We start from the raw sequence: 97203 nt of genomic DNA, 5'->3' as shown, positions 1-97203 counted from the left end.
GTCACAAATGTTGACCACGTGGTCAACGTCATGACGCTGCAACAGTTTAACAAGTGTTTGTAGTTGTTCAGCGTATTCTTGAATTACTTTATAAACTGGCTGATAAATTAAAGGTAAATGCTCAAATTTAAACACTTTATACTTTAAATCCATCTCTTCAGGATGTTTTAACTCTAATAAATGCCCTCGGCACCAACTAATAATGTAATTCTGATTTTCATAGTAGCCATAATACGGCATACTTCCCGAATTCTTTTGTGAGTTTCTAAATCTAGGTGATTTTAATAATTCAACAGCTACCTTCTGTTTTTCAGCAATAAACAATGTTTTTCCCATACGTAATACCTCCTATTAATCTACAATTTTAGTTTCACGCTTCCATTTCTTATTTCTCCGCTTTTTCATCATTCTTTGACCAAATAATAACAACGTGTTCAAAAAAACAGCTACAAGGAACATACAGCCCGCAAACAGCCATACATTCATGGCATTCGCTCCTTTCGTTCTATAAACAAGAAAGAGGGCTTTTAAATTTGCCCTCTTGTGTAGAAATAATAAAATTGTTTAGTAATTAATCAACATATGAAAAGGCTATTGCTGAACCAGTCAACTCAATGTAAGGTATTTCATTTGCTTTAGCTTGTCGGCAATACTCTTTAATAAGTGTTTCTCCTTCTTCAACACTTAAATGCTTATAGAATTTACTGTTTGTATCATCAATAAAAAACTTAATAACTTCAACATTTTCAAATAGGAGATTATTATCAATTTCAAGAATTAATTTCCCCTCTTGTAAATCAATTTTTACAGAAAGATATTCAGTTACGCCACCGATACTATCCTCTTCAAAATTAAATGTGTTAAATTTAATATCTACACCAAATCCATAATCTGACTTTGTATTATTATAGGTAAAACCATGCCAATTAAAATCGTAATAGTACGCAATTTTATTATTTTGTTTTTTATTCTCTTCTATATATGCTGCATGTTCTTCAAGAAACGTATTTTTATTATCCGTCAATTTAATCACCTCGATTTATTTTTTAACGACTATTCATAAAAAAATCATTTTTTGTTTCTCAATTGAGTAACAAAAAATGATTTAATCTGATGTTCCATTTATAAAATTTTTCATCGTTCCATTTCCATTGTTTCTTTTTTTCTACTTGATTTCTTTGTAGCCTTTGACTGGTCTACTTTACCTGGCTCTGGTTCCTTGTCTTTTTCTTTATGATTCGTTTGTTTTCCGTTTAATGGCTGAAATTTTTTATCTATATCCATTTCCTTTGAAGTTGTAGACTGATTCACCGTTATTCCTTCTTTTCCAAGCTTCTCATTCACCTGGTTCTCTAATTTCACAACGTGTTCCTGGCTTACCAGCTCATTATCAATGGAAACATACTTTGTTGTATAATATCGCTCTTCAGCTTTTACACGAGTGACAATACTATCAATATCATCTGGTGTTTCTTCATATTGTGAACGTCTGTACGCTTCAAATTTTCGGCTTAAATCCTTATCTAACGTAGTTGGCTCCTTTTCTTTTAAAGGCTGATTTTGTTGATCTAAAGAGGCAATAGGTGCATATCCATCCTTCTTCATTTCTTTATACAGTTCCACTTCTTTTTCATTAAATGAGTGATCTTTTTGTTCCTCCGCTTTATCAACTAAGAGTCCATACCGTTCATCTTTTACGATTTCATTTAGACTCATATTTGCATCCTTTTCATGAATGACAAATGATAAATTTCCTCTTCCATCAAAAATAGAATTTTGAACTTTTTCATATAAATCTGGTTTCAAAATATTATCCAAATAGACATTTTCTCGTTCTCCATTTTTCTCCATTAAGGAAACATATAAATCTTCTGGATTTGTTTTATCTCCGTTCCATACCGATAAATAATTAATATCTTTCGTAACGCCATCCATCATGTGGATTCTTGCAACTTCTTCATCTTGCATATCCTTCGCCAACACTTCAATTGTAACTAAATGAGTAGGTGCATCTTTCAAGCTTTCTAATGTATTTTCGTGTGTTTTCTCCATCGGTATTTCTTTATTATTTCTATAATTCACTACCTCATCTCGTAACGCTTGTTTCACTTCATCCGATAGATACCTTTTCTCGTTTAATACTTGTTCATATGGCGTTTTGTAGTCCCCATCACCCATATTCATGCGATCCATACTCACAAGCTCCATTCTCCCAAAATCCCTATCTACTTCTTTTGGAATGGCAATATGATAACGAGCTTGATCGTAAGGGATGGTTTGACCTCTTTCTTTAGCTTCTTCTCTTGCTTTTTCAATACTTGAAATAACTTCAGCCATTTTTTCATTGGCTTCTCCAAATGGAATCAGTTGATTATTCTTAAAAGTTTCATTGTCGCTCCATTGAACTAACATAGTTGGACGATTAATTTCATTCTGATTTAGTGCTGCATACTTTTCTTGATTTGCTTCGTTAAATGCATCAATAAATTCTTTATCACTCAATTTCCCTGCACCTTCTACAGGTTCAAACGCTCGATTTCTATCTGCTTGTTCCCTTAATTCTGTAACGGAAACAAGCTCTTGTGCCGTGTTACTTAAACTCATATATTCGACCAACAAAATATTTTTTTCATCCTGTTTTTCATTTCTAGTTGTCATAATATCGTTATGTGATTCTGAAATAAAATGATTGATCTGATTCACCGTTTGATTTATAGCATTATCAAATTTAAATAATCCACGTTTATCTTCTATACGCCCAGAAAGGCACTCTACGTTCATATCTCCTCTTGAGTTAGAAGTAACTTTCGCAATTGGAGTTTTTAATACTTCTTTATTTACCAACTCCGGATATTCATACTCATCCATTTCGTGAAAAAACTCCAAATCCTTTGTAATTTTATCTATACTTTGTTTCTCTGTTTCAGTCCCATATTGATTAACAATTGCATGCATTTCCCCTACAGTTAATCGCATATTAGGATGAATCCCTTCAATTATCCGTCCATCTTCTGATAATTGAATTTCGTAGTTTTCCCACTGTCTTTCAAAATTCAACCCTAACTTTTCATTAATATTGCGCTGTGCATTTTGTTGAATCCCTGTTAAAATTTCAAAATTGTCTTTTTCATGTTCGGACACTTGTTTTGGCATATTATCTACTCCCTTTTCATTTGTTTTTTCTTTTTCCTTTTCTAACGTATTTTCAATTGTTTCAATAAATTCAATCGACGTTTCATGTACTTCTTTCAATAATTTCGTTTTATCTTTCATTTCTTTTCCTTGTGTCCAGCTTGCTAAATACCCTAAGGAATATTCGCTTGTATCAATCCCAAAATAAGAAGAAACGGCATAAGCTGTCATTTCTGCTTGAAACTCTTTTTCTGGTGCTGTGTAATTCATATGTGTCTCTGCTGTATGAAGTTTAGCGTGTGCCAATTCATGAAGAAGAGTTTTTACATTTTGTAATTCACTGTTTCGTGGATTCAAGGCAACCTCTTTTGTTAAGGTATAACTCACACCTTTTGCGACTCCCAGCTCTGCTTTTGGCGCAATAATTTTCACACCGTTTTTTTCCGCAACAGCTTCCATCCCTCTGTATAAACTCTTGTAATCTGTTATACTTCCTTCTAGCCAACGATTCGGAAAAATATGAGGAAGATCTTCCGCTTTTGCGTTCGTTTGGGACACATCAAACACATGACCGACAGCAAAATATAAGCGACCAGGTATCACTTCTACGCTTTTAGATTCGATTTGTTTTTTCTCTTCCTCACTTGCTTTAGTTACTGTTTTCCAAGTGCCTTCTTTGTCTTTAAATTTTGCTACAGTTCGGTTTGGAACAAGGATCTGGATTCCTTTCTCACCCTTCTTAACCGGAAATCCTTTTTCTTTCCAAAAAGAAAAGGAACCCACTGCCCTGGCTCCCTCGAATTGACTCTGTATTAATGAAATGTTAGATGGTGAATAGTGATAAAACTTTGCCATAAACGTTAAATACTCTTTCAAATCTCCTGGTGTACGAAAATAGCCTTCTATGCTTTTTTCCATCTTTTTTGTTAAAGCTTGCACCGCTTCTTTCTTTTCTTCCGGAGATTTCGTTTGATACTTTTTCTTATAACTTTTACTCATGATCTTCTCCTACTCTTTCACTCGCTCTTTGCAATTCCTCCATTTCTTCTTCATTCCATCTCTCAGCTGTATCAAAGAAAAGCTCATGAGTTTTTACATTTACCGGAACTAACATATTTTCTTGATTCATGACATGGATTGCTAGTTCTCTCACTTGTTCTCTTGTAATTTTAATTGTTAGTTCTTCATCTTTTACAAGTAACACAATTTCATCTTCTCCAATTTCTTTAATGACTCCTAATGCGATATCTTCACGAAATAATAACATCTAAATAACCTCCTGTTTTTTTATAAAAAGAAACAATGTAGCTTACGTTACATTGTTCTTTGCTGCCTCATGATCTAAACGTTTTTGTCTTGCATTACTAATCCGTTCCGCTACGACTTCTTTTGCTATCTTCACACTTCCCATCTCTTGTTTATCAGTCGTAATAAGGCTATCTACGCCCTCTAAAAAGAAATAACCATTTAATAACTCAATTAAAATTTGCGTATTTCTATCTGCACTATTTGCACCAAGACGAATTTTTGTTAGTTCACTTTTCAACACATCGTGTAGATTCTTTGATACAATTTCGGAAATATAATTCAATGACCATTCTGTATTTTTTGATGTTTGATGTTCTCTACAAATCCTAACAATTGCTTCACCGTTATATCTTATATTGTGTTCTTCCATGTAGTCTTTAATATACGTATCTGTTTCCTCATCCAATGTAATTTGCATGCGAAATTCTTTCATTTAATAACCCCTCTCATTTTGATATGCACTTTCTTTTTGCATACGTTCGTAGTACTTTTGGTTCTTCCAACTTTCATATTCACTTTTAAAAGCACGTTCCACTTTCCTCATAGAATACTGAATAGATACATTCTGTTGAAATTTTTGAAACGGCTTTGATTTTTTCATGTGATGGATTCTTTTTTGTTCTTTATCATATGCCTTCATTTCTTGTAAAAAGGCGTTCCCCATTCGTTTATACAGGTCACTGATTTTATTCGTTTTATAATTTTCATATTGCTTCTTATCATACTTGCCTTCCCCATATGCTTCTTTAAAAACTTTCACTTCTTTATCTAACTTTTGGAGAAACTGGTCGTAATCTTTTTTATGATTATGTTGGATATATCGACTGCTTAATTCATCAATTTCCGGCTTTAATGGCTGAATTGTATTGTAGCTATATTGCCACTGTCTTTTATCACTTGGTAACTGTTTATAGATTTGTAAAAACAACGGTTTCAGATGTTGATTGCGCCAATCAAAAACAGAATCCTCTTTTTTACTTCCCACCATATTGTTTCGAATCAGATCATTAATTTGTTTTTGCTCCTGCTTACGATCTAACAGATTATTTACGACTTTACCCTTCATCGCATCTAATGTTTTTGGTTTTCTTTTACCACGTTCTCTCGTTGGAAATGGTTCAACAGTTGCGACATGAATATGAATATTATCTGTATTAAAATGAATGGCTGCTGACCAGATAGAGCTTTTTTCCAAACCCTCTCTTTTTTGCATTTCCTTCATCGCAAGCCGTGTTACATCCATTAACTTTTTTTCATCCAATGTTTTTGTTTTCTCATCATAAATTCCTTGTTTCTCTAACCAGGGATTATGAAAAGAAATGACATCTTGCCACATGATACTTCCATTCTCATGAGCGGTTTTAAACATTTCCTTTAAGGACTTTTTTTCGCTTTCTGTTAAACGATTTGCGTGTTCCGTAAATAGTGCTGATGTCTTTTCTGAATTCCCCATGTAGTCTTGATACGTTTCGAACATTTTCGGATTCAGCTTCACTTCACTTTTCGCTTCCTCCCGATCTACATAATCAATATAGTTCTGAAACGCATCGGAACTTGGCAACACAAATTTTGTTTTTAAAACAACACCTGGTGTGACGGAAGACTGAACAGGAACAGCATTATTCATCTTCAACATCCTGCATCATCATTTGAACAAACTCATTCATTTTTTCCATTGCGCTATAACAATCACTCATCATATGGATGTTCTTTTCAATGAGATTTTCTAATTCCATTTCCCTTTTATTTTGTTGCTGAAAAAATGCCAACATTTCAATTTGAGCTTTCAAAAATTTTTGCCTGGATACTCCTTTCCTTTTTGCGATTTCATCTATTTTCTTTAAGGCAACTGGATCTATATCTCTTATTTTTAGATTCACAATTTCCGCTCCTTTCTGTAATTGTGGGTAGAGATCAAAAAATAGTGAGAAGAGCATAAGGGGTTTCTGCCCCCACCGAGGGTGTGGGGCTAGGCGGAGCCTAGCGAAACGGTGGGGGCAAGAAAAGCTTTTAGGTGTAGACTCACTCACGACCCAAAATCCTCTAATGTAGACTCACTCACGACTCATTTTTTCGTGATGTGGACTCACTCACGATACGAAATCCCCTGATGTAGACTCACTCACGACACGAATTTTTTCACTTTTTATTAATTTCTTGTGCCTTTTGCTCTAATTTTTTGATCTTATCTCGTGCAATTTTTTGTTCTCCTTTAAACAATTCAACGTTCTTTTCCGATGACTTTATTTTAGATTCTAAGGATGCTATTTTTGATTGTGTTTCTGTTTTTTCTGCTTCGGTTTGGTACTTCATTTCATCTTTTAGTTCTTTTACTTTTTCATAAACTGTCTTCGCATTTTCTTCTTCCAGTCTGATTGCTTTTCCATAATTTTTGATCCTTGTTTCAATATCTTTTTTGTCTCTTTCTATAAAATCTAGCTCATATGTTTTTTTATCTTCAGCTAACAATTCATCATTTGCTTTTGTTTTTCTTTGATCGGTAAAAATTGACTGAACAAGTTTATTCGGACTTTTTGTTGATGCATTTTCTTCTTCATATTCATTAACATCTTGCGTGAATTTACGAATATCCATTTGTTCTTTTTCACCGTTTTTATTGTAAATATCGAAAGCTAACGCTCCCCAATTCTGAGATAACTCTGTTACTTCCACCACATAATTTCCGTTCTCTTCATACAACACTTTGACAGGTAATTGAACACCAGACTTTGCTTTTTCTTGTGCTTTAAACGTAAATCCTGTTTCCTCATACCCTTCTATTCGAAAGCGAATTTGTATAAAGTTTTTGTGTGGATTGTATTCCCTTTGTTCTACAATCAATTTCCCCATACCCGACAACTTAATTGCTTTATTTGTCTCTGTATGGAATAGTTTTTCATCGTTTGGCATGTAAATTTTAGATGTCAAGAAAGCGAAAAAACCTAAAAATAGAAAGCTGATAATCGTTAAGTAGATCCACGACTTATTTTTTCTTAGATTGATTCTTTCACTTTTCTTACCAATTGCACCTATCACACTCTCACCCCACCTTTTTCGTTATAAAACTTTCATATTTAACTCTTCCACACTTGTAACTCGCCATGTTTCCTTTTCTTTTTTTATGATGATTCGCAACACATTGTTTACTTTTTCTTCTCGGTTTTGCGTTGAATCTGTTGTGACATTTATAAACTCAGCTAACACATTTACCTCCTCTTTGTCGGGTTCATTTTCTTGTAAATAAAACTTCATTTCTATTGGTTTTGTTTTATACGTATCTCCTAATTCGTATTTGTCAGTCGGATAGAATTGTTTTAAAAGTTCTTCACTCATAATAGATTTTGCCTTTTCTTTTCGCTCACTGTACCCTTCTTTTTCTCGGTGAAATGATAATTGTATAAACGTTTCGGCTGTCGATAGGTACGCCCTTCTCTGTTGTTCTTGTGCGGAGGGAAGCACCTTATCCAGTCGTTTTTTTAAGTCTTCATTTTGTTTTGTTAGTAATTCATTTGAAAGTTTTAACTGTTTTTCTTTGCCATCACTCATTGATTTTTTACTCAAATAGATATTAAAAGCTGTCACACCTATAACTAAAATAACAAACACAATAAACAAGAATTTCCGTTTATCTTTCATATCAATTTCTCCTTTACTTTTGAATTTTTTTAGAACCTTCTTACATGACCAGAAAAGACTTTTTGCCAATACGGATTATTTAAATCTTCAATGGAAACACCTTTATTTGTTTGGCATCCAATGAATGTGTTTTTATCAATCACAATTCCAACGTGTCCGTCATGCTTGTAGGTATCAAAGAAAATAACATCACCCGGTTTCATATCATTTGCTGATACTTTTGTACCGATTTTATTTAATGTTTCCGTACTTACAGCTCCTATCGGACTGGTATACATCCCTACTTGTTCGAATGCCCAGCGTACAAAACTACTACAATCAAAAATCCCTCTTGCAATGTCATTTGTGTTACGTCCACCACCAAATACATATGTAGAACGCCCTATCCATTGACGACCTACATCGGCAACTTTTGAACCGCTACTTCCTCCACTTCCTGGATTTCCTCCACCACCAGAAACGACAGAACCCGGTTGATAATATTTCAAAACCGCATCGACGTACAGGATATCGCCATAACACGCTTGATACGGTACGGCTTCTGGTCTAAGACAATGATACATACCCGTGTGGGCTACTTTTTTGTATTGCTCCTGTGAGAATTTTATCGCTAATTCCTTTGTATATTTACCACCATTTGAGTTAACAAAATCAAAAAATCCTGTTCCGAAGTTGTACGCTTGGAGGGCTGTTTTGATATGATCCATGTCACCAGGACTCGTTACACCAGCTCTTTCTATCGCATGTTTAAATTCCTGTACGCCAGCCCAAATGCTGTAATCGGGATCAGTAATACAGTTTGGTGATTTACAATATTTCGTATTAAATGCACCCTCGGATGATTGCATCGGATCGCTACCACGGCCTCCGCTTTCTTGCATCATTTGAGCAAGCATTAAAGCGACAAATGGTTCCACTCCAAAATCTTTCGCATGCTTCCGAATCGTAGGTTCCCATTTTAAAACTTCGGGCGAAACATTCATCACTTGCCCTTCACCTGTGTACGTAATATCACCTGCGTCTGTTCCACTCTCTCCACCCATTGCCGCAATAAAAATACTCATAACTCCAAGTAAAAGAAAAGAAAAAAGACCCATCACAATTAACGCTAAAGTGATGAGCCATTTCCTTGGTATAATCTTTAAAACTAGATGCATGGTATTAAGCACCTCCCCCAAATAACATCAATTCTTCGTCTGTTACTTCTACATGAAAATGAATGTTTTTTACAGCCCCAATACTTAAAATGACATCCCCTGTTGGCAAATGCGGAATGGCTGCAATCTCACTTTCACTTAACTGTCCTGCAAATACTTTTCGTAACATATCTAAACTGTTATTATCTTGCTGCATGATAAATTTGTACTGTGTAAGTTCAAATAGCTTTTTTATTTCATCAATCATTTCTTGTGAAGATCCTTCCGGTACAAAATCTCGAATTGTATGACTTGCATATAAAAGACCTGCAAAATATTTCCGGTCTTCTCGGCTAAATTTAATTAAAAATTGTAAAGCGTGAGCACTTTCTTTTCGTGTGTTGATAATATGATGTGCTTCGTCAATAATAATGAAATATCGAATGACATCTTCAAAAGCAATTTGCTTTTTGTTAAAGGCTCTTAATTGCGGAGCACCATTTGAAATCATTTCATCCCAAAGGAGATTTAACACATTAAAGATTTGCGCTTGAAATACTTCTGGTTTAGAACTGGATATATTCCGTAAGGAAAAAGATACAACTTGTTCTTTCTTGAAATCTTCAATTGTAGAATGTCCATCGAATAATTGCGCATACACTTCTACTAGGTTCATAAGATTTAATTCAATTAATTCTAAACGATGGATTCTACTGTCTCCTAAATTTTCATGGTGCTTTTTACTTTCTACATCTTGATATAACTCATTACGAACAAAGTTTAAAAAATCGGAGAAGATAGGGTATTCTTTCGGTTTTCTTGTTGTAATTTCATTTGTTGCTCCCTTTTTATCATTCCATAATCCCATACGAATATATAACTTTCGAAGCAAATTTTCATACTCTTTAATTTCATCGTCTTTTGCTTCCGGTGCAATAAAACGATAAAAAGTTGTCACTTTAGATAAATGCTGAATGAAACTAACTTCCTCACTTTCCGCTGTCTTATACACTTGAAGTGGGTTAATTTGACCTTGCGATCCATCTAATGCAATTGTTTTTCCATTCAAGTCACGTACTGTTTCCTCAAATTCACCTACAATATCAAAAATACGGATAAAATGTCCCTTACTTGCATAATCTACGGCTTTCTTTTTTAGTAAGGTTGATTTTCCAGCACCAGGCTTTCCAACCATTACACCGTTATAACTCTTTCTTTGTTTGTCTTTATGAAAAATATCAAAAATAACATTTCCTTTTGTTTTCGTTGTCCCATAATACGTACCGTATGGATCGTTTAAATAAGAATAGTGAAATGGACATCCACCAGCCAAACTGACTGCCGGAATTTCTTTTCCTTTTCTTCGGTTCACATAATTTTTTTGTGTATCAAAGCTCGTTACGAGTGCATCCCATTCGTACTCTTGTTCATTTAAAAATACAGCTCCTCGAAAGTTATAAGACTCTAATGTTTCCATGATTTCTTTTACTTGTTTTTCTAACTCATCTAACGTTCTAGCGGAAACATAGATACGGATATGAATACGTTTCATGACCTCACCTTGTTTCAAATCCGTATAGAGAGCTTCCAGCTCTAAAAATTCATTTTTTGCATCAATCCGATCTATATTATCCTTTGCTGTATCATGCCGAACACTTTGTTCACTCATGGATTTATTAATGGATTCAACAACCTCTTTTCGATCATCACTCATCACATCTAGTGTTGTGATCACATTTGGCATATTCATAATTTGTTCTAGCCAGAAATCATTTACCTCTGTTGGATAATCATAGATATGAATACAAGTAGCAAATCCGTCACCTGTTTGAACATAACTTTCTTTAAAACTGATTCCCCCTTGTGGCTGAATTCTAGCCACTAAATAAGGATTGTAACCTTTCTTCTTTTTTAGTTCTTCTTGTTTTTCCTTTTTGGATTTTTTACTTTTGAAAGCAAACATTCTATTTCCCCCTTACTACCATATATTTTTCGTTCCCAATTTTGCATTTTGATTATGCAATTTAAACATAACCTCTAGCTTCTTCTCTTCATCCACCTCTAATAGTTCAGTAGAGCGTTTGATATATCGCTTTGCTGCATCCACACGTTCTTTTACGATTAATTCCGTTTCTCCGTAAATAAATAAGAAGGCTTCCCGATTGGTTCTACCCCATTCTAAAAACTGAAGTTCTTTTAACTTTTGATTTAAAATTCGTTCATACAAAGGACTGGTACATTCTTTAATTTTCTTCTTTATATAATGTTGTTGTTCTGTTGTTTGACATGGGAAGTTTAAAAAAACAAGTTTAATGGACTGTTTGTAGGCTTGATAAAAATAAGCATGTGAGAATATAACAAATGCCTGTTCGTCGCTATTCTTAGAGAACATATCGTCACCTTCTACTTGAAGAATTTCTAAAAACTCCTCATTTTTCAGCTCAAATATGCCATCCTCGGTCATATCTACGATTTGCATAATTTCCGCAATACTTTTCTTTACCTTTGGTGGTGCTTCTTTCTTTTTTCTAGATAAAAACCCTAAAAGTTTTGGGTTTTTCTTTTTCGAAACATCTTTCTTTGTCTTTTCTTTCTTCTGGTTTTTTACTTTTGGTTCTACCTTTGGTTTTTCTTCTTTCTTTTGGTTAGGTACCACCTTCACAATTTCTTTTGGTTCAGAAAGTGATTCTTTTACATTTTTTTCGTTAAATCGAAATGCTGTTTTCTTCGGCACTTCTAGTTGCTTTGGCTCTTCTTTCTCCACATCTTTTTCGCTGAATAACGCCATATGTGATCCCTCCCTTATTGATCGTTATCAATGGCGCAATATGCACCTTTTCTTCTTAACAGTGTAATAATCAACACTTCATACATTCGTTTTTGAGGATTCGTACTTGGTCGCCAAATCATAATAATTGCAATAGCTGCCATGAAAATAACAAATGGTAACTGAAAGGAATCATGTACGAAATTCCTAAGAATCATCGTTACAACCAATAAACCAATTAATAAAAAGAAATCTATTAAATAAAGGACTTTATTAATCCGTAATTCTGTACTGATTTCCTTCGGAATCCGATAGCTTCTCATCGGGATTCCCTCCTTTTCGACAATAAAAAATAAGCGTACGATTACGCTTATTTTTTATCTGTATCATTTTTATTTTTGCTCACGATATCTCTCCAACTTTTACCTGTATTTTGACCCATCTGATAAAAACGCTTTGTATTCTGTACCGTTTCAGAATTATGAATCCGTTCTTGCACTCCTCTTACCTTTTGTTTCACCGATGATGTAGTATTTTTAACTTTATCCGTTGTATATTTTCCTAATGTCCGTGTTTCTTGATTTCTACTTGCTGCCACTTCTTTATCACTTTCATAAGGAATAATCGGGCTACTATGTGTCACCGTTACGATGTCGGCTGATGCCGGGTTACTTCCGCTTGGCACTGATCTTGGTGCTTCCATTGGTGCCGGGCTTCCTCCACTTGGTACTGATCTTGATGCTTCTACTGGTGCCGGGCTACTTCCACTTGATACCGGTCTTGATGTTTCTACTGGTGCCGGGCTACTTCCACTTGATACTGGTCTTGATGTTTCTATTGGTGCCGGACTTCCTCCACTTGGTACTGGTCTTGATGTTTCTACTGGTGACGGGCTACTTCCACTTGATACTGTTCTTGATGTTTCTACTGGTGACGGACTTCCTCCACTTGGTACTGGTCTTGATGTTTCTACTGGTGCCGGACTTCCTCCACTTGATACTGGTCTTGATGTTTCTACTGGTGCCGGACTTCCTCCACTTGGTACTGGTCTTGATGTTTCTACTGGTGCTGGACTTCCTCCACTTGATACTGGTCTTGATGTTTCTACTGGTGCCGGGCTACTTCCGCTTGATACTGGTCTTGATGTTTCTACTGGTGCCGGACTACTTCCACTTGATACTGGTCTTGATGTTTCCATTGGTGCCGGACTTCCTCCACTTGGCACTGGTCTTGATGTTTCCATTGGTGCCGGACTACTTCCACTTGATACTGGTCTTGATGTTTCCATTGGTGCCGGACTTCCTCCACTTGGCACTGGTCTTGATGTTTCTACTGGTGCCGGGCTACTTCCGCTTGGTACTGGTCTTGATGTTTCCATTGGTGCCGGACTACTTCCGCTTGGTACTGTTCCTGGTGTTTGACTTCCTTCATTTGCTCCTTGTCTTACCGCTCCGGCTGTTGGATTTCCTTCACTTGCTCCTTGTCTGACTGTTCCTGGTGTTTGACTTCCTTCACTTGCTCCTTGTCTTACCGCTCCGGCTGTTGGATTTCCTTCACTAGTTCCTTGTCTGACTGTTCCTGGTGTTTGACTTCCTGCGCTCGCTCCTTGTTTTACTCCTCCGGTTGTTGGATTTCCTTCACTAGTTCCTTGTCTGACTGTTCCCGGTGTTTGACTTCCTGCGCTCGCTCCTTGTTTTACTCCTCCGGTTGTTGGATTCCCTTCACTTGCTCCTTGTCTTACTCCCCCTGCTGTTTGACTTCCTTCACTCGTTCCTTGTCTTACTCCTCCTGCTGTTTGATTTCCTTCACTTGCTCCATTTTCTTTTCCAGCTTCTTTCATTTCATCTTGAAGGCTTGTTGTACCCGATTCTTGCCCATTTGCTATCCCTGGGTTTTCATTCCCTTCTTTTTTCATATCTTCTTGAATAGATGGAACACCACCATTTTCTTTATTTTCTTCCTTATTTAAGTTCCCTTTTTCCTTTTCTTTATTTGCTAAATCATTACCATTTGCTTTCTTCTGATCCGCTTTTTTCATTTGATCTTGCAAAGACTCTTTATTTCCGGACTCATTCCCTTTTTTTAAACCACTTACAAGACCAGCCATACCACCTGTTGCCATCGCTGCCGCACTTGCCGTTTTAGCCGCTGCAACACCAGTTCCTTCCGCTGCACCTTTCGCCCCTTTTCCAATCATATTTCCTAGACTCTTCATTGGCTTTGAATTTGCAAGAGCGCCAATTCCTTTACCAAGTGCGAAACCACCTGCTACACCACCTGCTAACATGCCCCAACTGCTCTTTAATCCAATATCTATTCCAAATAGTCTTTCTACGACTGCCGGGCCATCTAAAACTGCCATACTAAATGCGGCTAATGCAATCAGATACGGTACACCATTTAATTTGTCATGGAGAAACGCCGTTCCCATTATATATAGCTTCAATGATAGGAATATCATAATCGTCGCTATAAATATATTGAGGATATTGGATAATACAGCTTTTAACTTTTGACCATTCGCAACATCGGCTGGTGCTAATATGTTCGCTAACAAATAGTTAAATGCCAATTCATAAAATAATCTAGCTAACTTAATACTTACCAATAACAACGTTGCGCCAGTTATCAGTAAAGTAAAGAATATATTCCAAAAGTTCCAATGCCAGCGATAATATTTTTCCGGAAAGAAATCAAACCATCCATCTTTCAATTCAGCTAAAGATGCAACTCCTAACGCATCCATTACTCTTTTATTCTGCAAAATTTTCTGACCATCATCCGATAAATTTTTATCCTTTGTGAACTCAAAATCTTTATCTATTTTTTCGGTAATATCTATCTGCCTAATGTTTTTTTCGGGAATATTATTTTTCGGATTCATATCCTCTTTCTTTTTCCACTTATTTTGATCTATTACTGCAACATCCGTTATGTTCTTCTTAATAATTTCATCACTTAAAGAGCCTTTTTGTTCTGATTTTACAACTGCTATGGCATCATCAGTAAACTTATCAACCTTTGTCATACCAGTACTTAATAAACAAAGTACACTCAGTGTTACAAAAATATTGATGATAATTTGAGAACGGTTCATTTGTTTGTTCATAATGAACATGTAGCCAATATATAAAAATGATATGGCTAGAAGAACGACAAACAATGGATATAACATATCAACAAAATTTTGTATTTCCGGCGAATTAAAGAATCCTTTAATCCCCAGTATGGCATCTGTCACACCTTCTAAAGCATCTACAATTAAAGATAAGCCTACAATTAGGAACCATCCTATCCAACGGAATACATAATTCACGATGTCTCCTACTTGAAGATAATCCGAGAACGCTTCTATCGTTTTTAAAATCTCTTCATCTTTCACCATTTATCCTCCTCTCTTGCTTACTACTGCCCTAATACTTCCTTTGCTGTCCAATTCACTCTTTCATTCAGTTTGTCAATACGAATAATCAATTTTCCTTTTTGTTCCCGATCTACTGAAAGGAAAAGAACTGCATCTTCTAGACCAAGGATGACCTCATTTTCTTCTGTAACAAATGGCGAATAACTATCTAAAATCAATTGCATTTTATCCGTTATTGTCGGTACACACATTCCCTCTTCCTCCTTTATGTTTGGAATCAAAAAAGCACTCAATTATTTGAGTGCTTTCTAACTTGTTACTTGTTCTCTTTCTTCTAAATCACGCAAGATTCGATTAATCTTGTTTTCGACTGCTTGATAAACACTTTTATCGATGTGGTCATTGTGAGCTAACATTTGAAATTCACTGTAAAACTCGCCCATTTCTTGATTTTCAACCTCATTTATCGCTTTCCCTAACTGTGCTAAAAAGAACTTATCAACCAGTTTCAAAACCGCTAAATCAGATTCAAAAAATTCATTAACCGTTTTCTCTTTCCAATTTTCAATGGTGAGGGAATCAAACGGGCTATCTTCCTGCTGAAACGCCTCTTCCGGTATATCTTCATCAATTCCCATCATGGTTGGCTCTTCTACTGGCTGCGTTGTCTCTACTGGTGACAAATCTTCCTGTTCTGGCTCTGATGGTTCTTTCTGAATTTGTTCTTCCTTTCTTTCTCCTAGAAAATCTACAATAAGTTTTTTGGGTTCTACATCATCGTGTAAGGATTCGATATCTATATCTAAAATAGATTTATCTGTATCAAACTCTACTCCTAAGTACTCCCATCTATATTTTAAAGCTGTTTCTTTCGTATTATAAATTGGGTGTGGTCTGATACGCTTACGATTATTATCTTGACGTTTTATGACACGAATAACAACACTTTCTCCTTCTTTAAATTTCATAAGTTCATTCGATGTTAACAATGGGCGTTGATCTAGACCTTCCGTTTTATTTTTATCAGTAGAGAGACCTTTTCCACTTCGGGAAGGTAGATTAATTGTTTGATTTCCCAGCTTTTTGGACACTTTTTCGGCTGTTTCTTGATCGTTTGTTAGAATGTAGATGGTATTCCCACAGTTTCCATCAATGGTATCTGCATCTTCTCCATATTTATTTTTTAATTGTGAATATGCTTGAATGATAAGATTAAAACGGATATTTCTACCGAGACAAACCGTAATAATATTCGCCATTCCTTCAATACTTGGCATATTACCAAACTCATCCAGGCAAAAAACCACCTCACGGTGACATTTCCCTCCACGAGCGAGGGATGCACCTTTGGCTAATATAAAATAGAGCTGCCTTACAAAAATAGAAGCAATCACATGATTCGAAGAATCAAAGTCTGGTGTAATCATAAAAATAGCCACTGGTTTATCGAAATAATCCACTGTCGTTACTTGTATATCTTCATTTTCTTCTACTACTTTAAATTCTGTCTCACCTGTCTTTTCATCTATTTTCATAATAGAAATAGATGTTTTCTTTTTCTTATTTCCTTTTTCATTAAATAGAATGGTATCCCCAACTTGTATTACTTTCTTAAAATCTAGTGCAAAACGACCTGTAATATCTGATTTGATAGACTCCTTTGAGCCATCCGGAAATACAATTTCTACTCGTTTTCTAGATGTTGCTCTTCCTTTTATCGTTTTTCCAAAACCGACACGTTTTAAATCCACACTATTTTTTGCTGTCATTTTAGCGATTTCATCAAATGTAAAAATAGAAAGTCCGTTCATTGTTTGGGTAAAAATTCCGCCTCGTGTCGTTCCTTTTGAAAAATTTGAGGTTGCATATTGCATTTTCGCAACGCTGTCTGACGGTAAACTCTCAAAATATAAATCTAAAGCATTTTTAGGTGGTTCATCCGGATTTATAATTATGTCTTTCGAACCAAGTTCTGATAACATATTCGCAACTGCATACATTGTTATTTTTTCTTCTGTTCCTTCTGCAATACATTTATCCGTAACAGCTAATATCATGGCATTGCACAAGCTCATAGCGCACTGTTGCCAAAAAGGATCTTTTACAGTTGGGTTGTAATATAAAGTGTGAGAGAGTGTTTTACATAGTGCTTGCGCTGTTGAATAATCTCCATCTTTATAGGAATCTTTGACAAGCTGCAATAAGTTATAACTCATAGAATCAAGTGGAGTTAACAGGTTCAAAACTTCAATGTGATACCCTCGCTCTTCCAGCGTTTCTTTCGATGCACTGAAGAGCTCACCTTTTGGATCATTAAAAATTAGGGATGGTTTATGTTCCGCTCTAGAATAGACATCAATTGTAGGAAATACGAAAGTTTCCCCTTTACCAGAACGTGTTGTACCAATGGCTAAATTGTTTACCGGGCTATCATCAATGAATACTTTGTCACCTAGTCGAGAGATAACAACACCACCGCCACCTTTAAATAATTCCTCTCGATCGGGTACAGCCCGGTATTGCTTTTTCAACTCTTCAACTGTTGTAAAACGACTAGATCCTTTCTGATGATTATTTAAGTTTTTAAAGGAAGATTTCAGCTTATACACCGTTCTTGCTATAGTTCCAATCACTACAAGGAAAACAAGCATGTAGTAAATTGGATGCTCTGCAATTGGCATCTGAAAAAGAAATCCTACCTCCATATGAAATGGTTTTGGGTGTAATAAATCACTAAATGTTGTTTCTATAAGCTCTAAAGATAAGTTGAGTAAAAAATTAGCGATTAAAAACATTCCAACAAACAAAAAAGCACTCAATGGAATGAGTACTTCTTTTTCAGCTAATTTATATTTGATTGATATCTTTTCACTATACATATCAGAAAATCACCTCAATTCACTCTAATTTTCCATTTGAATGGTATCTTTTTTATTAATTTCCACAGTATTTCTTTTTATTTCTTTTTGATCTAGTATTTCACGTACAATATCTTGTGTAATTTGCTGTAAAGAGATTGTATACACAAGAAAAGCAAGAACCATAATTCCAATTATAATCATCAATTGCATAAGGAGTTCTGTCATTTTTGCTCTCCTTTCTCTAATAAAACCTCTAATTCGTTATAAAATTCCCATTGTTTGTATCCCATTCGAAGAAAGATAAATACAAACGGTGTGGACATCAAAAGTGCTACTAAAAACGTAAGTCCTCGTATAGGATGCTCTTCTAAAAACACTATTACGGCAAGTAAACCGATTGAAATTACAATCAAAAATGGTATTTCCAATAGCAATGTCTTTTTTGTCAACTTCCTATTCATAAACCCTATTTCAACTGCCAACATTATGATATAAAATGTGCCAAAAACTGTGAAAGTTGTTACCGTGTAGTTTTTTGTCCATTCATGATTATAAGCATTGATTTCCCAAAACATATAGCCAATACCTATTACTGCTAATAATATATAAATTCCCCAACTTACCTTAGATCCACGTGATATCCATTTTTCCACCTCTATATTCCTCCTTAAATAGAAATTAAACAAGCTGGTGTTTATTCCCCAGCTTGTTACTTTTTCTTTATTTCTTAAAACCAAATCCCGAATCATAATTATATTTTTCATACTCTGTTATCTTATCGAAATCATTCGTTACATCTAAAGATATGATGTATCGAAATTTCTTAGTAATTTGAGGATCTGTTGGCATTTGTTGAAAACTCGCTATTACTTTTATATCAGAATCCTTCATTTGTTGAAGAAAGTATATAAAAACTTTTGATAAACTTAAAGCCATTTTCTTCAATTCCCTCGTTTTCCCTGTTCCCACTTGACCTACCACCATTAGACTTTTATCTAGACTTGAAATTTGTACTAAATTTGCACTATTAACAAACATCTATATGACCCCTTTCATTAAAATGATTAGATTACATGTATTTTCAAATTGAAAAGGTACTCTTTTTATGAGTACCTTTTTGAAAATATCAGTTGATTTTTTCTTTATTTACTCGCTACCATCTTTTCATTCTGTTTCAGAACTGGCTTTTCTTGATTCGTTGGTTTCTCTGGATTTGTTGGCTTTTCCGGTTCTGTCGGCTTCTCTGGATTTGTTGGTTTTTCCGGTTCTGTCGGTTTCTCTGGATTTGTTGGTTTTTCCGGTTCTGTCGGTTTCTCTGGATTTGTTGGTTTTTCCGGTTCTGTCGGTTTCTCTGGATCTGTTGGTTTCTCTGGATCTGTTGGTTTACCTGGATCTGTTGGTTTCTCTGGATCTGTTGGCTTTTCTGGATCTGTTGGTTTCTCTGGATCTGTTGGCTTTTCTGGATCTGTTGGTTTCTCTGGATCTGTTGGCTTTTCTGGATCTGTTGGTTTCTCTGGATCTGTTGGCTTTTCTGGATCTGTTGGTTTCTCTGGATCTGTTGGTTTACCTGGATCTGTTGGCTTTTCTGGATCTGTTGGTTTCTCTGGATCTGTTGGTTTACCTGGATCTGTTGGTTTTTCTGGATCTGTTGGTTTTTCTGGATCTGTTGGTTTTTCTGGATCTGTTGGTTTTTCTGGATCTGTTGGTTTCTCTGGATCTGTTGGCTTTTCTGGATCTGTTGGTTTCTCTGGATCTGTTGGTTTCTCTGGATCTGTTGGTTTACCTGGATCTGTTGGTTTTTCTGGATCTGTTGGCTTTTCTGGATCTGTTGGTTTCTCTGGATCTGTTGGTTTCTCTGGATCTATTGGTTTTTCTGGATTTGTTGGTTTCTCTGGATTTGTTGGTTTCTCTGGATTTGTTGGTTTCTCTGGATTTGTTGGTTTCTCCGGCTCTGTTGGTTTACCTGGATCTGTTGGTTTTTCCGGTTCTGTTGGTTTCTCTGGATTTGTTGGTTTTTCCAATTCTATAGGTGGTTTTGGTTTTTCTATCCCTGTATTTTCCGAATTACTATTCTCATCCTCCGTTATAATTGGTGGGTTCACAATAGTATCTGGTTTCTTCTCTGGTGGAAGAATATCTCCTATACTCGCTACGGTAGAATCAATATTTTGATCGCCAAATGCAAAATGATCTCCATTCACGGTGACTTGTGGCTTATTATCTGTAATAGCTGCAATCACATTATCTTTTGCTGTATCTTGAATTGATTTATCTGTTGTTTCTTTATCAAAGAGTGCTAGAACACGAGAAGTGGTTTCATCCCCATTTTGAAGATTACTTACAATAGATTTTTCTTTAAAATTAATTTTTGATTTATCCAATTCTTCGAGTACATAAGCAACTTCATTATCTTTACTTTGAATTGCGTTTTCTGTAATTGCTTCAAAATCTTGTTTGTTCAGATTTTCTTTCTTTTCCTCCGGCTTATTTTTATCTACTTTTTTTGTAATAGCTGACTTGCTTTTTGAAGATTCCTTACTTCCAAACCAACTGCACCCTGTCGTGCCCAATATCAATGAACCACCAAGAAAAACAATTCCCATTTTTTTATACAAATTCTCATAATTTAATGGCATGTTATTTTTTCCCCCTTAGATGTCCTTTAGATCTTTATCAATCTTTTCAATCTTGGCTTTCTTTTCCTCTTCGCTTATCGTAGATTGTTGAATATCCCGCTTTTCTAATTCTTTGACCTCTTTCATCAAGGTTTTGTTTCCTTGCGTTTTGGCAAAAGAATAACAATCTTCATATTTTTTTAGATTTACAAAAGCTTCAACAATGAGCTTTTCACGCCTACCATCCATATTGACTTTCCCTTTGAGCTTGATTACCTCTTCATATTTTTTATCAAGCGCTGCCTTTTCAAAATCGATTACATCATTTTTGACATCTATTTCATTGATTTTATTCATGTTGTCTATCCCGATAAAATAAGCAACCACACTTTCTGCAAATTTCGGCTCATACTGTAATGCCTTATTTGCCTTTCCATTTAATAAATAAGTAAATAAAACTGCCTTTTGACTATCTTTATCTAGTTCTGTGTAATCGACCTTATCAAAGTATTTAACGGCTTCTCCATACTGTTGAATGGCTGCCTGTTGTAATCCTTTTACCACATATTGTTCAGAACCAGCATTTGCACTCGAAACTGGCTCGGAAGAGAATAACTTAAAGGCAAATATGGCACCAGCTCCAATTAACACCACGCTTCCTATGACACTCGCAATAATCTTGAATCCTTTTCTATTTTCCTTTCCAGGCTTTACTTGTGTTTTCACTTCATGTGGTGGACTATAGGAGGGTTCCTCATTTTTTTCTGATAACTCTTCTTGATATTCATATTCTTCATGAAAAGGAGAATCATTGATTTCCCTTTCTAACGTTTCTAACAGCTCCTTCTTTTGTTCCTCTTGTTCCGGATCTAATTGCATCACATTCATTTTTTTAGAAATGTGATCAAAAATATGATCTGCATATCTCGAACCCAGTGATAAAGTACCGTTATAGATTTCATTAGCATGACCATCTAATAAATCAAAATCAATATGTTCTTGGCGTCCTGCTTCTCTATAAACACGTTCTAATCGCTTCGTTAAGGTATAAGCCTCATGAAACGAATATTGCTTATCCGACTCAATTTCTGTTCCATTGCTACTCTTAAAAATGACAAACATGGCTTCTCCTTTCTTCCATTTGATTTATATTTACTTTCATTTCGATTGATCTCAAAATGCATAGTACAAAAAAGAACCTAATACAAGGAAGACAGCAAATAAAAACGCTAATGGTAAAAGGTCTCTTAACAACCTGCCTAAAAAATCAAAAGCTCGTTCAGTTGACACCATACACATGAAAATAAAATAACAAACAGTAAATACTAACATAGCTATCAGTGTCACGATTAAGTAAAATCCTACTGGATTACTATAAAACTCTTTAAAGGACTGTACGATAAACCCCATAATCCAGCCTCCCTTTTGTATCAAATTCAAATTCTAATAAAAAAAGGCAACAAAAAAAGCCATACCCTTTGCATAGCCTCCTCATTGCCTTTTTTATATTTTTTCACTATTTCATCCAGAGAAACGGGAATAAGATTTGACCAAATTTTACATTGCCATTTACGCTTTCTGCTAAGTATTGGCATCCCATTACGATAACGAGTCCGGCTGCACCACCAAGAAACCACCACACACATTTATGTCTTCCTCGTTCACCGCCCCAAATTAATAGATAAGCGCCCCAGCAAAATACAATCGCTGTACTAACCAATGCCCCTCTTTGCATCCATGCTATAAATGAATTACCTGTATTAATTAGACCGTCCATCGCATCACCTAACACTAACATTTGTGTTACTGTTTCCAACATTGACATATACATTCACTCCCTTTTCATTTTTAGATGCTTATACGTTACTAAGCTGACTTGATTCATTCGCCTTGTTGTCTTCCTTTACTTCTGTTGATGTTGCTTTATAAGCTTGTAAAGCTTTCATTACTAAATCTTGATTTTCTTCAATGTATTTCTGATGATGTAAATGAAGCCAATGGTTATAATCCTGACCATTGGCTCTTAATAAGTTTGCTACCATATCTTTTTCTTTTCTTAATTCCCTCTGTGAAATCGTCACTATATCACCACCTTTCAATGATTATGTGATTACTTCTGATATTGCTCTTTGCAATTTCGAACAAAATAAGTAACTTCTTTTTCAAGTTCGGACTCTTTAAACTTAGAAAAATCAATATCTTTTTTCAGTTTTCCTTTTTCATAATAAGCGAGAGAATCTCTTCGTTGTGATAAACCCCAATCATGAGGATTACTTGAACCCGGAATGTCCTCACGATTTTCATTCAATCCTCTTACTTGAATTTTTTCCTTTTCAGCTATTTTCTTCACAAGAAATATCCAATCATCACTATGTCTCATATTTGAGTTCAACATAACAAAACCTGTGCCATCCTCACTTATGAACTTCTTCATTTCTAACGGACTAAGTTCCATTACTTCCCCTTTTCCCGAACTAAAGACAAATGTTGAACCAATACCAATTGCAATTAACAGTCCAACAACAGCGGAAATGATCCACCCTTTACGACTCATGCATGTTCCTCCCTATGTCATATTTTTATAAGCGATTTTGAAGTGTGATGAGACACATCTAAACTTCAACATCTGTCTTTATTTTATAACATTTAAAGGAAAGTGGGATAGAAAATGGAAATATCATTTATGGCTGGAATGACGAACCCTGTATTGGTATGCGTATAGAAACTAACCCCGACCTAGCTTCTATAGGCCCAATACTGCACTACGTATTTTGGCATGAACGTAGAACCTTATGTATCTACTGTTTGTATGGTTTATCGCTTCTTTAGAATGTCAAAATGGGATATTCCTCACGATCACTAGCGCAAACAGATTATTGATACAATGCATTTCCAATGGTCACAGATAGGAGTTTTACGTACGCACTCTTCTAACGATAATCGTATACCTAACCCCTCTAGTGACCGTTTCAAGGGAGGCACGCATATATATTGAAAGCCGTATATCATCCTTCTACATCATTACTAAAAGGAAGATCTACGCAATATATATCTAAATTGTCAAAGAGCAAATTACTTTGTGCTATGTTCTCAGCACACTTCAAAATCGCTTTTTTTATTTACACTTTTGTTTTACAGCTACTAATTCCGCTTGTTTATGTTTCCTTTTTGCGATCAAGTTTTGATGTTCGTCTCTGACAGAACGCACTTGATAATAAATTTGAGCTACATTTTCAATGCTTCCTGTGTTATTTTCAATTGCGATGGTACCTTTCAGTTCGTATGTTTTTCCATCAAAAGTTTTAACACTATGAGCTTGTGATGCGGCAATATCATAAAATGTGAGTCTTTGTTCTTTTCCCATATGAACGCCTCCTATTTTTGATAAAGAAGGGAGAAAAACGTTTCTCCCTTGTATAGTTTTCTAGCCATCTAGATAGGATGAAGTAGTGAACGAGATCCTTTAATTTTGTTAGGACAGTAGTATTACATGTTTTGAGTTATTTAAAATGCGATACGCTGTTTCTTTTCCGTAGATTCTTTGTAATGAGGATGGTGATTCTATCACAATATAATTTTGAATATTATATGCTGCACTTATCTGTAAAAACTGCTCCATATGAGGGATTGGATATAAATCAAATTGGTGGAAAACAAGATGTATAGGGCTTATATTTTGAGATTCTATAAGATACCTTAAAAATTTTGATAAAGCTTCCCCTCTTTCCTCATACGTACTAAACATAGTTTCTACATTGATGTAAACAACCGCTTTTTTATAATCTTCAAATTTTAGATTTTCACAATCATGTAATAAGTTATATCTAATTAGTTGATAACCTTGAGCTCGTTTTTCTCGACTGGTACTTTCATAGAAAACACCTTTAGGATCAAAAATAAAAATGTAATTTTCTTCAGATTCTTTCAACCCTTCTATAACTGCCGTATAGTCCCCAGATTGAGCTTTTACAATATCTGAACCCTTTACCCTTCCATTTAAACATTTTAATGTTTTAATGACTCCTGTGTACTTCTTATCCCTATTAAACATCTTTTATTCTCCTTCCTATTTCATTTTTGCTTATGACTAGTATTGAAACCAAAAATACTCTTTTTGTTCCTCTTGCTTTTCACGTTGATGTTTTTCAAGAATGTATAGCAAAGTGATAGCTATCGCATCCCTTGTTTCTTTTGAATAAAGACCAAGCTCATGGAAGATATGATAAGCTGGATGCTCATTCTCAAGCGAATGTACTACTTCTACCAAGTTTGCTTCACTTTCATATATTTTTTCAGTGAACTCAATAACTTTTTTCACATCTAGGTAATATAAGTTTTTATGTCGTTGATCCAGATACAAAATACTTCCTGCCAATAATTTTGTAGCGGATTCTATCCAATAATCATGTTGCTTTAATGGTTTCATTACAGTTTGAGCGATTGAAATTGCTTGCATCAATTCTTCAGGTAACCAAGCACTCTTGCGCCGCATAACGCCTTCCCCAGGTTTCCCTAAATTTTTCATTTTACCGACGTAGATTTCTGACATTTCATTTCATCTCCCTCTCGGTTTCTTATATCTTGCTCCCTATCCAAAAAACAACCGTCCAAATGGGAATTACGAGTATGCATGCATTTCGAAATCTAATAGCAAAGCCTAACGGATTTTCGTCTACTTCACTAAAATGAGCTTCATATTCTTTCATATCACGATTGAGCTTTCTTACGGTTTCTTACTGCAAATATGGCTCCAATTAAGCCGAGTACGACACATGCAAGACCAATCCATTTTATGTATGGATTTTCGGCTTTACCGCCTGTTGTCGGAAGATACGTTTCGATTTTCTTTGGTGTTTGTTCTAGTTGTGGTTTTATAACAATCTGTTGTGGTTTCTCTAGTTGTGGAATAACAGGTTTTTCGGTTACTTTTGGTTGTTCCGGTACCTGTGGTTGTGGAGCTTCTGGTTGCTCTGGCTTTTGTGGTATTTCTGGTTTTTGTGGTTGTTCTGGCTGTTCTGGTTTTGGTGTCTCTGGTGTAGGTGGTGTCGGTTTCTTCTGATCCTTCACCGTATGCTTAATAATTTGACCATCCTCTTTAATTTCAAAAGAGAATATTTCTTCATTCAGTAAATAGCCGTCTGGTGCGAATGTTTCTTTATACGTGTAATTTCCATATGAAATCTTGAATTTTGCAATGCCGTTTTCATCCGTTTTTCCTTTTGCAACTTCTTTTCCTTGTTCGTTAAAGATAGTAAATTCAGCGTTCGGAAGCTTATTGTTGCCATCTGCAATATCTACCTTGCTAATCTCCAATTCTCCTGTGATGTGCTTATTTTTCGCTGTTAGCATGACTGTCTTTCCTTGTTCCGAGATACTAAAAGGAATAGGTTCTTTGCTTAACACATAGCCAATAGGTGCTTGCTTCTCAACAAATGAATATGCTCCAAATGATAAATCTTTCACTTCAATTAAGCCGTTTTTATCACTTTTGTGTTCACTAATTTTCTTCCCTTTGCTATCTTGAAGAACGAACACCGCACCTTCTAATTTTCCACCTGGATTCTCTCCATCTACTTTTAGAAGTTGCACGTTTCCTTTTACTTCTTTATTTTCAACAGTAAATGTCAGTGCTTTTCCTTGCTCTTTAATCTCGAATGGGTATTTAGTTTGATTAAGAAGGTATCCTTCTACCCCTTTTGTCTCAACAAAATAATACTTTCCATACGGAAGATCCTTCACTTGTGCAATCCCTTGCTCATTTGTAGTTGTTTTTGTGATTTCTTTTCCCTCTGCTGTGTACACTGTAAACTCTACTTTTGGAAGAGTTTTTCCGCTGTCACTTAATTTCTTTATCTCAATGTTTCCTTTTACCTTAGTATTTTGCACTGTAATTGTGGCAACCTCGCCTGTTTTAACCTCAATCTGTTGTGGCTGCCCATTCAGTACATAGCCAGTAGGTGATTTTATCTCTTTAAGAGTATAAGTTCCGATTTCTAAACCAGAAAGGCTTGCTGAACCTTGCTCATTCGTAGTCATAGTGCCTACTTTTTGATTTCCACTGTTCATGACTTCAAATACTGCACCTTGTAGCAATTCTTTTTGTTCTCCCACTTTTACAACTTTCAATCCACCAAGAGATTTCCAGTTTACTTGTAGATCGGCACTCACTTTTTCCTCATTTTTTTCTAAAAGGACTGTTGCATCTTGGACTTTATCAGTTCCTTGATATGCGACTGCCTGCAAATTAGAAAGATTAGATGTTACTTTTAAGGAAAAGTTACCTGTTTGAGAGGATTTCGGTATTAGAATACGGAATTGTTCTCCTAAATTGAATTGTTGTTTCGCTTCACCTTTTGTAGAAATAACTTTCGTTCCATTCGGTGCATTGGCTAGTTGAACTGTAAAGACACCGTTCTTAGCGTTACTTTCGATTTGATACACTGTCGTTTCAAAGTACTCACCGTTTAACTTTGCTTCTTGATTGTCTGTAGGTGTTACATTCATGTACAGGTCTTGTGTTTCCTGGCTTGCATTTGCACCACCAATAATAGCTTTTACAGCTTTCGCAACATTTCCATTACGATGCTGAACTTCGTTAATGTCAATTTGACCCAACGCTGCCCAAACACTAAGCTGTGTCGCATAATGCGCTTCTTTCCAGTTAGAAACACCTAATTCTTCTGGACTCTTTTGTGGATATCCATTTAGAAGAACCCGATACACAACATCATCTGTGCGCCCCATTTCCGGAAGATCATTACCGTTAGGACTTAATTTTCCATACGTTAAGCAATACGCAATTTGCCCATTCGTATTCTTCAGCAACTCTGTCCGTAGGTTTTTCCCATACATGGGACTAAAACTCCAATCCATTTCGTACTTCTCACGATTGATGACTTCAGCACTTGCCTTAGTAAGTGGAAATACAAAACTTAAGACAATTAGAAGCATACTCATAGCAATGAGTAACGTTTGATACGATCGTTTCAACATACTAACAGCTCCCTCAAATGATATGCAGTTTTCAAAGATCAATTTTCGAATCATTAATTCTATTTGAATTACTAGTTTTTTTTACTATAATTAAACTTATATGGTTACTTTGGAACTTTATTTAGTAGCTTTGACTTTTTTTAAGTTATTCACGAACTCGGTAGTACGTTGGTATAAAAAAGTATTCGACCGGTTTATTAAAAAACTTAGCAATTTTTTCTGCTCTTTCGGAATTAACACTTGTTTTTCCTTTCTCGATGGCATGAAGAACTTGAGGTTTAATACTAACTTTTTGACCGAGTTGTATTAAAGAGTAATCTTTTGATTGCCGTTCACTTAATAACATAAGTATTAAATACCTCCTCTCGTTTAGTATAAATTAAGTATACATCACTTTTAAAGTGAAAAACAAGTAAAATTTACTAAATAATAAAATAGTTTAGTTTATTTCACTTAAATATATACAAAATAATATGTATTTTATACTGATTTTAGTATTTTTAACACAATAAGAATATGACTTTATATGAAAGGACTAAAAATATGAATATTTTTAGCGAGCGTTTACGGAAATTACGCCAAGAACGTAGTTGGTCAATGAAGGAGTTAGGAGAAAAATTAAGTGAAGTTGTAGGATCTTCTTTTAGTTCTGCCTCCGTATCGAATTGGGAAAAGAAAGGATCAGAGCCCCCCTACAATATCTTAGCTGCAATAGCACAAATTTTTGATGTCAGCGCTGACTATTTAATAGGAATAAGTGACACAGCTACTCTAAATAATGAAGCACCTACAGAAAAAATTGAGCATAAACAAGATATAATTAATAATGTAGAATTATATTTGACAATAAGCGAACATGAAAAAAAACAAGACATATATACAAAAGTAAAAGAGCTACATCAAGAAATTCTTTTATTACCCCCTGAAAAACAAGAACGCTTAGAAAAAGAGCTGACTGAATACCTTAGATTTTTTGGATACAAATATGATCAATTACATATAGACTTCGTTAATTTTACCAATTATCTTCAACATGAACTCCAAAAAAAGGTCTCTAAATATTAGAGACCTTTAGTTCGTATATTTTACGTCTTAATTTAATTGAATTAATCAACAAACAACCTATTTAAGTAAAAAATACTAATTATTAGATTGATATTCTATCTTAATAGTTATAAAATTAATGCATAATTAAATTTTTCGGTTAAATCATTATAAATTATTACAAATAAAAAAACCCTACCACAAGCCATTTTTAATTGATCTTTCAGTTTGGCGGCTGAATCAATTAAAAATCCTAAGAGAGTAGGGGTTTTATCCATATTAAAATATATATTATCTACAACTATTATAGCACTTAATATATATTATGTGAATAAAAACCTCTATTTTCCCAGCATTTTTCTATTTATTTGTGGTGGAAAAAATAGGAGGTTTTTTCAGTGTTGTTGCAAAACTTTTTGCTTAGTCGAGCAAAAGCGGAACTAAGTCCCCACATCCATCACTTATCCAAAACTCCTGGGGCTATTAATCAGTCAATTAAGAACGTTATTACTTACATTGATAATATTGTCCTAGAATATGAGGGTGTTACTACAAAAGATTACCTCACAAAACGTAAATATGAAGCTTTAGAAACAGTTTTATCATACTTAGTACAAGAAGGATATTCCCAAGTTAAACAAGATCGTATCAGTAAAAAATCAGGAATTTCAAAGCCTATTATTAACTATGTGTTAAATTGGCTGCAAGATTTGGGTGTATGCCAACAGATTAAAGTACGAAGGCATGGTAAGATTGCCCCGTCTGTTTACATTTTAACCTTACATAACAACTATTTAAAAATTATTGAATACTTCAAGGTAAAGTGGGCCGTAGTAATTAATGTTTGTTCTACTTTCACTAAATTTTTAAAGAGCAAGATTAGTAAAAAGGCTGATGCAACAGATCTTGAAGTTATGCAAAAAAACAATTTTAAGCCTTCACCTCCCCTAGATCTTTTCGGCATTGAAGAACAATCAAAACCTGCTGTAGATCATAAGGAACAGGAAAAAAACAATAGATTACAAGACTTAAATGATTATTTGAGTGTTGATCAGAAAAGAGCGTATTACTTCATTTTGAGTCAAGAACTAACATACCTATCTGAAAATGATGCGTATACAATTGCTTTAAGATTGCCACCGAATATTGATCGCTATACAAGATGGGATTTCGAAGAATGTGTGCAATGGTTCCAATTTAATAAAGCTGATAATAGTAATCCCGCACATTTCATAAAAATGTTTGTTCAAAAATCTAAACAGAATCAAGAACGTAGAAAGCGTGATACCCAAAAGAAAAATTCCCTCTTAGGTACAAATAATGATAGTAAATTTCTTTTTTATAATTTTTTAGAAGAGAACAATTAATTTTAAAAAACATAATAAAATCTGGCCTTGCTAAAAATTATTATATACAGCAAGGCTATTTGTCATGTCCTCTTATAGTTTTTCTATAACATTATTATTTATCAATACAAAAACCTTCAAAGACCGTAACCTTTTTCTATGAACTTTTACTATTTCCCTTGTAATTTTACTATTAAAATTACGCTCATTAAGTTTTGAATATTGATTTTTTTACTGACGGATTAACTTAGAAATTTACTAAGATGCAACCTCTAACAGGTTGCTACAGTTAGCATAGAGGGCCAGAAATTAATTCTAATGTTTTTATTTCCTTTAATTTTTAAAACAAGATTTATTATAGTACTTTATTTTCTTGTGATTTTTTAGGGAAGCTTAGCATATTTTCAACATACAAAGGGAATCCTGTACATTTTGTACAGGATTCCCTTATTTTTTATTGAATTTAATATAAATTATTTCTTAAATAATCGGGTAAACCATGATTTTTCTTGTTGAGTAGATGCAACTAATTTTTTAGTTTCTTGTATTTCTCGAACCACTTCTAATAACTGCTGATCCCTATTGTTTATTTTTCCATCAATAGTCTTTTGCTGTTCATCAATCTTGTCCAGTAGCGTTTGATTAGTTTGTTCTAAATTATCTATGCGTTTTAAAAGTTCCATATTCATAGCTTTTTGCTCTTCAAAGTGGATAATAATTTTATTCATGCCTTCATACATTGTCTGGATAATTGGTTTCGTTATTCCGTCGTCTTCGTCAACCTCTTCTACTACAATATAATCTATATTTTGTTTCAACATTTGCTCTATTAATTCTGGCGGCTCTTGTACATCTTTCATATCAGCAATTAATCTAAAAAGCTCTAATGCTTCCTTTTCATATCTTAGTGTACGGCCTCTTGTTCCAGCCACGGTAGGTAAATATGGCTTAAATTGATCTCGCCATGCCTGTAAAGTTGTGCGTGGCCTCCCAAGTATTCTAGCAATATCTGCGAGGGAATATGTCTTCTTATAAGGTTCTTCCCTATCCATTATCTTTTCACCACCTTATCGTTATTCATCGTTATTGTTGTCCGTCACGTTAGCATTTAGTTGTTATTCATAAGCATTAACCTCTGTCATTCTGTCATCCCGTTATTGTTCACCATCACTATTGCCCGTCATGTTGTTATTTTACTGTTATTCATTATCTTAGATGTTCGTCATGTCGACATCTAACCGTTATCTGTCTAATTCGTTTAAAACAGGGTATTCCCTTGTTAATTTGTTAATTTTTTTAACGTGTAAGTTAACTTGGATAACAAGTGCGATTTAAGTCGCACTTGTTTCAAAAACTGTTTTTATTTTTGGGTAATTGTGCTAAAATATAATTAATAGTGATACTTAAGTCGCACTTAAAGTATAGAGGAGGAATTTTAAATGAAAATCGGAAGAAAAGTAGCGGATTTCGGAAATAGTTTCAATAATTTTATGGTTGATGGTTATTATATTGAACTTGCAACTAATGTAGTTAAGATTTCAAAGAAAAAAGCTGAAGATTTACTTGTTGATCGTATTTCTAGACCAGAAGATTTGTTAGATAGATTACTTATCTCAACTGAAATTGAGGGTGAAGAATCTTATTATTTAGTAGGAAAATTAGCTGAAGATAATCAATTAGCAAACTCTCATGTGAATAAAATGCACGATAAAATTAATAGCCCTATCCCATACATAAGCTTTTTAGGGGCAATTGCATATTATCATGCACTTAACGCTGATAAAGACGATAATGAAGTTGAAATTGAAAACATGAATATGATGCTTCCCATTTGGCTTTTAAAGCGTGAAGAGAAATTTAGCATTGCCCATAAAAAGATGGAACAAAGATTTATTGGTGAACATAAAGTTAAAGTGTTAACACCAGGAATGGAAAGAGATTTAACGATTACGGTTAATACAGCAAAATGTAGAAATGAATCAGAGGTTGCTAGACATTCATTAAAATATAAAATGGTTTTAAAAGATAAAAATTCAAATGTAATTAGTATTGAAAAACGTTATGAATCTGAGAAATTTGATGATTATGAAGTTGTCTTAACTGATATTGGTGGTGGTTCGACAGATGCTGTGCAATTAGGTAAGGGCCTTACTACACCTAAACACAGAGATTCTTTCCAAGTGATTGATATTGAGCCATTCTTAGGATACCTAGAGCGTTTTAGAAAAGAAAAATTAATTCAATATTTTAAAGATCTAAGAACGTTAGAGAAATTTATTGTTAATAATTATAAAAATCAAGAGTATGTGCTTTCGAATGAAAATACTGGCGAAGAATATGATTTCACTACTGAAATTGTAGGTGCACTACAAGAATATGCAACAATTTTAGTTGCTAAAGTGTTGGATGTATTCATTCCATCAAGTACAAATACAGTATTGAAATTTATCTATATTGGAGGCGAAGCTCCAGTTTTAGAGCCATATATCCATCTTACTTTATTAGATCATATGTCTGAAACAGCTGCTAAAAACAATCACTTCTTCTTGAATGATATTATTCAAAGTAACGAGAAAGAAGTATTTGCTCCAACATCACGTACAATCAACCTAGCTGCTTTGGAATTAAAAGCAATTGATGAGATGAAGGGACAGTTAGCTTAGAATAAAGGGACGTGCTGATAATGGCTAAAAATAGAAAGATGGCATTACGTGCTGATAATATGCCTGATGATGTATATAAGATCCTTAATGAAAAAGCTAGTGGTAGGCAATTAACAGCATTTGTTGTTGAATTAGTACAAAATGAAAAACGTTATGAACAATTAATACAAAAATTAGATAATGTAGAACAAAGATTAAACTTGTTAGATACAGTTGAAAGTAAATTGGATCTTCTACTGAATAATGGATTTGTTTCAGCCACAGAACAGGAAAATATAAAAGCTGAAGAGCCAGTACTTCAAGAAGGTAGAATTATTGACGCTAAAGAAGTTATTGGTGGGATTTCTAAGGAAGATAGCGAAGAGATAGATTTCTAAGAACATAACTAAATGAGTGAAATCAGTATAAGTAAAGAGACAACAAGACGAATAATCATATGATGGAGTGCTTACTTATTAAAGAAAGCACTCCATTTTTATATTATATACGAATTATGGTTCTAATGAGAACATATCTATATACTGAAAGTAGTGAGCTTATGGAAGCACCAGGAAATCACCAAAAAAAGCGAACTAAGATTCCAAAATCCTTTTCGCTTTTGATAATTATCTTAATTTTATTGTATTTGTTTCAATCAATCGTTTTGCAAATTATAGGAATCTTGTTGATTATCACTCTTATATGTCTAGGCTTTTATTACCTCGGACATTTGTTATTTAGGATAATGGCTTTTATTATTGTAGTAAGTAGTGTTATATGTGCCATATGTGTATTAGGATATTTTTTGTAGTACTTAATATGAAAAGGAATGAGAGATGTGGAAAAATACCCAGTAGAATTCACAATTATATCCCCAAATGGAGAAGTATACGAGCCTGACCTGGTATACGTTACTGCAAATACACCCAATGATGCTATACAGCAAGTAGAAAGTGAAATAGAGCATAGAATGGGTAAATATTATAAGTATAGAGTAAAAATTAATGTACTATCTGAGGATGAGCAACTTTCTTTATTTTAAAAGCTCTTGAATAGAGCTAATAAAGATGTTTAATTTATTGTTCATATCTACTTTATTTATAAATTAAAATGGAGGGGTTTATCCCCCTCCATTTCCATGTGCATATTGAACAATAAGGTCTTGGGTAACTTTGCTTACCGGAGTTTGTACACTAAATATTAAAGTCATAGCTATTAACAGTCCAATAGATTTATGATGTAGTTTCTTCATTTAAATCACCCTTTTTAAATATATTCTTCGTCTTCCTGGACAACTCGAAATATTCGCACGATTTAAGGTAGTTCTTTTCCTCATAATACTTATGCGCTAACTGTTCTTGATATTCCTTAGTATACTCTGATATTTTTTGTTTTTCAAAATATTCAATACCTTCTGAAATAACAATCTCAAATTCTGACGCAACTACATTATCATTTAAAGCCTGTAATATACGGAAATGATGCAAATACTCTTCAATACCAAGATGTTTACAGATGTTTATTCCTCGCTCAATACGCTCACAAGCTACATTCTTTTCGAGTAATTTAACGTATTCTCTTGCCTCAACGAATAAAGCTTTATAGTTGTTTAACATCTTTTTATTAACTTCTGAAAGAAACTGAATTGCTAAATCGGGGCGATCCTGTTTAGCATGCATTAAGGCTATGTTTTGTTTTACCATTAGGATGAAGGTCTCTTCTTTAATGTTTTTGAAGGCGTTTAATGCTAATGTATAATACTTACTCGCAAGTTCAAATTCATCTAAATCTGCATAAGTTAACCCCAAAAGATTATTACAAAAAGCAAGGTTATTTTCACATTCAGCATATTTAGAAAATATCCCTTTAGCTTTTGATAATTCTTGTAAGGCTAAAAAGCCTTTGTATGTTTCATAAAATTTATATCCTAACATATAATGAAATTCAGCAACCTCTAATTCATTATTGATATATTTTAACAATGATTCTGCTTTATCATAGAATTTTTGGGAAGATTGATAATTTCCGATTGCGTTATAGTAAATCGCTTTGAAAAAATTATAATAATATGTTAAAGAATTATCTTGTGGTATATCAAATGTATCAATAATATCAAAACTGTCAGTAGAAATGCCTAGATTGTTAAGTAGATAATTATGCCGAAAATCTATGAGGTAGTAATGTAACATCAAAATTTGCTCTTCTTTAAATTCATTTATAACTAAGTCGATCTTATCTTTTAAACTAATCGCCGCATCAAGATCTCTTGCTCGAATTTTAAAGTACCATTCATTTAATGTTTGTATCAATTGTTCATTCCCTTTCACATGAACGTTCATATATTTCTCCCCCATCATCCTATAATCCCGTAAAATAAAGGGAATATTCTTATGATATATAATACCAAATAATGCAATTGTCCATATTACTAAGAAGCATTTTTCAACACATCACAGAATATTCAGTTAATTAATATTTGTAATTTCACCTTATATCCTATTATATATAAGGTGAAAATTAGTATCCCACTGATGATGAGCAACTTTCTCTATTTAAAAAAGTTCTTTCGGAATGAAAGAACTTTTTTCATATAAAACTAATATCTTTTCTTACTTCTATTCTTTTTAATAAATTCATAAATTTTATCCATAACAAACGCTTCATGCTCTTTCCAAATAGCTTCAGCTTCTTCTAACGCAACTACTCTCACTAGTTCCTCAATTGCTGTCTCTTTAACTAAAAATGTAGCTACAGCCCCTGTAGATGCTGAATATTTACTGATAACTGAATCTATAATGTTATCAACCTCTAATATACTACTATTATGAGACTCATTTTCAATTTGATCGCCTAGGTTTGGTATTTCTTTATCGGACAGTTCTTTTAATCGGGAATTTAGAATAAATTCTACATAACCGATTGGTGAATCAATATCTGAACGAAAACGTATATCTTCAATTATTTCTAATACAATTTCTTTATGAACTTCCCATTTCTTAAATACTTTAGGAAACACTTTTTCTTTACAGCGTTCTTCAAATCTTTTTATTTTTTGTTCAAATGTATTGGGCTGTTGAAATTTATCCAATTTCTTTTCAAAATGGGCTAACTCAGGATCTTTCTTTTTCTGAGCACGGATAATAAATCTAATTTTCTGTACTTTCCTACCCGATTTAATTTCTTCAAATTCAAAAGAAATGTCTGTCTTTTGGTTTAATTCTTTTTGAGAGGGTTTCAACACACGTTGCTTAAAATTTGCATAGTTAGGGTATACATCCATTGCATCTAAGTAATACCTTAAATTTTCCAAACTAATTGTACGTTCTTTTAAATCTTCATATTGCTTAAGTAGTTCATAAATACGTATAGCATATGTACTTTTTAATTTAACAACATTGGCCAATCTATAGCTTGTAAATTTACTACTTAATTCTAATAAGAATGGCTTTAATAAAGGATCGAAACGCATGTCAATTGTCCCTTTATTTCTATTGTAAATTGCTGAAGAAAGCCAAGATACTTGTATCAATTCTTCCCCTGCTCGAATTTCAATTACTTTAGATAGTAATTCCTTTGTAATTTTACTTAACTCTGTATATTTAGTAGATCCACTCAAACCAAGTAGATCATGAAATTGTTTAATTGGGAATGTGTATGTTTTAAAATCCCGATCATTGGGTTCAATATTACTAGCCAAACAAAGTAACATTTTTTGTTCAACTAAATTCAAACGTGAATTGGCTTCAATCAAAGTATTTGATTTGGAAACAATATTATTCTCTTTAATTTGTAAATCTTGATTTGTAGACATATCTACATACGTCCTTTCTTTACTACCTCTACAGCTACACTAACTATAACAAATAAAGTAACTTTGTTATAGTTGATTTTTTGTCAATCTCGACAATGGATTTCCCACTGTAAGATTTTGAAACATTTAGATTTCCATAAAAGAATTATGTAAAGTGCCCAAATACCTATATTGATTTTTAAAAATCAATACAGGTATTTACCATGTAACCAAATTTGTTACCTTTTAACCTCTTTTCATACGGGTAAGTAACCAAATTTGTTATCTTTAGAACCGTTTTTGTTATAGATAGGCAACCAAACTTGTTATCTTTAAAACCATTTTTGTTATAGGTAAAACCAAACTTGTTATCTTTAAAACCATTTTTGTTATAGATAGGCAACCAAACTTGTTATCTTTAAAACCATTTTTGTTATAAGTAAAACCAAACTTGTTATCTTTAAAACCATTTTTGTTATATATAAGTGCTATAATCCCTTATATATCAACATGTTTCAGCCTCCTAAAACATATAAACATATAAAACATATAAAACAATTATTATATAAAACATACAAAACATATAATATCATGTTGAGTGATTTCAAATATATTTAGGATTCTAAGATGTCGTATGTTTATAAAACCAAATTTGTTATTTTTATCTTTGTTTACATTTTTATAAATATAAAATCGTTCTCTGAAATATTTCGCCATATGAAGTATTTAGTAAATATACCATAGTAATTCTATTTCGAAGATGGAGAAAAACGAGTTAAAATTATGAAATTGATACGTTATAATAATTATATGTTCTTTGTGACAATGGTATCGTTCATTGAAACAATAGGTAGTTTATTTATAAGTGAAATCATGAAATTAGTTCCATGTAGCTTGTGTTAGTATCAAAGGATATGCTTATACCCTATATTCATAATTTGTATTGTCTCTTTAATCAAAAGGTATTCAAATGCAAATGAGTATATCAAGTGTTTTTCGGGAATAGGCTTAATAATATCCGTATATTTATATAAATACTGATCAGCGATTGGTTTTGTTTTTATGAAATTTATAACAATACCCTTTTTGACAATGCTAGCTTTTTTATTAGTATTTAGTATTTCTTTTCTAGTAAAAAATCAAAAATAGATTTTAATTTAAGGAGATGTTGATAGAAGTTTAAAAGAACATGCCATGAAAGAATTTCAAGAAAAAATGTCTTCAAATGAGACTGTACAAGGTATGATTACAACTTATTATGAAATGCAAAATGGTATATCTGATCTAGTTGGTGTACCAAATGGTAATTCTACCCCTGTAAGAGGTATCTTAGCGTACACAGAAAAACAATTGTTATTTTATAGTGAAGTGTTTGGCAAGATTCCTATTTCATTACAGATACCTTTCCATCAAATTAATGAAATAAAAGAAAAAAACAAACTTTTTCCCTTTTTAAAACGATTCCAGCTAGCGCTGTTTCCCATGAAGATCGAGATGTTTTTTCGACACGTGGAGATAAAGAGGAATTTGTACGTTTAAAAGAATTAAGTGTGGACTACTTAAATTAAGAACAGTTTATAAACGAGCTGATGAGCTACTAAGCTTAAAATCCATCTCGTTTGTTTTGTGCATTAAAAATTTGAAATAATATATTGTAGGAGCTAATTACATAATATGAAAAAATATCTTTCTATTACACTACTTTTAATTTTATTTGGATTATTGTCCCCCTTCTCTAATATACATGCGGAAACAAATAACATAGGGTTAAATAAAATTGATCAAATTGCTAATGTTTTTAATGATAATACTAATGTAGAAGAAAAAATTAGTTATATTAAGAATAGTGATTTTAATAATTGGTCAATTAAAGAGATTAATCTAACCTTAGACAAAATAGATAGTTTAAATCTAAGCATAATGGAATGTGCCACATTAAAGAGAGAAATTATACGTCATTTAGGATTTTTTAATTTTGATTTTAAAGGAACAAATTCAGATGTTTTAGCGTTTAAAGAATCGAAAATAGAAATTATGGAGACAAATCAGCCACTTACACTATATAGAAGAAGTAAATCTGGGGAACCAGAATCTAAGTACGGTCTTGGTTATTGGTGGGGAGATAAAGAAAGAAGCATTGAAGAAACTAGAAATGAGTTAGCTGTATTAGAAGCATGGGGAAATCCACTCAATACGGCATATAAAATTCAAGTGCCAAAGGGTATTAAGATACTTAAAGGATTAACAGCTTCTCAAACTCAATATCTTAAGGGGACAAATATAGTGCAAGAATATAGAGAAGGTGGAGCAACTCAATACTGGATTAATAACGTAAATAACAATTGGCTACAATGAAATATTTCTAGGAGGCCAGCATGAAAAATGATTATGAATTTATAAATTTGACTCTAGATTGTGAGCATATTATTAAACAAAACACCCCTAGTAATCCTGACGATGCTAAAAGATATCATTTAATGTTAGATGAACTTAAAGGTCTAAGAACGACTATGAAATTGAAACAATTAAATACTAGGTTGTATTATTTATCAATAACACAAATGCTTGAAAAAGATGATCCAGAAGAAGTACTGTATGCTGTATTAAAGTTAAATGAATTTTATTGTACTTACTATCAAAATCTATAGAAAAAATGATTTGAATTTATAAATGAGATGGTTAGATCAATTGAAATTAAAACAAAGTGTGAATTAAATGTAACTATGTATTCATATTTTTGAATAGAACCTGTATAGATTGCAAATCACTTTTCACGTGATATAATATAAGTACAAACCAAGGTATATACCAGCTTTAAAAATCATACAATAAAAAAGAGAGCAACATGCGCTAACATGTGCTCATCTTTTTACGTAACCATAGCCGTTAGGGTGATGGTTATCGTTTAACGTTTTGTCTTACGAGATCCACCCTTTTTCTTTTGCTTGCGACGGCGATAAGAAAGGGTGGATTTCTCGTTTTCTAAATACTTTTTCTTAAAAAGGTGTGCTATGCTTTCGCGTAGTACGCCTTTAATAATTTCTTTAAGAAATTCGAGAAATGTTTCCATGGCTTTTTCACCCCCTTCCCCCACTACAAGTGGAAAGAAGAGAAATGACAACCATGCACCCTAACTTTTCCGGTTACTAAGACATTATAGCATAGTTTCCGATTGTTGGAGATTATTGTCGAACGTCATTCTTAAATATAGAATGGCGTATTTTTTGTGTACAAATTCGAAAATGCGAATCACTATCATATGTATTTAATGTATCTAGAAAACTATATGGATGGTGAGAATATGAGTCAGTATCAAATGTTATATAGTACATCTTATCTCTACTCTTCAGAAACGCTCAGGCAAATGTACAAAGGAACCAAGAAGGAAGACAACATTTATGCAATACAAGAGCATATGCTACGACATGAAGTATACCTAGACCGACAATACCGAGGTTACTATTATTTAAGTCAAAAAATCGAAGAAGATCTATATGGTGATGAACACGCTGTCTCCTGGAATGAGCTATTAGATGAATATCAACTTTTTAAGGATGGTAAAGGAAATTTGTCCATTAAACCAAAAGGATGGGGTTAATATGACAATCATTGGAGAACTAGGTATTGTATATGGCGTAACGGGAGCTTCAATTTTAGGAATAAAAATGCTGAAGAAGAAAGGTCTTTATCTTCCAGGTTGGTTGCTACGTGCGGGTCTTAAATGCTTGCTGATTGGGAGTGTTTGGTATGTTCTAATGGATATACTAGATGTGTTTCTACGTTAGTATTACATCTGGTAGTTGAAAGTGATTATAATAGCGCATTTTAAACAACTTTTTCTAAGCTTCCATACAGGCTCAACTACCTTAAGGAGGTATGGAGGGAATGTTGTCACTTTTATTAATTCCAGCAACCTTTATAACTGTAGCTTATTTTTATCAAAGTAACGGAATGAGTGATAAGAAAAAAATTGCAACTTTTTTTGAAATTGCAAAGATATGTGTTCAACATAAAGGTGAACTACAATACCCCATTTTTATAAAGGAAATAGAAGGTGGCATAAGTATGAATTATGTTTATAAGTTACCACTCGGTGTACCTAGTCAACTTATAAAGAAGTTAGCCGAAGTATTAGAAGAAGGACTATATAAACCTGTTAAAATATCATTTCATCAAAGAGAGCTTCATATTCGCGTATTTAAGCAACAAATACCTGAAATATGGAATTGGTCTAAGGATCTGTTAAAAGAGCACACATGGAGAGTTATGATGGGGAGAGCGTTAGATAAACACATATATCATGATTTTGAGAAAACACCGCATATGTGTGTAAGTGGAATGACTCGTTTTGGAAAGACAGTATTTTTAAAAAATGTGATGACTAGTTTGATTTTGCAACAATCTCAACACGTGAAATTTTTTATTATCGATCTGAAAGAAGGGTTAGAATTTAGTCCTTACAAAGAACTATCCCAAGTTGTAGAAGTAGCTGAGAATCCGGAACAGGCGCTAGGCATGTTGGCTAAAGTACGTGAGAAAATGGTTAAACAAATTGAAGTAATGAAGAAGTCCTACTTTACTAATATCATAGATACATCCATAAAAGAGCGATGTTTCATCATAGTAGATGAAGGAGCAAATCTTTGTCCCACACAAGGATTACCTAAAAAACAACGTGATGTATTATTTTTATGCCAGGAGATGTTATCTGAAATCGCAAGAATAGGAGGTGGTTTAGGATTCCGACTCTTATTTTGTACGCAATATCCTACTTCTGATACATTACCAAGACAAATTAAACAAAATGCTGATGCGAAAATAGGCTTTCGATTACCAACGGCGGTCGCTTCACAAGTTGCTTTGGATGAACCAGGTCTTGAGGATCTGCCTTCCCTTCCAGGAAGAGCATTGTTTAAAACAGATCGGACGGAGGAAATTCAGGTACCTTATTTAAAGGATACAGACATGTGGAAGTTACTGAAGCAATACAAGGTGGTGAAACAAAATGAGGCATCAAACACTCAAACAGAAAGCCAGACAAATGGAGATTTTATACACTTTGAGTAAGTTAGATTTTGCAACGAGGAGACAATTACAAGCAATCCATTGTTTAGGAAGTATTCGAAATGCAAATCGTGTACTAAAAGATCTAACTCCGTTTTGTCATATTACTAAAATAGCTCGTGAGCATGTATATTATTTAAATAAAAAAGGACGTGATTTATTAGGAATTACGAGAGAAGTAAAGAAAAGTAGTCAATTACAGCACATATTAATGAGAAACGAAAGCTGGATGTGGCTTGGGTTTCCAGAATGGAAAACAGAAAGACCTATAGAGTTTTCAATCAATGGTCAACGGCATCAAATTATTCCTGACGCAACGTATTTTGAAGATAATGTTCCACATTTCGTTGAAATAGATCGTATGCAACATATGAAGGCAAACGAACATAAAATACAGTTATATGGCCATATAACAGATATCTATAAAAGACAGAATGCTATTGTTCCAGTGATTATTTTTTTCACATTATCAGACTATCGGCAATCTAAATTAGAAAAATATGCTGTAAAACAAAATGTGTTTATGAGAACGTTCGTGATGGACCACATATTCTAGGAATCTTAAATATTGATGTCCCAAAAATCATGATAATCAATGCGATTATCAAATTTCCTTAGTGTTTTAATGATTTTAGTTGCGGATGTTAAAGTGGGAACACGATCCTTTTTATTCGCTAAATCACTTATTAATGATTTACTTAATCCAGTTTTTTGTACTAACCATTGTTGTTTAATTCCTCTACGATCTAAATAGTCACCAAATGGAGTTCTCTTTTTTCCTAACCCAAACATGGGGATTCCTCCTAATTAAGATTATGGTAATAATAACTTGTCCAAATTTCCATAAATCTAAACGTTTGTTCATAAATATGGAATTATGTCTTAAAAGTAAGCATAGAATAATATAGAGAAAATCAAAAAATATGGAATAATTTTGAGGAATCTAGCATTCATAGTAATAGCTACAAGATGCGTATACGCTGAAATATAATTGCATCTTGTTGCAAAGGATATGCTGAAAAATTTAAAGCTGAAAAGTCTTCTGCGAGAAGGGATTCAGCTTTTTTATTTTTATTTGAATAAACGTCGAGAAAATTTCAAAGGTGAGTAAGAGAAGGATAAGAGTCGAAATATGAAATATTTTATGCTAAGAGCAAGCATTCTTTTTAGGAGTGAATGATGTTCAATTACTTAAACCGAATGAATTAAATGATATAAGAATATTTATAAAGAAAAAAAGCTTAGACCCCTCGATATATAAGGGATTAAGCTTTTTTTTCTTTGTACTTTTGTAATTCTTCAAATAGCCTTTGACGTTCGTCTTCAATGTGTTTTTCTGAATGTTGTCCAACTGGTTCTGCTGTTTCTTGTTTATGTAACCATTCTGGGACAAGTTCTCGTCTTTTTGTTTTCTGATTATTAATTTTGGTTTTAGGTATTAAATCTAATACTTTTTTCTCTTGTTCTCTTCGGAATTCAAGATCTGTTATTTTATTTTCTATAGATGTAATTAAATAATTTTCATAATTTGGTACAGTACCTTTTTTATAGTTATTAATACATTTCTTTAATACAGAATCAAATGATCTTTTTTGTATTTTACCTTTAAAAATATCACGAACTTTATTGGTGATCCATAAAATGTCATCATCAGATAGAGATGATGTATATACAGTATTTATTTTTTTGTCGGTTTCAATTTTTGAATTTTGCATACTATTTATATCCGAATGTAAAACGTTCGGTATATCTTCATCATCAATATTTGTTATTTTTTCTTTATTCTTTATTTTCTTTGTATATGTACCATTAGTACTGTACTGAGAGTACTGTACTAATGGTACAGTACTCATTTCTTTTAGAGGAACTAACTGATGTACTAAAGGTACATCAGTTAGTTTTTTAATAATATCAAGGGTTCCGCCACCCATTGGACTTAAAGATTTTACGGAAGCTCCTGAATTTATTAGTTCAGCAATAGTCTCATGAATGAATTCGGAAAATTCTTCAGAAATGAATGGAATATCCGAAACATTATAAAAAGATTTCTTTTTTCCATCTATGTAACAATTAAAGCCAATTATATAGTTTTTATTTGCAAGTTCTTTCCAAGCAGCATCTATATTTTTTCTACTAAACTTTTTATAAAGTTGTGTTTTATAAATTACCCAATCGCTTGGTAAACTCATAAGATGAGAGAGTAATCCAATTGATCTCAAATCGATTAAATCATTTTGTAAAGGGTTATTATGTATTTGAGCATACTGATTCGTATGACGTCTTTTAATTATATTACTCACGATATTTTCTTCTCCTTATAGGGACAAAAGAAAAAGTATGTTTTCTATTTTGGGTTATAGGAAACTAAGTTTCTTGAAAATTCGCTTTAAAAAATGTACAATGTACAATGTACTTAATAAATTCATAAAGCGATCTCTAAAAGAAGCTTTTTTAAGTCATTGGGAGTTGTTCTGTACCGGCCAAAGTATGAAACAACTTCTTTTTCTTTTGCCATTTTCCAGTTTATTGTCATAGATTAATAACTAAATGAAAAATTTAACGAATTTACCGAAAGAATTCTCCTTCCTCAAGCGTGTGAAGAGCGATAGCCCAACGGTAGTTGGGAGATGAATTTCGGTTTGGCATAGCCAAAAACTTTTGATAAACTAACTATATGAAGTTCTTTGATAACTTGATATATGAGTTTGCAGGAAGAAAATAGAGTGCGAAAACCAAGCCATTCGGTTCCTGTGTAAAATATCAACCGTATCAAGAGAGCGTCCAAGCGTTGGTCATCTAAGGGTGGAGCACCCTGAAGTAACGCTCAGGGAGACGAAAGGTTACTTTCGTCGAGGAACTGAGAAGCTCCCACTTCAAGCTTTGCTAAGTGGCGAGTAGTTCACTAATAGCCCTAACCTTCAAGTGAAAATACATAATCAATAATTACCAATAAATGAAAGCGTTTTCCGATATATTTTACCATAGTAGTAATTTCTTTACTATGTGTACTAATAGAGAGAGTATTACATAGTTTTTAGGTGCTTTGATAAGTAAATTTAATTAGTTCCAGGTATATAATTTCACGTACCTAATTGGAAATAATTCTAATTATATATGATAATTAAGGGTTTTACAATATAATACAATAATACCTATAGTAATCATTTCCATATCCTAATCACAGAGTACCTATGTGAGAAATTTCAGAGGGGAGTATTAAAAAATAAAATGCTAAAGCTGCCTATTCAGTAAATACTCACAAACTTTCTGAATGCTTCTAAAAAAGGAATAAACTCCCTTCATGATATAATGGTCATTATATCATGATAGATTTAATAGAAAATAAAGTATTTTTAAAAAACAATGCTTAGGTAAGATATTTCTCTCTGTTCGCTTTTAATTTTATTCTGTGAAGTCTAAACGTATTTAATACAACGGATACAAAGCTAAATACCATTCCCACCCCCAGTAGCCATGGTGCAAGGAAACTTACTATTACTAGAATTCCTAGTTTGTTATAGAACAATGACGAGAATCATTTGATTTAAGCTCGCGCCTCTCGATATTCATCGACTCCCTAAAATTGGAATTTAACACCTTCACATTTTTTGGGAAGGTGTCTTCTGTCGAAAAAAGATAAAAAAACCCGTGCATAAGCACAGGAAGTTGTTGTCACACATATCGGCTAACTATATTTTAAAAGATTTGTTGGTGAATTTTTATAAAATTGTGTTGAGAAGTAAAAAACAACTTATTAAGAGTCGCTTTTCGGTCATTATAGCAAGAATAAAATTATTATAGCGCTTTCAATTCAACAAGTAAAATTCTAATATATAGTTATTTAAATTGTATTTTAAAGCTCCATAATTTTTAAATATAGTTCTTTGATTTTATATTCCTTAACTTTTAATAATTCTAAACTAATTGTTGCTTCATCCCTAGATTTTAATCGAATGAGTAAATCGTAGCTCATTCTTAATAAATAATAGGATTGTTCAAAATTATCTTCACAAGCCAGAATAACGCCCATTAAACGATAGAGTTTTGCTCGTAAAATCCCATCTTCTGTCTCATCTAATAATCGTATTGCTTTGTTACAAAATTCTTTAGCCTTATTTATATCGTTACATGATAGGTAGTATTTAGAAAGTTCCTCTAAAACAGAAGCCTGCTTATTAGGTTTTCGTTGTTTTTCATAAATCGTTAAGCATTTAGTTAGTATTTTTACCATCTCTTCTTTTTTATTACGAAATGCCTCAATGATTGCTAGGTTATGGAGAGCAAGAACATTTGATTCTTCATCGTTTGAATCATAGAGACTAATTGCTTTTTTAGTCCATTTTGACGCATCTTCTATCGAATTATTACGATAATACGCTTTCCCTAATCCTAATGCTATATCTCCATGTAATTGTTTATCACCAGTCATAGAGACTTCATCTTCAGCTTCAAGATAAGCAGATATTGCTTCTGAAAGATTTCCCAATCGAATATTAGTAGTTCCTAAGTATGTAAGAGCTTGTATTCGTTCATCTTGAAGCTTTTTTAGCTGATCGCTGTATTTAATAGCGAACTCATATGCTTTTTTAGCCAATGGAAAATTTTCAATTTTAAATGCTGCTTTTCCAGCTTTCATGTAAAGTTCAACAAGATACTGTCTATCTTTTAACTCAAGAAAAAGTGGTAAAGCTTCTTCATATTCTTTTAAGGTTTCTTCGTATTCTCCTAAGTCAAGTTTAATATTAAGAGATACAAAATGACACTCTGCTAACAGCTGTTGATCTTGGGTCATAGTAAAAACCTTTTTAATCATATTTAAAGCGCTTTCGTATTCCCCTAGGTCTTTTTTTAATTTTGCTCGTTCTAAAATTGCATCACAAACATCAAAACTATCCTCATGTGTTCCCCCGAGAAAAAAATCAATTGGCTTGTTAAGTTTTTTGGCAATAATTCTGAGAGTCTTGTCAGAAGGATTTGCATGTCCTTTTTCAATTAGACTTATGTATGCTCTAGTCATTTCATTTCCAGCTAATTGCCTTTGTGAAATGCCTAATGCCGTTCGTGCTTCCCTGATTTTTTTACCAATCAAAACGGTATCCCCCTAAAATATTTTAAAATGTAAAATATTCTCTATTATATAATAACGGAACTGGTATTTGAATATGATTTATTTAAAATATAAAAATATTTCATAAGGTTTAAATTTTCGCTTGTAAAATATATTTATAAAAAGACAATAAAGTTATTTAATTTGAAAACCTAAATCAAGCATAAGCCCGTTCTAAATTTAGGACGGGCTTAAAATATAGTTGTTTCTGTACAATATTAATCATTTTATTAGATTACTTAATACCTTATGTTTTTCACGTATTTACCGGGGATAATAAATTTCTTAACCGTTCTTACAGTATTTTCTTTTTGTATAAGCATTTAGAATAAAATTATCAAAGCCGAGCAAATCACAATACGAAGTAATTTATTCGTTTGCATTGTATTTTTGAAGGCATATTAAACAATAAGGGGAGAATAACGGGTATGTGTAGAATTTTTGGTTTTTTTGGAAATGAAAAAGTAGACTCTATTACTATGAGTAAGGTATCTGATTTACAAATTAAAGGAGGACCAGATAGCCAATCATTTATCATTAAAGAAAATTGGGCTATTGGTAATAATCGACTTTCAATTGTTGACCTTGCAGGAGGAAAACAACCTTACTCTTTAGGGGAAGATATTCAGGTTGTATTTAATGGGGAAATTTATAATCACGATGAACTACGAGAAATGCTTCAGGAGCGCGGTTATCAATTTGAAGATAGATGTGATGGTTCAATTATCCCTGCATTATATAATGAATACGGTCCAGATTTTGCACGATATTTAGATGGGATGTTCGCGATTGCAGTTATTGATACTAAAAATGCCACTCGCTTAACACTTGTTACTGATCCTACAGGTATTAAGTCTCTATACTACTATTGGAATCCAGAGAGTAAAACGCTATTCTTCTCTTCGGAGCTACCATCATTATTAGGGTTTAATGCAGTTCCAAGGAATTTATGGCTAGCGGGAGTAGACTCTTATTTAACAACTAAAGCTATTTTTGGTGAACATACAATGTTTAAAGATGTGTATGTTATGCCATCGTCATCAATTTTACAACTAGAACTTAATGAATCACCAAGGCTCAGTCGATATGAGACACATCTTAGATCAAACAATCCAACAAGCGATCTTTCAACTGCAAGCAATTTATTAGAGAAACAGTTGTCTAGTGAAGTCAGCGCGTTATTAAATGCAGATGTACCAGTTTCTACGATTAATAGTGGAGGTCTAGATTCTAGTTTTGTCACTTCATTAGCAAGTCAATGTAAGAGTGATATTCATTCATTCAATATTTCGTATACTGGAGAATGGCCGTTTGATGAAAAAGTTTACGCAAGGGATGTTGCAAATCATTGTAAAACTCATCATCATGAAGTGAAAATTGACCCTAAGCATTTTCAAGATTTATTGCCTGATGTAGTAAAACATTTAGGACAACCGAATGCCGATCCTATTACTCTTAGTAGCTATTCATTATTTGAAGCTGTAAATCAAGCTGGATTCAAAGTAGCTATTTCTGGTGATGGCGCTGATGAAATGTTTGGTGGATATGAACGTTATGTGGAGGCTATGAACAGAGCTGGTGATTGGATTAAGCCTTATGTAGAATCGCTAAGTGCTATAGAGGAAGAATTACGTTGGGAATTATATAGTGATGATTACAAAACATATCTTTTAGAGAATGGTAAAACATCAGAAATTATTGAAGATAAATTACGCCAGGATGGTGGTAATCGACTTGACACAATCTTAGATTTTGAACGTAATTACCGCTTGCCATCATACCATCTAAGACGTGTTGATCATTTGAGCATGGCACACTCTGTTGAAGTCAGAGTTCCATTCTGTCAACCACGCATTGTCAAATTCGCTCAACAACTAACAAATGAACTAAGAATTAAAGATGAAAAAGTTAAAAGAGTTTTATATAAATCTGCTGAAGGGAAACTTCCAGATTCAGTTTTACATCGAAAAAAACAGCCGTTTACGCTACCAATTGACGCTATGATGAGACAAGGATTACCGTTGTTTGATTTTGTGAAAAATACATTAAATTCTAATACTATTAGAAAACAAAACATTTTTAAACCAGAGATGGTAGAAAAATTACTGTCCATTCAGGCAACAAAGCCAAATGGGAAAACAGCATTGGCTCTTTGGTCTCTAATGATTTTCCAACTTTGGATGGAACAATTTAATGTTTCGATTAGTCCGGAGGACACTTTGGTGAAAGAGGTAGTAGAAGTATGCTAACTTACATCGCGAAAGCAGAGGGGAGTGTATCACCAACTGTTGTTATTGATGGAGCAGGTCTAGGAGAACAACCTTTGGACATTATTCCTGAATTGCATAAAATTAAGGATGATTTATCCGTAAATAATGAATCTCAAATTACAAAATATGCAGTAATTAAGCCATCAAATCATCCGATGTACGACATCGATTACCTCTTTTTTCAATTAATACCAGGAAACCCTTGCAGGTTTGACTATGCAGGTAGTTGCGGTCACTCAATTCTTGCTGCAATAAATGTCGCGATAAAATGGGGATGGATTCCAACCGTAAGCCCTGGATTAAGAGTAAGAGTAAATATAAAAAATGTTGGGGACAGTCTCGTATGTGAGATTGATCAAATAAGCCGAACAGCGATTGGATGTACTGCACATTTTATTGAAAAACCTGGAACTAAATTAGGTACATTACTACCCACAGGACAAACTAAAAATATAGTTAAAACACCTTTAGGGAATTTTGAATGTTCGATTGTATCTGCGGGAAATCCATATGTTTTTGTAAGCTGTTTAGAATTAGGAATAGAATCAGAAGAACAATTATTTAATGCGGGGAATGATGTTTTTACAAAATTGCAAGAAATTCGTTATGCCGCTTCAAATTTATTAGGATGGGATCCAGAAAGTGTATTCCCTAAAATTGCAGTGCTGGGAAGATTTAGACCTGATACTGTATCTGTGAGAGCGATCTCCGTACCAAAATGGCATCCTACAATGGCTTTAACGGGAGTTGCATGTCTGGGTGTGTCCGCTTCTATGAAAGGTACCGTAGCTTATGATATTGCTAGTCAATGTTTTATGAATAATAATCTTAAAATTCAAACTTCAGGCGGAACTACAGCTGTTTCATCTGCTACTACTGGAAATGAGATGGATGATTATCTTTTATATAACAGTATATCAAACAAAAAGGTAGAACTAGTCGAACCAAATTTAAGCGGGAAAAAGGAGGAATTAAATTGGAAACAATCACAAAAGATATTAGCTTAGATCAAAAATTAGATGAATTACTAATTACTCTTGAAGAACAAGCCTCACGTGCTGATGAATTAGGGGAAACTCAAGATATAGCTTTAGACGCAATCCGCAAATCGGGGTATCTAGGGTGTCTTGTACCAGAAGAATTTGGAGGAATGGGCGAAAATGTTATTTTCGCTTCTAGATTTCTTCAAAAAGTTGCAACAGTAGATCCTTCAATAGCTATTATTGCATTCCAACATATGTCAGTTATTTCAAGAATTTTAGAATGGGGAACAGATTTTCATAAGCAAGAGTATTTACCACTACTTGCTAGTGGTGAATGGATAGGTGCTTCTGCTTGGTCTGAAAAAGGAGCAGGAGCCAATAAACAAAAACTTTCTACTGTAGGAAGTTATTTAGGAAATGATACTTGGGATATTAGCGGTGCCAAGACTTTTACCACAGGTGCTGGCCTTGCGGATCTGTATCTAGTATTAGTTCAAACTGGGAATACAGATAATACTGGTATTTATGGAAACACAGGCCAATCATTTTTCTTAATTGAGACTTCAACACCAGGAGTTAAAGCAAATTCAAAACTGAATTTATCAGGAATGCGTGGTTCATCAACAGGTTTTATTGAGCTAGACAAGTGTATAGTTGATTCTAAAAGTATTATTGGTCCTCTTGGAGGAGCTCCTAAAATTATTTCAGGTATTCGGGAATCTGGTTTATCTTTAGGTGCTGTATCTGTCGGTATCTCACAAGCGGCATATAAGATTGCTTATAAACATATTCAAAGTAGAGGATTACAGGACAAGGAACTTATGAAATTTAAACTCTCAGAATTAAATATGCATATTGAAGCAGCTCGAGCACTGGTCGAGTTTTCAGCTCAAGGAATACATGAAAACCAAAAAATTATCTCTTATCAAAGTAAAATCTTTGCTTCAGAAGTGAGTGAAAAGGTCTGTAGGGACTGTCAGCAATTAGTTGGGGGAGGAGGTTTTATGCGAGGAAGTAATGTCGAGCGTTTTTATAGAGATGCTAGAGCAGTGGCTCTAATGGGACCTGTCAACGACTTGGCCAAAGAAATCATTGGAAGAGAGTTGGTTATGTAATGGTAAAATATGATTTATCAATTATAAATGGCCGATTAGTATTTAAAGATAAAGTGATTACTGGAAGTGTTGGGGTTAAAAACGGTAAAATATGCAAAATAGAAACTGAACCCCAAAATGAAATAGAGGCTGAACGAGTTATTAATGCAGAAGGCAAATACGTACTTCCTGGTTTAATTGATTCACATGTCCATTTTCGAACTCCAGGGTTGACTCATAAAGAGACTTGGGAGTCTGCTAGTAGGGCTGCTGTAGCGGGAGGTATTACTACAGTTTTAGATATGCCAAACACAAACCCTTATCTCAGTTCTGTTGAATTAATTGAAAAAAAAGATAGTGTAATTAGAGGGAAATCATTAGTGGACTATGGATTTCACTTTGGAGTAGAACCTGGAAAGTCTTTTCGATTACATGCTATCAATCCAGATATGGTAGCTAGTATTAAGGTATTTCTTACAGGTCATCATACAGCTAAGAATGTTATCAGTGTACGTGAAGACTTGGAAGAAATCTTTAAAATCGCCGCAGAAAAGAAAATGATTTTAACACTACATGCAGAAGACGAAGAAGTATTGAATTTGTTCCGGAGATTTAAGAAGGCACCAGATAATCTAACGGAATATGAACAGCACTTACCAAGGTCTGCAGGTATCATTGCCGTAGGAAAGGTTTTAGAACTTATACGCAAATATGGAACGCAAGTTCATGTTCTTCACGTTTCTTCAGCAGAAGAAGTTGAATTAATAGAATTAGCTGCGAGAGCGGGCTATGCAATTACGTTTGAGACAACACCCCATCAATTATGGTTTGATGCTATAGATAGTGTTAATTTAGGTTCTAAGGCTAAACTAAGTCCTGCAATTAGATTGAAAAATGATCAACAAAAATTATGGGAATCTCTTGGAAATGGGTCAATGACCTCGGTTGGAAGTGATCATGCTCCTCACTCTTTATCTGAAAAAGCAAGAGAGTTTAAAGAAGCTCCTCCAGGTTTACCGGGTGTACAAGAAATGTTACCAGTCTTAATTACAGGTCTAATTAAAAATTTCCCTTTATTAACTTTTGATGAAATTATGTGCAAAGTTGTCTCTGTTTTAGCCGATGGACCAGCTAATTTATTTAGAATTCATCATAAAAAGGGTAGAATTGAAGAGGGACTAGATGCAGATTTTGTTATTGTTGATCCTAATAAAGAGTGGATTGTAAAGAGCGAAGATAGCTATTCGTTATGTAATTGGTCTGCATATGAAGGAGAATGTTTAAAAGGAAAACCTATTATGACTTTACGTAGAGGAGAGATTGTTTTTAATGATGGTAAATTCGGTAAATATGATGGTAATTTAGTAGAGTTTCAGCCAACTAAATTACCACAATTTCTAAAAGTTATGGGTAGCCCGTTCCATGATTTTGAAACAATGAATTTAGTCCCATAATTAAATAGACTTAACACGTCTAATAAAAATAAACTTTATCTGCACCGAGTATAAATTATCAAAAAGCTAGTATCAAGCTAGCTTTTTTTGATGTATATGTATTTAGGAGATTAAAGAGAATGCCATCTTTACTGAAAAGTACAAAAATTCTCTACATTGTGATATTATAATCTTGTTAATATTTTACCCTTTCGGAATTACATTATATTATTTAGTGAAAATAAATGATAGGAGCGTATACACCAGATGCTAAATTCTATTTATACTAATAAAATTCAACCACTTGAAGAGGGACTATATAGTATTAGGACAACCCCTCATTTTGCTGATAAGCAAACCGCATATTACATACAAAATAAAAAATTTAACATTTTATGGGATTGCGTTACATATTTGGATGAAAAAACAATAGATGAAATTAATAAATTCGGAGGAATACAAGCAATCGCTCTTTCTAATCCTCATTTTCATACTACATATATTGAGTGGGCTAAAGCTTTCGACGCTTTAATCTATATTCATGAAGATAATAAAAAATGGGTGACGCAACAAAGTGAACGAATTATATTCTGGTCGGGTGAATTTTTAGAATTATCTAACGGAATTACTTTATATCGTTTGGGAGGAAAGTTTGAAGGTGGGGCTGTTTTGCATTGGAAAGGTGGAAATAACGAGAAAGGGGTTCTATTCACAAGTGATATAATTCAAATGTCCCCAGGTAAAAAAGGGATAAGCTTTATGTATAGTTATTCCGATTTAATTCCGCTACCAGCAAATGTGGTAAAAGATATTTCCTATGTAATGAAGGGTTTATCCTTTAGTCGTATGTATGATGCATTCTATGGGAAAATTCAGGAGAATGCATATGAAGTTTTTCAAGAATCAGCTAATAGATATGTACGAGCCCTGTTAGAAAAAAACTAGGATTCTGATATTAGGACTCTATGGCTCGTATAAGTTCTTTTTCCTATACTAATGCCCTACAAATAATGAAATTTGTTACAAAGGGTATTCCTGAAAAATAAAAAGCATAAATCTCTTGATACAAAAGGTATTTATGTTTTTTATTATTTAAATATGATTACTTCTAATTGTAATAGATAAATTAAAAACGAATAATAATGTTATCGATGTAATTTTATGGGTTTTTATGATAATATTATACTACTATATTTGACTTTTCCTATTTACATTATTAATAGTATATTAATAATGTAAATAGGAAAATATATATATAGATTTTGTTAAGTGTAGGAAGGAATAAATTATGAATGAAAGCGGTTTCTATAGAAGGCATTTATCAAGAAATACTAGATGGGGAAAAAAATAGGTTCCCTGCTAACACATGGAAAAATGATGTGGATAAGGAAATGGCCAGACGGATAACAAAATATTTAATTGAAATAATTTTAAAGTGGGATGAAGAAGAAATCAAACAAAATTGGAATACACCTTTAATTATAAACTATAGGTTACGTGGTTTGCTCAACCACCAGTATGAAAATAGTCCATACAAAATGATTGATGATTTGTATCCAAATCGATTTAAAGAATGGGATTTTGGTATGACTTCGTTAAATTTTTGGAATAAGGAAAAAGCATTAGAAGTCTTAAAATGGATTATTGAAGACAAGGAAAAGTTATCAGAAGAGGAATTGTTAGAATTTTACAACAAAAAATGGTTGGAGAAAAATAAACTTGGTTCCCCTTTGGTGATGTATTGGAACGGTAGCCCTTATGCGATGATTAATGATTTGTACCCAAATAGATTTAAAGAATGGGATTTCTCTATGACACCTAATAAGTTTTGGACAAAAGAAAGAGCATTAGAAGCTTTAGCGTGGACTATTGAAAAAAAAGAGAGATTAACACGTGAAAAATTATTGGAATGTTATGGTATCTCCTGGTTGAAAGCTAATAAATTAGTATCCGCTTGTCAATTAATTTGGAGAAACAGTCCATATAAAATGATTAATGACTTATATCCAGGGATTTTTAAAGAATGGGAATTGAAGGTTACACCTGCTGGCTATTGGAAGGAAAATAGTGCATTAGAGGCATTAAGATGGATTATTGAAGAGAAGGAGAAGCTAACTGAAGAACAGTTATTAAGTGTGTATAGTCAAAGGTGGTTAATAAACAAAAAATTATGGACACCTTTAAAAAGGTTTTGGAATGGGAGTCCATATAAAATGTTAAATGCCTTATATCCAGGTCGTTTTTCGAAAGAAATGCTCAAAGGATATTCTAAAAAATAAATTATTTTAAACTTTGGATCATCAAGTTTAAAGATATAGATGTATGAAAATTGATTTATATTAGAATAATCATAATATATCATTTTTATTATTAAAAAATAACTCTATATAACTTGGAAGGTTATATAATCAAATAAATCAAAATCTAAATTCTTTTCATCTTAATATAAAGATTAAAAACATTTAAGGTGGATGCTAAAATAATTTAGGAATGAGTGGCTACCATATATAGTTATATAATTAATTCAACTGATAGAAAAGAGTGAGAACTTGAATTTACTAGAATCGTTTTCTACTTATTTAAAGGAAAAGGGAAAAAATATAATTACAATCAAGTGCTATATTTTAGATATTAAGCAATACCTAATATGGTTCAAAAACTTATATAATAGGGATTTTATAAATTTAGAGCGTCAAAATATAGTAGAGTATATTCACTATCTAAAAAATGATACATCATTGTGCTCTGCAACTATTGATCGTAGAATTAGTAGTCTTATTACATTTAACATATTTTTAATGCAAAAAAATTCACAAGAAAAGCGTGTAGTTTTTAGAACAGATATGATAAAAGATAAAAATTCTTATAATGTACCAATTAAAATTACAGAAATAGATGCAATTAATTTTATGAAAAATGTATGTGGAAATAAAAATAAATGTAACTATAAACGCGACTATGCAATCGTGGTGATGTTAGCCTATACAGGTATTCACACTTCGCAAATCCTGTCTATTAAGATAAAAGATTTAAATTTAAAAACTAGGATATGTATGATTTTTAATGACAAAGGTGAAAAGAAAAAAATGTTATTATTAAATAATAAAGTCATTTATGCCCTAGAGGATTATTTAGCAGAACGAGGGGCATATAAGGAAGCAAAGAATTCTCCTTATTTATTTGTTAGTAGAAAAAGAGAAAGGCTTGATCGGACAGTTATTAATCGGATTTTTCGGTTATATAGCGATAGCATTACACCATCTCAACTTAGAAATTGTGTAATAAAAGAAGATTATAATACTGATGAATTTGTAAAATAATTTAATAACATTGAAACTAAAAAAGAGCGTTTGAAAACGCTCTTTTTATTTTAGGTTGTGAAAATTTTCTATTAGACTTCAATGAATTTTATTATATATAAAATTTAAACAATCGAGGAATTTATTTCGTATTCTTTTATGTTTTTTTCCAGTTTAATTAGTACAAATGTAAGTAGTATTCCTACTAATGATACTACACCAAAGAAGAAATAAACGGCATAAATACTGAATTTTTCATATAAAACCCCCCCGAAAAATGTATAGAACCAATTACCTACCCCATTTCCTATAGCTGAATATAGTGTGACTGCAGTAGTCCCCATATTAATTGGAGCAATTTTCCTGATGTACTGTAAACCTGCAGGTATAAATAACCCTAGGGAAAAACCTTGTATTATGGTAGATGCATAAACTATCCAGAGCGAAGGTTCAAGGCTATATAGAAACCATCTAATCATAGAGGCTGTTCCAGCTAATACAACTATATTAAGGATTCCTAATTTATTAATCCATTGGTTTGCAATTTTCATAAAAGGAATTTCAGCTGAAACAGCTAAAAAGAAAGCAATTCCTATACCAGCTAGTGTGCCACCTGTGTGCTCAACAAATATTCCGAAATAAGAATTATTAGCTAAATTAGGAGCGAAAATCATAAACGTAATTAATAAAAATATTAAAAATTCTTTATAACGTATTAGGTGTTTTAGTCCAGCTATTAAATCTTGTTTTTGTGATGTTACTTCTTGCGGCATTCTATAGGCTAGAAATGAAGCAATACATAAGGATATGAAAAATCCATAAAAAATTACTGTGGGACCAATAAAAGTACCAGACAACCTTCCCATAATAAAAACAGCGACGCCGAAACCTAGAGAACCAAATAATCTAATATTACCGTAATTTCCATTTGTTTTGCTTGTATAACTTAAAGAAATGCTATCAGAGATTGGAATAATTGCACTTTGAAATACTCCAATTAGTAGTGCAACAAAGATAAAAAATGAAAATTCATTAAAGATTAGATACCCTAAGCCACTTATACCTGTAAGTAATACAGTAGTAGAAAGAATTATGCGTGGTTTTTGCGTATAGTCACACATTAGCCCCCAAATAGGTTGAAAGAATATCATTATAATAGGTCCCAATGACATTATTGTCCCAATCTGATACCCATTAAGATGCTCTACTGTACTTAAATATAATCCTAGTAAAGGAAACAAGCTTCCAGTTCCTAGAAAGGTAAAAAAGTAAAATCCTTTCATCGTTATATAGTTGTTTTGAAGTTCTTTATTCAATGTAATCCCCCTCTATATACTTTTACAATATAAATTAATTCTAATTATTTTATGGATAAATTCAATATCTTTTACCCCGGTAAATAAAGTGTAAACATAGCTTACAGTTTTTTGCTATTTAGAACGGCTCTATACTAATAATCAAGAAAAGAAAAATTTGGAGGGGCTAGATTTGAAAACGATTATGAATTTGAATGAAGGTAAAGTTTTTAAAGTTAATGATTTTCAATGGGAAGATGTTAGTGGATGTAAGATGGCTAAGCCAGTTAGTCCAGAGCTTGGTTCTAAAAACATCACAGGTATGATTGTAGATATACCGGCTGGAGGGGATTGGACTTGCTGTGAAATTGGAATTAATCATGAAGTAGTAGTAGTAGTGTTTCAAGGGTCTGGAACTGCAGTAGTGGGAGAAGAAAATACAGAAGTGTCTAGAGCAACTACTCTATACGCTCCTACAGGAATAGGCTACTCAGTTCAGGCAAATAAGGGAGAGATGATTCGTCTTTATATTTGGCAGAGTCTATTGCCTAAAGGAAATAGAACTTCAAATAATCCTAAATTAGTAAATAACTTATTTAATAATGAAACTATCTTCAAAGGATTTAAAGGAACTGATCCTACACAAGTTAATAATGACCCAGCAAATATGAATTTTTTATTTTGGCCTGGAACAGGTTGTGCACATCTAAGTTTACATTGTGGAATTCAACAACCTGGACAAAATTTCGGGGTTCATACTCATCCAATATCAGAGGAATTATTTATTGGAGTTGAAGGAAAAGGACAAGTACATTTAAATGGTGAATGGATTGATTTTGGAGAAGGGGACATTTTATACTCTCCTGAAAAAATTTTCCATGGAACACGTAACCCATATACAGGCCCGGAGGCTAAAAGATTTGTAACTTGTGGAGGTCCTGTTCCTTACGATATTAATTTTTATTTAATGGCAAATGTATCGCCTGAATTAAAATAAAAAATTATCTAAATTAAAATAAAAAATTATCTAAATTAATTAGGAGGATTAACAATGAACTTAACTAAACATTTCGATTATTCGCCAGAGGTATTAAAAGCTTTAAAGGAAAATAAGCCAGTTGTAGCACTTGAATCTACATTAATTTCTCATGGGATGCCGTATCCACAAAATGTAGAAACAGCAACTGCTGTTGAAAAAATTGTTCGTGATAACGGTGCAGTACCAGCGACAGTTGCAGTTATTGAAGGACGCATTAAGATTGGATTAACTAATGAAGAAATTGTATTTCTTGCTCAATCTGAAGACGTAATTAAAGTAAGTAGACGTGATTTACCTTATATTGTTTCTCAAAAGAAAAATGGTGGAACGACAGTGGCATCTTCTATGATTCTTGCAGAATTGGCTGGTATTAAAGTATTTGTAACCGGTGGTATTGGTGGAGTACATCGTGAAGCTCAAATTACAATGGATATATCAGCAGATCTTGAAGAATTAGCTACTACAAGTGTCGCAGTTGTAACATCTGGTCCAAAATCTATTTTGGATTTAGGACTTACAATTGAGTATTTAGAGACAAAGGGTGTTCCAGTTATTGGATATCAAACGAGCGATTTTCCAGCCTTTTTCGCAAGGAAAAGTGGTTATAAGGTTGACTATAGAATTGAAGATGCTAAAGAAGCTGCTGAAATCTTAGATACAAAGTGGAACACATTACAATTAAAGGGTAGTGTTCTAATCAATAATCCTGTGCCCCATGAATTCGCTTTAGAGGAGGAATTTATTGAATCCATCATAAATAAAGCAATGATAGATGCAAAAAAACAGGGGATTGTGGGTAAAGCTGTAACGCCATTCTTGTTGAAGAAAGTAAAAGAGTTAACAGATGGAAAGAGTTTAAAGGCGGCAATTGAACTTGTAAAAGATAATGCCCGTGTTGGAGCTTTAGTTGCTAAAGAGATGCAAGAAATTACTAATAAGAATTTACAAATTAATTAATATATTAAATTAAATCCATTGAGGTGAAATAATTTGAAAGCATATAAATATATATTATTCGATTTAGATGGCACATTAACAGATCCTAAGGAAGGAATTACAAAATGTGTTCAATACGCTTTAAGCCATTTTGATATCCATGTGGATGATTTGGATACATTAACACCTTTTATTGGACCTCCATTAGATGAATCTTTCATCAAGTTTTATGGACTTTCAAAAGAAGATGCAAATAAGGCTGTTACATTGTATAGAGAACGGTTTCGTAAAAGTGGGATGCTAGAAAATAAGGTGATTTCTGGCATTCCAGAAGTTTTATCAAACTTAAGGGATCATGGTATGACATTACATGTTGCTACATCTAAACCAACAGTTTTTGCTAGCGAAATCCTTAAAAATTTTAACCTGGATCATTATTTTGAATCTATTGTCGGAAGTAATTTGGATGGCACTAGATCAGCGAAAAAAGAAATTATTGATTTTATCATGCAGCAACAAAATCTAAACAGTCAAGAAGTTGTAATGATTGGTGATCGTATGCACGATATTATAGGTGCAAAAAAAGTTAATGTTGATTCTGTAGGAGTTACCTTTGGATATGGATCTGAAGAAGAGTTATCGGACGCTGGGGCAACATACATTGTTCATAGTCCAGAAAAACTAGAAGCGTTATTACTACAAGATAAATTATACCTTGTATAACGAAAGGAGAATATATATGCGTTTAGCTTTAGTATGTGGAAGTGTAAGAGAAGAATCCCAAACAAAAAAATTAATGAGGCAAATTCAAAGTAGATTTGCTGATAAGGATATTGAATTGGATTTTATAGACTTCAGAGAATCTCCTTTACCTATTTTTGATGGCTCTATGAAACAAAAAATGGTGGCACATACCTTTATCGAGAGAATTAATGCAGCAGATGCATTAATTCTTGCTTCACCAGAGTACCATAATTCATTTTCAGGGGCATTAAAAAATGCTTTTGATTTTATCACAAATGAACAACTCATGGATAAACCTATTGGACTTATTGCTACTGCTGGTGGTGGCAAAGGGGGCATAAATTGTTTAAATGGAATGAGAATATTTTTAAGGGGTTTATATGCTCTTGTATTAGCTGATCAGGTTGTATTAGACGGAAGTGACTTTGATAAAGATGGCATATGTAGAGATGAAGCCGTTATGAAGAGAGTAGATGATTTGGTAAATAAAGTGATTCATTTTTCTAATATGTTACAGGCTACTAATATTTAAAAGGTTATTATTGGATGTGTAAAAATGAAATTTTAAATTTTAAGTATATTAGGCTTTTCAAAGAGGAATATTTATTTTAAATAAGTAAAGAATTAGATAGAGAAGAAGTTTTGGGAAGGTGAATATTTATGTTCGGAAATAAATCGTATAAATGTTGGTTTGATCTTACAAAACAACAGGAAATACTCATAGCTGCATTGTCTTCACTTTCTATCTTTTTTTATGGTATAAAACCTATAATCCAATTTAGAAAAGATTAATATAATTGCTCATTATGAATTACCCGCTACTTAAATTCTAACGATTTTTGAAGTGTGGAATTCTCAGTTATACGAAGAAAGAAACCTGAGTTATACTCCGGATTATTCCACCCCTAGATGTCCAACGCTTGGACGTTCTTTTTTACGGTTGGTATTTTACGCAGGAACCGAACCGCTTGGTGTTCGGTTCCTGCAAACTTATATATCAAGTTATCAAAGAACTTCATGTGTCTAGTTTATTAGGAATTTTTTGGATGTGCCAAACCAAAAATCAGCTCCCACCTAGTGTTGGGTGGTTTGAAAAGGGGGATTTTTAATAAATTATATAAGAAAGGTGTGAAAAATTATATGGCTGTTGTGCCGCCTTATGTATTAAAAAAAGGAGAAGGAAAGATTCTTCAACCAGCTCCGGATTTAAAAGTTAACTTGAAAGTAACTAAGAAAGAGACTAATGGCCAACTATCTGTACTAGAGTATACCCTATCTCCAGGATTGACTGGACCAAAGCCTCATTTTCATAAACAAATTCATGAGATTTTTTATGTGATAAATGGAAAAGCGACCTTTCTTATAGATAAGAATTGGGTGGAAGTATCAGAAGGAGGATTTATATTTGTTCCAAAGGGAACATTTCATGCATTTAGTAATCCTTTTAATGTAGAAGCTAAAATTCTTTCAATTTTCACACCTGGTGGATTCGAAGAGTATTTCGAACAATATACTTTATTAAGAGGTGCTGGAATTAAAGAAGGGGAAAAATTAAAGTTATTAAGAGATAAATATGATAATAATCATATTGAATAAGCACATTTTAAATTTGGTTATCTAAAATTAATAATATAATAGATTTTATCCATAAAAAATTACATATTCAGGATATTTGACAATAAAGCAATATGTAATGTATTAAATTTATCGTTTCCTGGCAAAAGACTCCTTCCTCAAAAATGTGAAGGTGTGAAACACTAATTTTAGGTGGGAGATGAATGTCGGTAGGCGTAAGCCTACTTTTTTTGTGTGAACTTTTTAGTTAAAACACTAAGTAATTTAACAGTGAACTACTTGCTACTTAGCAAAGCTTGAAGTGGGAGCTTCTAGGGGTACCGCCACACATCCATCAACTTAAGGAATATTTTTATACAAAATGCGGTCTTTTCACGTAGTATTTTATTATCGTTTATAGATGTTATAAAAGTAGGCATATCAAATAAACCCTGACGGGTTTGAATTTTTTTACTATGCTACTTGATGAGTCGGAGTGGTATAATTGTAAACAACACCCAAAATATCAAAGACTGTTTTTTTCTCATATCGATGAGATTTTCGTCCGTTTCGCTGTAGAAGGTTAAACAGACGAAGGAGAATCTTTGATAATTCTTGGGTGTTCTTATGTAATGCTTGATGAAAAAGTAAGAAAAAATCTTTAATTATGTACATCGCTTTATATTCACTTAGCTCTTTCTGTTTCTTATGTAAAAGGAGTTCCCTCATTTTAAACATAGTAGAAGAACATAATAGGATACTAATAAGTTGTCCATAAAGGTGACATTCTAACCGCTCTTGTTTAATAGATTTACAACGATGAATTTGAAACCAAGATTTCCATATTTTAAATAACAGCTCAATTTGCCAACGCAGTGAATATAAATCATAGATTTTCTCTTTTGGTACCCATTCCGTAGGAATGTTTGTCATATATACCGTAATTCCTTGTAAAAGTTTCGTACGCTCTGTATATGTAATTCCTTTTTTCTTTTCGCGAATAGCTCGATCACGTAAGCGTTTCTGTTTTTGCTCCTCCGTACATCTGTAAACCACAATACGAGTAGGCAGTTTGTCTTTACTCCCTACATAGACATCATGTAACTCATACACCTGGCCAGGTTGTAATTGTTTCATGATGTCTTCCAAATGAATTTGTATATATACCGGCCTCGATTGAGAGGGTTTTGTTTTAAATACCACTGTTTCGAATTCTTTTCTATATATTTTAGTTGGTAATTTAAGACGTGATAAATAATATCCTTGTTTCTCTTGGATAGACTTAAAGTCTTGTAAACGAAAATATCCTAAGTCACGAATATATAGTTCATTCTTTTGTGTCAGGCTTGTTCGAGTCGCACCATACGCCTGATCACTTCGTTTTCCTGGTTCAATTTTCACATCAGAAAATTCTCCACTCAACAAGTCATACTCTAGTTGGATTTTTACACCAGCTTTATGACTACATCCTCCGGCACCAGGATAAGTAGATGCGAATCGATCTGGAACTTGAAAGGTTGTAGAATCAAGGATGATAATGCGCTCAAAGTAAGCAGAAAGAGAATGAGAAATCTTAGATAACCCTCCAATTTTAGTTTGTAGAAGTGTAGCAAATACAGTTCGAAAGAAGGCTACAGAGGCAGAGTTAAATCGTCGATTAAGTCCTTCAGGACTTAATAAAATTCCTGTTGAAGCTTCTAATTGACTACAAAGTTGAGTAAGAGAGGTAGTAGCGATTTGTTGATTTAGCCATACACATAAAGATAAAAAATGGTGCCCATGGCACTTACGTTTTCGTTTCATTCCGCCAGCTTCTATAGCTAATTGATTAAGTGTAGCAGGAGACATATATTGATATAACTCTTCGGCAAATAAAGACAACTCTTGTGTTGGATTCATATTCATAAAAAGCACGTCACCCTTTCTTATTAATATAAGAGAATAGTAACGCGCTTTTAATTAATAGTCTAAATATTCAAGTTGATGGATGTGTGGCGGGACGCCATTCAGCATTAAATGGATTGACTCCTTACCAATACTCAAAATCGATTGTGTAATCTAATTTGTGTTCTAGTTTTTATTGACCAGGTCAAAATATGAAAACGATAGAGAGAGGAAATAAAATGAATATAGTGAACTTACGTCCTAAACAGCGTTCTAAGTATCGTATTATGCTAGGAACATGGTATTACTCTACAAAGAGGTACATCCAGTGGTTAGCAGACGGAAAAACATACGCAAAAACTTTACAACAAGAAAAGTTACCCTGTACAGCGATTCAGCACCGAACGATACTACTTCGTAAGCTCAAGGATGTAGATATGTGGTATCAACAGAATAAAGTTGTAAATTTAAAGATTGCCATTAAACAGCTAGATGGTATCGTCATTAGACCGGGAGAAACATTCTCTTACTGGCGTTTAATAGGTAAGCCTACTAGGAGAAAAGGGTATGTAGAAGGTATGATACTACACTATGGATCTTTTCAAGCAGGCATTGGAGGAGGGCTTTGTCAGCTTTCAAATTTAATATATTGGATGACCTTACATACACCACTGACAGTAACAGAGCGATATCGTCATAGCTTTGATGTCTTTCCTGATTCCAAGCGGACCCAGCCGTTTGGAAGCGGAGCGACTTGTTCCTATAACTACTTGGACTTACAAATTAAAAATGAAACGGACCAATCGTATCAACTTCACCTTTATATCACAGATAAACATTTAGTTGGTGAATGGAGAACAGCCTATCCGCAGCTTTATCAATATGAAGTTTATGAAAAAGAACACTCAATCCAATCTGCATACTGGGGTGGTTATATACGACATAATGTTATTCAACGTAGAGTATATAGCCAACAGAAACAGTTTGTAGAAGATCAATATGTAACGGAGAATCACGCTATAATGATGTACGAACCATTATTAGCTTGTAATAACGAGGAAAGTGGAGATTAATATAGCACACCAGTAGTTTATCCGGTTCTGGTGCAAAAAATAATGTCATTGTGTACACTGAAATTATGCATAAAAAGTACGTCACTCTTTCTCTTTAATATAAAAGAATAGTAACGTGCTTTTAACTTTAAAAATAGCCTAAATGCTTAAGTTGATGGACATGGGGTACCGCCACATCGCTATCAAGCTAAGAAAACAGGTCACCCCTAGAACGAAATTTTCAGGCTTCCTTGTAACAAAGAAGCCTATTTTATCATTTTTGGGATGGCTTTTTTTCTTGATTTGATGAGCATTAGGTTAGCACCTATAATATAAATATTTAAGAAATAGTTTAATACTGTTATTGAATTATGTTTTAGTTTCTGTTCGAATGAACCGCCATACTAAAAGTGATGCTGCTAAATAAGCAATAGACATAGTTATGAATGTATTGCTTGCACTATTATACCAGCCTTCTGATAAATGAATGACAACAGCAACAAAAACGATTACAAGATCAAGCTGTAAGAGAAAAAAAGAAAGGAATGAAGTATTCTCCTCGTAGTAAACGACTCAGCGGTATCAATGTATATATGACAAACACCCCTACAGATATTGTCCCGATGGGACAGGTACATGACTGGTATTCTTTGCGTTGGCAAATCGAAATTTTATTTAAAACGTGGAAGTCATTCTTTCAAATTCATCATTGTAAAAAGATAAAACCAGAACGATTAGAGTGCCATTTATATGGTCAATTGATTGCTATTCTACTCTGTTCTTCTATCATGTTTCAAATGCGCCAATTGCTCCTCATGAAGAAAAAACGAGAGCTTAGTGAGTATAAAGCCATATATATGATTAAAGACTATTTTCTTCTTCTATTCCAAACTATACAGAAAAACACCCAAGAGCTATCAAAGGTGTTACTTCGTCTGTTCAATCTTCTACAGCAAAACGGACGGAAATCTCATCGATATGAGAAAAAAACGGTCTTTGATATATTAGGTGTCGTTTACAATTGTACCATGTCTGATAATCAAGCCGCTTAATTCAAAAAAGTGAAACCCGTTAGGGTTTATTTCGTATGCAAATCTTTCAATCACCTACACTTGCCCTTTAGAAAAAAGAAACAATCTCGCCTAAAATTGACTTTGCATAAGCTTAGCTTGATAGCGATGTGGCGATACCCCTTCTAAGGTACAAGTTTATTCCAGCTAATCCCGTCGCACTGACGTTTAGTGTATACACACGAAAAGTACATGACGTCCTTGTCAAGAACCCACCGTATTTTAGTGATTGTGATTGCCTTATTTATAGCAACGTTCAGGCTGGGTTTTCGTTCTTTTGGTATAGTGGAGAGTGATTGAAGATAAGAGGTTGGTATGAATCATTTTTCGTACCAGCCTCTTATCTTCAGTTTTCAAAGAACAATATGTAAGAGGGAATTATCACGAATAGTTAGATGATTGCAAACCACTTTGGCGTAAGTCCACCGAAAAACATTCTTTCATGTTCATTTAGCTACGTCCTACACATTTAGAGGTAGAATTATTTTCGGAAACCTTGTTAAAAACATTATTTACAGCAGGTAAATAAAATTTAACGGATTACCTAACCCCCTATGCTCGTTAGATAATGTACGTAGGCAAACAAGGGGGAATTAAAAATGAAGAAATTAAAAAAAGAGAATAAACTAAATAAATTTAAAAAAGTATTTTTGACTTTTGCAGCAGTAAGTACTATTGTTTCAGGGAAATTCATTTCAGATCAAGCAGTATCTTATATGAATGACCCGGAGCCAAGAAGCGCAGTTGCAATGAATGATCCGGAACCAAGAAGTTCAGTTGCACCAGTTATGAATGACCCGGAGCCAAGAAGCGCAGTTGCAATGAATGATCCGGAACCAAGAAGTGCAGTTGCACCAGTTATGAATGACCCAGAGCCAAGAAGCGCAGTTGCAATGAATGATCCGGAACCAAGAAGTGCAGTTGCACCAGTTATGAATGACCCGGAGCCAAGAAGCGCAGTTGCAATGAACGATCCGGAACCAAGAAGTGCAGTTGCACCAGTTATGAATGATCCAGAGCCAAGAAGCGCAGCTGCACCGGATATGAATGACTCAAAATCTCTAATTGGTTAAATTTAATGTGAATCTATTAAACTTATAAAAAATACTTATCTTAAAAACAATTTTTAATATCACAATAAATTTTTTTAAATATTAGACACCAAATTATATTTTCTAGAGTTAATTTAAAGGGGAAAATAATAGGAAATATGATTCTGGAGCAATTATATGAAGAAAAATATAGCATAATAGTAGATTCCTAATGGAATCTACTATTATGCTATAAATCTAAACACTTGGATGAACTCTTTTTACTTTTGGAAAGACTGATTTTGCAAATCAATCTTTCCTTTTTTATTTGGATCTATTTCTATCATTTGAATTTGAAAGATGTCGATATCCTAATGCCTAAGGCTTTTATTTCTTCTGTTAGTGAGTGCCAGGTTTCAATTTTGATGGACCTAGTTGTTCTATCTCATAAATATATTCATGAACATAATATGATTTTTCATTTAATTCATTAAAATTATGCAGATATGTAAAAATTACATATTAAATGATAGACGTGAGTCTGTATTTGCTACGGAGCGTTTATAGTAATCGTAATATCTTTTTAAGGATAAATTAGATTTAAATCCTATTTGCTGCATGATTTTTTCAGGGGCATTGTTCCCTTGAATTCTTCTTAAAATATAAGTATTTCGAAAATGTTGCGCAGAAATTCCCTTTCGGAGATTAGCACGCTTCACTTCTAAACGAATCATTTTTTGTATTGAGATTTCGGTTAGAAATTTTGGCGCATCATTATCATAACTCCAATGATATGTCCCACGTGTAAAATCAAAAGCAACAAATAGTGGATCATTACTGTGATATTTAGGGCGTACAGGTTCAGGGATAATTTTATAATAATTGTATAGGTGTAATTTATCTTCTTCCTTCAAATGAATGCTCCTGTTTATTTTTGATCCTTCAAGAATGGATAAAGTATCATTTTCGAAATGAACATGTATCATTCGTAAAGAAACAAGCTCTTTTAAAGATAATCCATAATCCAGGAGTAATGTAACGATAGAAATATTCCGCTCTAAGATCATCGGGCGTGTGGATTGTTGTTTTTCTGTAAGGCCTTCTAGTGAAGAAATAACTTCTTTTAAGTGTTTCCCTTCCTGGAAAGAAACGAAATCCTCCTTACGTAATGCCCGATTAGGTGGATTTATATGAATCCCCCCTTCAATGGGGCTTGGTAAATCTAAGTATTCGTACAACCTATTCAAAACAATATATATGCGGTGTATCGTTTTATCGGAGTACTGCCGATCTTCTTTTAAATATTTGAAAAAGGCTTCAAAATCTTTTTCATAGAGTGAGCCAAAAAGATTGTTTTCAGTAATTTTTTCTGATTGGTGCAGCCATTGAACGAAACTTTCTATATCATAGATATATCGTTTAATTGTTGAAGGCTTTCTTCCTTTATTTAATAAATAAGAAGAGAAGCCTTGCAGTGTGTTTTGGGTCTCCTTTGTAGTCATGCTATATTTTCCACTCCTTATCCTCATACCTTTTGGCAACTCTATAAAATGTAGGACTTGTCATATTGCACTTTTTCATGGCGTATAGCGCTGTGATTTTTCCATCTTTCCAATCGTTATATGTATCGATAAATTCCTGTGTTATTTCAGTTTTGGGTCTACCCAAATGCTTTCCTTTTTTCTTTGCAGCCTCAATGCCTTCACGTTGGCGAGTTTTTATTTTTGTCCGCTCTTCTTCAGCAAGCCAGGACAAGATTTGGAGTACCAAATCAGTAATAAGATTTCCTAAACTATCTTTATATTGAGTTGTATCTAAAAGTGGCATATCTAATACGACAATATGAGCTTGAATATTTTGAGTAATATCTTTCCACTCCTGAAGGATAGCTTCTTTATTTCTGCCGAAACGATCTAGGGAATGAATATATAAAATATCATCTTTTCTTAACATACGTTTTACGAGTTGATATTGATCACGATTAAAATCTCTTCCACTTTGTTTGTCGATAAAAATATCTCGTTCGTCAGTGATGAGTTGTTTCATTGCTTCGAGCTGCCGATCTTCATTTTGATCTTTGCTACTAACCCTTATATATCCAAATTTCCTTGTATTCAAAATAAATAGACATCCTTTCAAAAATGTTTCTAATGAAATTATACCAAAAATGCTTCAAAAGGTGTCATTAATTATTTAGTGCTTCAAAAGTATCTTTTTTGACCTTTAGAAGTAATGAATCAAGTAGGTTTTAATATACTTCAAAAGGTGTACCTTTTGAAGTGAGTGGGACCAAAAGAAAACTTATCTATTATTATGGTCTTAATTCAAAATAATGTTATTCTATATATGGTCTTAATAAGTTTTAAACTAATACGCATTGATCATATTAGTGTTTTATAAAAAAGAGGAGTGTGAATTTCATGGTGGACATATTTTTGAAACAATTACATATTAAAAAGATTAGGCATTTAAAGGACATTTCTATCCCACTTTCTAGCGAAATTAGAAAGCATTTAATTTTAACTGGAAAAAATGGATCGGGTAAAACGTCTTTTTTAGAAGGTATTTTAGAATATTTTAAAGTAGTGGAAACGAGTTCGGTGCAAATGATTAGTCGTTACCATGATCATATAAAAACTCACGAAGCGGAAATAGATCGTCTGAAAGAAAGGTTAAAAGAAGATCCAAATGATGAGTCAATATTAATGGCAATTAGGGATCAGAGACGTTATATACATAATAATAAAGAAGGTATAGAAAAGTATGAAGGAAAAGTAAAGCCGTTATTCAATACAATTTTAAACTTAGATGATTATTATGAGAGTGGTAAGTATGTAATTTTTTATTTTAATGCTACCAGATATTCTAAAATGGATATTCCAGAGGGTATTCAAAAAACAGATTTAAAACCAACAAGGGAAATTAGTTCAAATACTAATGCTATTTTTATTAAATACTTAGTAGACTTAAAAGCACAGCAAATGTTTGCTCAACAGGCTGGTGACATTCATATTGCTAACGATATTGAAAAATGGTTTAAACGTTTAGAACAAAGTTTGAAAATGATATTTGAAAATGATAATTTAGAACTAGCATTTGATTATGCAAATTATAATTTTATAGTAAGAGAACCAGGAAAAGATCCATATACATTAAATACATTATCCAGTGGTTATTCGTCTTTATTGCACATTGTAACAGAGCTTATTATTAGAATGCTTAGTGCTAATGCACCACTATATGATATACAAGGAATAGTATTAATAGATGAGATAGATGTTCATCTACATATTAGTCTACAAAAAAAAGTATTAAGATTTTTAACGGATTTATTCCCTAATATTCAATTTATAGTCACAACACATTCACCTTTCGTCATCAATTCAATTGAGAATACTGTTGTTTATGATTTAGAAAAAGGTATACTTTTAAATGATTTAGCTTTGTTTCCATTTCAGGCAATACTAGAGGGTTATTTTGAGATTGATCAATATTCATATTTGTTAAAAGAGAAATTAAAGGAGTATCAAAGACTTAGTGAAAACAAAAAATCATTGTCATATGAGGAATCATTAAAGTTTACAAAATTGAAAGAAGATTTTTCTAAAGTTCCGAAAAATCTGTCAAAAGAACTACAAATGAAATTGGCAGAAGTAGAGTTAAATATGATTTTATGTGGTGAAAATGATGATATTAATTAATAAATCTCAGTCAGAGCCTAAAGAACTAAAAAAAGTAAGAGAGAGAGGGAGTGGTAGTTATAGACATCAGAATATTTTGGATAAATTAAAAGAAGATTTTCATAATAAATGTTATATCTGTGAATCTAAAAATCTTACTAGTATAAATGTAGAGCATTTTATACCTCACAGAGGAGATACTAATTTAAAGTATTCATGGGATAATCTTTTTTGGTCTTGTGCACATTGTAATAATATAAAGTTAGATATATATGATAATATCTTGAATTGTACGGATCCAAAAGATGATGTGGAAAATAAGATAAAATTTAAGGTAGAAGCAATCCCTTTTTCTGATGTATCTATAGAGGCTATTGACCAAGGAGAACGAACAAATCAAACGGTAGAGTTGCTAAATAAAGTGTATAATGGGAGTACACCTTTAAAGCATATAGAAGCTGCCTCTATTAGAGGTTCTTTAATAGAAGAGATGTTAGAATTTTATACTTTACTAAAGGACTATTTTTATAGTGAAGAATCTACTCTAAAAGATTATTATTTTTTACAGATAAAAAATAAATTACATTCAGGTTCTCCATTTACAGCATTTAAAAGGCAAGTAATTAAAGATAAGCCTCAGCTTACTAAAGAATTTGGGGAACTTATTACCCTTCCATTACAAGAGAGTATTCGTAATTGAGAGTGAATAAATCATTTGATTTTGAATTGTATTACAAATATAGATGGGTGACAATCGAATTCTTCCCCCTTCCAAAATAAAAAGAACTTGTAGGGATTCCTACAAGTTCTTTTTCAGATAATGTATAAAAGGTGAATCAAACTATCTCATTACTCGTAACGGGGAAACCATCTTACATATGGCTTGATTTCATTATATAACAAATCTCACCATACGAAATTATTATATTTGAAAATTATGTGAATTAAGAAAAGAGAACAAACAACCGCCTTGACTCCATAAAAACTCCAATTATACATTTTGAATAAAGCACTTTAAATAAATATATATTTCATAATAATTTGTAAAAATTATAAGTATAGGTAAATAGAGAAGAATGTAGGATTCTTACAGAAAGGTATATATTTATGTTTAAGATTAATTAACTATAAGAAAATGAATTTCATATTATATCTAAATATAATTCATGAATATATGTAAATGAAATTTTCTTATATTTTTTTACTTATGATGAAGAAAACAGTTATGGAAAATTAGACAAGCGCTTATTTAAATATTTTAATTATGAATCAATGAGATGAGGATGACAATTGTCCGCGTGGTTAAATTTCTTATTTATTATATAACTTTTATATAGCAAAGAAAAAAGCACCCGCAATGTTAAATATACATTGAGCCCGTAAGGGCTTGATAAGAAGAGCGCATATCTTAAATTACTAAGTAATAAAAGATATAGGGGTACCGTCACATTACTATCAAGCTAAGATTCTTAAATGCCCCCATAACGAAAATGAGAAAACATTAACAAAATTATAATTAAAACATCACTTTATATTGTTTAATATAGATATCGAAATATCCATTATGTGATGAAATCCTTTTCTCTGGTACTACTATTACACAGAATTGCCCCTAGCTCTTGCTAGGGCTTTTTCTATATATCTTTATTTACATGAGAAACGTAGGTACGTTATAATAATTTCTTATTACATGCAAAGAGGTGCAAAAAATGAATAAAACCGAATTAACAAAAATGGTAGCAGAAAAAGCAGAACTTACACAAAAAGATGCAGCTGCAGCAACACAAGCTGTATTAGGTGCTATAACAAATGCGCTTGCAAATGAAGAGAAAGTACAGATTCTTGGTTTTGGTACATTTGAAGTGCGTGAAAGATCTGCACGTACAGGACGTAATCCACAAACAGGTGAAGCAATGCAAATCGCTGCATCTAAAGTCCCTGCTTTTAAAGCCGGAAAAGAATTAAAAGTAGCAGTAAAATAATTATACATAGTGAAAAAGGATCTGATATGAATATCAGATCCTTTTTTTTAGTAGGGGTCTCGCCACATCACTATCAATCAAACAAAATACCTCTTAAAATGAAAAAATGCGCTTTCTTTCTGTTTCCTTATAGGAAAGGATGGCGTTTTTTTTACACTTGGGGGTAAAGCAAATTCTTAAGTTGATGGGCATGGTCTCACCATACCATTTCGGGAAAATTGTACGTTTAGACACAAATCGGACGCATCTTAAGTGTTTTCTGTACGTTAAAAGACATCTGTCCAGAAAATCTTATGTTTATGAACAGAGGATAAAACTCAATAATAGAATATTAATATTCAATTTTTATATAAAAAAAATAAGATCCGAAGAGCTTATTTTAATAATAATATCAACGCAATTATCAATGATATTATCGAAGATACAATCATAAATAATAAAGCTCAGTCATGAGTTATCGCCCTGTAACTGTCATTCCTGCTGTGTAAATTGTATCAATAGAACCATCTGCGCTTACAACTTCAACTTTGTATCGGTATGTGCCATTTTCATAAACATCATCGCCATATCCTGTGAAAGTTGAAATTTCATCATATGAGCCAGCTGGAACCCACTGATTGTTCCATTTGAAATTAGTTTCAAATTCTCCCCAGCTATCTTCGTTTTTCTTTTCGATGCTGACATTGTAATGAATTTCTTCAGCTCGGTCATTCGTGATTCTTGCAATTAAGCTATTACCAAAAGTAACTTGTGTAGAATGTATTTTAACCGTAACATCGTTTACTGTTTCGCCAGGACCACAGATATAATGACAGCCATCCCATTCCTCAGCTTGTGCCTTTGGTGTATCTAAATTCATAACCGTTAAACCGCCTAAAGCTAACGCACCAGTCAACGCAATTGTAGCTAATTTTTTCATGATAATGCCTCCTATTAACCGTTATAAGTGAATGTTTTTGATTTTACGTATTCATTGCCAGCATAAAAAGATTTCTATGACTCATTTCTATCACCCTTCAGCTTATATAATTCGACAAATGGTGATAATTTCCTGCAAATAAAATAAATAAGCACTCCTGCAGGAATGCTTATTCAAATTCAATTTCTGTTTTATTGTCTGATGTGAAGTATCTTATGGTTGTTTTGCCGTATTCTTGCAAGCCACTCTGCGCAACGGCGTCTTTTAACTTTATTCTCGTTCTGTAGCCGAAATTTTCCCGTAGGCCTTCGTCTGCATTTGACAATGCTGTTTTGTCAACGAAAACATATAGGGGTCCCCCACATCGCTATCAAGTTAATAAAAAGAAATGCCCCCTAAAATGAAAAAATACGCTATTCTTTCTGTAGAATCATAGGAAAGGATGGCGTTTTTTATGTCTGTTTCTGTGTCTGATGAATTACAACTATTTGCTCAAGAGATTCAAAGTATTTTATCTCCAAATACCTTACGGAATCTTGCTAGAGATGTTGGTTTTGTACAACGAACCAGTAAGTACCAAGCAAAAGATTTAATAGCTTTATGTGTATGGGTGAGCCAAAATGTAGCTATGAGGGGTACCGCCACATCGCTATCAAGCTAATATTTTTTAATTACCCCCAAAACGAAAATTTTATGCATCGTTGACTACTGATAATGATAGCTTAAGTTAACTAGACAATAGTTTAACAACCATTATAAAAGTCAGTCTGAATTGATTCTTAATTTCGTCTGGACCTGAGAAAAAATGAAATGTGTTACAGTATGGGCATATGGATTTACAGCTTCAATAAATACTTCTGCTTTAGCAAAAGTATCAAATTGCATTTTAAGCATATAACAAGCGTTTCCAGCAATTCGATAACAAAACTCTACATTTGGCAAACCCTCAATATATTTCTTAAAAGAATTATAGTCTCCGTTTTTAACGGTTGCTTCTATTATACATTGGATAGGAAGTCCTAATTTTTCATAATCGACTTCTAAGGTGTACTTCTTTATTATTCCGAATGACTCCATTTGTCGTACCCGTTCTGTTATAGATGGAGAAGACAAATTGACTCTTCTTCCAAGTTCACTCATTGATAATCGACTATTTTTGCTTAATTCTTCTAATATTTTTTTATCAATATCATCTATTTTCATTTTTAAGGAAAACCCTCCGATTTTCATTAATTTGTTTAAAAATTAACAGGAAACTAGTTTTAAATTTAATGTGATGGAATAAATTTATTTGATATTATAAATATTAACAGGAGGTATTAACTATGACAAGAATTAATGAGTCTAAATTCGGCGAGACCCCTTTTCAAAAACTTTTAGGACATAACAAAGATGTATTGGACGGATGGACCCAATTGGAAGGAATTTTGGAGAAAGATGGGAATTTATCCTCTCAGTTAAAAGAACAAGTAAGGAGAACTTTAGCACAAAGTAATGGTTGTGAGTATTGTAAAGCAAAAGGAAAACCTGAACCCCATTTATTCAATAATAAAATATCTATTGCAGTTGGCTTTGCAGAGGTGTTTTTAAAGCAACAAGGGGATATATCAGACGCTACGTTTAATCTTTTAAAAGAGTATTTTTCTGACGTAGAAATTAGTGAGCTTTGTGCGTTTATTACGTTTACTACTGCTTCACAGTATTTTGGCGCAATTTTAGCTTTAAAACCGCCTCAGGAAGAGGTTTAGAAATGGAGAAATACTGGGGTAGCGCCACATCGCTATCAAGCTAACAAAATAAAATCCCCCCTAAAATGAAAAAATACGCTATTCTTTCTGTAGAATCATAGGAAAGGATGGCGTTTTTGTATGTCTATTTCTGTATCTGATGAATTACAACTATTTGCTCAAGAAATTCAAAACTTCTTATCTCCAAATTTCTTACGAGATCTTGCTAGAAATGTTGGTTTTGTGCAAAGAACCAGTAAGTAACAAGCAAAAGATTTAGTCGCTTTATGTGTATGGATCAGTCAAAAAGTCGCTAAAACCTCTTTAACTCATTTATGTAGCTGTTTAGAAGCATCAACAGAAGTGCTCATCAGTCCCGAAGGACTGAATCAACGATTTAATGCCACAGCCGTGCAATTCCTACAACAAGTGTTAGCCGAACTTCTCAACCAAAAGTTATCTTCAACTAAGATGCTCACTTCTCCATACGCTTCTATTTTCAAACGTATTCGTATCCTAGATTCAACTGCCTTTCAACTTCCCGATGTATTTTCATCTGTTTATCCAGGTGCAGGAGGATGCAGCCATACAGCTGGGGTGAAGATTCAGCTTGAGTATGATTTATTAAGTGGACAGTTCCTTCATATTCATACAGGCCCAGGTAAACAACATGATCGAACCTATGGTTCTCTATGTGCCCCAACTGTGACAGCGAATGATTTATGTATCCGTGATTTAGGTTATTTTCACTTGAAAGATCTTCAACATATACAAGATAAAAAGGCTTACTATATCTCTCGTATTAAATCAAATACACGTATTTATCAAAAAAATCCCACTCCTGATTATTTTCAAGATGGAAGAATCAAGAAAGGTACAGAGTATATACAGATAGATATGGAGGTCTTAATGAACTCTCTTCAACCAGGACAAACATGTGAAATATCCAACGCTTATGTAGGAATGACTGATAAAGTACCAACCCGTGTGATTGTTCATCGACTAACCAAAGAACAACAACAAAAACGATTACAAGATCAAACTGTAAGAGAAAAAAAGAAAGGAATGAAGTATTCTGCTCGTAGTAAACGACTTAGCGGTATCAATGTATATATGACAAATACTCCTACAGATATTGTCCCGATGGGACAAGTACATGATTGGTATTCTTAACGTTGGCAAATCGAGATTTTATTTAAAACGTGGAAATCATTCTTTCATATTCATCATTGTAAAAAGATAAAAAGAGAACGATTGGAATGCCATTTGTATGGGCAACTGATTGCCATTCTACTCTGTTCTTCTACCATGTTTCAAATGCGGCAATTACTTCTTATGAAAAAGAAACGAGAACTGAGTGAATATAAGGCCATATATATGATAAAAGATTACTTTCTTCTTCTTTTCCAAGCTATACAGAAAGACACCCAAGAATTATCAAAGATTCAAATTCGCCTGTTCAACCTCTTACAACAAAACGGGCGAAAATCTCATAGGTATGAGAAAAAAACAGTCTTTGATATATTAGGTGTCGTTTACAATTGTACCATGTCTGAAAATCAAGCAGCTTAAATCAAAAAAATGAAACCTGTTAGGGTTTATTTCGTATGCAAATCTTTAAACTCCCTACATGTAGCCTTTAGAAAAAAGAAATAATCTCGCCTAAAATTGACTTTGCATAAGCTTAGCTTGATAGTGATGGGATAGCACCAACAAAACGCGAATTTCGTACGCTAAGCAAATTTTCATAGAAAAAAAGCCGATTTCCTCTATATTTAGAGATAACAGGTTTTTTCTTTGTAAATCAAAGTAGTAAAATAATATGAAACTTTATGAACCTTATAAATATATATCATTACTTAAATCACGATTCTTAGTATTCTATAATCAATTAATCCTCATCATATAAATTATCTACAGATTCTTGTAAAGAATCTAATAGATACTCGCTGAAGTTTTCATAAGTAATGGCATATAGTTCCTTTGAAAAACGACTCCAAAAGACAACAGGGCACTCGCCATCGTTCATTTGATTGGTATCTAAGCATGTTACAGTACCATCGATATCATTTAAAACAATATATTGTACCGGTAGGTTATATGTTTCTCTATACAATTGTGTGTGGTAAACAACAGAAGAATCCGCGGCTGTTGTCTCACAACCATGTATATCCATTCCATTAAGTCCGCCGCTACCATACTGTTTTAAAAACCAATGATAACTGCTTGGGAATGTAATGTTTAGCATTTGCGCTGCTTCTCGAATCGTATCTTCATTTACACCACCCATAAAATCTCCATCTTTTTCATATGTGGAAATTATTGTAATAATTTTATCATTCATTTTTTTATTTCCCTTCTAAATGTTCTTGCACTCTCATTTTCCAATAGTTATTTCTAAAATTATTATACTGTTTATATAGCTCTTTGTCGTTTCTAAAACTTTCCCCTGATTCCACTAAACCATGCAGCGCTTTAGTAAATTCATCATGTTTATTGGCTGGTATTTCAACCATTGCTCCAGGTTCTTTTTGCGTTAAATGATGTAACTCAATTTTATGGTTATCCTTTGTAAAAGGTACACCGCCATCTAAAGCTAGTTGAAGATTCGACTTTCCGCTTTTATTAACGGATGGGGGAGCAACATAATCCCAGTCTATATTTTTCATACGGTAAACCCTTCTACTAATATCTTTAGTTTGTCCAGCCACTTTAACAGTACCTGTCACTTCATGTGCTGCATATTTATCACCAAACTTATCGAGCCAAGATAAATCTATCTTCGTGTTGGTAAATTTTTGTCTCTTGGTAACTTTACTTATCGATCCTAAAAATGCTGCACCAGCTTTAATTTCGCCACCGCCGAGAACAGCTAGCATGTTTAATGCATAATCAGACGCTTGGAAATCAGCATCACTATTTAAATTTTTACCCGAGATTAATTCAGCAAGGGAGACAAAGTTACCTGTAAACGGCATAAAAGCAAGTATATTATACATTGCTTCATCACGCTGTTGTTGACGTAATTTTTCCTCTGGTGAACTTGTAGGTACGATATTAGAAAAATCAAAATCTAAATGAATTGTTTTTAAATCGGAATTTAGTGCCTTCGTTGGTGCGTCAATTATACTATTAATCTCTTTAACGGATACATCGACACTATTAGTTGCCTTATCTAGTCCTTGTTGCATTTTATTTATGGCATTTAGCATTTGCTGTACCCCAGCGTTCATTTGTTGAATTGCAGCATTGGACTGATCTATTGCACTGTTAGCTTTTTGTAAACCTTTATTTGCTTCGTTAATGCCTTGAATCATTTCTTGAATGCCTCTATTTGCTTGATTAATCCCTTCGTTCATTTCATTCAGGCCTTCATTCATTTCATTCATGCCTTCGTTCGCTTGGTTAATTCCTTCATTCATGCCTTTCATAGCCGAATTTGCTTGGTTAACTCCTTGATTCATTTGCTGCATTCCTTCATTTGTAACACGTAATGCGGCATTGATTTCAACAAACACCTTGTCAAATATTGCATTACTAGATTTTAAGTGTTTATTGGCTTGTTCGATTTCTTTATTAGCTTCTCCCATAATCTTATCGAATTCTGCAGAATCAAAACTAATGGTGAAATCAAAATTGTTTTGATTTTTGGGTTCAGATAGCCACTTCTTTATATCATCCCATTCTTGCTTAACAATTGCATCGTCATATCCATTTGTAACTACATTCTTTATCTGTGATAATGAGGCGTATACGCTAGGTTGCCTTGTGTATTTGTTCCAATCTGTTTTTTCAGCAAGCTCCCTTGAGAAAAAGGTTAAAAATCCATACACATATTGACCATTCCAAAGAATTGTATCGTCATCGAACATAGTAACAATAGTGCCTTTTGGAATAGTGCCAATACTCGGGCTCATCAAATCATTTACCGCTTTATAATCTAAATCTTTTGTCATTCTATATCTAATACCATTAGGTGCAATCCAATGTTTACCTTTTGAACTTTTAATTTGGAGCCAACCACCTGGCTGTTCACCAATGATAGAAACTTCTTCTGAATTAATTGTTCCTTGAAGTTCATTAAAATCATAGTCCCTATACAATTGTGTGAGTTTTGTAATTTGATAAGATACGCCATCTGGTACTATCCAGCGATCTCCATAGGCTGTTTTGATTCGTTTCCATCCGTCAGACCTATCTTCAAGTAACATTACGGTTTGCGGCATTAACCCATACATTTCTTTTCCCGCTAGGAATGACGGTCCCTTATACAACGCTACATTTTGTTTTAGATTGTATGTAACACCTTTTGGAGCTATCCATGTATCACCCATATAGGTTTTGATTTTCAACCAGCCATTATCTTGCGCATCAACAACTCTTACAGTTTGCGGGGCAATACTACCTACTGCAGTACTTTTAAAATCTGGAGTAGAATAAAGTGTTTGTCCGTTTTCTACCTTATAATTTATACCCTCTGGTGCAATCCAGCGCGTACCAGCATCTGTAAGAATCTTTTTCCAACCATCTGGTTGCTCATCCAGTAAAGTTACCATTTGCGCACCTAATACACCTGTACTCTTTTCCTCTACTGAAGGTTTGAGATACATTTTTACATTTGATTGTAAGTTATATTTTTGACCTTCTGGTGCAACCCATTCTTCTCCATTGGATGTTCTGATTTTCTTCCATCCATTACCTTTTTCTTCTGTTACAGTGACAGTACGTGGATAGATATCATCTTGTGTTTGTTTTAAATAAGAGGGCTCGCTATATAACATGGTCGGCCATTGTATGACATACTCTTTATAAGTTGCGACCGATTCATTATTTTTCATATCTGTTACTTTCATAATCGTACGGTATAAAAACATGGAAAATTGCTCTCTTGTGACAAATCCATTTGGATTAAAATTGCCGTCACCAGTACCACTTGTTATCTGGTTTCCAGCTAGAATCTTCACATATTCATTGGCCCAATGACCTTTCATATCCGTAAATTCAACATTTCCTTGCGGTTTTAAATCAAATGCCTTTACAAGCACGACAGCAAGTTCTGCACGGGTCATGTTATTCTTCAGATTGAATTTTTTCTCTGCATTTACACTGAAAATACCACGTGCTGTTAGTGCCAAAATTTCCTTTTTGAAATTGCTCTCACTAATATCTACAAATGGGTTATTGGCACTGTCTTGCGGTTTTAAGTACCTATATAAAAAGGCTGCAAGATGTTCGCGTGTGATTTGATCCGTGGCACCAAAATATCCATTTCCATAACCAGTAATGATTTTATTTTCAGCCATGTACATCATTTCTTTATACGCCCAATGTGTTTTTGGCACATCGATAAAGGATAATGTAGTTTCTTGATTATTTTGTTCTGCATAAGCTGTTCCTAATGTACTGAATAATAAAATACATACCATAGAACTCAAAAAAAATTTTTTAATTGTGTTCACAATAGACCTCCTATTCAATTGTTAAAGATATAATTTCTAAATCAGTACTTATTTTATCATGCATTTATGACGTTATATATATAACTATCCACATTTATTAGTGTTGATATTTTTCATAGGGACAAACTAAGTAATTCTGTCTAACCTATAATTTCTTAAAGATGTTCACTTCTTAAATTTAGAAGACAATAGTTCCGTAAACGACCGTTTTAGGGATTACCTGGTCTATTTGGTTCTGGTTAGCGAACCTTAATAGGATGTTTTTGCCCATCCCCCGAAAAGGAGGGCTAAGACAAAATATTCCAAATCAGACTTAGATTAAACTTTAAAATATGCATTTCAAATCTTCTACAATGGGATTGACATGTTTCAAATGTAGATAAGTTGTATTTTTAAAATGAATAATTCTACATTTTTAGCTATGTCACAAAGTACAATTTTTGACATTACGTTTAAATTTCGTATGAATTAAGCTTATTTCCCTTTTTCGAGGGATGGGTAAAGTTACCCAAAATAAAGTTTTCATAGAAATTTATTTTAATGTATTTAGATATTATAATTTAGATACATTACATATAAATAATGTGTTAGTATTAATTATGAAGATATTTACCAACTAACTTTTATGCCCTAGTCGTGCGCCGCACTAGGGCATATTCTTATTTTTTTAAATACATAAAAATTTTTTTACATCAATATATTGCATTATTAATTAAAATGATATATTATATTTAGAGAAGAGTAAGGTAAGAGTTACTCTTTGCCATTTTAGGAAAGGACCTGCTATTTATAGCAGGTCCTTTTTTGTCAAACTACAGCTGCTAAACTAGTTGCGATAGGTAAGACTTTGAAGTTATCTCCATCTTTTCCCCCGCTTAGCACTGTACGTGCGACTTTCATCGCATACAGCGCCCCATCTTATCCTTTTATAGGGGTCTGCCACATCGCAATCAAGCTAACAAAACTAAATTTCCTTAAAATGCAAAAATACGCTATTCTTTCTGTAGAATCATAGGAAAGGATGGCGTATTTTTGCATTCTAGGGGGCATTTCTTTTTATTAGCTTGCTACCGATAATGAGACGTTATGTAAACCTTACATATATACAATATACAAGCAAAATTAAACAACATATCACTTTTTAAAATGGTAAAATAGGGAAAAGGGGGGTTCTAAATAATGCCTTTAGAAAACAGTATTTATTACATAGAAGTTGCTATTATTTTATTAATCATCGGTGCACTGTTTGGCGGGATTATACGTATAATTCTGCATACCAGCAATCGCAAAAAACAAGATCCAGTTGAGCAAAAGTTAGATAGGGTTATTCAACTGTTAGAAAAACAAAACAAAGATTAACCTTCCCTCCAAACAGGAGGGGGTTGCTGTAACTTCCGCAGTATGTTTGCAATACCAAGTGTAAAGGGTGGGTAACAATGATTGATAGGAGATTGCTGAAAGTGGAAGACCACGAAAAGGATATAGACTTACAATCGCTTACGGATACAGATATTCTCTTGAATTTTGGAAACACATTGAAGGATCTATACCCACACTTAATTCCAATAGCGGCTTTTGCATATGACTCTTGGGATGAAATTGTCATGCCTTTGTTTTTTGAAATGGTACATCGGACTTTTGCTTATAAATACGGGATTAATGTCAAACCAAATGAGTATCATACATACTCCTTCACATTACATTGTTATAAAAAAATCCACCATATAGAGTGTATTCTAAAGCAAGACAAAACAAAGGGGTATGTGAACGGAGAACTCACCTGTCTTCATCGCTCAGATTTGTCAAATAAACTCATGATTTTCAAGTCCTTTGGTGATAGAATCCATTCTTTAACAATGGGAATTGAGTTGGAAGATGCAAAGCAATTCCGTTTTGATATGGTTGAAGTCGAAATTGTATGTAAGGAGACGGGATATCGCTTTTTAAAACATGCTAACGATACTATATTTCTCCCTAAAGATTCGTTACTTTTCGAGTTTGTAGCGGAGACATATGATAAAGCTGAGCATGAGTGTTACAAGACCAAGTATGTGTAAAAACAACTTCCTATATCGAGATTTATGGTAACTGAGAAGGAAAACGTTTAGTAGGAGGGTATAATGACAATTTATTATTTTAAGTTTGAGGCTATACCATGTTCAGATAATCCAGAAAAAGATGACTGTGAAGGTGCATTTATAAATTGTTGGGTTGATTCAATAGATGTGAATTCAGCATTAACTAAATCGAGTAACTATATTAACGATGAAGACTGGGAAGTAACAAGTATTGAAGATCAATTTATTGCAAATCGAAAGCAGTATGAGGGGGATTATAAATTAAAAGAATTACTTGAATGTTTTGATCATGCTATGAGTGATGGCATAGCTGCAATTTTTTACACTGGGTCTTATGATGATTAGATGTAACTTTGTAAGCTAACGGGAATTAGGTAAAAAAGCTAGCATGGATCTAGCTTTTTCTTTTTTGTTTATGGATGTTCTAACTGTCTTATTTACAGTGTTTTGAATGTATACTTTCGCTTTATAAATTGAGGATATCAGCTGATTCCTTTTGAAGTCAATGTTTAAAGGGATTTAAATGTAAACTAATGGCTAAAAGTTTACATTGGAGTTTTGGTTTATTTATAACTAATTTTGTAATAAATTTCTCAATATAGATATACTTGTTAATCGTGGTTTTAATATTCAAAAATAACAAAAAATAAATTATAATAAAAATATGATGGTTATCCTTTTGTTTACTCCTTGTGCTAAAGATAAGATCCTGTTCCTGGATCTTATCTTTTTATTTTTGGATTTTAGATACAAAAAAGGAATCCTTAATAGCTTAAGGATTCTGCAACAGGAAATTACAAAAATATAAACAATAGAAAAAATTACTTATAGTACAATCCATATACTTATATTTTATTATTGATAAAATCATATACAAGTTTCAATTGTAGAATTCCAAAACTTTATGCCAACGCTTAACTTTCTTGGAGACTACGAGAATATACCTCAATCTTCTCATTTGTGTCAGTAATTACTTCATAATTCTCTTCGTTTATCACTTTTGTAATAAGTTCTAGAAAATCAGCTGAGTACCTATGTTGAGATCCATTGATTCCCATATCAATATGATATATATTATTAGAACCTTTTATGTCAAAATTAGTATCTGTTTTAACTTTGTTTATAGCTACATTTACTTTATGCCAATAACTATACCCTAATTTACTTGATACATCTGTAAGTCTCATAGGGTATCTTGCTAACGCTTGTTCAGGATCTAAAATTTGTCCAAATCCACCTAATGTTACTTGTTTTGTACTAGCTTGTTCGCTTGATTTTGATTTAAACCCTAAATAACTGGAAAGGGTTTCTATATCTCTTAAACCGTTCATTCTAACCATATCAACTTCTAAATTAGTTACAGTTTTACTTTTAACAATATTGTAGATATTTTCCTGTAGAGTACTTAAAAAGTCTATATCAGATTTATCACTTTGCATTAAACTCTTATATACATCTTCAAACGTATTAACTAAAAGATAATTAACTCGGATGTTTTGCCCTTCTCCTAATGGTATTACTTTATCAATTGGTGGAGTAAAATCTTCTGGGATGCTTTCTCTTTTCCATTCTACGAACCATATGTTATTAACTATTTCATCTTCGGTTTCACTAACTATTTCAGAAATATCGGATAGGATTTTTTGAATGTTTTCATCGCTTATAGAGTAGCCAATGAAGACTATTGGATGTTCCATAAAGTATGTTAACAATTTGGCAGACAAATACTTTCTTTTCTTTTTAAACAATTTATAATCGTCATCTGAAATGATAATTTCTTCAGGATTACTTACACAACCATGTACTTTTAATATATGTCCTATGTTCAATGCTTTTCGATCTTTTATCACTTGTTCCCCAACAATTACATTGAAATTTGGAAATAGCGTTTCAAGTAATTGATCATAATTAGTTGTAATTATTGCATGTGGGTTTAAAGTTTTTAAGATCTCGATTTCGTCTTTATGTACATTTGTTTCTAAATTAAATTGTGATAATAATTCCTCGAAAATCATTTTTATTTGATATTTCAGGTAGATACTATCTGAAAATTCCGTACCATAAAGGTGTTCAGGATATAAACCAGTACCTTGTTTCATCCAAGCGTAGCTTTGATATTCTTCTACAATAGCTGATGCAATTAAAGGATAATTGCCTCCTTTTTTCTGATTATAATAGCCAATAGGCATTTTTATTTCAGGGTTTAATTCAACAAGTTGTTTTAAAAGTCCTAACCAATTTGGTCCATTAATATATCGAATTGAAAATCCTGATCCGACAAAAAGAATTGGTCGAGTACCACTATCATCTAAAGTCATTTTTAATTTCGCAATGGATTTTTCTAAATACTCTTTGTACAAAACGACTCCTCCTTACATATATATATCCATTATAAATTAATATTGCTTTATATTTTAAACTATTTATTTCCTTTGAATCATAATTCAATATTTATCTCTAATTACATATAGGAGTACCGTTAGCATTTCGAAAAACCCCCACGCTAAGCAAAAAAATAAAATAAGCTGCCCATAGGGACAGCTTATTTACATAATTATCGTTATCAGTTGTTGAATGTCTGAAAAAAATCAAACCAATGATATTATTGAGATCCTTTGGTAACTTCTTGCTGTGATAACTATCATAGTAACTTTTTCTCCAGCAACCACTATTAGTAGCTAATTACCATAAGGACTTATTTTTGAAATTCGCTATTTTTTAGAAAGTATGTTAATGTAAGAAAGACCTATTTTTGTTCGGTTTGAGATTAAGAATAAATTTTGTTTTTCGTCTAAGGTATTTGAGTAAGGGTAGTAACATATGTGTGGGTATCCATACTAGGAGGCAACAATTATGGAACAAGGTAAAGTAAAATGGTTTAATGCAGACAAAGGTTTTGGATTCATCGAGCGTGCAGATGGAGAAGACGTATTCGTACATTTCTCAGCTATCCAAATCGACGGTTTCAAATCTTTAGACGAAGGACAAAGTGTAACGTTTGAAGTAGAACAAGGACAACGTGGCCTACAAGCTACTAATGTTCAAAAAGCTTAATATTAGCTGATGAAAGACCCTCTTGTAGGGTCTTTTTTTTGATTTTGTTACAATATTCCGAATACCAAAAAACGGATTATATATAGTCGTAGGATTTCCAATCTTATTTGTTGGTGGACTTTTGATTGTATATCTTATACACGTCTAGTTAACATAACGCCCTATTATCGGTAGCAAGGAAAAAGGCGGAATCTTATTCTCACAAAGGAACCTTCTTTTTTGTTCTGTGGATCTATGCATTTTTTTATACATTCCTATCCTGAAAAGGTTTTAGAGTTCTCGTTTGTTACTGAATTAGCTGAAAAACTGCATAAAATTTTGCATACTCTTAGCGTGGTTTTTTTCCGAAATGCTGGCGGTACCCATTAAATAGCAAGTGTAGAGATTGCTTGTTTGTAGATTAGTTGTTGTTTACCATGAACCATCATTAGGACGGTAAATTTATCTGTTGCAAGGATCTGCCCACGTATTGGAACGCCATTCTGTAAAAATACAGTAATTACCCCTTTTTTCTCTTTCAATTGCTCATACATATCTTCTTGTAAGTTATACATGAAATACGCCCCCTATTTGTATCTACTTTTCTTTTAATGCTTGCTGCATCTCATTGTTGTCTATTTGTATTTCCCATTCACCTTCTATTTTTCTAAACCATTTTCCTATCTTGCTTACATAGTATTTTTTCACTTCACTATATGGAATCCAAATTTCACGTTCCTGTATTTGATTCATCACTTCATGAAGAATCTCATCATGCTCGTATTTTTTAGGCTTTCGATGATGCGTTCTTACAAATTGTATGTATTCCCTACGTAACCAATTAGAAATATGATCTTTTTGTTTTTGCCGGAGATGTGACCACTTTTTATTTGTCTGAAGGAGTTTTCCATTTACTTTTATATGGTTTTTCAACAAAACTCATCCCCTTTTACCATTTAAATGCATATATACAACTATCGTATCACATTTAAATTGAAATACGGCTCTAGGTACATATTTCGCAAGAAATCTATCCAAAAAATACAATACATTCTCCATGTAGCTGATTAAGTCGACACAAGATTAAATGTAGACTAGTATTGTATTTTTTTAGTTTTTAAAAACATTACGGTACGTGAAATTATTATGTTAACCATAAAAAAAAGCCCCTTGAAAGGAGCACTTATTTGACAAGGTACTGTTCTATTTCTTTTATTAATAGTTCTGCACCTTCTGGACTTAATGATATCTTACCCTTTGCTAATGCTATGTTACGATTTGACACTTCTCCTGTTAATGCACAAACATGACCAGGCTGATACTTCTGTAAAATGATGTCTTCCCCTTCTACAAAAATCTCTAATGGTGATTTTTCTTTAATCCCAAGCGTATTTCTAAGTTCCTTTGGAATTACTATACGCCCTAAATCATCCACTTTTCTAGTTACTCCGGTTGCTTTCATCCAGCATATTTCCCCATTTCATTATCAATTTGTACCCAAGTTATTCTTTACTATTGTAACAGGATTTCTCCATATATGAGAAACATAATAATCCCAAAACTAACGATCATAACCAGAAATTCTTTAAATCTTTGCTGAAAGGAAATACGCCCTTCTTCCATCCTACACGCCCCTTTTCTCTATAACTTTTTATGGGGTACGGAAACGATTCTGGGTATGAGGGGCCACTCTGGAGATTTATTCAAATTTATACTGTAAATGAGAACTATAATTTAACAGTCAGAAAAAAATCAAAGGAGTTTAGTTATGCTCTACTTTTTTATATCATTCTCAGAATATGTAAGGCGTTCTAGGTTTTAAACATAAAATAAAAAGGATCAATGATTGACCCTTTTTATTATTTTAAAACTTAGTTTGTAATGAAAAATTTGGTTTAAAGGAAATTTGTAATAGTTGTTTTTCGCTTTCGTCGTAAACTTTTAAAGTATTTCCCAAAGTTTTTATTTTATTTACATTAACCAATATAATATCGTAAATAAGCGATTTTAAGTTCTCATGCGTCAATTCAAGGCTTACATAGTTTTCATAAACAGATATAAATAATTCCAAGGTATATCCTGACGTATCTGTCGATTTGTAACTATATATACTTGCATCAGCATCTATAACCGTATGTTCATTGCAGAAAATCTCTAATAATTCCAATTCATCATAAATAATTCCCATCACGATGGCTCCTTTTATCCTTAATAAGGGACAACGGTTACTACATCACCTTTATCATTAGTAATAACCCTAGCGTCGCGTCCAGTATATTCCCATGAATCGGGTTTATTACCAGGTTTTTTTGTCCCATTTTTGATTATATCCTCTACTACAGAAGGTGTAATACCTCTAGGATCCACAAATTCTTTAAATTTCTGTGTACCAGGTACAAGCCCTCTACTTTTCGCGCGCGCCTCTAATTCAGCGCGTACTTGTATTGTATCGGGAGCCATTCTTTCTAAAGCATGCTCAGAATATTTACGACCATTGATGGCCCCTCCACCTCTTGGCATACTCCACCCGATACCTGAAGTACCTTGTGTTGCTTTTTCAAGATTTTTCGCTTTCTTTTCTAGGTCACCAATCTTTCCAACAACCTTACCAATTACACGTGTAGTACCACCTGATACAACGGATAGTGTCCCCCAGCCATAATCTTCTGGTCCATATTTCCTACCTGTTACCAGATCTTCACCTTTGATTAACTGTGCAATTTCTATTCCTGTTCCAACACCCGGTGAAATACCTAAGATAAACGCTAGATCTTGGTCATCTTCACGATTATATATTCTAGAAGGATCGCCGCCTAAATCACGCAATGCATTACTTAAATCAATATTCCCAACATTGATGGCTGCTGCAGGTATATCAATCTTATGACTTGCTATTTTATTAGCGGAGTCCATGAATGTATTTGCAAGATCTATTCCCATATTGAAATCTGTGAAGAATCCTGGGACTTTCGCATCTAATGCTTGTAAATCTTTCGCAATGATTGGAGCGTTTTTTCTTGTTACTTGTACAAGTTCCTCCAATTGAGGTTTCGCTTCATCTACAGAATGTTTTAGGCGAATGGAACTATTTACAACTGGTCCTAAGTCCGTAACTACACCCGAAAGCCCTTCAGCTAACTTACGATGATTTTTTTCAATTTCAACTGTTGCATCAGCTACATCTTTTAAAAAGCCTGACCATTTACCAGAAACCACATCTAATGCTTTGTAGTAATCAGCATAGTCTTGATAAAGCGCTCCATAGTTTTGGAGTATAGTAGTATATACATCAGCACTAAATCCCATCCACTCTTTTCCATACGCTAGGGCATCTTCTCTCGTATTTCCAAGCAGTCTGAATAGTTCTTGTCTTTGGGTGACTGTTAAATTTTTTATGTCACCTTTCATTGCATTCACTAATTCTTGCAATTTATCTTGTGATTCTTTCATCACTTGCATTTTATACTGTGCATCTTGCTTTGCATTGTTTATGTTATTGGAAATACTTTCCCAGTTCTCTGCAGCATCTAACAAACCTTGTTCTGATTCTTCTAAAATTTTGATCGTGTTATTTATGACTGGTTCGTCACTTTTTAAATAATCTAATACACCTTCAAATATTTTTATTTTCCCATCGAGAAGAGTAAGTGGACTTTTGGCTTCCTGATCAAAAATAATTGCATCATGAATACTTACATATCCTTTTTCTTCTTGATAATTCACCTCATACCAAGAACCAACTTTCCCAGTTACTTCTATCACTTCACCATTATTCACACGTTTTGCACGCAATACTTTTTTCAAATCTGGCTCTGGATATACTTTTTTAACAAGGGATTCTAATGTAACCCACCCTTTAACCATTTCTCCATCTTGATTAAAGGAGAATTTCTTATCTTTATATGTAAAGTCTCCTGTTTGTAATGCACCTGAAGGTTGTAGTAAATACCAATTAAACTCTTGCTTCATCCAACCATTTTTTGATTCATGGGAAGCATCAAAATAATATGGTTTCCCATCAACATTTGTAAATCCTGATTGCACAGAACCTAATGGACTAAAGTAATAGATTTTCCCGTCAATATGTTGGATTCCAGTTTGCACCATGCCATCGGTCCCCAGATAATAATCATATCCATTTGTATGTACCCATCCCGTTTGCATAAAACCATCGGTACCAAAATAATAACGTTTCCCATCAATTGCTTGGAAACCAGTTATTCTTTGCCCATCTTTTTTATAATACGTCCATTTTCCTTCTTCTTGTACCCACCCTTGTTTATTATCTAAATAGAGTGCTTCTTTTAATTGATCAATCCATTGTAATCCATTTGCAAGAAGAGTTAAATCACTATCTAATTGCTTATCAAATTTCTTTTGAACATTGGGCGGAAAATATTTTTCAGGATCTTTATGATACTCAGTTATCATAAAATGAGACAAATTCGTTGCTTCCTTTGCTACATCCCATGAACGAACTGGTGATTCACCAATTATAACTGACTCTAGTACCCTGACATATCCAATTTCCCCTTGATACTTGACCTGGTACCACAAACCTTGTTTTGAGATGACTTCTAAAACATCTCCATCCTTTACAGATTTAGACTTCAATAGAAATTTTGTTTCTGGCTTTGGATAGATTCTTTTAACAGCAGAACGTAGAGTAATCCATCCCTTTTCCATATCCCCGTACTTATTAATTTCAAATGGTTTTCCTTGATAGGTAAATGTTCCTGTCACATACTTCCCATCTTTTAAATAGCTCCATGAAGTTGTAGAAAAACTCCATCCAGTCTTTAGTTTACCAGGTTCACTATAGTATAAAGTATCTTTCCCTACTTGTTTTCTCCCTTGGTATAGCCTTCCATCTTTAAAAAAGGAGTACTCTATTCCATCTAACGTAATGTTATCTCTTTGCTTACTACCATCTTTGTTGTAATAGTACCAATTCTCTTTCTCCTTCACCCAGCCAACCGATTCATTATTTTTCATATCTGTTACTGCTATAATCGCCCTATATAAGAACATAGAAAATTGCTCTCTTGTGACATTTCCATTTGGATTAAAATTGCCGTCACCTGTACCACTTGTTATTTTGTTACCAGCTAATATGTTGACATATTCGTTGGCCCAGTGATCCTTCATATCCGTAAATTCAAAACTTCCTTGCGGCTTTAAATCAAATGCTTTTACTAGCACAACAGCCATTTCAGCACGCGTCATATTATTTTTCGGATTGAATTTTTTCTCAGCATTTACGCTGAAAACCCCCCGTGCTGTAAGAGCCAAAATTTCTTTTTTAAAATTGCTCTCACTAATATCTACAAATGGGTTATTTGCACTGTCTTGCGGTTTTAAGTACCTATATAAAAAGGCTGCAAGATGTTCGCGTGTGATTTGATCCGTGGCACCAAAATATCCATTTCCATAACCAGTAATGATTTTATTTTCAGCCATGTACATCATTTCTTTATAAGCCCAATGTGTTTTTGGCACATCGATAAAGGATAATGTAGTTTCTTGATTATTTTGTTCTGCATAAGCTGTTCCTAATGTACTGAATAATAAAATACATACCATAGAACTCAAAAATAATTTTTTAATTGTGTTCACAATAGACCTCCTATTCAATTGTTAAAGATATAATTTCAAAATCAGCACTTATTTGAAATTTCGGTTTCCTCTGTAAGCATTGGTGCATAGGTAGAAAATAATGATATTATAAGTCCTATGACTTTCTTCATACTCGCATCTCCTTATCAATAAATTAAAAACCTTTTAATTATATATTAAATTTTATTACTATCGAAATAATAAAAAAGAATATGCATAATTGCATATTTACCTTCTCAATAGAGTGTACCCTATTGAGAAGAAATCCTTTCCTTGATATTATTAGTCTCAGAGACTCTCAATAACACTTATCAAAAATATATTTGAAATGAGAAGAAAAATGGTCTATGGATACGCTCGTGTAAGTGCACAAGATCAAAATCTAGATACACAGATTGAACAGCTCATGAAATATGGAGTAGATGAAATTATTAAAGAAAAAATAAGTGGAGTAACAAAACAAAAGCCAGAGTTAGACACTATACTGTCAAAACTAATTACTGGGGATACTTTGGTCGTAACTAGAATGGATCGTTTAGGTCGAAATACCATTCAGCTATTACAGTTAGTAGAACAACTTCGGGAAAAGGATGTTCACTTTGCAATTTTAAATTTAGGAATTGATACAAGAACTCCAACGGGCAAGTTCTTCTTAACTGTCATGGCTGCCTTTAGTGAATTAGATCGTGAAATGATTAAAGAAAAACAACATGCGGGAATAAAGCTAGCAAAACAAAAAGGAGTATATAGAGGAAGAGTGAAGAAATACACAGATAAACATCCTGGCATGAACCATGCAATTGAATTACGAAAACATACCAATAAAACAATAAAGGAAATATGTCAGATTACAGGAGTGAGTCAGGCCACTCTATATCGTAGATTAAAAGAACTTGAATAAAGTTTTTATATTTGTAATTAAATCCCAGAGTGGCCCCTCATCCCTCGAATCGTTTCCGTACCCCTTATATGTTAAAATATAGAGGAAAGAAACCAGCCAATTTCTTTCCCAGACGGTCACTCATGACTTTGCTCTTTGTTTGCTTTTGCAAATGAAGAGCTTTTATTTTGCATACTTATACTTACTTTCTAACATCGCATAGCGCAATAGCTTTAACTTTGTCTCTTTTTTCAATGCTTTCCACTCAGATACACCAATTTTCATTTTTCATTCCTCCAATAATTAAATTTGTTATTTATATAGCTTATAAGTTCCAGTTGTAAATCTTTCTAATTTGTTTATCGCTAAACCCTTCATGGACAGCGAAGATTTCTGGAAAATCAGAGATACACAAATCAATAATTGTATTATCAGTTGTTCTTATATAGTAATATTGAACAGCTCCCTCATAATTCTAATATAAATAGTATTTATGAATTTTATAAGTTAATCCATTTTTCTCTAATACCTCATAAAGCTTATTTTTAGTTTCATCCATTACGTCAAAAATAGTTAACTGCTCCACTATTAACAGCTCCTCATTGCGTAAATTTACTAAACTAACTCTAAGAACAAGGTTGTTTCATTATGTTCATTGGTATGCACATTGAACTGTTTTCCCGTAGCTTCTAATGCACTAAAAAGCATTCTTTTATATCCTAGATCCATAAAATCTACACTGATTTGACCATGATTCATAATAAATTGAAGATCAGCCATCATCTTTTTAACTTTCCGTTCCATGTAATAACCTCCTCAATAAAGTTATATAACTTATATAACTATTCTATTACTCATTTTTCTGGTTGTCAATATAAGTTATATAACTTATAATATTTTTTATAGAGGAGGTTGTTATATGGCTGTTAATAAAGACAAGTACACTCAAATTTTAGTTACTTTTACAAAAGAACAAGTAGAACAAATAGAAAATTATTGGCATGAAAATAAGCTGAAGAATCGAAATGAAGCAATTCGTCAGATCGTAGACAAAGGGTTAAGTCGTAAATAATGACTGCCCTTTTTATTTTCCCTAAAAAACCTAAAAACGCATTTAAAGTCCGTTTCTCCCTCTACATACGTTTTTATGACGAATACGACTTATTATATTAACAACTAATTAAAAATCTCATACAATCAAATCTGAAGATTCATTTTTGTGTTAAACTGATTTTTCTCATGTATTCTTTAAACAAATGAAAAAGAGCCGGATTTTCATCACAGCTCATGTATTAGTTGGTTCTGTATGTGTACATGTGGGATATTGAGAACAGCCAAAAAACTTATTTCCTGTTTTATTCGAATTTCGAATGACTAAATCATGTTTACATGTTGGACATTTCCGTTCTGCAGGTGTTACCCCTTGATATACATCTTCAGCCGAATATTCGGGATTAATTTTATTAATCAATTTCTGAAGTTCTACACGATCTATTAGTTTTACATTACAAGCTTCCGCTAATTCCTTTGCTTGTCTTGTATATACACTGTTTGTTACAACCCAGCCCTCATGTGCTTTGTAATAGGCTTGTGCTCCATATATCTCTTGTACGGCACTGATGCCGACTCTATTTTTCATCCCGTAGCGTTTCGCCTGGATTACAATACGATTTTTCCCCTTCAATACCAGATCCGCTCCGAAATCATTTGACTGCTTTGTGACTGTTGGAGAATAACCCAACTCTCGAAAGAGAGCTTTTAGATATACTTCGAATTGATGTCCGTCCATTTTGTCTATATAGCGAATACCGGACTTAGCTATTCGCTTCAGTATTCTTCGCTCCCGAAACTTTCGGTACATAAATTTACAAATACGGAAAAGAACATAAAGGATAAAACCATAAATCAAAATTTGTAATATGTTTGGCATTTCTGGTAGATTAGACACTTCTCTCCACCTCTTTAATTGGTTTTACTTTCTTTGGTTGTGCTGTTTCTTTTACCTGTTGCTCACTCACTTGTTTCTTCCGGACATCGTTCCAATCTTCTTTTTCATTCTTTGGAATATCCTCTTTAAGATCTACAAAGCATTTCATCGTTTGAATGAAGTCTCTCCCAGCCTTATCATTATCAACTGCCATAATGACCTCTTTAATATCGTGCCCTTCTTTTTTCGCATCCATTAAAGATTCAATCACTGTTTTGGACTTCAAACCATGCATAGAAACCAGGCGAGCATTTTGGATATTATTTTGTTTAATGCTCCAATGAGATAACATGTCGATTGGATCTTCATAAAAATAGATCTTATCCGGCTTACCCACATCAACCGTAAAACCTGCATTGATTTTTTCATAATTCGGGACGATTTGTTTAAAGCTGCCTCTTTTATTCTCCATTTTTACAGTGCCTTGACGGTTCATTCCAATTACTTGCCCTTTGCCACCTTCTTCTCTCCATTTGAACACGACATTGTTTTTCTTATCCTGGACGATAAGATCCTTTTTAATCAGCCAGTTCACCAGGCGAGGATCTATTTTCCGCTCATCAATTAAGTATTGCTTGATTTCTGTTTGTTTCGGCACCTCTAAGTGTTTTGGATAACTAAAAGGCTGCTGTTCTTTTTTGTGTTCTTCCTCAACTTTTGAGCGATCAAACTCTTTGTAATCCCCTTTATTGATGTCTAATACAGCTTGTGGGAATGTCATTTCATAGTACATCATCGCAAAGCTAATCGCTCCATAGCCCTTTTCGCCACGACTATTCCAGGCGTATTGATTTCCTTTAATAAGGAGACTGTCATGTTCCGTATGACGATAATAGTTTCCTTCTTTCTTAAACGTTTCTCCCTTTGCTTCCAGATATGAAATCAAGTCAATATTTCTTGCTTTCATCGCATCCTCCGTACTGACATGTGCCATTACGGAATCCCCCCTTTACTCTATAAAATGAAATAAAAAAGAGGACTATTCCGTTTCCTAGTCCTCTTTTGCTACTTATAGTTGATATATATGATTTTTATTTGCCGAATAAGAATTTTAATCGCTTCTCCTGTACGCTGTATGATAAACGAGCGTCAAATTTCTTCCCGTTTTTGTTTGAGATAAACCCTTTGATTTGATCCGTCACATTCTTTTCTAATAACTTTTTCACATGGTTACTACTTAGATTTTTACCAGAGAATGTACCAAAAATAATGAAGTCACAGCCTTTTTTGTATTTCTCACATAAATAGTTACTTTTCCCTACAAGAACCCTACTCTTACATAATGGACATTTGCCAATTGTACGATCTTCAGTCGTTGGAAAACGGAATTTCAAACTTCCGTCCGCTTCCATATAGATAGCTGCTGTAAATTCTCCCTTTTCTCCTTGAAAGCCGTTGATAAAATCCGTTGTTTTATACTGAATTAACTTTTTCATCTGATTACCAGGGATTGCTTTCCCTTTCATCTTGGCTGGTAACATAAAATCACATCCATTTTTATGCTCCGTGCATCCATAAAACGTTTTACGATGAAGCATATCCCCTTTTTTACATTTTGGACATTTACCAAATGACAGCTCCTCTTGTGTTGGGAACTGAAATTTAACTTTCCCTTCATGTAACACTAGATAAGCGGAAAACTCCTTCTCATTGGACTTAAACCCTTTTAAAAGATCTGTTTTCTTATCCTCAAACAGCTTTTTCGCTTGCGCTTCCGGAATCGCTTTTTCTTTAATTTTTTTCGGTAAGGAGATTTCACATTCCGGATAATTACTGCACCCATAAAAATTGCCTTTATGAAGGATTTTCCCTTTTCTACAAGGGCATTTACACACCTCAATTTGTTGATTCCAAGTATTAATAATGCTATCCGACACTTTATCATCCATTGCGCCTAATTGTTCCACCGTATCTTTTACAAACGTATTTGTTTTCTCTACAAATTCCTCATATTTCATTTCTTTCTTTTCGATCATGTAGATCATCCCTTCCATTTCAGCCGTATAAGCTGGATTTTTGATTTCATCTACCGGAAAAGCATCTATAAACGCACGACCAATATTAGTGGTTCGAATCTGACTGTTGGTAACATCAATATAGCTTCGCTCTAACAGTTTCGGAATAAACGTTTCTTCCGTTGCGACTGTTCCAATCCGTTTTCCTTTCATAAGTTCTTTCAAATGTTCATCATCCAATTTACGCCCTGCCGTTTCCATAAAGGTTAAAATGGAACTTTCCGTATGAAAGGCTGGTTTCTTTGTTCGTGACTCAATCAAGTCATACTGAACGACTCTGAAAGAATCTCCTTCTCGTAAAATAGGTATCTGAAATGCCTCAACTGATCCTTCTTCTATATCCTCTTGAAACACACTTAGAAACCCTTTCTCTTGTAGGATCTTTTCTTTTGTACTATATGTGTTGCCTTCTTGATCTATAAAGTGTACTTCTCTTACCAGATAGATTGCTGGTTTCATAAAGTTCCCGATAAATCGTTTTACAATTAAGTCATATAACTGTTTTTCTAATGGATTTCGGTTGGTTCCGACATATAATTTTGTTGTTGGGATGATGGCAAAGTGACTACTGACTAATTCATCATTAAAAGTAGAATGTTTTTTCGTAATAGAAGATGGAATTACTTGTTGTACGAGATTTGCATAGGAGCTTTTTTCTAATACTGCCATTACTTCCTTCACTCGTTCCACTTGCTCTGTAGGTAAATGCCTGGATGAAGAACGAGGATACGTAATAAAGCCTTCTTCATACAAACTCTGAATATATTTTTTTGCTGTTTCTGCATTTATCTTTATCTTAGCGTGAGCATCTTTGTAGATATCCGTTAAGTTATATAATAATTTTGGTTTCTTTTTTCTCGTACTTTCTTTAAATTCCGTTACGATTACATTCGTTTCTTTCAAGCTATCTCCAAGCTTTTGTAATGGCGATGGATCTATCAGTTGCTCTTCTGTTTTCATTACTGGTGATAAACCGTTTTCCGTTAGTAGCTTTAAATTGTAATAGGTTTGTTCTTTATAATTTTGAATAGCAATTTCCCTTTGACGTATTTCATTTAAGATACACATTTGAACACGACCAGAAGCCAATAAGAATTGGTTTCTGGCTAGTTTTGATGTACAGCCCCTTGTAACATTAATCCCTAGAATATAATCCAGGTATTGCCTTGCTTTAGCCGATTGTGCAAGCCCGTCATAATCTTTTAATGGTTCTAATCGATTCAAAGCTCCCTCTAATTCTGCGGCCTCATAAGATGACTTATATACACGAGACTGTTTCTTATTTACTCCCGCGTACTCGTATACCTCTCTATAGATTAATTCTCCTTCTCGATCAGC

At 33.3% G+C, this 97203-nt stretch carries 91 protein-coding genes and 7 pseudogenes; 39 read left to right on the top strand and 59 right to left on the bottom strand.

The window, feature by feature from the left end:
- The 31 genes and pseudogenes from JFT89_RS13715 to JFT89_RS13560 form a co-directional block, all read right to left on the bottom strand.
- Positions 1–336: pseudogene (locus tag JFT89_RS13715) on the bottom strand (toprim domain-containing protein); the annotation flags it as partial.
- Between the two features lie 15 nt (positions 337–351).
- Positions 352–486, bottom strand: a complete 135-nt coding sequence (locus JFT89_RS30500; RefSeq protein ID WP_274606663.1) for a hypothetical protein — start codon at positions 484–486, stop codon at positions 352–354.
- 85 nt (positions 487–571) lie between these two features.
- Entirely contained in the window at positions 572–1024 is a 453-nt protein-coding gene (locus JFT89_RS13710) for a hypothetical protein (RefSeq protein WP_242488401.1), read from the bottom strand.
- A gap of 110 nt (positions 1025–1134) precedes the next feature.
- On the bottom strand, positions 1135–4131 hold the full coding sequence (locus JFT89_RS13705; protein WP_201040217.1) for an LPD25 domain-containing protein: 2997 nt from the start codon (positions 4129–4131) through the stop codon (positions 1135–1137).
- Positions 4124–4399 carry a hypothetical protein gene (locus JFT89_RS13700; protein WP_002204214.1) on the bottom strand — a complete coding sequence of 92 codons (276 nt, stop codon included), beginning with the start codon at positions 4397–4399 and terminating at the stop codon, positions 4124–4126. Before JFT89_RS13700 ends, JFT89_RS13705 begins: the two co-directional genes overlap by 8 nt.
- 42 nt (positions 4400–4441) lie before the next feature.
- Entirely contained in the window at positions 4442–4873 is a 432-nt protein-coding gene (locus tag JFT89_RS13695) for a hypothetical protein (protein WP_201040216.1), read from the bottom strand.
- Positions 4874–6067, bottom strand: a complete 1194-nt coding sequence (mobP2, locus tag JFT89_RS13690) for a MobP2 family relaxase (RefSeq protein ID WP_201040215.1) — start codon at positions 6065–6067, stop codon at positions 4874–4876.
- Positions 6060–6320, bottom strand: coding sequence for a hypothetical protein (locus JFT89_RS13685; RefSeq protein ID WP_201040214.1), 261 nt, complete (start codon positions 6318–6320; stop codon positions 6060–6062). The genes mobP2 and JFT89_RS13685 overlap by 8 nt, the downstream gene beginning before the upstream one ends.
- Positions 6321–6579: 259 nt before the next feature.
- On the bottom strand, positions 6580–7476 hold the full coding sequence (locus JFT89_RS13680) for a hypothetical protein (RefSeq protein ID WP_201040213.1): 897 nt from the start codon (positions 7474–7476) through the stop codon (positions 6580–6582).
- A 21-nt stretch (positions 7477–7497) separates the two neighbouring features.
- Positions 7498–8076, bottom strand: a complete 579-nt coding sequence (locus JFT89_RS13675) for a MerR family transcriptional regulator (protein ID WP_201040212.1) — start codon at positions 8074–8076, stop codon at positions 7498–7500.
- Positions 8077–8105: 29 nt separating this feature from the next.
- A complete protein-coding gene (locus JFT89_RS13670; RefSeq protein WP_201040211.1) occupies positions 8106–9233 on the bottom strand; it encodes a bifunctional lytic transglycosylase/C40 family peptidase in 1128 nt (375 codons plus the stop codon).
- 4 nt (positions 9234–9237) lie between these two features.
- Complete coding sequence (locus JFT89_RS13665; protein WP_201040210.1) at positions 9238–11175, bottom strand: VirB4 family type IV secretion system protein; 1938 nt, start codon at positions 11173–11175, stop codon at positions 9238–9240.
- A 15-nt stretch (positions 11176–11190) separates the two neighbouring features.
- Positions 11191–12000 (bottom strand): hypothetical protein, encoded by an 810-nt coding sequence (locus JFT89_RS13660; RefSeq protein ID WP_201040209.1) that lies wholly within the window; start codon positions 11998–12000, stop codon positions 11191–11193.
- 14 nt (positions 12001–12014) lie between these two features.
- Positions 12015–12302, bottom strand: coding sequence for a DUF5592 family protein (locus JFT89_RS13655; protein WP_002130425.1), 288 nt, complete (start codon positions 12300–12302; stop codon positions 12015–12017).
- Between the two features lie 47 nt (positions 12303–12349).
- Complete coding sequence (locus tag JFT89_RS13645; RefSeq protein WP_307838609.1) at positions 12350–15361, bottom strand: pLS20_p028 family conjugation system transmembrane protein; 3012 nt, start codon at positions 15359–15361, stop codon at positions 12350–12352.
- A 23-nt stretch (positions 15362–15384) separates the two neighbouring features.
- On the bottom strand, positions 15385–15594 hold the full coding sequence (locus JFT89_RS13640; protein WP_201040208.1) for a hypothetical protein: 210 nt from the start codon (positions 15592–15594) through the stop codon (positions 15385–15387).
- 57 nt (positions 15595–15651) lie between these two features.
- Positions 15652–18222 (bottom strand): VirD4-like conjugal transfer protein, CD1115 family, encoded by a 2571-nt coding sequence (locus JFT89_RS13635; RefSeq protein ID WP_201040207.1) that lies wholly within the window; start codon positions 18220–18222, stop codon positions 15652–15654.
- A gap of 24 nt (positions 18223–18246) precedes the next feature.
- Positions 18247–18429, bottom strand: coding sequence for a hypothetical protein (locus tag JFT89_RS13630; RefSeq protein ID WP_201040206.1), 183 nt, complete (start codon positions 18427–18429; stop codon positions 18247–18249).
- The gene (locus JFT89_RS13625) at positions 18426–18857 is read right to left on the bottom strand and encodes a hypothetical protein (protein ID WP_201040205.1); all 432 of its coding nucleotides are present in this window, start codon (positions 18855–18857) and stop codon (positions 18426–18428) included. Before JFT89_RS13625 ends, JFT89_RS13630 begins: the two co-directional genes overlap by 4 nt.
- 67 nt (positions 18858–18924) lie before the next feature.
- The gene (locus tag JFT89_RS13620; protein ID WP_201040204.1) at positions 18925–19242 is read right to left on the bottom strand and encodes a hypothetical protein; all 318 of its coding nucleotides are present in this window, start codon (positions 19240–19242) and stop codon (positions 18925–18927) included.
- A 104-nt stretch (positions 19243–19346) separates the two neighbouring features.
- Positions 19347–20840, bottom strand: coding sequence for a hypothetical protein (locus tag JFT89_RS30280; RefSeq protein ID WP_242488400.1), 1494 nt, complete (start codon positions 20838–20840; stop codon positions 19347–19349).
- A 15-nt stretch (positions 20841–20855) separates the two neighbouring features.
- Complete coding sequence (locus JFT89_RS13605) at positions 20856–21941, bottom strand: hypothetical protein (RefSeq protein WP_201040203.1); 1086 nt, start codon at positions 21939–21941, stop codon at positions 20856–20858.
- Positions 21942–21992: 51 nt separating this feature from the next.
- Complete coding sequence (locus JFT89_RS13600) at positions 21993–22229, bottom strand: hypothetical protein (RefSeq protein ID WP_012263727.1); 237 nt, start codon at positions 22227–22229, stop codon at positions 21993–21995.
- A gap of 106 nt (positions 22230–22335) precedes the next feature.
- Positions 22336–22644, bottom strand: a complete 309-nt coding sequence (locus JFT89_RS13595) for a hypothetical protein (protein WP_201040202.1) — start codon at positions 22642–22644, stop codon at positions 22336–22338.
- Between the two features lie 31 nt (positions 22645–22675).
- Positions 22676–22900 (bottom strand): hypothetical protein, encoded by a 225-nt coding sequence (locus JFT89_RS13590; RefSeq protein ID WP_201040201.1) that lies wholly within the window; start codon positions 22898–22900, stop codon positions 22676–22678.
- Between the two features lie 29 nt (positions 22901–22929).
- On the bottom strand, positions 22930–23373 hold the full coding sequence (locus JFT89_RS13585) for a hypothetical protein (protein WP_201040200.1): 444 nt from the start codon (positions 23371–23373) through the stop codon (positions 22930–22932).
- 561 nt (positions 23374–23934) lie between these two features.
- Positions 23935–24183 carry a hypothetical protein gene (locus JFT89_RS13580; RefSeq protein WP_002090828.1) on the bottom strand — a complete coding sequence of 83 codons (249 nt, stop codon included), beginning with the start codon at positions 24181–24183 and terminating at the stop codon, positions 23935–23937.
- Between the two features lie 108 nt (positions 24184–24291).
- Positions 24292–24870, bottom strand: a complete 579-nt coding sequence (locus JFT89_RS13575) for a TraM recognition domain-containing protein (RefSeq protein WP_201040199.1) — start codon at positions 24868–24870, stop codon at positions 24292–24294.
- Between the two features lie 36 nt (positions 24871–24906).
- Positions 24907–25368 (bottom strand): type IV secretory system conjugative DNA transfer family protein, encoded by a 462-nt coding sequence (locus JFT89_RS13570; RefSeq protein ID WP_201040198.1) that lies wholly within the window; start codon positions 25366–25368, stop codon positions 24907–24909.
- A 158-nt stretch (positions 25369–25526) separates the two neighbouring features.
- Positions 25527–27812 carry a SpaA isopeptide-forming pilin-related protein gene (locus tag JFT89_RS13565; RefSeq protein WP_201040197.1) on the bottom strand — a complete coding sequence of 762 codons (2286 nt, stop codon included), beginning with the start codon at positions 27810–27812 and terminating at the stop codon, positions 25527–25529.
- A 145-nt stretch (positions 27813–27957) separates the two neighbouring features.
- A complete protein-coding gene (locus JFT89_RS13560) occupies positions 27958–28158 on the bottom strand; it encodes a helix-turn-helix domain-containing protein (RefSeq protein WP_201040196.1) in 201 nt (66 codons plus the stop codon).
- A gap of 197 nt (positions 28159–28355) precedes the next feature.
- Here JFT89_RS13560 and JFT89_RS13555 point away from each other — a divergent pair, with 197 nt between their 5' ends.
- Both JFT89_RS13555 and JFT89_RS13550 read left to right on the top strand, forming a co-directional pair.
- Positions 28356–28877, top strand: a complete 522-nt coding sequence (locus JFT89_RS13555) for a helix-turn-helix domain-containing protein (protein WP_001020340.1) — start codon at positions 28356–28358, stop codon at positions 28875–28877.
- A gap of 377 nt (positions 28878–29254) precedes the next feature.
- Positions 29255–30223, top strand: coding sequence for a Replicase RepFR55 (locus JFT89_RS13550; protein ID WP_201040194.1), 969 nt, complete (start codon positions 29255–29257; stop codon positions 30221–30223).
- Between the two features lie 452 nt (positions 30224–30675).
- Here JFT89_RS13550 and JFT89_RS13545 read toward each other — a convergent pair whose 3' ends face one another.
- On the bottom strand, positions 30676–31254 hold the full coding sequence (locus JFT89_RS13545) for a DUF3967 domain-containing protein (RefSeq protein WP_201040193.1): 579 nt from the start codon (positions 31252–31254) through the stop codon (positions 30676–30678).
- A gap of 387 nt (positions 31255–31641) precedes the next feature.
- Here JFT89_RS13545 and JFT89_RS13540 point away from each other — a divergent pair, with 387 nt between their 5' ends.
- The 3 genes from JFT89_RS13540 (at position 31642) to JFT89_RS13530 (ending at position 33886) form a co-directional block, all read left to right on the top strand.
- Positions 31642–32865, top strand: coding sequence for a ParM/StbA family protein (locus JFT89_RS13540; protein WP_201040192.1), 1224 nt, complete (start codon positions 31642–31644; stop codon positions 32863–32865).
- A 20-nt stretch (positions 32866–32885) separates the two neighbouring features.
- A complete protein-coding gene (locus tag JFT89_RS13535) occupies positions 32886–33242 on the top strand; it encodes a hypothetical protein (RefSeq protein WP_201040191.1) in 357 nt (118 codons plus the stop codon).
- 431 nt (positions 33243–33673) lie between these two features.
- Positions 33674–33886, top strand: coding sequence for a hypothetical protein (locus JFT89_RS13530; protein WP_207197332.1), 213 nt, complete (start codon positions 33674–33676; stop codon positions 33884–33886).
- A 190-nt stretch (positions 33887–34076) separates the two neighbouring features.
- Here JFT89_RS13530 and JFT89_RS13525 read toward each other — a convergent pair whose 3' ends face one another.
- Both JFT89_RS13525 and JFT89_RS13520 read right to left on the bottom strand, forming a co-directional pair.
- Entirely contained in the window at positions 34077–35183 is a 1107-nt protein-coding gene (locus JFT89_RS13525; RefSeq protein ID WP_201040189.1) for a response regulator aspartate phosphatase, read from the bottom strand.
- A 257-nt stretch (positions 35184–35440) separates the two neighbouring features.
- Positions 35441–36655: a replication initiation protein gene (locus tag JFT89_RS13520; RefSeq protein WP_201040188.1), complete on the bottom strand. Its 1215-nt coding sequence runs from the start codon at positions 36653–36655 to the stop codon at positions 35441–35443.
- A gap of 1173 nt (positions 36656–37828) precedes the next feature.
- Here JFT89_RS13520 and JFT89_RS13515 point away from each other — a divergent pair.
- The 3 genes from JFT89_RS13515 to JFT89_RS13505 all read left to right on the top strand — a co-directional run bounded on the left by JFT89_RS13515 (position 37829) and on the right by JFT89_RS13505 (position 39282).
- A complete protein-coding gene (locus JFT89_RS13515) occupies positions 37829–38173 on the top strand; it encodes a hypothetical protein (protein WP_242488399.1) in 345 nt (114 codons plus the stop codon).
- Positions 38174–38308: 135 nt separating this feature from the next.
- Positions 38309–38989 (top strand): autotransporter, encoded by a 681-nt coding sequence (locus JFT89_RS13510; protein WP_201040187.1) that lies wholly within the window; start codon positions 38309–38311, stop codon positions 38987–38989.
- 20 nt (positions 38990–39009) lie between these two features.
- Complete coding sequence (locus JFT89_RS13505; RefSeq protein ID WP_201040186.1) at positions 39010–39282, top strand: hypothetical protein; 273 nt, start codon at positions 39010–39012, stop codon at positions 39280–39282.
- 257 nt (positions 39283–39539) lie between these two features.
- Here JFT89_RS13505 and JFT89_RS13500 read toward each other — a convergent pair whose 3' ends face one another.
- Positions 39540–39704, bottom strand: a complete 165-nt coding sequence (locus tag JFT89_RS13500) for a hypothetical protein (protein WP_170961022.1) — start codon at positions 39702–39704, stop codon at positions 39540–39542.
- 231 nt (positions 39705–39935) lie between these two features.
- On the opposite strand from JFT89_RS13500, the gene JFT89_RS13495 reads away from it, so the two are divergent.
- From JFT89_RS13495 to JFT89_RS13480, 4 genes are all read left to right on the top strand, one after another.
- Complete coding sequence (locus JFT89_RS13495; RefSeq protein ID WP_201040219.1) at positions 39936–40232, top strand: hypothetical protein; 297 nt, start codon at positions 39936–39938, stop codon at positions 40230–40232.
- A gap of 1 nt (position 40233) precedes the next feature.
- On the top strand, positions 40234–40419 hold the full coding sequence (locus tag JFT89_RS13490; RefSeq protein ID WP_044441200.1) for a hypothetical protein: 186 nt from the start codon (positions 40234–40236) through the stop codon (positions 40417–40419).
- A gap of 100 nt (positions 40420–40519) precedes the next feature.
- Entirely contained in the window at positions 40520–41701 is a 1182-nt protein-coding gene (locus JFT89_RS13485) for an FtsK/SpoIIIE domain-containing protein (RefSeq protein ID WP_201040185.1), read from the top strand.
- The gene (locus JFT89_RS13480) at positions 41640–42254 is read left to right on the top strand and encodes a replication-relaxation family protein (RefSeq protein ID WP_201040184.1); all 615 of its coding nucleotides are present in this window, start codon (positions 41640–41642) and stop codon (positions 42252–42254) included. The genes JFT89_RS13485 and JFT89_RS13480 overlap by 62 nt, the downstream gene beginning before the upstream one ends.
- A 5-nt stretch (positions 42255–42259) precedes the next feature.
- Here the strand turns inward: JFT89_RS13480 and JFT89_RS13475 are convergent, their stop codons facing one another.
- The 3 genes from JFT89_RS13475 to JFT89_RS13465 all read right to left on the bottom strand — a co-directional run bounded on the left by JFT89_RS13475 (position 42260) and on the right by JFT89_RS13465 (position 46787).
- Positions 42260–42490, bottom strand: coding sequence for a helix-turn-helix domain-containing protein (locus tag JFT89_RS13475; protein ID WP_000467332.1), 231 nt, complete (start codon positions 42488–42490; stop codon positions 42260–42262).
- Positions 42491–42963: 473 nt separating this feature from the next.
- Positions 42964–43998: a hypothetical protein gene (locus JFT89_RS13470; protein WP_201040183.1), complete on the bottom strand. Its 1035-nt coding sequence runs from the start codon at positions 43996–43998 to the stop codon at positions 42964–42966.
- Between the two features lie 1553 nt (positions 43999–45551).
- Positions 45552–46787, bottom strand: coding sequence for a helix-turn-helix domain-containing protein (locus tag JFT89_RS13465; protein ID WP_201040182.1), 1236 nt, complete (start codon positions 46785–46787; stop codon positions 45552–45554).
- A gap of 446 nt (positions 46788–47233) precedes the next feature.
- Here JFT89_RS13465 and asnB point away from each other — a divergent pair, with 446 nt between their 5' ends.
- From asnB to JFT89_RS13430, 7 genes are all read left to right on the top strand, one after another.
- On the top strand, positions 47234–49054 hold the full coding sequence (asnB, locus tag JFT89_RS13460; RefSeq protein ID WP_201040181.1) for an asparagine synthase (glutamine-hydrolyzing): 1821 nt from the start codon (positions 47234–47236) through the stop codon (positions 49052–49054).
- A complete protein-coding gene (locus tag JFT89_RS13455; RefSeq protein WP_201040180.1) occupies positions 49048–50082 on the top strand; it encodes a PrpF domain-containing protein in 1035 nt (344 codons plus the stop codon). Before asnB ends, JFT89_RS13455 begins: the two co-directional genes overlap by 7 nt.
- Positions 50052–51173: an acyl-CoA dehydrogenase family protein gene (locus tag JFT89_RS13450; protein ID WP_201040179.1), complete on the top strand. Its 1122-nt coding sequence runs from the start codon at positions 50052–50054 to the stop codon at positions 51171–51173. Before JFT89_RS13455 ends, JFT89_RS13450 begins: the two co-directional genes overlap by 31 nt.
- A complete protein-coding gene (locus JFT89_RS13445) occupies positions 51173–52606 on the top strand; it encodes a dihydroorotase (protein WP_201040178.1) in 1434 nt (477 codons plus the stop codon). The genes JFT89_RS13450 and JFT89_RS13445 overlap by 1 nt, the downstream gene beginning before the upstream one ends.
- Before the next feature lie 246 nt (positions 52607–52852).
- Positions 52853–53530 (top strand): MBL fold metallo-hydrolase, encoded by a 678-nt coding sequence (locus JFT89_RS13440; protein WP_201040177.1) that lies wholly within the window; start codon positions 52853–52855, stop codon positions 53528–53530.
- Between the two features lie 347 nt (positions 53531–53877).
- Positions 53878–54864 (top strand): DUF4046 domain-containing protein, encoded by a 987-nt coding sequence (locus JFT89_RS13435; RefSeq protein WP_201040176.1) that lies wholly within the window; start codon positions 53878–53880, stop codon positions 54862–54864.
- 270 nt (positions 54865–55134) lie between these two features.
- Positions 55135–55905 carry a tyrosine-type recombinase/integrase gene (locus tag JFT89_RS13430; RefSeq protein ID WP_201040175.1) on the top strand — a complete coding sequence of 257 codons (771 nt, stop codon included), beginning with the start codon at positions 55135–55137 and terminating at the stop codon, positions 55903–55905.
- 104 nt (positions 55906–56009) lie between these two features.
- Here JFT89_RS13430 and JFT89_RS13425 read toward each other — a convergent pair whose 3' ends face one another.
- The gene (locus JFT89_RS13425) at positions 56010–57200 is read right to left on the bottom strand and encodes an MFS transporter (RefSeq protein WP_201040174.1); all 1191 of its coding nucleotides are present in this window, start codon (positions 57198–57200) and stop codon (positions 56010–56012) included.
- A 172-nt stretch (positions 57201–57372) separates the two neighbouring features.
- Between JFT89_RS13425 and JFT89_RS13420 the strand changes: the two genes are divergently transcribed.
- The 5 genes from JFT89_RS13420 (at position 57373) to JFT89_RS13400 (ending at position 61494) form a co-directional block, all read left to right on the top strand.
- Entirely contained in the window at positions 57373–58176 is an 804-nt protein-coding gene (locus JFT89_RS13420) for a cupin domain-containing protein (RefSeq protein ID WP_201040173.1), read from the top strand.
- Positions 58177–58230: 54 nt separating this feature from the next.
- Positions 58231–59175 (top strand): pseudouridine-5'-phosphate glycosidase, encoded by a 945-nt coding sequence (locus tag JFT89_RS13415; protein WP_201040172.1) that lies wholly within the window; start codon positions 58231–58233, stop codon positions 59173–59175.
- A 33-nt stretch (positions 59176–59208) separates the two neighbouring features.
- The gene (locus JFT89_RS13410; RefSeq protein WP_201040171.1) at positions 59209–59877 is read left to right on the top strand and encodes an HAD family hydrolase; all 669 of its coding nucleotides are present in this window, start codon (positions 59209–59211) and stop codon (positions 59875–59877) included.
- A gap of 16 nt (positions 59878–59893) precedes the next feature.
- Positions 59894–60430: an NADPH-dependent FMN reductase gene (locus JFT89_RS13405; RefSeq protein WP_201040170.1), complete on the top strand. Its 537-nt coding sequence runs from the start codon at positions 59894–59896 to the stop codon at positions 60428–60430.
- A 596-nt stretch (positions 60431–61026) separates the two neighbouring features.
- Entirely contained in the window at positions 61027–61494 is a 468-nt protein-coding gene (locus JFT89_RS13400; protein WP_201040169.1) for a cupin domain-containing protein, read from the top strand.
- A 432-nt stretch (positions 61495–61926) separates the two neighbouring features.
- On the opposite strand, the gene JFT89_RS13395 is transcribed toward JFT89_RS13400, so the two are convergent.
- On the bottom strand, positions 61927–63357 hold the full coding sequence (locus JFT89_RS13395) for an IS4 family transposase (protein ID WP_201040168.1): 1431 nt from the start codon (positions 63355–63357) through the stop codon (positions 61927–61929).
- A 218-nt stretch (positions 63358–63575) separates the two neighbouring features.
- Between JFT89_RS13395 and JFT89_RS13390 the strand changes: the two genes are divergently transcribed.
- From JFT89_RS13390 to JFT89_RS13380, 3 genes and pseudogenes are all read left to right on the top strand, one after another.
- On the top strand, positions 63576–64409 hold the full coding sequence (locus tag JFT89_RS13390; protein WP_016119196.1) for a VanW family protein: 834 nt from the start codon (positions 63576–63578) through the stop codon (positions 64407–64409).
- 470 nt (positions 64410–64879) lie between these two features.
- A pseudogene (locus JFT89_RS13385) lies at positions 64880–65440 on the top strand (IS4 family transposase); the annotation flags it as partial.
- A gap of 617 nt (positions 65441–66057) precedes the next feature.
- Positions 66058–66531 (top strand): hypothetical protein, encoded by a 474-nt coding sequence (locus tag JFT89_RS13380; protein WP_201040167.1) that lies wholly within the window; start codon positions 66058–66060, stop codon positions 66529–66531.
- A 239-nt stretch (positions 66532–66770) separates the two neighbouring features.
- Here JFT89_RS13380 and JFT89_RS30275 read toward each other — a convergent pair.
- The 3 genes and pseudogenes from JFT89_RS30275 to JFT89_RS13370 all read right to left on the bottom strand — a co-directional run bounded on the left by JFT89_RS30275 (position 66771) and on the right by JFT89_RS13370 (position 68607).
- A pseudogene (locus JFT89_RS30275) lies at positions 66771–66993 on the bottom strand (hypothetical protein).
- An 11-nt stretch (positions 66994–67004) separates the two neighbouring features.
- Positions 67005–67991, bottom strand: a complete 987-nt coding sequence (locus JFT89_RS13375) for a tyrosine-type recombinase/integrase (RefSeq protein WP_201040166.1) — start codon at positions 67989–67991, stop codon at positions 67005–67007.
- A 1-nt stretch (position 67992) separates the two neighbouring features.
- Positions 67993–68607 carry a recombinase family protein gene (locus tag JFT89_RS13370; protein ID WP_201040165.1) on the bottom strand — a complete coding sequence of 205 codons (615 nt, stop codon included), beginning with the start codon at positions 68605–68607 and terminating at the stop codon, positions 67993–67995.
- 317 nt (positions 68608–68924) lie between these two features.
- Between JFT89_RS13370 and JFT89_RS13365 the strand changes: the two genes are divergently transcribed.
- The 3 genes from JFT89_RS13365 to JFT89_RS13355 all read left to right on the top strand — a co-directional run bounded on the left by JFT89_RS13365 (position 68925) and on the right by JFT89_RS13355 (position 72151).
- Entirely contained in the window at positions 68925–70190 is a 1266-nt protein-coding gene (locus tag JFT89_RS13365; protein ID WP_201040164.1) for an AAA family ATPase, read from the top strand.
- Positions 70174–70869 (top strand): HNH endonuclease, encoded by a 696-nt coding sequence (locus JFT89_RS13360; RefSeq protein ID WP_201040163.1) that lies wholly within the window; start codon positions 70174–70176, stop codon positions 70867–70869. Before JFT89_RS13365 ends, JFT89_RS13360 begins: the two co-directional genes overlap by 17 nt.
- 1009 nt (positions 70870–71878) lie before the next feature.
- Positions 71879–72151: an HU family DNA-binding protein gene (locus tag JFT89_RS13355; RefSeq protein WP_201040162.1), complete on the top strand. Its 273-nt coding sequence runs from the start codon at positions 71879–71881 to the stop codon at positions 72149–72151.
- 454 nt (positions 72152–72605) lie between these two features.
- Here the strand turns inward: JFT89_RS13355 and JFT89_RS13350 are convergent, their stop codons facing one another.
- Both JFT89_RS13350 and JFT89_RS30270 read right to left on the bottom strand, forming a co-directional pair.
- Entirely contained in the window at positions 72606–73070 is a 465-nt protein-coding gene (locus JFT89_RS13350; RefSeq protein WP_002151047.1) for an immunoglobulin-like domain-containing protein, read from the bottom strand.
- A gap of 169 nt (positions 73071–73239) precedes the next feature.
- Positions 73240–73422: pseudogene (locus tag JFT89_RS30270) on the bottom strand (hypothetical protein); the annotation flags it as partial.
- Positions 73423–73524: 102 nt separating this feature from the next.
- Here JFT89_RS30270 and JFT89_RS13345 point away from each other — a divergent pair.
- Positions 73525–73728: pseudogene (locus JFT89_RS13345) on the top strand (IS4 family transposase); the annotation flags it as partial.
- 104 nt (positions 73729–73832) lie between these two features.
- Here the strand turns inward: JFT89_RS13345 and JFT89_RS13340 are convergent.
- Positions 73833–74273, bottom strand: a complete 441-nt coding sequence (locus JFT89_RS13340) for an Lrp/AsnC family transcriptional regulator (protein WP_201040161.1) — start codon at positions 74271–74273, stop codon at positions 73833–73835.
- A 122-nt stretch (positions 74274–74395) separates the two neighbouring features.
- Here JFT89_RS13340 and JFT89_RS13335 point away from each other — a divergent pair, with 122 nt between their 5' ends.
- Positions 74396–74818: a carboxymuconolactone decarboxylase family protein gene (locus JFT89_RS13335; RefSeq protein ID WP_201040160.1), complete on the top strand. Its 423-nt coding sequence runs from the start codon at positions 74396–74398 to the stop codon at positions 74816–74818.
- Between the two features lie 120 nt (positions 74819–74938).
- Positions 74939–76369: pseudogene (locus JFT89_RS13330) on the top strand (IS4 family transposase).
- A 319-nt stretch (positions 76370–76688) separates the two neighbouring features.
- Here JFT89_RS13330 and JFT89_RS13325 read toward each other — a convergent pair.
- Together JFT89_RS13325 and JFT89_RS13320 are read right to left on the bottom strand one after the other, a co-directional pair.
- Positions 76689–77141 (bottom strand): SMI1/KNR4 family protein, encoded by a 453-nt coding sequence (locus tag JFT89_RS13325; protein WP_201040159.1) that lies wholly within the window; start codon positions 77139–77141, stop codon positions 76689–76691.
- 4 nt (positions 77142–77145) lie between these two features.
- Positions 77146–80256 (bottom strand): S-layer homology domain-containing protein, encoded by a 3111-nt coding sequence (locus tag JFT89_RS13320; RefSeq protein ID WP_201040158.1) that lies wholly within the window; start codon positions 80254–80256, stop codon positions 77146–77148.
- Positions 80257–81435: 1179 nt separating this feature from the next.
- Between JFT89_RS13320 and JFT89_RS13310 the strand changes: the two genes are divergently transcribed.
- The 3 genes from JFT89_RS13310 (at position 81436) to JFT89_RS13300 (ending at position 82679) form a co-directional block, all read left to right on the top strand.
- Complete coding sequence (locus JFT89_RS13310; protein ID WP_201040157.1) at positions 81436–81615, top strand: DUF4083 family protein; 180 nt, start codon at positions 81436–81438, stop codon at positions 81613–81615.
- A 77-nt stretch (positions 81616–81692) separates the two neighbouring features.
- Positions 81693–82313, top strand: a complete 621-nt coding sequence (locus JFT89_RS13305) for a hypothetical protein (protein ID WP_201040156.1) — start codon at positions 81693–81695, stop codon at positions 82311–82313.
- A 63-nt stretch (positions 82314–82376) separates the two neighbouring features.
- A complete protein-coding gene (locus JFT89_RS13300) occupies positions 82377–82679 on the top strand; it encodes a hypothetical protein (RefSeq protein WP_201040155.1) in 303 nt (100 codons plus the stop codon).
- 569 nt (positions 82680–83248) lie between these two features.
- On the opposite strand, the gene JFT89_RS13295 is transcribed toward JFT89_RS13300, so the two are convergent.
- Complete coding sequence (locus JFT89_RS13295) at positions 83249–84694, bottom strand: SIR2 family protein (protein WP_242488397.1); 1446 nt, start codon at positions 84692–84694, stop codon at positions 83249–83251.
- A gap of 493 nt (positions 84695–85187) precedes the next feature.
- Here JFT89_RS13295 and JFT89_RS13290 point away from each other — a divergent pair, with 493 nt between their 5' ends.
- Positions 85188–85388, top strand: coding sequence for a cold-shock protein (locus JFT89_RS13290; RefSeq protein WP_201040154.1), 201 nt, complete (start codon positions 85188–85190; stop codon positions 85386–85388).
- A gap of 365 nt (positions 85389–85753) precedes the next feature.
- Here the strand turns inward: JFT89_RS13290 and hfq are convergent, their stop codons facing one another.
- The 5 genes from hfq to JFT89_RS13265 all read right to left on the bottom strand — a co-directional run bounded on the left by hfq (position 85754) and on the right by JFT89_RS13265 (position 90983).
- Positions 85754–85942, bottom strand: a complete 189-nt coding sequence (gene hfq / locus JFT89_RS13285; protein ID WP_201040153.1) for an RNA chaperone Hfq — start codon at positions 85940–85942, stop codon at positions 85754–85756.
- Between the two features lie 22 nt (positions 85943–85964).
- The gene (locus JFT89_RS13280) at positions 85965–86300 is read right to left on the bottom strand and encodes a transposase (protein ID WP_098344289.1); all 336 of its coding nucleotides are present in this window, start codon (positions 86298–86300) and stop codon (positions 85965–85967) included.
- A 250-nt stretch (positions 86301–86550) separates the two neighbouring features.
- A complete protein-coding gene (locus JFT89_RS13275; protein ID WP_201040152.1) occupies positions 86551–86829 on the bottom strand; it encodes an AbrB/MazE/SpoVT family DNA-binding domain-containing protein in 279 nt (92 codons plus the stop codon).
- A 402-nt stretch (positions 86830–87231) separates the two neighbouring features.
- Entirely contained in the window at positions 87232–87555 is a 324-nt protein-coding gene (locus JFT89_RS13270) for a hypothetical protein (RefSeq protein ID WP_201040151.1), read from the bottom strand.
- A 20-nt stretch (positions 87556–87575) separates the two neighbouring features.
- A complete protein-coding gene (locus tag JFT89_RS13265) occupies positions 87576–90983 on the bottom strand; it encodes an S-layer homology domain-containing protein (protein ID WP_201040150.1) in 3408 nt (1135 codons plus the stop codon).
- Positions 90984–91323: 340 nt separating this feature from the next.
- Here JFT89_RS13265 and JFT89_RS13260 point away from each other — a divergent pair, with 340 nt between their 5' ends.
- Positions 91324–91884 (top strand): recombinase family protein, encoded by a 561-nt coding sequence (locus JFT89_RS13260; RefSeq protein ID WP_201040149.1) that lies wholly within the window; start codon positions 91324–91326, stop codon positions 91882–91884.
- Between the two features lie 304 nt (positions 91885–92188).
- Here JFT89_RS13260 and JFT89_RS13255 read toward each other — a convergent pair.
- Together JFT89_RS13255 and JFT89_RS13250 are read right to left on the bottom strand one after the other, a co-directional pair.
- Positions 92189–92452, bottom strand: a pseudogene (locus JFT89_RS13255) (hypothetical protein).
- A gap of 26 nt (positions 92453–92478) precedes the next feature.
- Positions 92479–92667, bottom strand: a complete 189-nt coding sequence (locus tag JFT89_RS13250; RefSeq protein ID WP_002090003.1) for a hypothetical protein — start codon at positions 92665–92667, stop codon at positions 92479–92481.
- A gap of 115 nt (positions 92668–92782) precedes the next feature.
- Between JFT89_RS13250 and JFT89_RS13245 the strand changes: the two genes are divergently transcribed.
- Positions 92783–92935, top strand: a complete 153-nt coding sequence (locus JFT89_RS13245; protein ID WP_000290205.1) for a ribbon-helix-helix domain-containing protein — start codon at positions 92783–92785, stop codon at positions 92933–92935.
- A 213-nt stretch (positions 92936–93148) separates the two neighbouring features.
- Here the strand turns inward: JFT89_RS13245 and JFT89_RS13240 are convergent, their stop codons facing one another.
- The 3 genes from JFT89_RS13240 to JFT89_RS13230 form a co-directional block, all read right to left on the bottom strand.
- Positions 93149–93811: a restriction endonuclease gene (locus tag JFT89_RS13240; RefSeq protein ID WP_201040148.1), complete on the bottom strand. Its 663-nt coding sequence runs from the start codon at positions 93809–93811 to the stop codon at positions 93149–93151.
- Positions 93804–94784, bottom strand: a complete 981-nt coding sequence (locus JFT89_RS13235; protein WP_201040147.1) for a DUF3991 and TOPRIM domain-containing protein — start codon at positions 94782–94784, stop codon at positions 93804–93806. The genes JFT89_RS13240 and JFT89_RS13235 overlap by 8 nt, the downstream gene beginning before the upstream one ends.
- Before the next feature lie 97 nt (positions 94785–94881).
- Positions 94882–97203, bottom strand: a 2322-nt coding sequence (locus tag JFT89_RS13230; protein WP_201040146.1) for a type IA DNA topoisomerase, incomplete at its 5' end; no start/stop codon positions are given.

It is taken from the genome of Bacillus sp. TH25 (assembly GCF_016650935.1).
GTDB lineage: Bacteria > Bacillota > Bacilli > Bacillales > Bacillaceae_G > Bacillus_A > Bacillus_A mycoides.
This window is presented reverse-complemented; position numbering and strand designations above follow the sequence as displayed.

Coding starts and splice junctions, on each gene's coding strand:
- JFT89_RS13700 (WP_002204214.1), bottom strand. CDS start 4,399: ATGTTATTATTTCGTGAAGATATCGCATTAGGAGTCATTAAAGAAATT.
- JFT89_RS13250 (WP_002090003.1), bottom strand. CDS start 92,667: ATGGAACGGAAAGTTAAAAAGATGATGGCTGATCTTCAATTTATTATG.
- JFT89_RS13545 (WP_201040193.1), bottom strand. CDS start 31,254: ATGGATAGGGAAGAACCTTATAAGAAGACATATTCCCTCGCAGATATT.
- JFT89_RS13500 (WP_170961022.1), bottom strand. CDS start 39,704: ATGGAAACATTTCTCGAATTTCTTAAAGAAATTATTAAAGGCGTACTA.
- JFT89_RS13360 (WP_201040163.1), top strand. CDS start 70,174: ATGATGATATTAATTAATAAATCTCAGTCAGAGCCTAAAGAACTAAAA.
- JFT89_RS13510 (WP_201040187.1), top strand. CDS start 38,309: ATGAAAAAATATCTTTCTATTACACTACTTTTAATTTTATTTGGATTA.
- JFT89_RS13260 (WP_201040149.1), top strand. CDS start 91,324: ATGGTCTATGGATACGCTCGTGTAAGTGCACAAGATCAAAATCTAGAT.
- JFT89_RS13505 (WP_201040186.1), top strand. CDS start 39,010: ATGAAAAATGATTATGAATTTATAAATTTGACTCTAGATTGTGAGCAT.
- JFT89_RS13380 (WP_201040167.1), top strand. CDS start 66,058: ATGAAGAAATTAAAAAAAGAGAATAAACTAAATAAATTTAAAAAAGTA.
- JFT89_RS13235 (WP_201040147.1), bottom strand. CDS start 94,784: ATGGCACATGTCAGTACGGAGGATGCGATGAAAGCAAGAAATATTGAC.
- JFT89_RS13705 (WP_201040217.1), bottom strand. CDS start 4,131: ATGAGTAAAAGTTATAAGAAAAAGTATCAAACGAAATCTCCGGAAGAA.
- JFT89_RS13305 (WP_201040156.1), top strand. CDS start 81,693: ATGATTGATAGGAGATTGCTGAAAGTGGAAGACCACGAAAAGGATATA.
- JFT89_RS13675 (WP_201040212.1), bottom strand. CDS start 8,076: ATGAAAGATAAACGGAAATTCTTGTTTATTGTGTTTGTTATTTTAGTT.
- JFT89_RS13570 (WP_201040198.1), bottom strand. CDS start 25,368: ATGTCAGAAATCTACGTCGGTAAAATGAAAAATTTAGGGAAACCTGGG.
- JFT89_RS13325 (WP_201040159.1), bottom strand. CDS start 77,141: ATGAATGATAAAATTATTACAATAATTTCCACATATGAAAAAGATGGA.
- JFT89_RS13310 (WP_201040157.1), top strand. CDS start 81,436: ATGCCTTTAGAAAACAGTATTTATTACATAGAAGTTGCTATTATTTTA.
- JFT89_RS13480 (WP_201040184.1), top strand. CDS start 41,640: ATGAGGCATCAAACACTCAAACAGAAAGCCAGACAAATGGAGATTTTA.
- JFT89_RS13560 (WP_201040196.1), bottom strand. CDS start 28,158: ATGTTATTAAGTGAACGGCAATCAAAAGATTACTCTTTAATACAACTC.
- JFT89_RS13390 (WP_016119196.1), top strand. CDS start 63,576: ATGAATATAGTGAACTTACGTCCTAAACAGCGTTCTAAGTATCGTATT.
- JFT89_RS13555 (WP_001020340.1), top strand. CDS start 28,356: ATGAATATTTTTAGCGAGCGTTTACGGAAATTACGCCAAGAACGTAGT.
- JFT89_RS13565 (WP_201040197.1), bottom strand. CDS start 27,812: ATGTTGAAACGATCGTATCAAACGTTACTCATTGCTATGAGTATGCTT.
- JFT89_RS13530 (WP_207197332.1), top strand. CDS start 33,674: ATGAGAGATGTGGAAAAATACCCAGTAGAATTCACAATTATATCCCCA.
- JFT89_RS13485 (WP_201040185.1), top strand. CDS start 40,520: ATGTTGTCACTTTTATTAATTCCAGCAACCTTTATAACTGTAGCTTAT.
- JFT89_RS13580 (WP_002090828.1), bottom strand. CDS start 24,183: ATGGGAAAAGAACAAAGACTCACATTTTATGATATTGCCGCATCACAA.
- JFT89_RS13455 (WP_201040180.1), top strand. CDS start 49,048: ATGCTAACTTACATCGCGAAAGCAGAGGGGAGTGTATCACCAACTGTT.
- JFT89_RS13600 (WP_012263727.1), bottom strand. CDS start 22,229: ATGGGGTTTATCGTACAGTCCTTTAAAGAGTTTTATAGTAATCCAGTA.
- JFT89_RS13340 (WP_201040161.1), bottom strand. CDS start 74,273: ATGAAAATAGATGATATTGATAAAAAAATATTAGAAGAATTAAGCAAA.
- JFT89_RS13660 (WP_201040209.1), bottom strand. CDS start 12,000: ATGGCGTTATTCAGCGAAAAAGATGTGGAGAAAGAAGAGCCAAAGCAA.
- JFT89_RS13655 (WP_002130425.1), bottom strand. CDS start 12,302: ATGAGAAGCTATCGGATTCCGAAGGAAATCAGTACAGAATTACGGATT.
- JFT89_RS13515 (WP_242488399.1), top strand. CDS start 37,829: ATGAAAGAATTTCAAGAAAAAATGTCTTCAAATGAGACTGTACAAGGT.
- JFT89_RS13595 (WP_201040202.1), bottom strand. CDS start 22,644: ATGTCAATGTTGGAAACAGTAACACAAATGTTAGTGTTAGGTGATGCG.
- JFT89_RS13605 (WP_201040203.1), bottom strand. CDS start 21,941: ATGTTTGTCATTTTTAAGAGTAGCAATGGAACAGAAATTGAGTCGGAT.
- JFT89_RS13620 (WP_201040204.1), bottom strand. CDS start 19,242: ATGTTTGTTAATAGTGCAAATTTAGTACAAATTTCAAGTCTAGATAAA.
- JFT89_RS13270 (WP_201040151.1), bottom strand. CDS start 87,555: ATGGGAATTATTTATGATGAATTGGAATTATTAGAGATTTTCTGCAAT.
- asnB (WP_201040181.1), top strand. CDS start 47,234: ATGTGTAGAATTTTTGGTTTTTTTGGAAATGAAAAAGTAGACTCTATT.
- JFT89_RS13670 (WP_201040211.1), bottom strand. CDS start 9,233: ATGCATCTAGTTTTAAAGATTATACCAAGGAAATGGCTCATCACTTTA.
- JFT89_RS13525 (WP_201040189.1), bottom strand. CDS start 35,183: ATGAACGTTCATGTGAAAGGGAATGAACAATTGATACAAACATTAAAT.
- JFT89_RS13585 (WP_201040200.1), bottom strand. CDS start 23,373: ATGAGTCGTAAAGGGTGGATCATTTCCGCTGTTGTTGGACTGTTAATT.
- JFT89_RS13245 (WP_000290205.1), top strand. CDS start 92,783: ATGGCTGTTAATAAAGACAAGTACACTCAAATTTTAGTTACTTTTACA.
- JFT89_RS13490 (WP_044441200.1), top strand. CDS start 40,234: ATGACAATCATTGGAGAACTAGGTATTGTATATGGCGTAACGGGAGCT.
- JFT89_RS30500 (WP_274606663.1), bottom strand. CDS start 486: ATGAATGTATGGCTGTTTGCGGGCTGTATGTTCCTTGTAGCTGTTTTT.
- JFT89_RS13275 (WP_201040152.1), bottom strand. CDS start 86,829: ATGAAAGCAACCGGAGTAACTAGAAAAGTGGATGATTTAGGGCGTATA.
- JFT89_RS13335 (WP_201040160.1), top strand. CDS start 74,396: ATGACAAGAATTAATGAGTCTAAATTCGGCGAGACCCCTTTTCAAAAA.
- JFT89_RS13635 (WP_201040207.1), bottom strand. CDS start 18,222: ATGTATAGTGAAAAGATATCAATCAAATATAAATTAGCTGAAAAAGAA.
- JFT89_RS13395 (WP_201040168.1), bottom strand. CDS start 63,357: ATGAATATGAATCCAACACAAGAGTTGTCTTTATTTGCCGAAGAGTTA.
- hfq (WP_201040153.1), bottom strand. CDS start 85,942: ATGTATAACTTACAAGAAGATATGTATGAGCAATTGAAAGAGAAAAAA.
- JFT89_RS13640 (WP_201040208.1), bottom strand. CDS start 15,594: ATGTGTGTACCGACAATAACGGATAAAATGCAATTGATTTTAGATAGT.
- JFT89_RS13475 (WP_000467332.1), bottom strand. CDS start 42,490: ATGTTTGGGTTAGGAAAAAAGAGAACTCCATTTGGTGACTATTTAGAT.
- JFT89_RS13440 (WP_201040177.1), top strand. CDS start 52,853: ATGCTAAATTCTATTTATACTAATAAAATTCAACCACTTGAAGAGGGA.
- JFT89_RS13535 (WP_201040191.1), top strand. CDS start 32,886: ATGGCTAAAAATAGAAAGATGGCATTACGTGCTGATAATATGCCTGAT.
- JFT89_RS13445 (WP_201040178.1), top strand. CDS start 51,173: ATGGTAAAATATGATTTATCAATTATAAATGGCCGATTAGTATTTAAA.
- JFT89_RS13435 (WP_201040176.1), top strand. CDS start 53,878: ATGAAAGCGGTTTCTATAGAAGGCATTTATCAAGAAATACTAGATGGG.
- JFT89_RS13405 (WP_201040170.1), top strand. CDS start 59,894: ATGCGTTTAGCTTTAGTATGTGGAAGTGTAAGAGAAGAATCCCAAACA.
- JFT89_RS13350 (WP_002151047.1), bottom strand. CDS start 73,070: ATGAAAAAATTAGCTACAATTGCGTTGACTGGTGCGTTAGCTTTAGGC.
- JFT89_RS13520 (WP_201040188.1), bottom strand. CDS start 36,655: ATGTCTACAAATCAAGATTTACAAATTAAAGAGAATAATATTGTTTCC.
- JFT89_RS13540 (WP_201040192.1), top strand. CDS start 31,642: ATGAAAATCGGAAGAAAAGTAGCGGATTTCGGAAATAGTTTCAATAAT.
- JFT89_RS13695 (WP_201040216.1), bottom strand. CDS start 4,873: ATGAAAGAATTTCGCATGCAAATTACATTGGATGAGGAAACAGATACG.
- JFT89_RS13575 (WP_201040199.1), bottom strand. CDS start 24,870: ATGTTTAATAGGGATAAGAAGTACACAGGAGTCATTAAAACATTAAAA.
- JFT89_RS13375 (WP_201040166.1), bottom strand. CDS start 67,991: ATGACTACAAAGGAGACCCAAAACACACTGCAAGGCTTCTCTTCTTAT.
- JFT89_RS13665 (WP_201040210.1), bottom strand. CDS start 11,175: ATGTTTGCTTTCAAAAGTAAAAAATCCAAAAAGGAAAAACAAGAAGAA.
- JFT89_RS13630 (WP_201040206.1), bottom strand. CDS start 18,429: ATGACAGAACTCCTTATGCAATTGATGATTATAATTGGAATTATGGTT.
- JFT89_RS13290 (WP_201040154.1), top strand. CDS start 85,188: ATGGAACAAGGTAAAGTAAAATGGTTTAATGCAGACAAAGGTTTTGGA.
- JFT89_RS13495 (WP_201040219.1), top strand. CDS start 39,936: ATGAGTCAGTATCAAATGTTATATAGTACATCTTATCTCTACTCTTCA.
- JFT89_RS30280 (WP_242488400.1), bottom strand. CDS start 20,840: ATGCCATTAAATTATGAGAATTTGTATAAAAAAATGGGAATTGTTTTT.
- JFT89_RS13415 (WP_201040172.1), top strand. CDS start 58,231: ATGAACTTAACTAAACATTTCGATTATTCGCCAGAGGTATTAAAAGCT.
- JFT89_RS13355 (WP_201040162.1), top strand. CDS start 71,879: ATGAATAAAACCGAATTAACAAAAATGGTAGCAGAAAAAGCAGAACTT.
- mobP2 (WP_201040215.1), bottom strand. CDS start 6,067: ATGAATAATGCTGTTCCTGTTCAGTCTTCCGTCACACCAGGTGTTGTT.
- JFT89_RS13300 (WP_201040155.1), top strand. CDS start 82,377: ATGACAATTTATTATTTTAAGTTTGAGGCTATACCATGTTCAGATAAT.